Origin of the sequence: Vitreimonas sp., from assembly GCF_035627415.1 — a bacterium.
Taxonomy (GTDB): domain Bacteria; phylum Pseudomonadota; class Alphaproteobacteria; order Caulobacterales; family Aquidulcibacteraceae; genus Vitreimonas.
The window spans coordinates 165,602-275,384 of the sequence record NZ_DASPLU010000038.1 but is presented as its reverse complement, the minus strand read 5'-3'; the positions used below and the strand labels follow the sequence as shown (position 1 = coordinate 275,384).

Here is a 109,783-nt window from a genome sequence, read left to right as displayed (position 1 = left end):
CAAGGCAGATCTCCGGCACCACGATCGGCAACGCCAGCGTGCCTTCCACAGCCGTCTTGCCCGGAAAGCGAAAGCGCCACAGCATCACCGCGGCCAATGCGCCGAGGATCACCGAGGCGATCGTGCAGAAGAAGGCGATGGTCAGCGAATTGACGAAGGCTTCGATAAGCGACTCGTTGCCGAGAGCTTTCTCGTAATATTTGAAGGTGAAGCCCTGCCAGACGATGTTGCGGCGGCTGTCGTTGAAGCTGAACGCCATCAGCGTGATCAGCGGCAGATAAAGAAACAGCAGCGTCAGCCCGACGATCAGTTGCAGCGGCCAGCGCCGCATATATTCGAGCGGCCCCGGCTTCTCGCGTTTCAGCGGCGGCGGGTCGGTGAGCGTCGCGGCGGCGACGGGAAGCGCTTCCTTCGCCACTACGCCCTCCGCTCGGCTTTGCGTTGCACCAGCGCCTGCGCGGCAATGGCGATGAACGTCAAGTACATGAGCAGGAACGACAGCGCCGCGCCGAACGGCCAGTCGTTGGCGCGCTTGAACTGCCGCTCGATCACGTTGGCGATCATCTGGCTGTCAGTTCCACCAAGCAGGTCGGGCGTGAGATAGGCGCCGAGCGCCGGAATGAAGGTGATCAGCACGCCCGACGCGATCCCAGGCGCCGCCAGCGGCACGACCACGGACCAGATCGTGCGCATGTGCCCAGCGCCGAGATCGAGGCTCGCCTCCATCAGCGAGCGATCCATCCGGTCGAGCGCCGAATAGAGCGGCAGCACCATGAACGGCAGGTGCACGTAAACAAGCCCGATCACCACCGCCGTGTTGTTGTAAAGCAAAGTGAGCGGCTCGTAATCGCCGAGCGGCTGCATCCCGGCGAGCGTCATGAACCCGCTGGCATTATTCCACAGCCATTCCAGCGCGAAATTGACGTAGCCCTGCTCGCGCAGCACGGCGATCAGCGCGAACGTGCGGATCAGCAGATTGGTCCAGAACGGCAGCATGATCAGCAGCAGCAGCCAGGCCTTCATTCGCGGCGACGCAAACGCGATCGCCAGCGCCACCGGAAAGCCGATGATCAGGCACAGCAGCGTCGTGATCCCGGCGACGACGACGCTCTTGACGAAAATGCCGAGATAAAGCGGCTCCAGCGCCCGCGCATAGTTCGCGAACGTGCCGGTGAAATCGATCGTCACCGGCCCGGTGTTCTCGCCGAACGTGTAGGCCCAGATCACCGCCAGCGGGATGACGAAGAAGAGCGCGAGCCAAAGCAGAGGCGGCGCGGCCACCGCCGCAAACGCCGCCCTCGCCTGCTTCCAGCTCTGCTGCATGCGTTCCTCTTGGACCGCCGGCGTCTCGCCGGCGCGCACTTTCCGAACGTCAGATCAACGGCTGCCGGGGGGACGCCGGCGGACCAAGATCAAGCCGCGCTGACGCGGGTGAAGATCTCTTCGTAGAGCCGCGCCCGCTCGTCGCCTTCGAACGCGCCGTATTCGCTGGCGGCCATCACCTCGGGCGTCGGGAAGATGATCGGATTGTTCTTGTATGCATCGGGCATCAGCGCCCGCGCCGCCGCGTTCGGCGTCGGATACTGGATCTCTTCGGTGATCTTCTGACCGGCTTCGGCATCCAGCAGATAGTTGATGAAGGCGTGCGCGTCGGCGACGTTCGGCGCGCCGGTGGGAATGCAGAGGCAGTCCTGGTTGATCAGCGTGCCTTCGCGCGGGATCACCCAGCCGTATTCCGCATCGCCGTGCTCGGCCACGATCTGGGCGATGTCGCCGCAATATTCGAGCACGAGATCGACCTCGCCGGCGACCAGCAAATCCTGGCCGTCGTCTTCGTGGAACGCCTTGATGTGCGGCTTTTGGCGGATCAGCATCTGCTCGATTTCGGTCAGCGCCTGATCCGGGATGTTGTTGAGCGAAAGCCCCTTGTACTTCGCGCACAAGCGAATGAGGTCCGCCGATTCCGACAGCACCGCGATCCGCTGCGTAAATTGCGGGCTGTCGAACAGATAGCGCCAGCTGTCGGGCGTGAAGCCTTGCGGCATCGCCGACTTGCGATAGGCGATGCCGAGCGTCAGCCACGTGTACGGCACCGAATAGCGCCGGCCCTGATCGAATGGCGCGTCCTGGAATTCCGGCGCGAGGTTGGCGAAGTTCGGGATCAGCGAGCGATCCAGCTCCTGGATCATTTGCGCCTGGCTCATGCGTGTGACGAACTCGTTCGACGGCACGATCACGTCGTAGCCAGGGTTGCCGGCGCGCAGTCGCGCGAACAACTCGTCGTTGGTCGAGAACAGACTCATATTGACATTGACGCCCGACGCCGCGCGGAAGTCGTCCAGCGTGGTCGGGCCGATGTACGTATCCCAGTTGTAGAAGTTCACGGAGCGCCCGCCGCCGCGCCCGCAGGCCGAGAGCCCGCCGGCGAACGAGATGCCGATCGCCGCCGCGCCGAACTGCTGCAGCATGGAGCGGCGCGACGCGCCTTTCAAAAATCTACCCTTGCTCATCTCGTGCGCCCTTCCCTACAGGCCGCCGCCGGGGCGGACCGCCGCAACTGGACCGGACGGTAACAAGCACGCAAATCGCGCCGACACGCAATATCTGTGATCGCATTCGGGACAATTTTCTTGGCGCGATGATCGGGTCTGCCGCCTCAGCGGGCGTTGCGCTCGCCGTCCAGCCACTCGACGATGCGGTTTTCGTCGCTCAGGAGCACGACGCTCGGGCGGATAGGCTCTTTGGTCAGTTCGAAGCCCATGACGATGACCTGCTCACCCTTCTTGATCAGATGCGCCGCCGCGCCGTTGATCGAGATGATGCCCGAGCCGCGCTCGCCGGCGATGATGTAGGTCTCGAGCCGCGCGCCGGAGGTGTTGGAGACCACCAGAACGCGCTCGCCCTCCCACATGCCGACCGCGTCGACCAAGTCCATATCGATCTCGATCGAGCCCACGTAAGTGAGGTTGGCGTCGGTGACGCGCCCATTGTGGAGCTTCGACCGCATTACCCAGCGCATGCATTCGTCCCGGCTGCAAATCAGCAGGTGCGCAAATACCAGTCGAAATCGGTGTTGGGAATGACGCTTTGGTAGCGCTCCTGCTCAACCCGCTTCACGATCGAGAACATCCGCACGAAGCGTTCGCCCAGATAGTCCTTCAGCACCTCCGACTCGGCGAAGCGGTCCACCGCAGCGAACCAATTTGTTGGTATCCGCTCACCGGACCCGGCCGCCTGGGCATAGCCGTCGCCGACGATCGCCGGCCCGGGATCGATCTTGTTCGCAATGCCGTGATGGACAGCCGCAAGCAGCGCCGCCAGCGCCAACGTCGGGTGCGCGTCGGCGCCGGCGACCCGATGTTCGATGTGCCGCGTGTGCGGCGCCCCCGCGGGCACCCGGAACGAGACGGTGCGGTTGTTGACGCCCCAGGTCGGCGCGACCGGCGCATAGGAATTGGCCTTGAACCGACGGTACGAGTTCGCGTTCGGCGCGAAGATCGCCATCGAATCCGCCAGTAGCGCCTTCATCCCGCCGACTGCATGCGCCAGCACCGGCTCGCCCTCGGGCTTCTCGGAGGCGAAGATGTTCTTCCCCGCCTTGTCGTTGACGCTCACGTGCAGGTGCATGCCCGAACCCGCCAAGTCGGCGAACGGCTTGGCCATGAACGTCGCCTCGCAGCCGTGCCGCAACGCACAGCCCTTGGCCGAACGCTTATAGAGCACCGCATCGTCCGCCGCGCGCAACGCGTCGGCGTGATGCTTCAGCGTCAGCTCCAATTGCCCCGGCGCATATTCGCTGATCGCGCCTTCGAGCGGCACGCCCATCGCATCGGCGCTTTCCCAGAGGTCGCGCAGGAAATCGCTCGCCTCTTCCACCTCGCGCAGGCCGTACACCTGGTGTTGCATCGCGCGATCGCCCGTGAACGGCGACGGCGGAAGCTGGATGCCGCCTTCCGGCGTGCGCTCGGCGTCGACCAGATAATATTCCAGTTCGCACGCCACCACCGGCGTGAGCCCATCGGCCGCGAAGCGATCGATCACGCGCTTCAATACATGGCGCGGGTCGAGATCGTGCGGCGTCCCGTCCAGTTCGTACATCGACACCGGAACCTGCGCGACGTCGGGGCCAAGCCACGGCGCCTGCGTCAGCCGCCCGGCAATCGGGCGGGCGATACGGTCGGCGTCGCCGTCCTCCCAGACAAGCCCCGTCGCTTCGACATCCTGCCCGGTGATGTCGTTCACCAGAATCGAGCCCGGCAGGAAACGCCCTTGCTCGTACACGGCCATGATTTCGTGACGGCGCAGCCTCTTGCCGCGCGGCACGCCGGCCATGTTGGTGAAGACGATCTCGAAAAACTCGATCTCGGGATGCTTGTCGAGGAAGCCTTGCGCTTCCTTCGGCTCGGCGATGCTCATGCGGCGCTTTCTTGGAGGTATTCGGCGGCGAAGCTATCGACCGCCGCGACGAGCCGGTCAATCTGTTGCGCGCTCGTCATCGGGCTGACGAGCATCATGGTGTGAAACGGCGCGATCAGCACGCCGCGATTGATCAGATAAAGATGCAGCGCGTGGTTCAGCTCGGTCTGCGCCAAAGCCGGCCGCATCTCCGCAGCATTCTTGGGCGGCTCCGGCGCAAACACGATCTCCGCCCGCGCGCCCACATGCACGACGCACCAGGGCAGCGCGCGCTTGGCGATCACATCGCGCAGTTTCGCCACCAGCGATTCCGCGCCCGTCAGCATCGCTTCGTACGCCAGCGGCGTCGCCAGCTCCCGCAACGTCGCCCGGATGGCCGCGATTCCCATCGCGTTGCCGGCCAGCGTCGTGCCGATGCCGGAGCGGCCGTGCCCGCGTGGGGCCGCCGCAATCTTCTCCGCCAACTCCGCGCTCACGCCCCACACCGCTGCCGGATAGCCGCCGGCGATCGCCTTGCCGATCACCAGCGCATCCGGCTCGAGCCCCCACGCCTTCGTCGCCCCGCCCAGCCCGCTCGACAAGGTATGCGTCTCATCCAGGATCAGCAGCGCGCCGGCCTTCTTCGCCAGCGCCTGCGCCCGCTTCCAATAATTCGCCTCCGGCAGGATCATCCCGCAATTGGTCATCGCCGGCTCAGCCAGCACCGTCGCGACATCCCCCGGCGCCAACGCCGCCTCCAGCGCGCGGACGTCGTTGAACGGCACGGCGCGCGTCGTGCGCGTCATGTCGAACACCTGGCCGATCAGCCCAGGGTCGGGCCGCGTGCGCCCGTGCCGGATTTCGACGAAGCAATCCTCGACCATGCCGTGATAACAGCCGTCGAACACGACGATCACGGATTTTCCCGTCACCGCCCGCGCCCAGCGCAGCAGCGCCCGGTTCGCGTCCGAAGCCGAGAGCGTCGTTTGCCACAGCGGCAGGCCGAACCGCTCCGCCAGCAGCGCGCCGACCTCCGCCGCGGCTTCCGTCGGCAGCATGAACGTCGCCCCGCGCCGCGCCTGCTCCGCGACAGCGCGCGCCACTTCCGACCGCGCATGGCCGAACATGCCCGGCGTGTCGCCAAGGCAGAAATCGTCATAGGTGTTGTCGTCGATATCGGTCAGCACCGCGCCGTCGGCGTCCTCGGCCACGATTGTGGCCGGCGCGGCCCAATCGTTCATCCAGTGAAACGGCGCGCCGAACAGCCAGTGCGTCTTCAGCGCGCCGGCCTCGGCCGCGCACCGCGGGTGCGTTTCGAGAAACGCCTGCGTCTCACGCTCGATCAGATCTGCGAGAGACATCGCGAACGCGGTCAGATCGTATTGCAGCGCGGCGTATAGGCCTGGATCAGATCATCGGCGATCTGCGCGCGTCGCGTCTCGTTGGGCTCTTCGAGAATGAAGATATGATCGACGCCGAACGCGCCGAAACACTCAGTCTTAGCCGCATTCAGCGGACGCACGGACAAATCGCGCGCGTGTCCGACAAAGCAGAACGCATACTGATCCGCGCCCTGGCCCCGACCCATCACATAGACGCCAGCGTTTGGCTTGAAGCGCGTGAAGCGGGGAAAGATCGAGAACTCGTATTGCGCGCCGGACTTGCCGGTCAGTGTTGTCGTATCGCCGAACGCCACCATGTCGCCACCCGTCGAGAAAACGCGGTCTAGGCCCGACCTATACCCTCCGGCGTAGCGCTTTGAAAGCACAGTTCAATTCAGTCTTGATTAGGCACGTCAGCACGAGTTTCCCGCCGCGTCGTCGACGCTCTTCTTGGGGGAAGCATTCGTGAGACAGACAATTCGCAAGGCCGCGCTTCACGCATCCACCGCATTAGCGGCCGCCGTGGCGCTGGCGCCGAACGCATCGGCCCATACCGACTCGCTGGGCTTCGTGATCAGCGCAGGGTCAGGCGACGGCCTCTTCAACGTCAACATCTTCTATGGCTCGTGGCACAACGGCACCGGTGCGCCCGAAGGCGCGCTCGACCTGACCAATGTCGACACAAACACACTCGTCGGCACCAACCCGTTTCAGCTCGTTCCGGGCTTCGACGGCGTCTCTGACGGCACGATGCCGGCGGGCCTGACCCCTGGCGTCAATTACTTCTTCCCCGACGGCATGGGCGGTCTCTCCGGCGATCCGAGCGGCCACTACATCTACGCCTTCCAATACGTCACCTTCCTCGATCTTCTCGCCGGCTCCTATACATTCGGCTACAACGCCGGCTCCAGTTTCACCGCGAACTGGGAGCCCTCCGATCCGATGATCAACGCCGGTGCGTTCATAATCGATTCAAACGGGCAGCTCGTTATCATCGGCGCAGGCCCCGCGACAATCGACACCAGCCGCATCACCTTCACCTCGGACGAATTCGCCGGCGCAGCCGATCTCATCTTCGATGGCGGCACGCTTCAGATCGTTGGCGGCTCGCAGACCGTCGCCAGCAATTTCACCGTCAACACCAGCGGCGGCACGATCGACACCAATCTGATGGACTCGACGTTCGACGGCGGCTTCAGCGGCGACGGCGTGATCAGCGTCGTCGGCGATGGCGTTGTCACGCTGACCGGCGTCAACACCAACGGCGGCTTTATCGCCAATCACGCCGGCATCGCCGCCAGCAATGATGCGGCGCTGGGCGCCGACGGCGCGGTGCTGACGCTGAGTCACGGCTCGTTCACGGCGCTCGACACGATGACGATCGAGCGCGACATCGTCATCGACGGCGGCCATGGCGGCGAGATCATCGTCGGCGACGACCTGACGCTCACCTTGAACGGCGCCATCTCGGGCTCATCTTGCCTCTACAAACGCGGTCTCGGCGAACTCGACCTGCGCGCCAACGGCTCGAACGCGATCGGCGCCTGCGTCGAAGAAGGCGAAATGGCCTTCAATTCGATCTTCACCGGCAATGTCTGGGTCGATCCCGGTGCGTTCATGTCGGGCGCCGGCCAGATCGTCGGCGATGTCGAGGTGTCCGGCACGCTCTCGCCCGGCAATTCTCCCGGCCAGCTCGTCGTCGCCGGCAGCGTAACGCAGCTTCCCGGCTCAACGCTGCAGATCGACATCGACGGCCTCACCATCGGCAACGGCGCCGGCCATTACGACACGCTCGTTCTCACCGGCGCGACCAGCGTGTTCACCGCTGACGGCACGCTCGCGCCGATCCTGCGCGGCATCACCGCCCCGGCCAACAATACCTTCACGCCGTCGGTCGGCGACACCTTCACCATCGTCACCGCCGAGGGCGGCGTCGCCGGCGCGTTCGACGCGCTGACGCAGCCTGCGAGCGGCCTCGCGACAGGCACGCGCTTCGATGTCATCTACGGCGACGACACGATCGTGCTCGCTGTCACCGCGTCAGACTACAGCCTGCTCACCGGCGGGCGCGCCAACGCCCGCTCCGCGGCTGCAGCGCTGCAAACCGTGCGTCCCGCCGCCAACACCGGTTCGGGCGATGTCGGCGCCTTCTTCGACGGCCTCGCCGGCTACGACGAAGACGAACTCGCGCTCGTCTTCCAGCAAGTGTCCGGCGACATCCACGCCACCGGCATCGAAGCCGCGCACCGCAACAGCCGCGTCGGCCGCGAAACCGTGTTCGCCCGCCTCGCCGCGAACGAACCGGCGCGCCAGATATGGGGCGAGATCGTCGGCGCGGACGCCGAGGTCAGCTATGACCGCAACGCCAACGGCTATGACTATCGCAATGGCGGCATGATCGTCGGCGCCGACGCGCCGGCCGGCAACTGGATCGTCGGCGGCGCGCTGGCTTACGTCGAAGGCGTCGCCCGCGGCGACGGCCGCGCTGAAGTGCAATCCTATCAGGCTATGGGCTACGCCCGCTGGAGCGATGGCGCTCTCTTCACTAACAGCGCCATCGCCTACAGCGTCGATCGCTACGACATCGACCGCAGCGTCGCACTCAGCACCGGCGTGGAAGCGCTCACTTCCTCGGCGGACGGCGAGACAGTGGCAGTCGACTTCGAGTTCGGCCGCATCATCCAAGCCTGGGGCGCGCAGTTCGACCTTTCCGCCGGCGTCTCCTGGGACCAGACCGAGCGCGACTCCTTCGCCGAAACCGGCGACGGCGCCGTCGCGCTCAGCTTCGACAACAGGAGCGACGAAGCCACCCGCTTCCGCTTCGGTGCGCGCTATAGCCGCGAGGCGCAGGCCATGGGGCTGACTCTACGGCCTTATGCGCAAGCCTATGTCGTGCACTCTGCCGATGCGGGCGGGTCGAACGCCGTCGCTGCGCTGCATGGCGCGACCTTCAAAGTGGAATCGTCCGATCCCGGCCAGACCGGCCTCGAGACGGGCCTCGGCTTCGTTGCCGAACTCGGCGATCGTGTCGAACTCTACGCGCACTATCGCGGCGACTTCAGCGACAACGAAACCGAGCACGGCGCGCGTCTCGGCGCGCGTCTCGCCTGGTAAGCTGCACGTCTGTGCGAGAGATTGGGACCGCCGGCAAAAGCCGGCGGTCCTTTTCGTTTGCCGATTGCGACGTTACGCGGGACCGGTCCATACTCCGTATATGCCCGACAGTCCGCGCCCAAACTCGCTCGACGCCTTCTGGATGCCGTTCACCCCGAACCGGGCGTTCAAGGCCGATCCGCGCATGGTCGTGCGCGCCGAAGGCATGCACTATTACACGCCCGACGGCCGCGCCGTGCTCGACGCAACGTCAGGGCTCTGGTGCTGCTCCGCCGGCCACGGCCGAACGCGCATCGTCGAAGCGATCCAGCGCGCCGCGGCGAAACTCGACTACGCCACCACGTTCAACTTCGGCCATCCCACCGCGTTCGAGTTCGCCAACCGCTTGGGTGAAATCCTCCCCGACGGCATGGACCGTGTGTTCTTCACCAATTCCGGCTCGGAATCCGCTGACACCGCGCTCAAGATCGCACTGGCCTATCAGCGCGCACGCGGCAAGCCGGGCAAGTTCAGATTGATCGGTCGCGAACGCGGCTATCATGGCGCGAACTTCGGCGGCATCAGCCTCGGCGGCATCGTCCGCAATCGCATGACGTTCGGGCCGCTGATCGGCGGCGTCGACCACCTGCCGCACACGCACGACCTTGCCCGCAACGCCTTCTCGCGCGGCCAGCCCGAGCACGGCGCCGAGTTCGCCGACGCGCTTGAGCGGCTCGTGCAACTGCATGACGCCTCGACCATCGCCGCCGTGATGGTCGAGCCCGTCGCGGGCTCAACCGGCGTGCTCATTCCGCCCAAAGGATATCTCGAACGTCTGCGCGAGCTCTGCAGCAGGCACGACATCCTCTTGATCTTCGACGAAGTCATCACCGGCTTCGGGCGCCTCGGCGCGCCATTCGCGGCGCAATACTTCGACGTGAAGCCCGACATCCTCACCATGGCGAAAGCCATCACCAACGCCGCCGTGCCGATGGGCGCCGTCGCCTCCTCGCGCGAGATCTACGACACTATCCTCGCCGCCAGCGACACCCCGATCGAGCTCTTCCACGGCTACACCACCAGCGCCCATCCCCTCGCCTGCGCCGCCGGCCTCGCCACGCTCGACACCTTCAAGGACGAGCGCCTGTTCGAACGCGCCGCCGAGCTCGCGCCCTACTGGGAAGACGCGATGCACTCCTTGCGAGACGCCCCGCACGTCATCGACATCCGCAATCTGGGCCTCATCGGCGGCATCGAACTCGAACCACGCCCCGGCGCGCCGACGCAGCGCGGCCTCGAAGTCTTCCGCAAATGCTTCGACGCCGGCGTGCTCGTCCGCGTGACCGGCGACATCATCGCGTTTTCTCCGCCGCTCATCGTCGAGAAAGCGCAAATCGATCAGATCGCCGATACCGTGCGCACCGCACTGAAACAAGTAGCCTGACCCTCCCTACATGAAGCTGTTGCAAAACCAAGCCGCCTTGGCGCGCTTCGCGCCCGGCGCGATCGAAGCCCTGACCGAAGCGGCGACCAACGCCACCTTCTACGCCGCCCCGCTCACATCCGAGCAGATCGCGGCCAACAAGCGCGTCGTCGCCATGAGCGCGCGCGTCTGCGAAGAGGCGGCGGCGAGCGTCGACCATTGCTTCATCGCCGCCTTCATCGACAGCCGTTTCGCCGGCTTCGTCGTCGCCGCCCGTCACGCGACCCACGGCCACGAACTCGACTGGCTGATGGTGCATCCGGACTTCCACGGCTCGCCGGTCTCCCGCGCGCTGATGGATGCCGGCCTCGATTGGCTCGGCCGCGACAAGCCGATCTGGCTCACGGTGATCCAGTTCAACGCCCGCGCCATCCGCTTCTACGAAAAGTTCGGATTCGCCGTCGATCGCGACACAAAAACAGCGCACACCGTCCCACACCATATCATGCGCCGCCCCGCCGAGGCCTCGTGGCCCGCGCCGCCTTCGACAAGCTCAGGCTGACGCTATTGTGGACGTTGGCGCGATGCCCAGCATGGCGTCACGCTGAGCCTGTCGAAGCGCGACGCCACGCACGCTACCCGAATCTACTCCGCGCCTTCGCCGCCAGATCGATCTTCGGCAACGGGCCACGGGATGCGAAGTCGCCCACGCCTTCGCCCGCCGCCCAGCTCGTCTCTTCGAACTTCGGCAGAATCTGCGTCGGCAAAAATCGCGATCGGATGGCGTAGACGTGCTTATCGCCGCCCTTGCCCTGCTGCGTGTGATAGAAGCGCTGCGGCGTGATGAGATGCAGCTCATCCTTCGCCCGCGTCATCGCCACGTAGAGAAGCCGCCGCTCCTCCTCCAGCTCCGCCGTCGAGCCCGCGCCAAGGTCGGACGGCATGCAGCCATCGACGACATTCAGCACGAACACGTTCTTCCATTCCTGTCCTTTGGCGGAATGAATGGTGGAGAGGATGAGATAGTCATCGTCCTTGGTGGACGGCCCACTTTCATCGCTGGTCGAGTTCGGCGGATCGAGCGTGAGTTCAGTCAGAAAGCTCGTGCGCGAGCCGAACGTCGAACCAATCCGCTGCAGCTGCTCGATATCGCCCGCGCGGACGCGCGCATCGTCATAGCGCTCGTTCATCAGCGGCCCATACCAGCGCGCGGCGAGATCGAGATCGCTCGGCCACGCCGGCGTCTTGCCCATCACGCCCAGCATATCCTTCAGCGCTTCCCACGCTTCGCTCGCGCCCGCCGGCGGCGCCGTGTTGCGGACGACACCGTACGCGCCCGTCTCATCCACCGCATCCAGAATGCGCGCCGCCTTCGCTGGCCCGACGCCAGGGATCAGCTGCAGCGTCCGAAAGCCGGCGATGCGGTCGCCGCCGTTTTGCGCCCAACGCAGGATGGCGAGGAAATCCTTCACGTGCGCGGCTTCGAGAAACTTCAAGCCGCCGAACTTCACGAACGGAATGTCGCGCTTGGCCAGCTCCAATTCCACGGGCGCCGAGAAATCCGCCGCGCGGAAGAGGATCGCCTGCTGCGTCAGCGCCACACCGCGCTCGCGCGCCTCCAGCACGCATTCGGCCACATACGCGGCCTGCGCCGCCTCGTCGCGCACGCTGACGAGCTTTGGCGCTCCGCCACCGCTCCGCGTCGTGCGCAAGTTCTTGGTGAAGCGCTCTTGCGCCAGATCGATCACCGCGTTCGACGCGGCGAGGATCGGCGACGTCGAGCGATAATTCTGCTCCAGCGTCACCAGCCGCGCTTGCGGCTCAAACGCCTTCGGAAACTCCAGAATGTTGCGCACGTCCGCCGCGCGGAACGAATAGATCGACTGCGCGTCGTCGCCGACCACAGTCACGCCGCGCCCATCCGGCTTCATCGCCAACAGAATGCGCGCCTGCAGCTTGTTGGTGTCCTGATATTCATCGACCAGCACATGATCGAACCGCGTGCCGACTTCCTGCGCTAAAGCCGGCTCATTCATCGCCTCGGCCCAAAGCCACAACAAATCGTCATAATCCAACACGTTCTGCTTCTGCTTCGCCTCCACATACGCCGCGAACAGCGGCTTCAGCTCCCTTTCCCACTCGCGGCACCACGGAAACGCCGCCGCCAGCGCATCGGCGATCGATTCATCCGCATTCACGACGCGCGAATAGATGGCGAGGCACGTGCCCTTCATCGGAAACCTTTTCGCGCCCGTCGCCACGCCTAGCTCCTGGCGCACCATGCCCATGAGATCGGCGCTGTCGCTGCGATCGTGGATCGTGAACTCCGGATCGATCCCGATCACCGGCGCCAACTCGCGCAACAGCCGCGCGCCAATCGCGTGAAACGTCCCCGCCCAGGGAATGCGCACGTCGCCAATCACCTTGCCGACGCGCGCAATCATCTCGCTCGCCGCGCGCCGCGAAAACGTCAGCAACAAAATCCGCGACGGATCGGCCCCCTGCGCCACCAAATGCGCCACCCGGCACGACAGCGTCTTCGTCTTCCCCGACCCCGCGCCAGCGATCACCAGCAACGGCTCAAGCCCATGCTCGACGGCGGCGCGCTGCTCCGCGTTCAGGTCTTCAAGCGCTGCGCTGATGATTCGCGACATCGCCCAAGCGTGCAGTGTTTCGCCTTTGTTCGCAACGCGGGGAGTGTTACGGTAGGTTGATGCATAAGATCGATAGAAACATCACTTGGTCAGCGGCTGCCGCGGAACGTGTTGCCGAGCAGGTTCACGTCATCGGCGGCGCATTCAATGAGCTGACACAAATCGTTTCAGACGACCTGCCTCCGGATCAACAGGTTGAGGTTCGTCGAGTGTTAGGCGAGATGATGGGCTCGCTATTCGTCGAAATTCTTGTGCCAATTGAAAACAAATTTCCACACTTACGGAAAGACCCATGATCTCTCCAAGCGGCATCGCCCACATCCAGCTCACCGTCCGCGACGTCGCGGCGAGCGACCGCGCTGATGCCTGAAATCATTATCCTCGCCGGTCCGAACGGCGCCGGAAAAAGCACCTTCGCCGAGCAGTTTCAACGCGACTACGAAGACCTTCTTTACGTCAACGCGGACCAGAAGGCGGCTGAGCTCGCTCGAAGAGGTGTGCCGACTCTCGATCTCGACGTCGCTGCAGCGCGTCTGATGTTGTGCGAGATCGAGCTGGTGGTGGAGGCGCGCCAGGATTTGATGATTGAAACGACTCTGGCCTCGCTGAGCTACGCACGCAAGATTCCGGGATGGAAGGCGACCGGCTATCACATCGGCCTCGTCTACTTGCGTCTTTCGAGTGCAGAAGATTCAATCGCCAGAGTAGCGGCTCGCGTCGCCCGCGGAGGCCACGGCATTCCGGCGGAAACCATCCGCCGCCGCTTCACGCGGAGCTTGGCCAATTTGGACGTCTACAAGAACCTAGTGAACGAGTGGTACGTTTGTGATAGCATCGAAGGCGCCTTTCCAATTGTAGAGGCATGGAATGAGTAAGAAGCTAACCCGCGCAGGTCTTGAAGCCGCTCTTAAAAGGGCCGGCAAAGTGGCGACCAGCGGACCGCGCTCGTCGCGCGCCGGACGCGTAATTCCTGCCGGCCCGCCTAAGCGGCTGCCGAATGCCTACGTCGTTGAGCACGTCTCTTCGACAGCCATTGAGAGGATCGGCTACGATTCCGACCGACGTGAACTCCGCATAGCCTTCAAAAGCGGCCGCACCTACGTCTACGACGATGTGCCGATCGACACGTACGAAGAGCTTCTGAGCGCCGAATCCCAAGGCGCCTACTTCAACCATAACATTCGCGACGCCTACGAATATCGCGAAGTGCGCTAGGCGCACATGATCTCCCCAAATGGCATCGCCCACATCCAGCTCACCGTCCGCGACGTCGCCGCGTCGCGCCCGTTCTATTACAAGCTGCTGCACGAAACTTTCGGCATGGCGATCCAGTACGATGTCCCCGGCCAAATCTTCTACTGCATCGGCGCGCGCACCGGCGTGCTGATCCGCAACGCCGCGCCCGAACATCAGGACACGCCGTTCGATCAATGGCGCATCGGCCTCCATCATTTCTGCTTCCGCCTGCGCGCGCGCGAAGACGTCGACGCGCTCGCCGCCGCGATGCAAGCATTCGGCGCCAAGATCATCCGCACCGGCGAAGAAGGCCCCTGGGCGCCGGGCTATTACTCCACGCTGTTCGAAGACCCCGACGGCATCCGCATCGAAGCCCTCTTCATCCCCGGCAGCGGCAATCTGGATCGCATCAAGGACGCGCCGCTCACGCCGGTGGGTTAGCTCCGTCGCTCCCTCTCCCTCCTGTGGGAGGAGAGGGTTGGGGTGAGGGTGGAGCGCGAACTTTTCAGAGCGCGATGATCCGAGCGGCTGGGCGCCCAGTCGAACGCGCGCGCGAACGTAGCAAGCACCAGCGCTCCACCCTCACCCTGCCCTCTCCCTCCCAAAAGAGGGAGAGGGTTCAAGAGCACTAATCTTCCAACGCCTCGCTCACCTCAAGCCACGCCGCTTCCGCTTTCGCCAGCGCGGTCGCGGCGTGGGCGCGTTCTTTCAGCAGGCTCTCGCCCCGCTTTTGATCGCGCGTGAACAGCTCGGGATCAGCGAGCGCCGCATCGATGCGCGTCAGCGCTTCATTGGCCTGCTCGATCTCCTTCTCGGCCGCCTCAAGCTTCCGCTGCAGAGTGTACTTGGAGTGCTTCGGCTTCGCTTCCGCTTGCACGGTGTTAGCGATGGCCGGCTTCTCGCCCTCGTCCGCCGGCCGATCCGCCGCCGCGACCAGCTTGCGATAATCTTCGAGATCGCCGTCATACTGCCGCGCCCGGCCGTGATAGACGAGCCAGAGCCGATCCGCGCACGCCTCGGCCAGATAGATATCGTGCGTGATCAGCAGCACCGCGCCTTCGTATTCGTTGATCGCGTGGATCAAAGCTTCGCGGCTGTCGATGTCCAAGTGCGAGGTCGGTTCATCGAGGATCAGCACGTGCGGCTTCTGATGCGCCATCAGCCCCAGCAACAGCCGCACCTTCTCGCCGCCGCTCAGATTCTGCACCTTGGTGTCGATCTTCTCGACCCCGAACCCCATCCGCGCCGCGAGCGAGCGCAGCTTCGGCGGCGCCCAATCGGGTTCGAGATCGCGCACGTGCTCGAGCACGGTTTCGCCTTCGCGCAATTCGTCGAGCTGATCCTGGCTGAAATAGCCCATCACGGCTTTGCTCGACGCCACACGTTTGCCCGCCAGCAGCGGCAGCCGCGCCGCGATCGACTTCACTAATGTCGTCTTGCCCTGCCCGTTCGGGCCGATGATGACGATGCGATCGTCGTGATCGAGCCGCAGCGACACGCGCTTCAGCACCGGCTTGCCTTCGATGTAGCCGAGATCGGCCTCGTCCAGCACCACCAGCGGTGAAGCGAGCTGCACGGGGTCCTCGAAATGAAACGGAATCGTCCGATCCTCCAGCGGCACGGCGATGTCCTGCATCTTTTCGAGCTGCTTGATCCGGCTCTGCGCCTGGCGGGCCTTCGACGCCTTGGCGCGGAAGCGATCGATGAATTTCTGCAGGTGCGCCTTCTGCGCGTCCTGCTTAGCCTTCATCCCGGTGGCGAGGGCGATGCGCTCGGCCTTCTTCTTCAGATAGGCGTCATAGCCGCCGACGAAGACTTCGAGCTTTTTCTCGTCCAGCGCCAGGATGTGCGTCACCGAGCGGTTCAGCATCTCGCGATCGTGGCTGACGCACACCACAGTGTGCGGATAGTCGCGCAGATATTCTTCCAGCCACGCCGCGCCTTCGAGATCGAGATAATTGGTCGGCTCGTCGAGGATCAAGAGATCGGGCGCGGAGAACAGCACGCCCGCCAGCGCCGCGCGCATGCGCCAGCCGCCCGAGAACTCGCGCGCAGGACGGCGCAAATCGTCCTGCTCGAAGCCGAGGCCCACCATGATCGCGCTCGCGCGCGCCTCGCCGGAATAGCCGTCGATCTCGGCGAGGCGCGTATGAATGTCGGCGATGCGCTGGGGATCTTCGGCTGTCTCCGCTTCCTGCAGCAGCGACGTCATCTCCTCGTCCGCCGCCATCACCAGGTCTAAGAGAGGCGTATCCACCTGCGGCGCTTCCTGCGCCACGAAGCCCATCCGCGCCCCACGCCGCACCCGGATCGAAGCGTTCGGCTTGCCGACCTCCTCGCGGATCAGCCTCAGCAGCGTCGACTTGCCCGTGCCGTTCCGGCCGACGAGGCCGACTTTCCAGCCCTCGGCGATGAACGCATTGGCGTTCTCGAACAGCGGCCGCGCGCCGACGCGATAAGTGAGATCGGAGATTTCGAGCATTTCAGGTGTCGGGTGTCAGGCGTCAGGTGTCAGAATCGTCGCGTGCGCGTCTCACGCGGAGGCCGCGATCACAAGGCCTGGCGCCCGCATACCTGACACCTGATACCTGACATCCGCTAAGGCCGCGTCCAGCCTTTGCCGGCCATGCAGGCCTCGAACTGCGCGCCTTCGGTCGTCTGCGTTTCGATCTCGCAGGCGGCGCGGGCGTTGTCGAACGGAACGGCGTTCTCGCCGGTCCAGCCGGCGTCGTTCGTGCTGGCGCAGGCGGCAAGCGTGAGAGCGGTCAGGACAAGAATGGCGAGGAGGCGACGAGGCTTACGCATCCCGCATGCTTACCACGGGAACCCGGGCCGATGGGAAGATGTTTCCCTGCGCCATGCTTCAACAGGACCGCACCGCTTCTTCTACCGTCACCGATTCCGAGATCGCCCGTTACGACGTGTCCGAGGACGGCGTGAACTGGCGCCCCTACGATCCCAAACGCGACCGCAACCGCCTCCTGCATAAGCGCATCGAATTCGCGCCGCTGACCAGCAAAGTGCGCGGGAACTAAGCGCGCGCGGGCGCCGTTCGCTCGGCGTCGAAAGGGAGCCGCCATGCCGAGCGAACGCGAGATCGTCCACAAGTTCTGGAAGCAGCTGCAGTCCGACCGCACGGTGCTGCTCGGCGTCGAAGGCAGCGGCGAGGCGCAGCCGATGACGGCGCTGCTCGAAAGCGACGACGAGCGCGGGCCGGTCTGGTTCTTCTCATCGAAGGACGTCGACCTCGTGAACGAGATCGGCATGGGCCAGCCGGGCGTGCTCTACTTCACCGCCAAGGGCCACGACCTGTTCGCAGGCGTCCACGGCGAGCTTTCCCTGGTTTACGACCGCGGCGTGATCGAACGACTGTGGAATCCGTTCGTCGCCGCTTGGTACGAAGGCGGCAAGGACGATCCGAGCCTGCAGTTGATCCGCTTCGATCCGGCGCACGCGCACATCTGGCTCAACGAAAACAGCGTATTTTCCGGCGTCAAAGCGCTGCTCGGCCGCGATCCGAAGCAGGATTACGGCGGCAAAACCGCAGACGTGCCGCTGAGCTGATCGGCCGGAAGAACAAAGTCAGGCGTGCGCGCGCCGGAAAGCCCGCGCACGCCCTGCCTGCTCAGTCGTTGCAGCGGCAATTGTCGCCGCACGTGCACGGCGCGCAATTGCACGCCGCGTTGTCGCACGCGCACGCCGCTTGCGCTTCGCTGCAGCAGGCGGCGGTCTTTTCTTCGGTTTGATTGAAGTCGGTCATTGTCGTCATCCTTTGCTAAGTTGCGGATGACTGCCCATATAGCCTCTGTACCATAGTACGGAGTCAAGCGGTGGCGGCAGAAAAAACGATAGCGGGTTTGGCCAAGGCCGCGGGCGTCGGCGTCGAGACCGTGCGCTATTATCAGCGGCGCGGGCTGATGCCGGTGACGAAGGCCGCCGCTGCCTCCTTCCGCACCTATGACGACACCCACGTCGCCCGGCTCCAATTCATCCGCCGGGCCCAGAGCGCCGGCTTCTCGCTCGAGGAAATCCGCGAATTGCTCGAGCTCGACCGCGGCGAAGACCGGGCGCGGGTGCGTGAACTGGCGAGGGAGCGGCTGGCGGCGTTGGACGAGAAGATCGCCGAGCTGAAGGAAGCGCAGGCGGCGCTGTCGCGGCTGCTGGGCGCCTGCCAGTCCCGCAAGTCCGGCCCTTGCCCGATCATCGCAGCGTTTTCGCCGGAGTGAGGCAGCCCGGCCAGTTGACGCTTCTCCCGCCCCCGCCCTATATCCGCGCCTCCCACTGGACGGGCCCGTAGCTCAGCTGGGAGAGCGCCGCGTTCGCAATGCGGAGGTCAGGAGTTCGATCCTCCTCGGGTCCACCAGCCTTCGCGACGCGGAGCGATGCGAAGGTTATCCGCCGAAGCCGCGGCGTAGGAGGGCTGGTCAACACGACGCGCAGCTTCGGCTGGCTGACGCCATCGTCTTGAGGTTGCCGAATCCGTCCGGCGCGGTTTAGAGCCTCCCCATGCAGTCGCCCGGGCTCCTCTTCATCCTGTTCCAGCTGATCGACACGATCCTCGCGCTCGTGATCGTGGTGCTGATCGTTTATGTCGTGATTTCCTGGCTCTACGCCTTCGACGTGGTCAGCCGCCGCAACGGCTTCGTCAACGCCGTCTACGAATTTTGCCGTCGCCTGACCGATCCGATCCTGCGCCCGCTGCGGCGCCTCATCCCGCCGATCGCCGGCGTCGACCTCTCCGTCCTGGTGCTGCTCCTAGTCATCCAGCTGCTGCGCCAGCTGCTGCCGTGGCTGTACGGGGTGCTGATGGGCACAGGGCCGGTGCTCTGAGCAAGCTCCGCGTCCGCCTCACCCCCTCCGGCGGCGCCGACCGCATCGACGGCCGCGCTGAGGACGCGGACGGAAACGTCTTCCTCAAAGCCCGCGTCCGCGCCGCGCCCGAGAACAACGAAGCCAACCGCGCTTTGGAAGCGCTGATCGCCAAGGCGTTCGGCGTCGCCAAGGGCAAAGTGCGCGTTGCGCGCGGCGCCACGGCGCGCTTGAAGACGATCGAAATAGACGGCGCCAGCGCGGCGGATGTCGCGGTGTTCGTGGCGCGGTTCGACGAAGTCTAGACCGGACCGCCGGCGCCCTCGCCGGCTGCGCTATCTGATCGCACCACAGCGTTTGCAGCTTCTGGCGGCGCCTTGCCGGCGAGGGCGCCGGCGGTCCGAGCCTGCCATCCGCGCTGCCGCCATGCTAAGGCACCGCCAGCAGATTCGGAGCACGCATGACCGGCCGCATCATCGACGGAAAAGCTGTCGCCGCCGGCGTGCGCGCCGATGTCGCCGCAGCGGTGAAGAACCTGCCCGCGCAGCCCGCGCTCGCCGTCGTTCTCGTCGGCGACGATCCGGCGAGCCAGGTCTACGTCGCGTCAAAAGCGAAGATGACCAACGAAGTCGGCATGCGCTCGATCGAGATCCGCCTGCCTAGAGAAACGACGCAGGACGAACTCCTCGCCCGCGTCGCCGCGCTCTCCGCCGATCCCGATGTCGACGGCATCCTCGTGCAGCTGCCGCTGCCCAAGCACATCTCCGAGCCCGCCATCCTCGCCGCGCTCGATCCGATGAAGGACGTCGACGGCCTCACCGAAGCCAGCGCCGGCAAGCTGGTGCTCGGCAAACCTGGCCTGCGTCCCTGCACGCCGGTCGGCTGCGTGATCCTGGCCAGGACCGAACGCCCAGACCTTGCCGGCGCCAACGTCGTCGTCATCGGCCGCTCGATCCTGGTCGGCAAACCCGCCGCTCTGCTCTTCCTCGAACAGAACGCCACCGTGACGCTCGCCCACTCCAAGACCCGCGACCTCAAAATGGTCTGCCGCGGCGCCGACATCCTGGTGGCCGCCGTCGGCCGCCCAGAAATGGTGCGCGGCGACTGGGTGCGGCCCGGCGCCATCGTCATCGACGTCGGAACCAACCGCGTGCCTGCGCCGGAGAAGGGTGAAGGCAAGACCAAGCTCGTCGGCGACGTGTGTTTCCCCGAAGCCATCGAGGTCGCCGCCGCGGTGACGCCCTCCCCAGGCGGCGTCGGGCCGATGACCATCGCCTGCCTGTTGCGCAATACCGTGCTCGCCGCCTGCGCGCGCCGGGGCTGGACCGTGCCGGCGCCGCTGGCCGCCGGTTAAATGCGACCCCCGGCGCTTGTGAGCCCCGGAACCCTCGTCTAGCTTCCCCGCCCACAAGTACCCAGGGAGGGGATCTAAGTGGCAAATACTACAGTAGGCGGCGGCGCCAAACGTCCCGGCGGGCTCGGCCGCTTGTTTGTGCGCAAGAGCGTCGAACAAATGCACGCCGAGCACGAGCACGGCGAACTGAAGAAGACGCTTGGCCCATTGAACCTGGTGCTGCTCGGCATCGGCTGCATCATCGGCACCGGCATCTTCGTGCTGACCGGCCGCGCCGCGGCGGAATTCGCCGGCCCCGGCATCATGATCTCCTTCGTCATCACCGGCACGCTCTGCGCGCTGGTGGCGCTCTCCTACGCTGAACTCGCCGCGGCCATCCCGGTCTCGGGCTCGGCTTATTCCTATTCCTACGCATCCATGGGCGAAATCGTCGCCTGGGTCATGGGCCTGCTGCTCGTGCTCGAATACGGCCTCGCCGCCTCGACCGTCGCGGTCGGCTGGTCCGGCTACACGGTCAGTCTGCTCGCCGATTTGGGGGTCCACATACCCGCGGCGCTCACAGCGGCGCCCGGGGTCGAGGTTCTGGACCATGACACCAACGAAGTGATCGCGATCGGCGTCGTGAACCTGCCCGCCATCGTCGGCCTTGTCGCCGTCACGACGCTTCTGGTTGTCGGCATTTCAGAATCCGCGCTGGTCAACAACATCATCGTCTTCATCAAAGTCGGCGTCGTCGTCGCGTTCGTTGTCATCGGCGCGGCCTACGTCAATCCCGAACTGTGGACCCCGCTCATTCCCGAACAAGTGCCGGCCCCGCCACCCGGAACCGACATGAGCATCTGGGCCCAGATCGGACGTGCGCTCGGCGGGGTCATCACCGGCGAAGACGTCGGCCAATACGGCGTCCCCGGCTTGATCACCGGCGCAGCGACGATCTTCTTCGCCTATATCGGCTTCGAAGCGGTCTCCACCGCCGGCGCCGAGTCGAAGAATCCCGGCCGCGACATGCCGATCGGCATTCTCGGTTCGCTGATCATCTGCACCATTCTCTACATCCTGACCTGCGCGGTGCTGGTCGGCATCGTGCCCTATCAGCAGCTCGACAACCCGGCGCCGATTGCGCTCGCGGTCGATGCGATCGGCTTGCCGTGGTTCGCCTTCATCGTGAAGCTCGGCGCCTTCGCCGGCCTTTCCTCGGTGATGCTGGTGCTGCTCTACGGGCAGACGCGCATCTTCTACACGATGGCGCGCGACGGCCTGATCCCGCAGGTGTTCGCGAACGTGCACCCGAAGTTCAAGACGCCGTGGATCAACACGATCCTGGTCGGCATCCTGGCGTGCGGCTTCGCCGGCTTCATGGGGCTCGACGCGCTGGCGAACCTCACCAATGTCGGCACGCTCGCCGCATTCGCCATCGTCTGCCTGACGGTGGTCTACCTTCGCTACGCACGCCCGAAGATCAATCGGCCGTTCAAGACGCCGCTGTTCCCGATCACCCCGCTGCTCGGCGCGCTGATGTGCGTCTTCCTGCTGATGTCGCTGATGGCGCACGAAGCGACGCGCAACTTCTTCCTCTACTATCTGGCGGGCGGCTTCGTGCTCTATTTCGTCTACGGCATGTGGAATTCGAAGCTCGGCAAGGGCCAGACGGTCACCGGCCACGAGCCCGAGCCCGACCTCGGCGCACGCGGCCTGCAGGAGGACAATCCGCCGAACTGACCTTCGGCAATTTGCACCCAACCAACCGCCGGCGCCCGCAAGCGCCGGCGGTTTTGTTTGCGCCGGCGCCTAGCCGCCGCCCCTCTTGCGCACGATCTTACCTGCAGCGACAGGAGCAGCGCATGACCGAGAAAATCGGCGCGGCGGCGGCTGTGGCGCGCTTGCCAGGCTGGCAAGCGGCGACGGACCGCGACGCCATCAGCAAGGAATTCCGCTTCAAGGATTTCAACGCCGCGTTCGGCTTCATGGCGCGCGTCGCCATGTACGCCGAAAAGCACGACCACCATCCCGAATGGCACAACGTCTACAACCGCGTCGACATCACGCTCGCCACCCACAGCGCCGGCGGCGTCACCGACAAGGACGTCGCCCTCGCCCACTTCATCGACCAGGCCGCCGCCGCGGGCGATGTGGTGTGACTCCCTCGCCCCGCGCAGCGGGGGAGGGACACGCGGCGAAGCCGCGAGGGAGGGGGACAGTGAAGCATCCGCCAGAAGTGGAACGGGCGCGTCGCTTGAGGCAGTCGCAAAGCATCGCCGAGAAGTTGTTGTGGGAGCGCCTGCGGCGCAATCAGCTCAATGGCTGGGGGTTTCGCAGACAGTCGCCGCTCGGCGGGTTCGTCGTCGACTTTCTGTGCCACAAACCGCCGTTGGCTATCGAAGTCGACGGTCCGGCGCACGACGACGAAGAACAGAAGGTCTTCGACGCCGCTCGGACTGAGAAATTGGAGGCGCTTGGATACTTGGTGATCCGCGTGAAAGAGCACGTCGTGCGCGATGGACTCGAACACGTGTTGGCGTGGATCTCGGAGGTCGGAGAATTGGTGCTGGCTACGAAATTCGTGCGCGGCGCGTTGCGGAGAATGGACACTGTCCCCCTCCCCTGACCCCTCCCCCGCTTTGCGGGGCGAGGGGAAATTACAGAATCAACGCCCCCAGCGCGTACGCGGCCGCCGCCACTGCGGCCAAGCTCCCCACCCACAGCACGACAAACCACAGCAGCCGCTTGCGCAGCGGCCGGCGCGGCGCGCCTGCTTCCGGCGGGCCTTCAATGATAGGCGGCATGCTCGTCCACCTTGGCGCGGAAGATCCAGTACACATACGCCGTATAGCCGAGAATGAGCGGCAAGAGCGGCAGCGCGCCGTAGAGCATCAGCGCGAGCGCATTGTCGGCGGCGGCGGCTTCGGCCGGCGTCATCGCGAACGGCACGATGTAAGGCCAAAGCGAAATCGCGAGCCCCAAATAGCCGATCAGGAACAGCCCCACCGCATAGAGATACGGCGCAAGATGGCGCCGCTCGTCGACACCGCGCCACAACAGGAAGAGCACCAGCCCCGCCAGCAGCGGCAGCGGCGCGACGCGCGCGAACACCGGCCAGTCGACGCTCGTCATCGTCAGCCCCCAGCGCTCGGTGACGCGCGGATCGACGCCGAGCGTCGCAAGACTCACCGCGCCCATCGCCAGCGCCGTCAACAGCGCCAGCTGCTTCACCCAGCCGCGCGCGCGCTCGAACAGCGCCCCTTGCGTCTTGAACACGAGCCAGGCCGCGCCGAGCAGCGCATAGCCGGCGACCAGCGCGATCGACACCAGTAGCGTGAACGGCGTCAGCCAGTCGAGCGGCCCGCCCGCGAACGCGCCGGCTTCGAGCCGCACGCCCTGAATGAAGCCGCCGAGCACCATGCCTTGCGCCAAAGTCGCCGCGATCGAACCGGCGGCGAAAGCGACGGTCCACCATGTCTTGCCGCGCTCACGCCCCTGGTGGCGAAACTCAAACGCGACGCCGCGGAAGATCAGCGCCAGCAGCATCAGGATGATCGGAATGTAGAGCGCCGGCATCAGCGCCGCGTACGCCTTCGGAAACGCCGCCAACAAGCCGCCGCCGCCGAGCACGAGCCACGTCTCGTTGCCGTCCCACACCGGCGCGATCGCCGCCTGCATCTGGTCGCGCTCGCGCGCATTCTTGGCGAACGGAAACAGGATGCCGACGCCGAGATCGAAGCCGTCGAGCGCGACATAGAGAAACACCGCGACCGCGATCAGCACCGCCCAGATCATCGAGAGCTCGATCCCGAACATCAGCGCGCCTCCCCTTCAGCGAAGCGCCCGGGCCGTGCTTCTTCTACGCCGGCGCCGAGCGGTGTGCCCGGCGGCTGGTTGCTGACCGGTTCGGGTTCGTCGCTCTCCGGACCCTTGGCGACGAGGCGCAGGATGTAGAGAGCGCCCGCGACGAAAATGATCGCGTAGACGATCATGAAGAAGAGCAGCGACGCGGCCACCGTTTCCGTCGTCACCGGCGAGACGCCGTCAGCCGTGCGGAAAACGCCGTAAACGAGATAGGGCTGGCGCCCGACCTCCGCCGCGACCCAACCCGCCAGCACGGCGACGAAGCCGCTGGGCGCCGCAAGCACGAGGAAGCGCTGATACCAACGCGCCGCGTCGAGCCGCTTCAGCGCCCACCACAGCGCGCCCCACAAGCCCAGCGTCACCATGACGAGGCCCATGCCGACCATGATGCGAAAAGCCCAGAACACGATGCCGACCGGCGGCCGTTCGCTCGCGGGAAAGTCGTCGAGCCCGCGCAGCTCCTCTTCCGCCTCGTTGCCGAACACGAGCGAACCGCCGTTCGGGATCGTGAATTCGAACAGGTTGCGCTCTTGGGTTTCGTCCGGCCAGCCGATCAGCACTGTCGGCTGGTCCGGCCTAGTCTGCCACCAGCCCTCCATCGCCGCCACTTTCGCCGGCTGATGCTCGATCGCCACCATGCCGCTCTCGTGCCCGACGACCACCTGCAGCGGCGCGACGATCGCCATCATCAGGATCGCCATCCGCATCGCCGTGCGGCTTTCGGGAATGGCGCGCCGCTTCAGCAGCGCGAACGCCGAGGCGCCGCCGACCGCCATCGCCGTCGTCAAATACGCCGCCAGCACCATGTGCGCGAACCGCGACGGGAACGAGGGATTGAAGATCACTTCGACGAAACTCGTCGCCACCATCGTGCCGTCTTCGGCGAAGGCGAAGCCCTGCGGCGTCTGCATCCAGGAATTGGCCGCGAGAATCCAGAACGCGCTGGTCAGCGTGCCGATCGCCACCATGATCGTCGCAAAGAAATGGAGCCCCGGCCCCACCCGCTTCCAGCCGAACAGCATGATGCCGAGGAACGACGCTTCGAGGAAGAACGCCGTCAGCACTTCGTACGCGAGCAGCGGCCCGATCACGCTGCCGGCCTGGGCCGAGAACACGCTCCAATTCGTCCCGAACTGGTAGGACATGACGACGCCCGACACGACCCCCATGCCGAACGACAGCGCGAAGATTTTCACCCAGAACAGATAGAGGTTTTTGAACAGCGGCTTCTTGGTGAAGAGCCAAAGCCCTTCGAGCACGGCGAGAAAAGACGCCAGCCCGATCGTGAACGCGGGAAAGATGATGTGAAAGCCGATCGTGAAGGCGAATTGCAGCCGCGACAGCAGCAGCGCGTCCCATTCCATGGCGTCACCTCGCTGGTCAGGCACTTATTCCCGGGCTACCGCGCCGACAAGCTTGCGGTTTGCCGCGCCGCGCCACAGAGTCGCGCGGCATAAAGGGAGGCGAGCATGACCGGGCGCGTTGCGGGGAAGAAGGTGTTCGTCACGGGCGCGGCGCAGGGCCTGGGCGCGGCGATCGCGCGCGCGGTGGCGAGCGAAGGCGGCAAGGTCGCGCTCGCGGACATCAACGCCGGCGGCGTCGAAACGCTCGCGCGCGACCTCAATGCTCAATACGGCGCTGAAACCGCGTTCGCGTACGCGCTCGACGTCACCAAAGAAGAGCAATGGATCGCAGCGCTCGAAGCGGCGAACGCGGCGATGGGCGGCGTCTCCGGACTGGTCAACAACGCCGGCATCGCCGGCGGCAAGGGCGGCGTCGAGGAGATGGAGCTCGAAACCTTCCGCAAAGTCATGAGCGTCAATGTCGATTCGGTGTTTCTCGGCGCCAAGCACGCGATCAAATACCTGGCGCAAAACCAGCCCGGCTCGATCGTCAACCTCTCCTCGATCGCCGGCCTGATCGCCAGCTGGAACACGCCCGCCTACAACGCCTCGAAAGCGGCGGTGTGGCTGCTCTCCAAAAACATCGCCCTCTATTGCGCAAAGAAGGGCCTCGACGTCCGCTCCAACTCGATCCATCCGACCTTCATCGACACGCCGATCCTCGATCCGCTGCGCGGCATGTTCGGCAAGGAGGAAGCCGAGGCGAAGCTGGCGCGCCAGATTCCCCTCGGCCGCATCGGCAAGCCCGAAGACATCGCCAACGCAGCGCTTTATCTCCTCTCGGACGAAAGCCGTTTCATAACGGGCGCCGAGCTGAAGGTGGATGGCGGCATCTCAGCTATGTGATTTGCCGGGCGCTGTTCGTCGCCCAAGATGACAAGGATGAAAGCCCTGATGCGCAAGCTTGCAGCCCTGTTCGCGATCTTCACGCTCGCCGCCTGCGGCCAGCCGCAGCAGCAGGCCCCCGCGCCGCAAGGCCAAGCCGAGGCGCCAGGCGAGACCGACTCGGTGATCCTCGGCAGCACGCAAAATCTGCCAGATTGGCTGTTGGTGGCGCGTCAGCGCGATTGCCGCGGCGAGACCCCGGCCGAAGACCGCGCCTGCATGGGCGAAGTGCACTTCAACCAGCGCACCATCACCCGCAGCGCCGACGGCGCGACGGCCGACATCTGGATCCAGGTGCGCCACGGCCAGCCGCAGCGTTACGACATCGAGGACGCCACCTCCGAGACGACGATCCGCTACACCACGCAACGCCTGCACTACCGCTTCAACTGCGCCGAGCAGCAATTCATGGTGGTGGAGCGCCAGATCATGGGCGCGGGCGAAACCGTCGTCGCCCGCGACGAGCCGGCGCAGCGCTACCGCGCCCCGGTCGCCGGCTCGATCACCGCGATCGTCATGCCGATCGCCTGCCGCGGCGGCTGAGCGCTGCGGCCGAACCTCACTGCCAGGTCGTGTAGCCGAGCGTCAGCGTCTTCGGCGATCCGGACGAAATCGCGTTCATGCGGAATTGGCTGATGCGTCCTTCGCTGGTGCGGACGCAGACATAAGAGCCGACCGGAATTTCCGAGAGCGCCACGCGCGTCGCCGAAAAGCTCGCCGCCGAACAGCCGGCGAGTCCGCGGTTCGACCCATCGCCCACCGCCATCTGCGCGCCGCCGCGCGGAGTTAGAAACAGCTGGCTGGCGGTGACCGCCTGAAACCAGATGTCGCCCTCGCCGCCGACGCTGCCCGCGTCGAGATCGAACACATAGGTTTGCGGCACCGAGAGCGGACCGGTCGAATGCGTCGCTGGCGCCGGCGATGGCGTGGGCCGCGGCAGCGGGACGAGGCGAATGCGCGGCGCGCAGTCGAAGCCGCCGGTGCGGGCGGTGCAGGTCTGGTTGGCCGGCGCATTGCGCTGCACCGAACCCGACGCGCCATAGACGCAAACCAGCGCCGTCTCGCCGCCGATCTCCTGAATGCGCGTTTCCGACAGGTTGTTGACGATCGGCGTCGTCCACCAGCCGCTCGGCAGGTCGTTGGTGACGGTGCGCCGCGCTTGCGAAAGCGGGCACTCGATCGTGTCCGCCGCCGCCGGCGCCGCCGACAGGAAGAGAATGGCGAATGCGGCCGCAAGGCCCATCATGAATGTGCGCATTGAAGCAGTCCCCCGCTGATGATCGGACACGCGCCGCAAGCGCTTGCGCTGATGCGGCGTTCAGTGGACGCGAAGGCGACGATACCGCTCGCGATCGCGAATGACCACCCGCAATCGTTCCGCGCTCGAGCGCGCGGGAACTTCAGCCTGGCGAGCGCTGATAGATGATGTTCACCAACAGCACCCGCGCGCCGTCTGCGCCGAGCGTGCGGTCCACCGCGTGCTGCAGCAGCCGCGTCATCTGCGCGGGGTCGGGCGACGTGCGGTCGCGATAATAGGTCGAGGCGTAGGTCGCGAGCGCGGTGCGGAGCGCATCGCGAATGCGCGGACCGTTGAGCTGGGCGCGGCGGCGCAAGTCGGCGTCGGGAATGTCGAGACCCATGTCGACGATAAGCGTGCCGCGGGTCGACATCCGTTGCAGCACGCCGGCGGACAACGTCGGCAGCGGAATGTAGGTCTCGGCCGAGGTGAGCCGCTCCTGCCGGCTCGCCGGCGCTTGCTGCTGCGCGCTGCTCCCGCCGCCCGCGCCGGCCGCCGCCGTGGGCGCGGCGAGCACCGCGAGCATGGCGAGAGCAAAAATGGGCGCACTGAGCCGCATGCGGCCACGCTTGAACCGCGCCGGCTAAGGAAAAGTTAGCGCAATGGTTCGGCCTCGCCGGCCGCCGGCGCGGCGCGGAACATGGCGGCGAGATCGACGGTGGAGCGCTCTCCGAGCGCGTCGAAATGCCGGCCGAGCCAGATTTCGGCGGCGGCGCGGCCCTTCTCGAACAATTCATGGAAGAACGTCAGCTCGGTGTTGAGGTCCGTGCCGATGCCGAGCGGCGCGAGCGCGGCGCCTTCGCTCAGATTATGGATCAGCATCTTGCGGTAGCGCTCTTCCGGCAGCCGGTGCTGATCGAGCAGTCGGCCGACGAAATCGATGGCGCGCAGTTCGTTCAAGAGGCTCGCATTGAACGTGATCTCACTCACGCGCGCGGCGATGTCGGCGGCGCTGCGCGGCGCGCCCGCGCGCTCGATCGGATTGATCTGGACGATGACGATGTCGCGCGTGGCGGCGACGCCGAACAGCGGAAACAGCGCCGGATTGCCGGTATAGCCGCCGTCCCAATAGGGCGTACCGTCGATCGTCACCGCCTGGAACAGCTGCGGCAGGCACGCCGACGCCATCACATGGTCGGCCGAAAGCTCGCCATTGCGGAAGATGCGCCCGCGCCCGGTCTCGACATTGGTGGCGCCGATGAAGAGCTCGATCTCCTCGCACGCGCGCACGCGTTCGAAATCCACCAGCTCTTCCAGCACCTCCTTCAGCGGATTGAGATTGAGCGGATTGAAATCGTACGGCGAAGCGACCCGGCTCGCCATGTCGGCCCAGAGCGCAAGATAGTTCTGCTGAATCCACGCCGGCTGAAACGAGTGCAGGAACGCTATCAGCGGCGTGCGCCGATAGGGATTGGAGCGGCCCGCCGCGGCCACGCCTTCCCAGAACTGGCGCAGCTGGCGCCGCGCGCCGGCCGCGCCGCCCTCGGCGAAGCCCTCCGCCAACACCACCGCGCACATCGCCCCGGCGGACGAACCCGAGATCGCCTTGATCTCGAGCCGCTCGTCCTCCAGCAGCCGATCGAGCGCGCCCCACGTAAAAGCGCCCAGCGCGCCGCCGCCCTGCAGCGCGAGCGAGAGGGGCTTTTTGCTCACTCTGGTCCGCCGTCTGTCAGCGGGGCGGCGTGTTCGTTGGAGCGCACTGCATCATGCCTTCAGCACCCGCAGCCCCGGGCAATTCAAAAAACGACGATCGCTGGTGACGAGCTCGAGCTTTTCCACCAACGCGGTGGCGGCGATGAGGCGATCGAACGGATCGTTCTGCGCAAACGATAGATTCATCGCATGCCCCACGTGTTCGGGAGCTACCGGCAAGAGTCCAATTGCAGCACGTCCGCACCAAGTCTGGATCGCTTGCGTCGGATCAGTGGAAAACGGCGCGGGCAACGGGAGCTTGCCGATCCGATGCTTGATCGTCATCTCCCAAAAGCTGGCGACGCTGAGTTTTATGGCGACGCTTGAATCCTCAATGGCTTCCCGCAGCGATTTCTTGAGGCGCGCATCGCCGCGCACGAACCAGATGAACGCATTGGTATCGAGGAGCATCAAAGCTTTTCGCGCGCGCTCTTGGCGAAGAGCTTACGCACTTCCTCATCCGACTCTTCCCAAGCCTCGTCAGACAGAGCTTCCATCTCCGCCTTGAGGAAGCCGAACTCACGCTTCGGCTTGGTCACCTTCGCGGGCGCGACAAGCACGGCGACAGGTTCGCCGTTCTTGGCGATGACAATGTCTTCGCCTTTGGCGGCGCGGTCCACGAGCTTGGAGAGCTGCGTCTTCGCCTCGTAGAGATTGACTTGCGTCATACCGCCAATCTAATCGAGTTGGTCAAGTTGGTCAACTCTGGGCTTGCGCTTCACTGCGCGATCCAGCCGCCGTCCATGCTGAGCGCGGCGCCGTTGATCTGGTTCGCGGCGGCGGAAACCAGGAACAGCGCCATGCCGGCGACATCCTCCACCTTCACGAACTCCTTCGTCGGCTGCGCCGCCAGCAGCACGTCGTTGATCACCTGCTCGCGCGAGAGCCCGCGCGCCTTCATCGTGTCAGGGATCTGGTTCTCCACCAAAGGCGTGAACACATAGCCCGGCGAGATCGCGTTGCAGCGCACGTTGAACTGCGCGCCTTCGAGCGCGACCGTCTTGGTCAGCCCCAACACGCCGTGCTTGGCCGCCACGTACGCCGACTTGAACGGCGAAGCGACATGCGCATGCGCCGAAGCGATGTTGATGATGCGCCCGTAGCGCTGCGCCTTCATCGACCGCATCGCCGCGCGCATGGTGTGAAACACCGCCGACAGGTTGAGCGCGATGATGGCGTCATATTTCTCGACCGGAAAGTCCTCGATCGGCGAGACGAACTGGATGCCGGCATTGTTGACGAGCACGTCGAGCCGGCCGTGCGCGGCGATGGCGTTCTCCACCAAGGCGGCGCACGCGTCCGCCCGCATCAGATTGGCGCCGTCATAGCGCACCGAAACGCCGGTTTCGGCCGCGAGCCCGGCGCGGATGCGCTCGATCTCGGCCGCATCGCCCAGCCCGTTCAGGGTGACATCCATGCCGGCCTTGGCGAACGCCGTGGCGACGGCGAGGCCGATGCCGCTGGTTGAACCTGTGACCAAAGCCGCTTTGCGTCCGCTCATCTGCTGCTCACCCTTCCTCTTGCGCCTGCTCGGCTTGCGCCTCCTGGCCGGAACCGCTAGCGCAAGGCCGATATAGGCCAGCTGCGGCCAGCGAGGGACCCTCATCCATGGACTTTACCGCGCCCATCACCGCGTTCGTGGCCGGCTTTCCCGCCTTCATCGTGCAGCTCGGGGTGGCGCTCGGTCTCTTCATCGCCTCGCTCATCGTCTATGTGCTGATGACGCCGCACAAGGAGCTGGCCCTGATCCGCGCCGGCAATCCCTCCGCCTCGCTCGCGTTCGGCGGCGTCGTGGTCGGGCTCGCCATTCCGCTCGGCTCGTGTCTCGCACATTCGTTCGGCGTTCTCGACCTCCTGATCTGGGGCGTCGTGACGCTGCTCTTGCAGCTGATCGCTTTCCGCTTCGCCGACATGTTCTTGCGCGGGCTGCCGCGCCGCATCGCCGAGGGCGATGTCGCCGCCGCCGTCTTCCTGATGAGCGTGAAGATCGGCCTTGCGCTGATCTTGTCCGGCGCGGTTGCGGACCCAAATGTGGCTCTGATGCGAGGCGGCTGAGACGTGCTGCGACTAGTCCCCGACTGGCTGCTCTACATCATCGTCATCGCGGCGGTGGTGTTCGTGCTGTTCCGGGTGGATCAGCGCGCCGACGCGCCGGAAGTGTACCGGCCCGACTCGGCGCAGCCGGAGCCTGGCGCATTCTTGCCGCCGCCCTCGATGTACGATCCCGAAGTGCTGGTCGAAGTCGGTCCGGTCGCGTCGGGCATGGGCTCGGCGTTCGCGATCTCGGAAGAAGGCTGGTGGCTGACAGCGCGCCACGTTGTCGACGGTTGCCAGCAGGTCGGCCTCATCGTCTCGCGCGGCGCCGCCGTGCCGGTGCAGGAAGTGAAACGCGCGCTGTTCGCCGATCTGGCCTTGCTCCGCACAGAGCGCGCGCCGGCGGCGCTGGCGCTCGACACCTCCGAGCGCCAATTCCAGGTCGGCCAGCGCGCCTTTCATGTCGGCTTCCCGCAAGGGCGGCCGGGCGAAGCCTATTCGCGGCTGATCGGGCGAGAAACTCTGGTGGCGCGCGGCCGCTACGATCTTGAAGAACCGGTGCTGGCGTGGGCCGAATTGGGCCGCACGACCGGTCTGCGCGGCTCGCTCGCGGGCATTAGCGGCGGACCGGCGTTCGGCGCCAACGGCCAAGTGATCGGCGTGACCATCGCCGAATCGGCGCGGCGCGGCCGCGTCTACACCGCCTCCCCCTCTTCCATCACGCGCCTGCTGCGGCTCGAACAAGTCGACGCGCAAGGCGCGCCGGCGCCGCGGCTGACGGCCGACAATTACGGTGAAGAGTCGGACGATCTGCGCCGCCAGCTCGCCGTCGCTCAAGTCGTCTGCGTCGCGCCCGGCGACCGCCCGCTATGAGCGCGGCCTACGCCGATCGCCTGATCGAGAAAGTTCGCTCCAAGCGCACGCCGCTCTGCGTCGGCCTCGACCCGTTCGCGGACAAGGTGCCGGCCCTGTTCGGCGATCTGAAGAACGACGCCGCCTCGGTGCTGGTGAAGTTCGGCACCAGCCTCATCGACATCGCCGCCAAGCACGCCGCAGTGCTGAAGCCGCAACTCGGCCTGTTCGAACAATTCGGCGAACTCGGCTACGCCGCCGCGCGCATGCTGGTCGAATACGGCCGCGCCGCCGGCATGATCGTGCTCCTGGACGCCAAACGCGGCGACATCGGCACCACCGCCGAAGGTTATGCGCGCGCCACCATCGGTGCGCGGCCCGGCTTCGACGCCGATTGCGTCACCGTCAATCCGTACATGGGCAAGGACACGCTCGCGCCCTTCGTCGACATGGCCAAGGCGAACGGCAAAGGCGTCGCCGTGCTCGTGCGCACCTCAAACCCCGGCGCCGGAGATTTTCAGGATCTGCAGGTCGGCGGCGCGCCGGTGTGGCGGCGGGTGGCGGAAATGCTGGCGCCGGAAACGCAAACCTTGATGGGCGCCAGCGGCTGGTCCGGCCTGATGGCGGTGGCCGGCGCCACTTATCCAGAGGAAGCGCGCGCGCTGCGTGAAGCGATGCCGCACGCCCTCTTCCTGGTGCCCGGCTACGGCGCGCAAGGCGCCAGCGCGAAGGACGCGCTCGCCGGCTTTGTTGCAACGGCGCAAGGTCTCGAAGGCGGCGTTGTGAGTTCCTCGCGTGCGGTCACTTATCCGCCCGCCGCGCAAACTGCGAAAAACATGAGCGAATGGCGCGCAGCGATCGACGCAGCCATGGCCGTCGCCGCCGACGAGCTGCGCACAGCCTCTGCCCGCTGATCGGGCGACAAAGACGTTCTTTTTCGCTACTTCTGCGATTCGGGGGATGCGCCCAAAACGGGCGAGCGAGGGAGATCACCCATGCGCAAGAATTTGTCGCGCGCCCTGTTCGCGCTGGCGCTGATCGCTGCGCCGGCGGCTTACGCGGATGGTCCGGGCGATGCCGGACCCGACGTCGCCGCGCCGCCCGTGCGCGCCGAACCGGTCGCCCCTGCGGCTGAACCAGCGAGCGCGCCGCACGGCCAAAGCGGCGCGATCAATCTGCTGAACGGCGACGTCGCGCTCAATGTCGCCGACGGCTACCTCTTCTACTCCGCCGACGAAGCGCGCGCCTACATGCAGCGCAACAATGCTTCGGCGCCGAACGGCGCTGTGCTCGGCATGATCGCGCGCGCCGGCGACGACATCCGCGCCCCGGGCACATGGGCGACCATCGTTAGTTATGACGCGATCGGCTACGTGCAGCCGGAGACGGCCTCGGGCCTCGCCGATGCGAACTTCGAAACCAGCGTCCGCGACGCGCGCGCCGGCCAAGGCCGCCGCTTTGAAGGCTTCGCCGCGGCGCCGGCGTACGATGCGGCCGCGCCTTCGCTGATCTGGGCCGAACGCGTCGCCGCGCCCGGCTCGCAAGGCAAGGATCTGCGCTACGAACAAAAAGTGCTCGGCCGCCACGGCGTCGCCGGCCTCACTTCGATCGGCAGCATGGATCAGATGCCGGACATCGAAGCCGCCGCCGCGGCGCTGCGCGGCATGCTGAGCTTCCCGGCCGGCCGCATGCATGCGGATTTCCAGGCCGCCAGCGACGCGGTCTCCACCTATTCGGTCCCCGGCCTCGTCACCGGCGTGCCGAACGCGGCGCCGGCGGCGGAAGTCGCCGCGTTGCAAGGCGAAACGCAAACCAATTTCGGCGGCCTCGCCGGCTGGTTTCCCTGGGTGGCGCTCGGCGTCGTCGTCCTCGCCATCGCCGGCTTCGTACTGATGCGCCGCCGCCGCGCGGAAGAAGCGGAAGTTTGAATACCCCACCTCCCCCTCGATCGGGGAGGTGTCAGCGTGCGCAAGCACGCTGACGGAGGGGGTGATCGCACCAGCGTCGAAGAAGAAGCCTCACGAGGCGCAAGCCCGAGCGCCTGGGTCTCGCCCCCTCAGTCATCCGCCTGCGCTGCGCTCCGGCGGACGGCAGCTCCCCCATCGAGGGGGAGCGGGGATAGCTCACCTGTCTATCCTCGTATTTCCGGCTCAAGAGCGTTGGAAACCAAGCGCCGCGTCGAAACTTATCCGACTGCGCCAGAACTGGGTGATAATGCTGCTTATGAACGCAGCAACAACAGCCCTGACACTCACCGCCGAACCGCTCTGGCGCCGCGCCCGCGAGTCCTTCGCCCGCGCCGTCGACTCGTTCGGCGCGCCGGTGGTGATCGCCGTTCTCCGCCGGCTGACGCGTCCGTTGCGGCGCGCCATCGTCGCGCGGCTCTGTCTGCTCGAACACGTCGTTCGCAAATTGCTGCTCGCCGAAGCCGCCGCGATCCGCAGCGCCGAACTCGCCGCCGCCGTGAGCGGCGCGCCGGCGATCGCCGCGCCGCCAGCAGCGCCGCCGACGCGGCAAACGCAAGCGTTCGCCGCGCGCCGCGAACGCGCGGTCATGAAGCCCGATCTCTACCATCCGCAAAGCTGGCGCGCGCCCTTCGCCTACGGCGTGCCGGCCGATCCCCCGCCGCAGCCGCTGGAGCGCAAGCCGCGCGTCCTTCGCAACGAAGACGAAACCGCCTTCCGCCTCGCCCGCCGCCTCGAAGCTTTGCGCCGCGTGCTCAAGGACCCGCTGCCGCACGCCGCGCGTCTCGCCAACAGGCTCGCGCGCGAAGCGCAGCGCGTCCCCGAGCTGGCGTGGCGCTTCGTGCTGGCGAGCGCGCGCGGCAACGGCTGCGACCACCAGGATCCGCTGCTCGGCTTGCGCGCCACCAACGCCGCCTTCACCGGCTGCGTCGCCACCCCTGCGCCCTTTCCAGATTCAAGTTGAACTCAAGCCAAGCCTCGGAGCGCCCAAGCCCCGGTTGCAGCACGCAACGCGGGAACGCCCGCGCGCGCGCAATTCAACGCAACAGGATCATGCCTTGAGCCACTTCGATCCCCACCCGCTCCAACCCATCGCCGTTGCATGGCCCGCCGGCGCAGGCGCCGTCGGTCAGCGTGAAGCTCGCGCCGTGCGCCATGCAGACGAGATAGCGCGCCTCCTGCACGACGATGCGCCCATCGGCGCGCTGCAACGGATAGCCGGCGTGCGGGCACACATTGCGGAATGCGGCGACATGATCGCCGGCGCGGGTGAGGATGAGCGAGCGGCGCACGCCGGCGCCGTCCTCGTATTCGACGACGATCGCGCCGGGATCGGCCAGCGCGTCGAGACGCGCGAGGATGGTCAAACCCCTTCCGCCTTGAACGGCCGCGCCAGCAATTGGGTGATGGCGTCATCGATGCTGATGCGTTCGGCGACGATCGCGTCCACCGCGGTCGAGATCGGCATCTCGACGTTATGCCTTTCCGCCAACGCCGCCACGGCCGGCGCGCTCTCCATGCCTTCGGCCACCGAGCGGCGTTCGGCCAGGATGTCGGCGAGCTTGCGCCCTTCGCCGAGCGCAGCCCCCAGCGAGGTGTTGCGCGAGGTGAGCGAGGCGCAGGTGAGCACAAGATCGCCCAGGCCGCAGAGACCGGACAGCGTCTCGGCTTTGCCCCCCATGGCGAGGCCGAGACGCGTGAGTTCGGCGAAGCCGCGGGTGATCAAGGCCGCGCGTGCGCCGTCGCCCAGCTTTCGGCCCTCGGCCACGCCGCAAGCGATGGCGATAACGTTCTTCACCGCCCCGCCGATCTCGGCGCCGACCAGATCGTCGGCCACGTACGGCCGAAACGTCGGCAGGCCGATGGTGGCGACGATGCGCTGCGCCAATTCCTGGTCCGGGCTGGCGATGGTAGTGGCGGTCGGCAGGCCGCGGGCGACGTCCTTGGCGAACCCGGGCCCGGACAGCACCGCCGGCGTCCGATCGGGAAGCTCCTCCTGCAGCACGTCGGTCATCAGCGCCAGCGTGCCGCGCTCGACCCCCTTGGCGCAGAGCACGATCGGCGTGCCGGTGCGGAGGTGGGGCCGAAGCGCTTTCAGCGTCGCGCGCATGTGCTGGGCCGGCGGCACGGCCAGGATCAGATCCGCGCTCGCGACCTCCTCCAGCTCGTCGGTGGCGCGGATGACAGGGTTGAGACGGACGCCGGGCAGGAAGAGCGGGTTTTCCTGCGCCTGGTTCACCCCGTCCACCACCTCGGCCTCACGGGCCCAGAGCGTCACGGCCCGCTTGGCCGCAGCCGCCACCTGGGCCAGCGCCGTGCCCCACGCCCCGGCGCCCAGGACGGCCACGTTCTCGTACGGCTGGCTCAAGCGGCTGAATCCTTCATTGAACGTTCAGTAGAAACCCGGTAGTTTGTAGGGATGGACGAAAAAGCCGCCACCCGCGACCGCATCCTTCAAGCGGCCATGAACCGCATCAAACACTACGGCTACGGCAAGACAACCATGGCCGAGATCGCCGCCGATTGCGACATGTCGCCGGGCAACATCTATCGCTTCTTCGAAGCCAAGATCGACATCGCCGAGGCGATGGCGCGCAAGCACTACGCCGAGGAGCAGGGCGGTCTCGCCCAGGTCGCGCGCCGCAAAGACTGGCCGGCCGACCGCAAGCTCAAGGAAATGCTCGCTCGGCGCATGCGCGACAACTTCCAGATGTTCGAAGAAAACGCGAAAATTCTGGAAGTTGCCGAGGTTCTGGCGCGCGAGCGGCCGATGTTCATGAACGAGCTCATCGCGCTGGAGCGGGTCAGCATCAGCGCCGTGGTCGAGGAAGGCGTGAAGAGCGGCGTCTTCGCCCCGTGCGACCCCGAATACGTCGCCGAGATGATCCAGTCCGCCACCATCAAATTCGGCCTGCCGCAGCTGTTCTCGAAGCTGACGCTGCCCAAGCTCGAGCGCGAATTCGAAGGCGTAATGGGGCTGATCCTGAACGGGCTTTACGCCGGTGGGCCGAGGGCCAAAGTCGGCGCTGCGCCGGCGAGTGTAGCAGCCGATACATAATTCTACCGTATCGAGTGAACGAAATCATTTTTATTCATTGATCAGCGCGAGGGGAGGTGCTAGGTATTTGTCATCGACAGCCCACGAGCCCTGGAGCCCCCGATGACCACCGCCCGCCCCTCCGTCCTGCTGATGACCAGCTTCGTGATCGCCGCCGCCGGCCTGTTCGCCCTGGCCGCCGCGCCGATCGTCCAGACCGCCGCTTTGGTGGTGCTCTGAGTTCTGCCTGCGGCGCGGCTCCCAGCGCGCCAAGGGTCCTTGTGCAGGCGCGAAGGCGATCCCTTCGCGCCTGCTCTTTCTTTGCAGTAATGCGACGTTAATATCCGATCCGCTTGCAAAAACGCATAACTGCGCTGGAAAATCCGCCCTACTAAAGTTCCCCGAAAGGGTCCATTTCACCCTCATCGATGTTCGCACCTGCAACATCGAACCTTTCGTGGGGAGAATTTCGAATGTCCGCTCAAGACCTGCCGTCGACCGCCAAGGCCATGGCCCTCGTGATCGCCGTCGCGCTGGTCGCGACCGCGTTTGCGCCGCTTCTGTTCACGGCCGCGCACGTCGTCGCCTAAGCTTTCGCTCCCTTGCGCCCCGGCTTGTGGCTGGGGCGCAGACGGGCGGCCTCACCGTCCAGCGGCCAGCGCGGCCGCGCCGGAAATGACAGGTCGTCACTGAATCCGAGCCGCAATCTTTCAGCCCCGGCAAGCGCGATCATCGCGCCATTGTCGGTGCACCAGCGAAGCGGCGGGGCTACGAAGGCGTAGCCGCGCTCCTCCCCCAGAGCCTGCAAAAGGCTTCGGATCGCCTGGTTGGCCCCAACGCCTCCCGCCACAACCAGCCGCCCTTTCGCTCCTTCCAGATCCTCGAACATCGCCATCGCCCGCCGCGTGCGGTCCTCGACGATATCGCACACCGCCGCCTGGAAGCTGGCGCAGAGATCGGCCTTGTCCTGATCCGTCAGCGCGCCAAGCCGTTCGGCCTCGCGCGCGCACGCGGTTTTCAAACCAGCGAACGAAAAATCGCACCCCGCACGCCCCAGCAGCGGCCGCGGCAACGAAAAGCGCTTGGAATCGCCATTTTGAGCGGCTTTTTCGACCAGCGGCCCGCCCGGAAAACCGAGATCCAACAGCTTCGCCAGCTTGTCGAACGCCTCGCCCAGCGCATCGTCCATGGTCGATCCAAGCCGGCGATAATGGCCGACACCGAGCACGGCGATGAACTGGCAATGCCCGCCGCTGACGAGCAGCAGCAAATATGGAAACGCCGCCCCGCCTTCGGCCAGCCGCGGGCTGAGCGCGTGGCCTTCCAAATGGTTCACCGCCAGCAGCGGTTTGCCATGCGCCAGCGCGATCGCCTTGCCGGCCAAAAGCCCAACCATCACCCCGCCGATCAGGCCCGGCCCCGCCGTGGCGGCCACGCCGTCCAGATCGGCAAAGCCAAGCCCCGCATCGCCTATCGCCGCAGCGATAACCCCGTCGAGCCCTTCGACATGCGCCCGCGCCGCGATCTCCGGCACCACACCCTTGTAAGGCGCATGCTGCGCCGCCTGCCCGAGCACGATGTCGGAGAGCACGACCGGGCCGCTCTCCTCGAGGCGCAGCACCGCGGCCGCGGTTTCATCGCAGCTGGTTTCGATGCCGAGAACGGTGAGCGGCTTCATGTGAAGGGCAATATGGGAATAGAGAGCAGGGCAATAGGGGCGTGTAGCACTTTGCCCTACTGCCCTACTGCCTTATTGCCCTACTGCCATGACCATTCTCTTCCGCATCGGCGCGCGCGGCTCGAAGCTTTCGCTGGCGCAGACTGAAGCGACGCGCGCGCGCTGGGCGGCGCTGATGGGCGTCGCCGAAGAGGCGTTCGAAATCGCGCCGATCACTACGACCGGCGACCGCATCCAGGATCGCCGCCTGATCGAAGCCGGCGGCAAAGGGCTCTTCACCAAGGAACTCGACGAAGCCCTGCTCGACGGCCGCATCGACATCGGAATCCACTCGCTCAAGGATTTGCCGACGCGCCTGCCGGACGGCGTCGCGCTCGCCTGCGTGCCCGAGCGCGAGGATCCGCGCGATGCGTTCGTCAGCCTCAAAGCCAGGACGCTCGACGAGCTGGCGTCGAATTCAATGGTCGGCACCGCCAGTCTGCGCCGCCAGGCGCAAGTGCTGTACGCGCGCAACGATCTCAGAGTTTCGACGCTGCGCGGCAATGTCGATACGCGGCTGAAAAAGCTCGAAGCCGGCGAAGCCGACGCGACTTTTCTGGCGATAGCTGGGCTGAAGCGCTTGGGTCTGCAATCGCGCGCCGCTAGCTTGATCGATCCGCAGATCATGCCGCCCGCCGCATGCCAAGGCGCGCTCGCTATCACTGCGCGTGAAGGCGATGCGCGCGTGCGCGATGCGCTGGCCAAGCTCGAGGATGCGCGCGCGCGTGTGGAAATCGAAGCCGAGCGCGCATTTTTGCTGGCGCTCGACGGCTCGTGCCGCACGCCGATCGCCGCGCTCGCGCGCGTGGAAACGGATGCGCTCTCATTGCTCGGCGAAACCCTGCGCCCTGACGGTGGCGCCCGGTGGCGCCGCAGCGAACGGATCGTGCTCGACGCCGATTCGGTGAAGCAAGCGCAAGCGCTCGGCGCGCGCCTGGGCGGCGAAATCCGCGAAGAAGCCGGCGATGCGGCTGTGACCGACAAGTGATGCGCGTCGCCATCACGCGCGCGTTGCCCGAAGCGACACGCACCGCCGAGCGTTTGCGCGCGCTGGGCGCCGAGCCCGTGTTGGCGCCATTGCTGACGATCGCGCCCTGTGCGTTCGATGCCAACGTAGAAGGCGCGCAGGCGCTGATCTTCACCAGCACGAACGGCGTTCGCACCTTCGCCGCAGTGAGCCCGCTTCGCTCGCTGCCGGTGTTCGCCGTCGGCGATGCGACGGCGGCGGCCGCGCGCGAAGCCGGCTTTGCCGACGCCCGCTCGGCAGACGGTAACGTTTCGGATCTGGCTGTGCTCATCAAGCGCGCCTGCGATCCGATCAAGGGCAAGCTGATCCATATCGGCGGCGCCCATCTCGCCGGCGATCTCGCGGGCGAACTCGTAGCGTCCGGCTACGCCGTCGAACGCCGGATCGCTTACGAAGCGGTCGCCGCCTCCGCCCTCCCCGCCGCGTTCGCAGCCGCGCTCGACGCCGTGCTCTTCCACAGCGCGCGCGCCGCCGAGACATTCGTAGCGCTGGGCGCGCCGGGCGCGGCGGAACTGGTCGCAGCCTGCATCAGCGAAGCGGCGGCCGACCCGCTGCGCAAAACCGCATGGAAGCGGATCATCGTGGCGCCCGCGCCACGCGAGGACGCGCTCCTGTCGGCTTTACTCCAAAACTGAGGCATCCCCGCTGGCGCAATCGCTTGAGCGGCTTCCGGCAGGAGCCTAGATTCGGGGCGCGGCCTGCGACTCGTTTCCTGCGCGAAATGCGGGAAGTCGCGGGAAGTCTGGAAAGACTTTGGGGAGTCCCGATGAGCAGAGACGACGACGCAGAGCGCGGACGCGCCGAGCCGATCGACGTTGAGTACGAGCCCTATCGCGAGGAGCCGCGCGAAGGCCGCGGCGTCGGCATGGGCACGGCACTGGCGTTGGCGGTCGTGGCGGCCGGCGTCGGTGCGGCGGGCGGCGCGGTCGCGCCGCGGGTGCCGGCCATAGCTGCGGCGATCGAGAATGTGGCGCCGGCGCAAGAGGTCGTCGGCGAGACGCCCGACAACACCGCCGCAACGCTCGACGCCCGGCTCGATCAGATCGAAGCGCTGATGAACACGCCGCTGGCGGAAGCCGCGAGCGGCGACGCCGGCGCCGAAGGCACGGCCGCGCGCGTGTTCGCGCTGCAGGCGGGTTTACGCGATGTCGAACAGCGCCTCACCCAGATGCCGTCGACGACCGAGGTCGCGGCGCTGGTGACCGAAGTGCGCCGCCTCCAGGAAGAGCTGCCGGCGGTGGCGCAGGAAGCGCGCGCGGCCGCGACCGCGGCGCGGGCGTCGTACGCGATCGTCGCCGCGTCGGAAGCATCGCGCTCGTCCGGGCCGTTCGAGCAGGCGCATGCGCAGCTCGCAGCTTTGTTGCCCAACGATCCGAACGTCGCCGCGCTCGAACCGCTCTCGCGCACCGGCGCGCCAACGCGTTCGGAATTGCGCGACCGCTTCGAGCGGCTCGACAACGAGATCATCCGCGCCGCGCGGCAAAGCCAAGCGGGCGCCGGCTTCTGGGGCCGCATCCAGGCGGCGCTGGCGCAGTGGATCATCATCCGCCGCGCCGATTCCGGCGACACGCCCGAAGGCATCGTCGCCCGCGCTGAACAGGCGCTTGCGGGCGACCAGCTCGATCTCGCCGTTCAAGAACTCAACCGCCTGCCCGAGCAGCCGAAGCGCGCGGCGCAGGATTGGATCAACGACGCCCGACGCCGGCTCGAAATCGACCAGCGCATCGGAGCGATCCGACAAGAATTGTCGCGGAGCTAAGCCCGATGTTGCGTGTCGCCTTCCTGCTGATCGTCGCCGTGGTCGCGATGCTGGCCTCGTGGCAGATCGTCACTACCGATCCCGGCACGGTCGAGGTGGAATGGTTCGGCACGCAAGTGTCGACGACCGCGCTGTTCGGCTTGTTGATCCTGGTGGCGATCATCGCCGTGGCGCTGCCGCTGCTGCGTTTGGTGATGTTCCTGATGGACGCGCCCGGACGCATCGGCAAAGCCAGCCAACGCGCGCGGGTGCGGCGCGGCCAAGAAGCTTTGGCGCTCGGCTTGATCGCCGCTGAAGCGGGCGAATTCGAAGATGCGCGCCGGCACGCGGACAAGGCGGAAGACCTGATCGACGAACCGCGTTTGGCTTTGCTGCTGCAGGCCCGCGCAGCGGAAGTGTCGGGCGATACCGCGGCCGCCGAGCGCGCCTATTCGGGCATGCTGCAGAACGAAGACACCGAAGTGCTCGGCCGCAAGGGCCTGATGGCCGCCGCGTTGAAGCGCGGCGACCGCACCGCGGCGCGTGCGCACGCGGAAGCGGCGTTGAAAGCCTCGAAGACAGCGACGTGGCCGTTCCAGTACGCGTTCGATCTCGCCGTGCAGGCGGCCGACTGGGAGAACGCGATCGAAGCGCTCGATCTCGGTGACAAGCGCAAGCAGGTGGAAGACAAAGTCGCCAAGCGCCGGCGCGCGGTGCTGATGTGCGCGCAATCGGCCAAGCTCGAGCGCGAGCGCCGCGCCGACAAGGCCTGCGAGATGGCGCAGAAGGCGTTCCGCATGGCGCCGACCTTCGCGCCGGCGGCGGCGATCACGGCGCGCATGCTGGTGGCCGAAGGCCGCGCCGAACGCGCTGCGGCGATCCTGGAAGAGGCATGGGAGAACGCGCCGCATCCGGCGCTGGCGCACGCCTATCGCGACATCGTGCCGGGCGAAACGCGCGAAGCGCGCGCCGAGCGCATGCGCGCTTTCGCCGAGAAGCGTCGCGACCATCGCGAGTCGAAGATCGTGCTGGCCGAGCTCGCCATGGAGCGCGGCGATTGGGGTGGTGCGCAAGCGGCGCTCGAAGACGCCTATCGCGAAAACCCCTCCTCGCGCATCTGCATCCTGTTCGCGCAAGTCGCGCGCGGGCGCGGCGATGAGAACGGCGCGCGCACTTGGCTGGCGCAAGCTGCCGCCGCGCCGCGCGAAGCCGATTGGTCGGATCTCGATCCGGAAGGTCCGGCGTTCCTCTACGACGACAGCGACTGGGCGCGGATGGTCTATGTGTTCGGCGACTCAGGTCAGCTGATCCACCCGCGCATGGAGCGCGGCGGCGTCGATGCGCTCGGGCCCGTGCTGGCGCTGCCGACGGCGGTGCTGACCCCGCCGCGCCCGGACGCGCGCGTCGACATGAACGCGCCCGACGAAGTGGAAGTCGAAGAAGTGCGCTAGGCGCGGCGACGCGCCGGCTGTGACGCGCCCGATTGGCCGGTGCGGAACGAAGCCACGAGCTGCGCCAAATCCTGCGCCTGCTGACTGAGCGCGCCGACCGCTTCCAGCGTGCGCTCGGTCGCGGCCGCCGCTTCCTGCGTCATGCGATCCATGCCGCTGACCGCTTCGGACACTTCGGCCATGGTTTTGGCTTGTTCGTGCGATGCCGAGGCGATCTGCGACACACGCTGCGAGGCGGTGCGGGCGGTGTCGACGATCTCGCTGACCGCGGCCCCCGACGCCCGGACCAGGCGCACGCCGGTCTCCACCTGAGACCGGCTCTCGCTCAGCAGGTTTTTGATCTCGCGGGCCGATTCCGCCGAGCGCTGCGCCAACGCGCGCACTTCGTGCGCGACGACGGCGAAGCCGCGGCCGTGCTCGCCCGCGCGCGCCGCTTCGACCGCGGCGTTGAGCGCCAACAAATTGGTCTGGAAGGCGATGTCTTCGATCAGCAGCAAAATCTCGGCCACTCGTCGCGACGAGCGATCGATCTCTTCGACCGCGATCACGGCGTCGCCGGTCAACTGACCGCTGGCTTCGGCGCGCTTGGCGACGTCCACCGTCGCGCGCGCGACGGTCTCGGCGCTGGCGGCGTTGGTGCGCACGCTCTCGCTCATCTCGACGATCGCGGCGGCGGTTTCTTCCAAGCGCGCTGCCTGCAGCTGCGAACGGCGCGACATTTCGTTGGCGTCGCGATGGATCAGCGAGGCCTGCTGACGCGCGCCTTCGCTGGCGCGCGAGGCTTCGCCGATCGCCGCGGCGAGCGCTTCGGCGGCGCGATTGAGATTGTTGGCGACGGTGCCGAAGCGGCCTTGGAAGTCGTTGCCGATCCGCCGGGTCAGATCGCCGTTCGCAAGAGCTTCTGCTTCGCTCTCGACTTCCGCGAGGAATGAATCGGCCGCGGCGCAGATCGCGTTGAGGCCACGGGCGATGTTCAGGAAGCCGCCGAGCTCTTTCGTCTCTGGCGCGCGTTTGGAGAAATCTCCGGCGCTGGCGGCGACGACGACGGCGCCGATGGCTTCATCGAGCTTGCGCTCGGTTTCGATCCGCACCCGCTCCACTTCGGCGGTGGCGCGCCGCATCTCCAGCGCGTTGGCGCGGAAGACGCCGAGGCTGTCGACCACAGCGCCAAGTTCGTCCTTGCGCGCGAGCGCGGCGGCGTCGGCGTCGAGATTGCCGTCCGCCAAGGCGCGCGTGACGGTGGCGATGCGCCGGATCGAGGCGCCGGTCGAGCGGCTGATGATCCAGGCGAACAGCGCCGCCATCAGCGCCGCGAGCGCGGCGACGCCGACCAGCGCCGTCATTGCCGCCTTCGACTCATCGGCGCTCGACTGCGCTTCCGCATCCGCGTCGGCGAGCGCGTCGGCGATGATGCCGTCGGTGATCTGCTGCATCGAGTCGTAACTCTGACGGAACGGATCGAGAAAAGAGACGGCGCTGACGAAATCGATCTCCATCATCGAGCCGACGAATTCGATGACGCCCTTGAACGTGTCGAGTTCGGTGGCCAAGCGATCGAACGATGCGGCGATCTCGGGATCGTGCACCCCTGCCCGCAGCTCGACCACTTGCGCCTTCAACGCGTCGACGCGGGGCCCCAGCTCCATGACCTTTGCGGCGGCGCCTGGGCGGCCCGCCGCCTGCTCGGTCAAGGCTTCGTGCAGAGCGGCGTTGATCGCCTTGATCTCGGCGTCGACTCCGGCGAGTGCGCGCATGCGCGGCATCTGCTCGGACGCAAGGCTCTGCGTCGTCTCCGCCTGATTCGACATGATCATCGCGCCCGCGCCCGACACGGCGACGATCAGCGCCACCGCGACGCCGGAAGGCGCCAGCATCTTCGCCGCGAATGGCAGGTTGGACAAAGCGCGATCAAGACCGACGGCCGACAAGTTCGGCAAGCGAGGCTTGAAGTTCGTGAGGTTCATGATCGCGCTTCCCATACCTGCAGTCGTCTCGCTCAGAAGCTGGTGCGCAGTGTCAGCACCACGCTCCGCTCCAGCGGGTTGAGGCCGATTGTCTGCGTTTCAGCGTCGAGCAGGTTGCGGCCGGAGAGCTCGACGCTGGCTGCGTCATTGACCTGCCAAGCGGCCCGCGCGTTCACCTGCACATAGGCGTCGACCGGAGCGGGCGTGTCGAAGGCGGCGCTGGCGACGCCGAACTGCGTCGTCTCGCTGGTGTAGCGCGCATCGGCGCCGACTTCGAAGCGTTCGCCGACCCAGCGCACGCCGGCCGTGGCGACGTGCTCGGGGCTGGTCGCCTCGAAATCGAGCGGCACCGTGGCGGCGGCGGTCGAGGCAAGCTCATCCTCGATGCTGCGCCAGGAATATTGCGCGTCCCAGTGGATGCGCCCGCTCTGGCCTTCGAGGCCGAACTCGAGCCCATGCATTTCGGACTCGCCGACATTGCCGCCGCCGCTGCCGATGATCATCGGCACGAACGAGTAAACCGTCGACGTGACGCCAAGGGCGCGGAGATCTTCGCTGCGCTGCCAGAAGGCCGAGGCGCGCAGGCGACCGTTGATCGAGGCGATATCGTGATCCCAACCGAACTCGACATTGTAGACCACCGCCGGAGCGAGATTCGGGTTGCCCATGTAGAACACGGTCATGCCCGGCGCCGGCGGCGGCACCGGCAGCTGGAAGCCGAGTTCGAGCAAGCTCGGCGAACCTATGCCGCGGGCCGCGGAGAAGCGCAGCGAGTCCTGCTCGGACACCTTGTAAACCGCGCCCAGGTTGAAGCTCCACTCGTTGAAGTCGGTGGAGTAATCGTCGTTCGTGAGCGGGAAGTTGGCCGGTGCGGCGCCTTCGCGCTGCAGTTCGAGCGAGTCGTAACGCGCGGCGGTCGTCAGCGCGAGCGCCGGCGAGACTTGCCAATTCCACATGCCCGAGAGCGCGTGCACGTCGTAGGACGTCGTGCCGAGGCCGTCATCGTATTCATTCACGCGATACTCGCCGGCGACACGCACGGTGTGGGCCGGCGCCGGCTTCGCGACCAGCGAGGCGGAGGCCACTGTGATCGCATTGTCGATCGTCAGCGGCGCGAACGCGGTCTCCATCACCAGGTCGAGATTGTTCGAGTAGATTTGCGCGTTGAACATGCCCAGAGCGGTTTCAGAGAACAGACCGACCTTGAAGGAGTTGGTTTCGTAGTCGCTGAGCATCGGTTCGCCGTAGCGCTCCGTCCGCTCCGAGTTCGCCCAGGTGGTTTCGAATTCAATGCGGGTCTTGTCGCTCAGCGCGTAGGCGGCGTTGAGCGCCACATTGCGCGCCATTGGGTCGCGCGCGTCCTGCGCGAGCGCGGTCTGCACTGCGATGTCGTCGCCCTCGTAAGACTCGGCGTCGAAGCCGCCGACCGAGAGGCGCACACCGAGATCCTCGCCGAGACGGGTGGTCCAGATGCCCGAGGCGCTGGTGTAGCCCGGCGCGCCGGCGCTGACGCTGGCTTCGTCGACGTCGTCACGCAGCGCGTCGACGGTGATGATGTTGACGACGCCGCTGACCGCGTTGAAGCCGAACAGCGCCGTGTTCGGGCCGCTCACCACTTCGATCTGCAGGATTTCGCCGAGCTGAACCGGGATCGCGTCCCAGTTGGTCATGCCGTAATGGTCGAGATAAACTTGGCGGCCGTTCACCAGCACCAGCAGGCGCGGTGAACTCTGCGTATTGTAGCCGCGGATCGAGACGTCCGTCTGGCCGCGGAACGAGCGCATCACGTCGACATTGGCGAGCCGTTCGAGGACGCCTGGAATGTCGGTGGCGCCGGACGCGCGGATATCGTCCTGGGTGATGATGGTCATGTTCACCGGCGCTTCGGTCGCGCGCTGCGGCGCTCCCGTGGCGGACGTGGTGACCGGTTCGTTGAAAAGCTCGGCGAAGGAGGCGCGGTCGACATTGTCGGCCGCGGCTTGGCCGGAAATGCTGGCGACGCCGGCGAGTGTCGCCGCCGCCAAGCGAAGATTGATGTTCGACATGTTTCGTTCTCTCGAATTCATGGGATGGACGGGATCAGACTTCGCGAATCATCACGCGGAAGGCCTGGCCGAAGGCGATGCCGTTCGCGGCCGAAGCGGCGCGCGACACGACGATCTCGACGCGCGGTTCGGCGGCGACGCCGACGACGCAGTTGCCGGAGTTGACGCACGCCATGTCGGTCGACAGCGTGATCGCGCGCAGGCCGCGCGCGGCGGCGGCGATCGCCGCATGCGAGCCGCCGTGACCTTCCGGCACGATGATGACGCGCGCGCCGGAGCCGGCGAGCGCGCCGACCGCGACTTTGCGCGGCACCAAAGTGACGCCGCCGCCGGCGACGCCTGCCCCCATCGCCGCGACGATGGCGTCGGCGCCCGGGCCGTCGACCACCGCGACGGTGACGTTGCCGCGCGGTAGGCCTTCGACGAAGCCGACAGCGCGCGCCATGACCTGCAGGTCGCGCGCGCTCGTGTCCGCTTGCGCCGGCGCGCTGGCGAGCATCAAAGCGGCGAGCGTCGCCGCGACGAATCTGGATCTCACAAAAGCCCCCGTTGCTTTGCGTTGCATTTGTTCGCGGGGGATGAAGTCGCGCTCGTAACGCTAACCGGAGGTAAAGCGCGCTGTAGGCCGCAAGCTGCGCCCAGCAACGATCGAACACGAAGTGTCACGCGCGCGCGTATATAGCTCGCGCGCACGAGAACGCGCGCGCATCTGACGAACGGCATAGGCCGTGAGCCCCATGTCCAAAGTGCGGTGATCGCGCCCGGCGTAGGCGAACCGTCTTTTCGGCGTACGAGACAAAGCGCCCCGACCGCAGGGCAGCCGGGGCGCACTGGTTTAGGCGGCGCGCTGCTGTAACCGCATGCCATAGAGCATGAGGCCGGCGAGCAGTGCGAGCAGGAGGAAGAAGCTCGGCTCCGGCGTCGACGCGCCGCCAAACGCCATCTCGCCATAGGCCTCAGGGCCCACGCCACGCGGCATCGACAGCGGCACATCGGCGGCTTGCGCCGAACCCGGATTGGCGTTCACCGCTTGGCGCGACACGGCTACGAACGAGGTCCAATCGGTGACCAGCGCAAACTCGAGTCCGAGCGCCGTGACGCGCTCTTCCAATTGCGCTTCGTTCAGCCCTGACGCGCGCAACTCTACCGGGCTCGTATAGTCGCGCATCAAGTCGCCCACCTGCGCCCGCGCCCACATCACCGGGATGGCCGACGCGGAAGCCGACGCCGGCGCCTGCACGTCCGACAACGTGACGCGCACGGGCAGGCTCGCTGGGCGGCCGTTGACCTTGCCGTGCACCGTGATCGTCGCGCTGCGCGAACCGGTGAAGCGGCCCATCAGGCGCAAGGAATCTCCGGCGAAGAGGTCGGGGATGATTGCCGGCGTAACACCGCTGGGCTCGAGCCCGCCCCAGTCGATGCGGATGTCCGTCAGCACCGGCGCCTCGAGCCGCTGGGCCAACTCCTGCGCCGCCTCGAACGAGGTCTCGGTCGGATCGATGTAGCGCGCGAAGCCGCGGCCGCGGCGCGCCATTTCCGACAAGAGATAACGATTCACCGACGTGCCGACGCCGAAGGCGTAAACGCGCGCCGAGCCGAGCCGGGCCGCCATGTCGTGCAGCACTTCCGCTTCGTTGCCGATATAGCCGTCGCTCAGGAAGACGACGATGCGGAGCGTGTTCGGCTGCTGCGGGACGGAGAAGGCCTGCCGGAGGGCCGGCGCGACTTCGGTGCCGCCGCCCGCGCTCATGCCGCGCACATAAGCCTGCGCGCGGCTGATGTTCGCAGCCGTCGCCGGCACTGGGCCGGCATTGAGCTCCCGCGGCGTCGAGCCGAACTGAATGATGCGGAAATAGTCGCCGGGCCGCAGCGCCGCGAGCGTGCGCAGCATGAACGCCTTGCTCGCCTCGATCGGTTCGCCGCTCATCGAGCCGGACGTATCGAGCACGAACACCATCTCACGCGCGGCGATGTCGGCTTCGCGCGGCGCCGCCGGCGGTTCGATGACGAGACTGAAGAAGCCGCCGCGCGCATCGGCGTGGGTCAGCACGCCCGTCTGCACCGCGCCGCCGGCGAGCGTGTAGCGCAACACGAAATCGCGATTGTCGATCACCCGCCCCTCATTGAGCGCGATGCGGCGGCGTCGGCCCTCCCCGCTCATCGTGAGCGCGTGGGTGGCGCTGGCGACATCGCCGATCGGCATGCCCGCTTCGAGATCGATCGCGATCGACACGCGCTCCGGCGCAATCTCGCCCGGCAGCGAGAGGCCGAATACGCCGCTTGGGTAGGCCGGCGGCGGGCCGATGCGCCATGCGCCTGAGGACTCGTCGGCGGCCGGTGCGCCTTCGCTGCCGCTCACGGTCTGCGCCTGCGCGCGCGGCGCGGGATTATAGCGCGGGCCGACGACAAGCGGCAGCACCAGTTCGTAGGCGCCGTCGACGCGCGGCACGCTCTGCGCGTAGCGCAGCGTCACGCGGACGCGTGCGCCGGGCATGAGATTGGCCACCTCTTGCGTGAACATGTTCGGCCTGTGCTGGCTCAAGAGCGCTGCGGCGCGGCCCTCGCGCTGCGCCTGTTCGAACTCCTGACGCGCCTGCTCGCGGCGACGGATCTGCGCCTCGATCATCTCGTCGCCCACCTCCATGGTCATGGCGTAGACGGCGGCGTCTTCGTTGAGCGGGAAGAGATAGGTGGCGTTGATCGGCGTGTCGGTCGGGTTCTCGAATGTCTGCACCAAGGTCACGTTGGCGAGATCGCCGTCGATCGAGACGCTGAAGTCGCTGTTGGCGAGCGGCAGCAGGAGACTCCGGCCATCCACCTCCGCCCGCATGTGGCCGCCGAGAGCTTCGCTCGGATCAGCGCCGTTCTGCGCGCGGGCGAGCGAGCCGGCAAGCAGCGACAACGCTCCGATCACTATGATGACGCACCGCCTGGCGAACATGCTTTTCCTCCTGGTTCAGGGCGAGTGAGTGGTTCCGCGAGGCTGATCGAGCGCGGCGAAAACGCCGGCGTCGAAGTCTTCGCGTTGATGCGGGCTGGCGCTTTCAGGCGAGATGCGTTGAACCGCGGTCCAAACCGTCGAACGGTCGGCAAGCCAAAGCCAAACCGCTTCCGACACGCTCGCGGCGCGGTGGCCGCGGTCTGAGAGGAAGCTGACCTCGACGCGATACGCGGTTCCATCCAGCGCGACGGCGCGGTAGTGCGCGCTCGGGATCGGCGCAAAGCGCATGCCGAGATAGCTGACGCGATAGCCGAGCCCCCGCAGGCACTCGTCCGGCGCGTGCAAGTGGCGCAGCGGCGAGGTCGTGCGCGTCAGCAGCAGCGCGAACGGACCGTACGCCGCTTTCGCGGCAGCGCCGCCATATTGCTCGAAATAGGCGCGCTCGCGATCGCTCAGTGGAAGCGCCGCCGCGCGCAGATCGCCGATCCGCTCGGGCGCCGCGATGGAGATGTCACGCGCGGCGACATCCACCGGCCGCGCCGGTGTGGCGATGATGGCGACGGCCGCTAGCAGAAAGGCGCTGGCGGCCCAGGTGCGTGATGTAGATTCTATGCGCGGCGGGACGGCGGCGACGGACGTAACGGTTTTGGCCGGCGCCGGTGAGACGCCGCGCGCCCATAGGATGAGAACGGGGCATACTGCGGCGAGCGCGACCAGGCCGACGATGTCGTGCCAGGGCTGCGCCATCACGTCGAAACCGAGACGATCTGGACCGAGCGCGACGCCGGCGGCGAGCAGCGTGATGCGCAGCACGTTGCCGACGCACGCCGCCGCCAGCGCCAGTGCGCCGCCGAACACGGCGCTTAGCCCGCGCGGGCGCGCAAGCGACGCCGCCACAGCGAACGCGAGCGCAAACATGATCAGAGCGCGCGCGCCAGAGCACGGCAAATCCACGAGAACGTCGGCGCCCTCGACCGTGATGCGCACCCCCGCGCACTGCACATCTCTGAACAGCGCCGAAAGCGCGCCGCATGCGCCGCGCGCCGACACGTCCTGCAGAGCAAAGCCGATCGAACGCTGCACGATACGCTCGAGCGGCAGCGCGAACGCGAACGTCACCGCGAGCCAGAATGGCGAGAGCGCGCGGACGCGGCGATGCAACCCGGCGAGGCGCCCAAGCGCATAAACGTCGATCACCAGCGCCAGCGCGCCGATCGTGTCGACGGCGAGGATCTGCCCGGCCAAGCGCACGAGCGCCGTCGCCGCCAGCAGCGCCACGGCGATGCGCACGCCGGCTTCGCCGCCGCGACGCGTCAACGGGCTCGTGGCGCTCCAGGCTGCGAGGCCGAGGAAGGCGGCGAAATAGATAAGCCCGTGCGAATCGAACGCCGGATCGAGCCAAGTGCCGACCAGCCACGCGAGCGGTCCCGCCGCCAGCACGATGGCGGCCGCCGCGAACGCGATGCGGCCGAGATCGAAGCGCAAGGAAACGGCATGACCGAACACGCCGTGAGGTTATTGGTAGACTATGCAGACGCGATCGCGGCTGTGCCCAACCGCTCAGGAGCTTGTGTGCAGCTCGCGTGCAATCGGCAGCGTCAGCACGAACGCCGCGCCGGCGGCGCTCTCAGCCAAAGCAATGTCGCCGCCATGGGCGCGCAGCAGCGCGCGAACGATGCCGAGCCCCATGCCCGTGCCGCCTTCGGCGCGCCGAGTGGTGAAGAACGGATCGAAGATGCGCGCGCGGTTTCCTTCCGAGATCCCTGCGCCATTATCGCCCACCTCGACGACCAGCTTGGCCCCCTGCTCGCGCGCGCCGATCGAGAGCCGCGACGCGCCGTGCCGCAGCGCATTGTCCGCCAAGTGTCCGAACACGATATCGGCGTTCTCCGCCGACATCGCCGCCGGCGGCGCCGTTTCGGCCTGCAGCTCCACTGCCAAACCCTCGAAGCGTGCGCGCAGCGCTTGCGCCACCTCGCTGAGGGACGTCGCGCCGCCCAGAATCGGATTGTCGGCGCGCGCCAGTTCACGCAGCCGGTCGAGCAGCGCGCCGATGCGTTCGGTATCGGCGAGCAGATTGGAGAGAAACCGCTCGCGCTGCTCGGGCGTCATCGTGCTCTCCGCGTCACGGATCAGCTCGGCCGCGCCGCGGATGGCGGTCAAGGGCGACTTGAGCTCGTGAGAGACGTGATTGGCGAAGCCGCTGAGATAGTCGGAGCGATCCGAAAGACGCCGCGCCATGATCATGAGACTGTCGGCAAGGCTCGCGAGCTCGCGCGTGCCGTGGCGCTTCAGCGGGCCGATGGCCTCGATCCGGCCGGCGGTGATCTCCTCCGCTTTCAAGGCCAGTTCGCGCATCGGCCGGGCGATCGTCCGCACGAACACGAAACCGATCGCGCTGGCGGCGGCGAGCGCCAGCAGGATCGTCGCCAGCACCTTGTCGCGCTCGCGATAGAGCGCGCGCAGGATGTTGTCGGGCGTGCGCGAAATGTAAACGACGCCGCGCACGCGATCGTCGACGAACACCGGCATCGCCACGTAGAGACGGATCTTCGTGCCGCGGCTGATCGAATAGATGCGCGGAGGCTCGGAGACCTCGTCCCGCACGCGCATCACGGTGCGGACACGCCCGGCCATCGCCGCCCGCACTTCAGCCACGTGCGCGTACGAGAGCCCGACGTCCTCGCGGCCGCCGATGACGGCGCCGTTGGCGTCGAGCAGACGGAAGCCGGCCAGGGTTGTCCTCTGCGTTGCCGTGGTGACCTCAGTCAGCCTGCGCCCGCTTTCGAGCGCAGCCACGGACGGCGGCGTCTCCGGAGGAATTGGCGCAGGCCGCGCGGCATGGATCGGCGAAGAGGCGAGATCGAGCGAAGGCAGGATCGGCGCGTAACGCTCGTCGATCACGACCGCCGGATCGCTGGGCGGCCGCGGCGGTCCTTCGGGAAACGCCCCGCGCGGCGCCGCTTCGATCTCGCGCGCATAGAAGGCCGAAAGCATCGCGGCCTGGGCGATCAGCTCCGATTCCGTCTGCCGCACCAGCTGGTTCTCGAACACGCGGAAGAACAGCAGCCCCACCAGCGGCAGCACCAGCACGCTCGCGATCACCGCGGCGGTGATCATACCGATGCTCGGGCGCCACTTGTCGTGCGTCGCGCTCACGCTGTGGCGCCGAGATCGCCGAGCTTGAAGCCGACGCCATGCACGGTCTCGATCACCGCGGCGCAGCCGGCAGCGGCGAACTTGGCGCGCACGTTGCGGACGTGGCTGTCAATGGTGCGGTCGGAGACGTGGACGTTGTCGGCATAGGCCGCATCCATGATCTGGTCGCGCGTGAAAACGATGCCCGGCCGCGCCGCCAGCATGCGCACGATCGAGAACTCGAGCGCCGTCAACGGCACCAGCGCGCCGGCATAGCTCGCCTGGAAGCGCGGCGCATCGAGGGTGAGCGCGCCGTGACGCAGCACGTCGGCCGCCGGTTCGGCCGGTGCGGCGCGCTTGCTGCGGTTCAGGATCGCATGGATGCGCGCCACCAGCTCGCGCGGGCTGAACGGCTTGGTGACGTAATCGTCGCCGCCGAGTTCGAGGCCGACGATGCGGTCGACCTCGTCGCTACGGGCCGAGAGGAACAGGATCGGCGTGTCGCCCTTCCTGCGAATGCGGCGGCAGACTTCGAGGCCGTCCATCTCCGGCATGCCGATATCGAGCACGACGAGATCGGCGCCACCGGCTTCGAGGCGCTGCAGCGCTTCAGCGCCGTCCTTGGCCGTGACCGGGTTCATGCCGGCGCGCTCGACCGCAAAACAGATGACGTCGCGGATGTGCGGATCGTCGTCGACTACGAGGATGCGGTGGCTCATGCGGCAGGTTCCGACCGCAGAATACCCTGCCCCGGCCTGACCGTCACCGCCCGAACTAGAATACATCGTCGAACCGGCGGCGGGAGCGCACCACGAGAGGCGCGGGCTCGCTCCGCCGCGGCGGGCGCCGCTCGGAGGACGTCTCCGGTCGAGCGGTCTGCGGCGCGCGCGGCCCGACGCGCAGCACCGCGGCTTGCGTGATCTTTTCCATGGCCGCGAGCCTGGACCAGCCGCGCGCAGGATCGATGCCGCCGCCGCGCACCCGCTGGTCAATTATCGTGCAGGAATTGTGCAGACGCGCGGCTATTCGAACGAGCCGCACTCGAGGAGGCCCTCTCGCACGGCCGTGATGATGCGTTTTGCGAGCACGCTGTCGCTGCTGGTTTGCGCGGCGAGAACGGTGGCGCCCACAAGCGCCGAGAGCACCAGCATGGCGTCGTCCTTGGGGCAGTCGAGCTGCTTGGAAAGGTCGGCGATGAGGCGGCGAATGCGCTGGGCGTACGCCTTCTGGATCGGCTCGCGCCGGGCGATGTCCGGGCCGAGCATCGCCATCGGGCAGGTCGGGCTGTCGGTGCGCGGATCGCCCTTGAGGAAGCGCCGCGCATAAGTCTCGAACGCTGCGTCGTCGCCCAAGGCGGTGATGAATTGCTGCAAATCCTCGAGCTTGGCGTCGATGGCGCGAATGCACGCTTCTTCGACCAAGGCTTCCTTGCTGGCGAAATGCGCATAGAAGCCGCCGTGCGTCAGCCCGCTCTCGCGCATGATCTCGTCGACTCCGACGCCATCGACGCCGCGCTCCTGAAATAAGCGGCTCGCCGTCTCCAGAATGCGAAGCCGGGTTTCTTCCTTCCGCTTCTGCGCCGCGGTAGCGCCTATCGCCGCGATCATCGATCCTCCCTGCTGCTTGGACGAAGCTTATGTGACGTCATACGCGCTCATCGGTTTCACAGATTTAACGTCCGAACGCCAAATTTTTTCGCGGCTCACCCCGCGCTCGCCTTGAACCAGCCCCTGCGGCGCCCAAATACGGGCTCCCAGCGCAACAGATGACGACCGTCATATGCCAGGACGAACGTCATTTGACATGACGATCGTCATTTCCCTGCGCCGGTCAAGGTATTTCGGGGATTGGTTCATGCAGCGGCTCACTTCTTTGCTTCAGCTCGGGCCCAAGGCGCGGCTCGGCGCCGGCGCGGCGGTGATCACGGCCGTCGGCTTCGCCGGCTTTCTGGCGATCCAGGGCGCTTCGTCGCAGGAAGCGCCGCCGCCGCCCCCGACGGTGACGGTCGCGCGCCCGCTGGTTGAATCGGTGTCGGGCTGGACCGAGCACAGTGGCCGCTTTGTCGCCGCGGCCGATGTGGACGTGCGCCCGCGCGTCAGCGGCTATCTCCAGCGCGTGCATTTCCGCGAAGGTCAAATTGTCCGTCAGGGCGACCTTCTCTTCACAATCGATCCTGCGCCCTTCCGCGCCGCGGTCGACCGCGCTCGCGCCGATGTGGCCCAAGCAGAAGCGCAGCGCGCGCGCGCCGGCAGCGAGTTTGCCCGCGCCCAGACGCTGCTCGAACTCGACGCGATCTCCCAAGAAGAGTTCGAAGCCCGCCGTGAGGCCGCCGCACAGGCGCTCGCCGGCAGGCTCGCCGCGGAAGCGGCGCTGCGTACGGCGCAGCTCGATTACGAGTACGCGCACGTGCGCGCGCCGATCACCGGCCGCATCTCCGATGCGCACGTTCACGCCGGCAATCTCGTCCGCGCCGGCGAGGACGTGCTGACGCGCATCGTCTCGCTCGACCCGATCCACTTCGAGTTCGCAGTGCCGGAATCGCTGCTCTCGGAGGCAGCGGCGACGCCTTCCGGCGAACCGCGCCGGGTGCTGCTCCAGCTCGAAGGCGAACCAGAGTTCCTCCACGAAGGCCGGCTCGACTTCGTCGACAACGCCGTCGATCCCCAGACCGGCACGATCCGCGGCCGGGCGAGCTTCGTGAACGCGAGCGGCGGATTCACGCCCGGGCAGTTCGGCCGCGTGCGCATCATCGCGCCGGACCAAACACCGTCCGTGCTCATCCCCGAAGTCGCCGTCAGCGCGGATCAATCGCACCGTTACGTGCTCGTGCTGAACGAGGAGAACATCGTCCAGTATCAACCGGTCGAACTCGGCCAGCGTGTGGGCGACGGGCTCCGCGTCGTCCGCACCGGCCTCGACGGCGACGAGCGCGTCATCATCAACGGCCTACAACGCGCGTTCCCCGGCGCGCCGGTGACGCCCCAGCCCGGTCAGGTGACGCTGACCGCGCACGCGCGCCAAGGCTGATCACTCCAGCACGAAGTCTCCCTCATGCGGTTCTCACACTTCTTCATCCGGCGCCCGATCTTCGCGTCGGTGCTGTCGATCGTCATCACGATGCTCGGCATCTTCGCGATCCCGACGCTGCCGCTCTCGGAATATCCCGAGGTCGTGCCGCCGACGATCACGATCAACGCCGTCTATCCGGGCGCGAGCCCCGAGACGATCGCCGAAACGGTCGCGGCGCCTATCGAGCAGGCGATCAACGGCGTCGAGGGGATGACCTACGTCACCTCGCATTCGACCGCGGACGGGCGGCTCTCGATCATCGCCACCTTCGAGCTGGGCGCCGATCTCGACGACGCGCAAGTGCAAGTGCAGAACCGTATCTCCACGGCCGAGCCGCGCCTGCCGGAAGAGGTGCGCAGGCTCGGGATTTCCGTGCAGAAATCCGCCGGCTCGTTCCTGCTGGTCGTCCACATGCTGTCGCCGGACGAGCGTTACGACCAGATCTACATTTCCAACTACGCCACGCTCAACGTGCGTGACCGCCTCGCTCGCATCGAAGGCGTCGGCGACGCGCAGGTGTTCGGCGCCCGCGACTACGCCATGCGGATCTGGCTCGACCCCGAGCGCATCGCCGCGCGCGGGCTCACCGTGACCGAGGTGCTGGCGGGATTGCGCCGGCAGAACATCCAGGTCGCGGCCGGCGCCATCGGCGGCGAGCCGCAGCCGAACGGCCAAGCGTTCGAACTCACCGTTGAAGCGCCTGGGCGCTTGGTCGAGCCGGACTCTTTCTCCAGCATCGTCGTCGCCACTGGCCAGGACGGCGCACTGGTGCGCGTGTCCGACATCGGCCGCGTCGAGTTGGGCGCTGCGGACTATTCCTCGGCGGCGCTGCTGCGCGGCAAGCCCGCCGTCGCCATCGGCATCTTCCAGCGCCCGGGCTCGAATGCGCTCGAAACCGCCGAGGCCGTGATCCACGAGATGGAAGAGCTCTCGGCCTCCTTCCCCGAAGGGCTGACCCACGAGATCGTCTACAACCCGACCGAATTCGTGGAGATATCGATCCACGAAGTGGAGATCACGCTGGTGATCGCCGTCGCGCTGGTGGTGCTCGTCGTCTTCCTCTTTCTGCAGAGCTGGCGCGCGGCGCTCATTCCGGTGCTGGCGATCCCGGTCTCCGTGTTCGGCACCTTCGCCGTGCTGGCGCTCCTCGGCGGCTCAATCAATACGCTCTCGCTGTTCGGGCTCATCCTAGCCATCGGCATCGTCGTCGACGACGCCATCGTCGTGGTGGAGAACGTCGAGCGTAACATCGCCCGCGGGCTGGCGCCCGACGAGGCCGCGCGCGTCTCCATGACGGAAGTGGGCGGCGCGCTCATCGCCATCGCGCTGGTGCTGACGGCCGTGTTCGTACCGGTCGGCTTCATTAGCGGCGTCGCCGGCGCGTTCTACCAGCAATTTGCGCTGACCATCGCCACCGCCACGTTGATCTCGTGCTTTGTGTCGTTGACGCTGTCGCCGGCGCTCTGCGCCATCCTGCTGAAGCCGCATGAGCATGGCGAACACGCCCGCACGTGGCCGCCGCTGCAGCGCTTCTTCGACCGCTTCAACGGCGCCTTCAACGCGCTGTCCGGCCGCTACGGCAGTACGACGCAAGTCATCGTCAGCCGGACGCCGCGCGTTGCAGTTCTCTATCTGGTGCTGCTCGCCGTCACCGCCGGCGCATTCATCATGTCGCCCAAGGGCTTCATCCCGCCGATGGACCGCGGCTACGGCTTTGCGCTCATCCAGCTGCCGGAGGGCGCGTCCGTGCAGCGCACGCGCGCCGTGGTCGAGGAAGCCTCGCGCCGCATCCGCGCCGTCGAGGGCGTGGAGAGCGACCCGGGTTTCGTCGGCCTCAACGCCGCCACCTTCACCCAGGCCACCAACTCGGCGACCATCTTCTTCGGCTTGACGCCGTTCGAAGAGCGCGCGCGGACCGGCCGCAGCGCAGATGAAATCCTCAACGACGTGCGCGCCTCACTCGCGACGCTCCAGGAAGCGCAGACGCTGGTGCTCGGGCCTCCCGCCGTGGACGGCATCGGCAACGGCTCCGGCGTCAAGATGATGATCCAGGACCGCGACGGTCAGGGCTACGCGGCGCTGGCGCAAGCGGCGCAAGCGATGATGATGGAGGCGAACCAGACGCCGGGCGTCGCCGGCGCCTTCACGCTGTTCGAAACGCGGACACCGCGGCTCCGGATCGAGATCGATCGTGACAAGGCCGAGGCCATGGGCGTGCCCGTCTCCGAGATCAATCAGGCGCTCGAAGTCTATCTCGGCTCGGCCTACGTCAACGACTTCAACTTCCTCGGCCGCACCTTCCGCGTCACCGCGCAAGCCGACGGGGCGTTCCGCGCCAGCGCCGATGATCTCTCGCGCTTCTGGGTGCGCAACGCTGAAGGCGGCATGGTCCCGCTTTCGACGCTCGTCACCGCCAGCGAATCCGCCGGCCCTGCCCGCGTGCCGCGCTACAACCTCTACCCCGCGGCGGAACTGATGGCAGAGGCGGCGCCTGGCACATCGTCGAGCGAATTGATCGCGCGCCTGGAGGCCGTCGCCGAGCGCGTGCTGCCGCAGGGATTCGACTACGAATGGACGGAGATCGCCCATATCGAACGGACAGAGTCCGGCAACACCATGATCGTGTTCGTGCTGGCCGCCTTCTTCGTCTTCCTCGTGCTGGCGGCGCAGTATGAAAGCCTGACGCTGCCGCTCGCGGTGATCCTGATCGTGCCGATGTCGATCCTCGGCGCGCTCGTCGGACTCTTCATCCGTGGGCTCGACGTCAACATCTTGACGCAGATCGCGCTCATCGTGCTGGTCGGCCTCGCCGCGAAGAACGCGATCCTGATAGTGGAGTTCGCCAAGCAGCTCGAAGACCACGAAGGCCTTTCGCCGATGGAAGCGGCCACGCGCGCCGCTGGCCTGCGCCTGCGGCCGATCCTCATGACCTCGGCCGCGTTCATCCTGGGCGTCGCGCCGCTGGTCTTCGCCACGGGCGCCGGCGCCGAACAGCGTATCGCCATCGGCACGGCGGTGTTCGCCGGCATGATCGGCGTCACGCTGCTCGGGCTTCTGTTGACGCCCAGCTTCTACGTCATCACCCGCAATCTCTCGCGCTACCTGCCGCGCACACGGCGCGGCGCGGCCGAGGTTCCGGCGGAGTAACACGCATGTCTCGCCCACTCATCTTCGCATCGGTCGCGCTCGTGGCGCTCGCCGCAGCCTGCGCCAGCAATCCTTCGCCCGACGCGGCTCCTGCACTGCAAACGATCCCGCCCGTCTTTGCCGACGCGCCGGCGAACACGGAGGCGGCGCCGCAGAGCGAGTGGTGGCGCGGCTTCGGCGACGAAACGCTCAATCAGCTCGTCGCCCGCGCTCTGACGGAAAACCGCGACCTCCGCGCCGCCGAAGCGGAAGTGCGCCGCGCCCGCGCGCTCGCTAGCATCGAAGGCTGGCGGCTGCTCCCGTCCGGCACCGTCTCGGCCGCCGGCGGACGTGCGCGCGACATCAATCCCGTGGCGGAGTACGACTTCGCCGAAGCCGGCGCCGACATCTCCTGGGAGCTCGACGTGTTCGGGCGCCTGCGGCACGGCGCGCGCGCCGCGGGTCGCGAGGCGCTCAGCGTCGAGGAAGCGCGCCGCGGCGTGCGGGTCGCCATCGCGACCGAGACCGCCATCGCCTACGCCAGTCTGCGCGGCGCCCAGATGCGCTTGGCCGCCGCACGCGCCAACGCCGAGAGCCAACGCCAGACCCTCATCCGCAGCGAGGCGTTGCGCGAGGCCGGCCGCGCCAACCCGTTCGACGTCGCCCGCGCGCGCGAGCAGTACGAGACGACTGCAGCGGCCGTCGCCACGATCGAAGGCGAACTCGCCGCTTCCCGCAACGCGCTCGACGTGCTGGTGATGGGCATCCCCGCCGATCTCGACCTCGCGCCCGCCGCCCCGCCTGCGCCGCCGGCGAGTTTCAATCTCGGCTCGCCCGAAGAGCTGCTGCAGCGCCGCCCCGACATCCGCCGCGCCCGCGCCGTGCTCGAAGCCGCGACCGCGCGCACGGACGCCGCGCGTGTCGATTGGTGGCCGCGTCTTTCGCTGCTGGGTCTCGCCAGCTGGACTGGCGCCGACTTCGGCTCTGTCGGCGATAGTGACGGCTTCTCTTTCGTCGTCGGCCCGCGCATCGATTGGCCCGCGCTCGACGTTCGCCGCAATGCGCTGCGCACCGAAGCCGCGCGCGCCAACGCCGAAGCCGAGTTCCACCGTTACGATCAGATCGTCTACGCCGCCGTGCGCGACGTCGAGACCTCGCTCGCCAATCTGCGCGCCGCATCGGCCGCGGCCGAAGCCTCGGCCCGCGCCGCCGAAGCCGCGCGCGAAGCTGCGCGCATCTCGCGCCTGCGCTATCGGGAAGGCATGGAATCCTTCTTCAGCGTCCTCGATTCCGAACGCCGCGTCGCCGAAGCCGAAGATCGCCTCGCCCTCGCCGGCGCCCGCCGCGCCATCGCCTACGCGCGCCTCGGCCAAGCGCTGGGCGCCGGTTGGTCGGAGTAAGCTGAAGAGCTAGGGGAATGGTGCCGCCTGCGTGACTCGAACACGCGACCTACGCATTACGAATGCGCCGCTCTACCGGCTGAGCTAAGGCGGCTCCTGGCCCGGACCGGCCCTTGGCGGGCGGCCCGGCGGAAGGGCGGTTTCCTAGACGGAGCCGGGCTCAAGGGCAAGGGCGGCGGGGCGCCTCAGGGCTGCGCGCCGGCCTCTTCCGCCGCCGGCGGCAAAGCCCGGGGCGGGATGTCGTCGAGCGGCACCCCGCGCGGCAGCGAACCGAGCACCCAAAGCCACAGCATCGGCAGCATGGCGAGGATGATCACCAGTTTGACCAGCGGCACGAAAGCCAGATCGTCGAACGGCGTCGGGATAGCGATCAGCGCGTAGGCCAGCGCGCCGAACGCGAGCAGCGCCGCCAGCAGCAGGAAAAAGTAGCGCTTCGGCGTCTCGCCGATCAGCACCCGCATGCCGGGCCGGGCCGCCTGCAGCTGCGTCAGGGCCGCGCGCACGAAGGCGGCGTAGCTCTCGCTGCGCTGCTCGAAACTGCGCGGGCCGAGGAAATGGGCGTTGTCGATCTCGATCTTGCGCGCGTGCTTCGGCTGCAATTCGAACACGTAGCGCCACGGCCGGAACCTTCCGGGCTCATGACATAGGCGCACGCTCATCATCTCCGACCAGAGATAACGGCGCTCGCGCCCCGAGGCGCCGCGGCTCACCAGCGCGTCCTCTTCGACGCGCCACTCCCGCTCGCCGCGCGAAATGGCCCCCGCTCTACGGCGATAGATAACCGGCTCCATGGGCTCCAGGCAGTTGCAGCGTCCTCGCAGCACAGGGGTAGATTTCGCGCTGCGCGCGGGCAAGTGCGCGAAGCGATCACGTTTGCACGATGACTAGGCTTTCGCCCGTGAGGCGCTTAGGCTTGCGGCCATGATCGAACTTGTCATCGCCCAGCGGCGAAAGGATCTCGGCGGCTTCGAAGTGGGGCGCGTGCTGCCGTTCGCGCAGCGGCGCATGGTCGGCCCATTCGTGTTCTTCGACCATATGGGGCCGGTAGAGTTCGCGCCGGGCATTCCGAAGAACGTCGACGTGCGCCCGCACCCGCACATCGGTCTCTCGACCGTCACCTATTTGTTCGACGGCGAGATCATGCATCGCGACAGCGTCGGCTCCGAACAGCCGATCCGGCCCGGCGAACTGAACTGGATGACCGCCGGGCGCGGCATCACCCATTCCGAGCGGTTCGAGAAGGGCCGCCGCGAAGGCGGGCACATGCATGGCATCCAGGCTTGGGTGGCGTTGCCGGAGAAGGACGAGGAAACCGATCCGTCGTTCACGCACTACGGCGCGGGCGATCTGCCGACGTTCGAAGAAAGCGGCGCCTGGGGACGCTTGATCGCCGGCGCTAGCATGGGCCTTGCCTCGCCGGTGAAGACGCATTCGCCCATGTTCTACGTGCATTGGGTGCTGACGCCGGGCGCTTCAGCGGCCGTGCCGGCGGACTATACGGAGCGTGCGCTCTATGTTGCCCAAGGCGCGCTCGAAGTCGAAGGCCAGCGTTTCGACGAAGGACACATGCTCGTCTTGGCGCCCGGAGAGACGGTGAGTTTCCGCGCCGAGACGCCGGCGATCGTCATGGCGCTGGGCGGCGAGCCGATCGGGCCGCGTTTCATCGAGTGGAATTTCGTCCACTCCTCGAAAGAGCGGATCGAGCAAGCGAAGGCGGATTGGCGCGCCGGCCGCATGAAACTGCCGGACTTGGATCACGACGAGTGGATCCCGCTGCCGGAGCCGGCGCCGCCGCCGAACCCGATGTCGTGATCAGGGCGCCGGCAGGCGCTCGTCGAGGCCGAGAATGAGCCCGCGCGCGCCGGCGATTCCGAGTTCGAGGCTCTGCGCGATCATCCGCGCGCGGGCGACGAACAGATCCGCTGCCGCGCCGCACTCGCGCTGCGCCGCGGCTTCGAACAGGCCGAGCCAGCGATCGAAATGGGCGCCGCCGACCGGCAGCGGCGCATGCATCGGCATCGGCCGCCCGCTATAGCGGCCGCTGCGCAGCATCACCGAGGACCAGAACGCGCACATGCGCTGCAGGTGCGGCTCCCAATCGGAAATCCGCGCCTCGAAGATCGGCCCGAGCACTTCGTCGGCGCGGATGTCGCCGTAGAAGGCGCGCACCAGGCGCTCGATCATCTTTTCGTCGACTCCGGCGGCGATGGCGTCGAGCACGTAATCCGGGCGTTGGGTTTGCAGCATGAACCCCAATGTAGGGACTCACACGCACGGCGCGAACTCCGTCATCTCGCCGCGGCGCGCGCGTAGGCGGTTACGCCTCGCCGAGCAGGCTGCGCGCCCGCGCGGCAACGGGCGCGTCGATCATGAGTCCGTTCAGCGCGGTGACCGCCTTCCCCTGGTGCAGCGCCTCTTCCCACGCCGCCAGCACGGCGCGGGCGCGCTCCAGCTCTGCGGCGCTCGGACGGAACACATCGTTCGCGACTTCGACTTGTGCCGGATGGATGCAGAAGACGCCGGCGGCGCCAATGCGGCGCGCCTTCCTCAGCCCGGCGCGGTAGCGGTCGAGGTCGCGGTATTCGGCGATCGAGACCGGGGCGGCGTAGGCGCGCTTGCGGGCCGCCGCCGCAGCCAGGACCAACTGGCGCACAGGCAGGTCGAGCGCCTCCTCGTCCGCAGCCGCGCCGATATCGGCGGCGAAGTCCTCGCTGCCGAACGCGAGCGCGCTTACGTCCGGCGTCGCGGCGATGGCCGGCGCGTCGAGCACGCCGCGCGCGCTTTCGATCAGCGCGATGAGTTGCGTGCGGCCGGGGTCCACCCCGGCTGCGCGTTCGGCCTCGCGCAGCAATTGCGCCACTGCTAGCGCGTCATCGGCGCAGGCGATCTTCGGCGCGACGACGCCTTCGATCGCGCCGCCCGCCAGCGCCGCCAAGTCTTCCGCAGCGCCAAAACCGGCGCCGTTGATGCGCACCCACACGCGCGCGCCCGCGGCGGTCAAACCGGCGGCGGCGGCGCCGACGCATGCGCGCGCGGCGTCCTTTGCGTCCGGCGGCACGGTGTCCTCGAGATCGAGGATGATCGCGCCCGCGCCGCGCTCATGCGCGCGCGCCAGGCGTTTCGAGTCGGTCGCCGGCACGAAGAGAAAGCAGCGCGGCATCAGCTGACCTTGGCGCTCATCACGGTCTCTCCCGCGGCGTTGCGGCACCAGAGCTCGTCGCCGCTCGCACAGAGCATCGCCTGACCGCCGGCGAACAATGGCCGCTCCGCCCGGAACGAAAACGAGCGCGGCGCGGCAGCGGCGCCGGCGCGCAGATAGTGATCCATCAGCAGCGTCGCGATCAGCGGCCCTTGCGCCACGAGTTCCGGATAGCCCTCCTGCGCGGCGGCGTAAGCCTGGTCGTAGTGAATGCGATGCGCGTTGAAGGTCAGCGCCGAGTAGCGGAACAGCAGCACCGGATCGGGCTCGATCACGCGCTCACGTTCCGCGCGCTTCGTTTCCGGCGCCAACGGCTTCGGCGCAGAAGGCGCGACATCGCGATAGACGATGTCCTGCTCCTCCTCGATCGCAAGCGCGCCGTTCGCTTTGATGGTGTGGGCCACGGTGACGAAGACGAGCGGCCCGCTCGATCCCGCCTTTTCGGTCACGCCTCGGATCGTGGAGGTTCGTTCGACGCTGTCGCCCACGGCGAGCGGCGCGTGGAACGTCATCCGTCCCGCCGCCCACATCCGCCGCGGCAACGCGACCAGCGGCAGAAAGCCGCCGCGCGCCGGATGACCGTCCGGCCCAAGCTCACTCTGCGGCGCCGTCGGCAAGAAATAGAGCCAGTGCGCCAGCGGCGGAATGGCGCCTTCCATCCAGCGTTCGGGGTCGTGGTCGAGCAGCGCCGCGAGCCCGCGCAACGGCGCCGGCGCGATAACATCGCGCTTGCTCTCCACTCGACCGATCCAGGCGCTGTAGTCCGGCGCGCTCATCAGAACGACTTCGGCAGGCCGAGCACATGCGTGGCGACGTGGCTCAGGATCAAATTGGTGGAGATCGGCGCCACCTGGTAGAGACGCGTTTCGCGGAATTTGCGTTCGATGTCGAACTCTTCGGCGAAACCGAAACCGCCATGGGTCTGCACGCACATGTCCGCGGCGCGCCAGGACGCCTCGGAGGCAAGCATCTTGGCCATGTTCGCTTCCGACCCGCACGGCAGCCCGGCGTCGAACATCTCCGCCGCCCGCTGCACCATCAGCGCCGCTGCGCTGCTCTCGACGTGCGCGCGCGCGATCGGGAACTGCACGCCCTGATTGGCGCCGATCGCACGGCCGAACACCTCCCGCTCCTTGGCGTAGGCGCTGGCGCGGTCGACGAAGAAGCGGCCATCGCCGATGCACTCCGCCGCAATCAGGATACGCTCGGCGTTCATACCGTCGAGGATGTACTTGAAGCCGTTGTTCTCCTCTCCGATCAGATTCTCGGCCGGCACTTCGAGATCGTCGAAGAAGAGTTCGGTGGTCGCATGGTTGATCATGGTGCGGATGGGGCGAATCGTGAGTCCTCTGCCCACCGCCTCGCGCAAATCCACGATCAGCACGCTCATGCCGTCGCTCTTCTTCGCCACCTCCTCGCGCGCTTTGGTGCGGCAGAGCAGCAGCATGAGATCCGAGTGTTCGGCACGGCTGATCCAGATCTTCTGGCCGTTGACGACGTAGCGGTCGCCGGCGCGTCGGGCGAACGTGCTAATGCGCGTCGTATCGGTGCCGCTCACCGGCTCGGTGACGCCGAACGCCTGCAAGCGCAGCGCGCCCGATGCGATCTGCGGCAAGTACTTCTGCTTCTGCGCTTCGCTGCCGTGCCGCAGCAGGGCGCCCATCGTGTACATCTGCGCGTGCGCAGCGCCGCCATTGCAGCCGGCGCGGTGGACCTCCTCGAGCACCGCCGATGCCGCGGCGACGCCTAGGCCCAGCCCGCCATAGGCTTCCGGAATGAGCGCCGACAGATACCCAGCCTCGGTGAGCGCGCGCACGAACGCCGTCGGGTACGCACGCTCGCGGTCGAGCTCGCGCCAGTAAGCGCCGGGAAAATCGGCGCACAGTTTGCGCACCGCTTCGCGGATCTCGGGATAGGTGGCGGATGGATCGGCGATGCTCATGGTCTACTTCATCCTAGTGCCGAGCAGCCGCGCCATCCACCGCCGCGCCGTCGAGGGCGCTGCGCCATGCCGCAGAAAGCGCGGCGCGATGCTCGGGCGCGGCGACATCAATCAATCGCGCCGCCCGCGCCGCATGACCCAGCGCGCGCAAATCGGCGATCCCGTGTTCGGTGACGACGACGTCGAGATCGAAGCGCGACAGCGAAACCGGCCCTTCGCCGGCGCCCGGGGCGACGATGCGGCTTGCGCCGTTCTTTCCGGTCGCCGGCAGGACGATGACGCGCAGCCCGCCGGCGAGCTTGGCCCCGCGGGCAAACTCGGGCGAGCCGCCCGGACCGGAGATCGGGCCATCCGCCGTCGCCTCGGCATAGGCTTGACCGAAGAGGTCGACCTGCAGCGCGCCGTTTATGCTGGCGAAGTCGCGCAGGCCGCTCATCGCCAGCGGCGCATGAGTGTGCGAGGCCGGCCTGAATTCGAAGCGCGGCGAAGCAATCGACGCATAGAGGCGCTCGCCGCCCAGCGCCAAACCTGCAACGATCGGCGCATCCTCGAGCGCGCCCGCCTCCATCAGCTCGAGCGCCCAGTCCCCCACCAGACCAGAGTGCACGCGCAAGTCGCGCTTTGCCGACAGCGCGCGCATGCAGGCGCCGGGCAGTTTGCCAATGCCGGCTTGCAGCGTCGCGCCGTCCCCGATCAGTGTTGCAGCATGCGCCGCGATAGCCTGAGCCACTTCGTCGTCGCGTTCCGGCGGCGCGGTCGGCAGCGGCGCTTCGGCTTCGACGACGTGCGTCAGCGCCGCGCGTGGAACGCCCGCGTGCCCGAACGTGCGCGGCGTGCGCGCATTGAGATGCCCGACGCGTACAGGAATCTCGGGCCACAGCTCGGCGAGGAAATCGACGGCCGGGCCGAAGCTGCAAAGGCCGTCGGCATCCGGCGGCGAGAGCATCGCGATGCACGCGTCCAACCGCTGCGCGCGCAGATGGGCGCCGATGTCAGTGTAGGAGAGCGGCAGGAACTCGACGGCGCCGCCCGCGCGCCGCAGCTGCGGCGTCATGAAGAAGGTGGTGACCCGTACGCCGTCCTCGGCGCCGTAGCTGCTAGTGTTGACGCCCGGAAACAAGACGCCAACGACGTGCAGATCGGCGCGTCCCGACCGGGCGATCGCCTCCGCCAGCAGCTGGCTTTCGCCGGCGCCGCCCTGCGCAAGCACGCGCGCGCCACGCGGCAGAGCGGCGATGATCTCGTCCGGACTCACGCGCGTTCGAAGATCGCAGCCAAGCCCTGGCCGCCGCCGATGCACATCGTCTCCAGCCCGTAGCGGCCGTCGCGGCGGCGCAGCTCGCGCACCAGATTGGCGAGGATGCGCCCGCCAGTGGCGCCGATCGGATGGCCGAGCGAAATGCCGGAGCCGTTGACGTTGAGCTTGTCGCGGTCGTCCCAGCCCCAGCCCTTCAGCACCGCCAGCACTTGCGGCGCAAAGGCTTCGTTAAGTTCGACCAGGTCAATGTCTTTCCAACCGAGCCCCGTGCGCTTGAACAGACGTTCGACGGCGGGCACGGGGCCGATGCCCATGCGCGAAGGATCGCAGCCGGCCGCCGCCCAAGAATGAAACCACGCCATCGGTTCGAGCTTCAGCTCCTCGAGCTTGTCTTCGGCGACGACGAGGCATGCCGCGGCCGCATCGTTCTGCTGGCTCGCATTGCCGGCGGTGACGATGCCGCCCTTCTCGATCGGCTTCAAAGCGCCGAGCGTCTCCATCGAGGCGTCGGGGCGGAAGCCCTCGTCCTTGGCGAAGAGTTCGGCTTCGCCGCGTTTCTTTGGGACCGATACCGGCACGAGTTCGTCGGCGAACTTGTTTTCCGCCCACGCTTGCGTCGCGCGCTTGTGGCTCATCACCGCGTAGGCGTCGGCCTGTTCGCGAGTGATTCCGTAATCCTTGGCGAGGTTCTCAGCCGTTTCGATCATGCCGCTGATGACGCCAAAGCGGGCGATCGGCTGTGACATGACGCGGCCCCGCGCGAGGCGGTCGTGCATGATCGATTGGCCGGCGCGCGCGCCCGAGCGGAGGTCGGTGGAGTAATACTCGACGTTGCTCATGCTCTCGACGCCGCCGGCGATGACGATGTCGGCGGCGCCGGTCTGCACCATCATCGCCGCGTCGATCACCGACTGCAGGCCCGAGCCGCAGCGGCGGTCGAGCTGGTACCCCGGCACGTTGAGCGGCAGGTCCGCCGCCAGCGCCGCCCAGCGCGCCACGCACGGCGCCTCGCCGTTGGCGTAACCCTGCGCGAATACGACGTCGTCGATGCGTTCGGGATCGACGCCGGTGCGCTCGACCAGCGCCTTCAGCACCACGGCGGCGATCTCGCCGGCCGGCATCGGCGCGAGCGCGCCCTGAAACCTGCCGACCGGCGTACGCAACGGGCTGACGATGGCGGCTCTACGCATGATCTTCCTCGGCTGATTTTTGACTCTTATACGCCACAACGCCGCCGGTGAAATCTGCCGCAACGACAACGTTTCGCCGCTCAGGCCGCAGTCAGAGCCGCCACCACATTGGCGACCGTGCCGTTTACTGTTTCGGTGGCGGCGATGCTGCGAAACAGGATGATTGTCTTGCCGTGGCTGTCGCGGACGGCGGCGACTTCGTCTGGATTGATGTGGACTTCGAGCCGAGGATCGGCCGCCGAGACGAACTTCACGAATTTGGCCATGCGCTGCTCCCGGCCGAATCACTCGGCCCCATCGCGCTTATGGGCCCAGCGTCTGCGCTCCGGATGCTATTAATTGGACGCTCGATGGCGAAGCATGTTAGGATTTCGCCATCAGCAACAAGAACGATCGCTCCAGGCGCCCCCCGCGAGGGCGCGCCAGATTGCGCGCGACTTTGCTGGTTGGATCAGCGCGAGAAGAGCCAGTGCCATTCATCGTCAATTCATCGCCGGGGCCTGGCCTTCGCTTCGAACCGAGCGTGACCCTTCCGGATGCGAAAGCGGCGCTCGGATGGGCCGTCGGGCTGGAGCGTCGCGGCATGCGTCTCATCCGCATCCGCGATACCGAGACCGGCGCGGTGTTTGATGAGAAAAGTCTGCGCGAGGAGATCAAGCGCTTGCAGAGCACGGCATGAGCAAGCTCCGGCTCCTGCAGGCGGCCACAGCGGCGGACAAGGCCTGGATGGCTGAAGTCGCCGCCGTGTTCGGCGAACGGGAGGCCGGACTAGCGCGCTTTCATGGCCGCGCGACGGGGGAGCCCGGCTCGCGGCTGCGCGAACTCTACGACGAGTATGTCAAAGCGCGGGATGCTTACGACGCGCAGTGAGGATATCAGGAATGGCTGGACTATCCGTTGTGAGCGTCGCCGACCGTGCGGGCTTCTACACGTTCGCCGCGGCGCTACGCGCGAGCGATCACTTTGACAAGCTGGAAGGCGCAGGCGCGTTCACCGTGTTCGCGCCGTCGGATGCCGCGTTCAACACCATGTCCGCGGTGGCGCTCGACAACTTCCTACGCCGAGACCGCGAGCGGCTGCACATCGTGCTTGGCTATCACATCGCCGCCGGCCGTGTGGCGGCGTCACGGTTCGCCGACAAACGCATACGCGCGGTGATGCAAGCCGGCGGAGACGTGATCATTGACGGACGCTCGGGTTTGCGCGTGAACGCTGCGCGGGTGATCAAGCCGGACCTGGGCGCCGCCAATGGCGTGGTGCATGGCATCGACGCCTTACTTCGGCCTCGCGAGGCGGCGGCCGGGCTGGCCTAGGCGCACTTATAGTGAACTGGCGCACCCAAGAGGATTCGAACCTCTGACCTCTGCCTTCGGAGGGCAGCGCTCTATCCAGCTGAGCTATGGGTGCGGGACGGCAGGCCTCATAGCCGAGCTTTGCGGCAAAGGCGAGCCTTGCCAAGCGCCAAGCTCTCCGCGACGCAGGAGGCGTGCGCACTTTATTCACCACCCTGCTCGCCGCCGCGGCGCTCGCCCTCGCCGCCTGCGAGGCGCCCGAGAACCGGGGCGAGCCGGCGATCTGGCGCATTGCCGACGCCGACAGCGAAATCTGGCTTTACGGCACGGTGCACCTGTTGCCGCCGGACCTACGCTGGCGCGGCCCTCGCTTCGAGGCGGCGTTCGGCGCGGCCGAAGAGCTGGTGACCGAGACCGACACCGGGGAAGCGGCTTCGGCCGAACTGGCATCGCTGGCGCGGCGTCTGGGCGCGCTGCCGGAAGGCGAGCGGCTGTCGCAGCGGCTGCTTCCCAGCCAAGAGGCGGCGCTGCATGACGCCGCCGATCGCCTAGGGCTCGATTTCGGCCTGCTCGACCGGCAGCGGCCATGGCTGACGGCGCTGCAGCTGTCGTACGCCGCGGCGCTGCGGGCCGGACATCGGCCGGAAGCGGGCGTCGAGGCCGCGTTGCTGGGGCAGGCGCAGCGGCGGCGCATGCGCGTCAGCCATCTGGAGACGCCGGCGCAACAAGTGCGCGTGCTGGCCGAGCTCTCTGCCGCGGACGAGATGCGCTTCCTGCAGCTGACGCTGGCGGACATCGAGGCGGGACCTGCCGCGATGGACGCGATGGATCGAGCCTGGGCGCGCGGCGATGTCGACGCGCTGGAGCGTCTGCTTGCTCCCGAATGGCAAGCGGCGGGGCGCGGCATCCATGAAGCCGTGATCCTCGAGCGCAATCGCGACTGGGCCGATCAGATCGAAGCCCGGCTCGCCGGATCGGGACGCGTCTTCATCGCCGTCGGCGCAGCGCACCTCGTCGGTGAAGACAGCGTCGTCGATCTGCTGCGCCAGCGCGGAATTGCGGTCGAGGGACCTTAGCCCGTCATCTTAGCTCGCGGGCGGACGGACGATGCGGCCTTGCAGGTTCTGCTGCACTTCGCGCGCGTCGAACGCATTTGGATCGTTCGCTGGCTTCGGACCGCGGAACATCGCCACTTCGGCCATCGCTTCGTAGCGCGTCACTTCGCGATAGCTGGACGGTTCATCCCAGAACGGATCGTACCACGGGCTCCAGCCGCGCCGCGGCGAGAAGTACCAATAATCGAAGCCGAAGCGCGGACGATAAGGGCCGGTCGACTGCAGCCGCGAATGCTCTTCGGTGTCGCGGTTAGCGACGATGAAATAATCGTAGCCGCCCTGCAGCGTGAGTTCGGCGGCGCGGTAGAGCAGATAGGTTTCGACCGTCTCGCGCTCCGTCAGCGTGTTGCCGCGGAACGTGATGCGGACGCGGTTGTTCTCGATCTGCTGCTCGGAGAAGCCGTAGGCGTTGTTCGCCGCACTTGGCTGATACGGGGTCGCGGTCGCGCACGCTGCCAAAAGCCCAGCCGCGGCCGCGAGCAGAAGCGCTCGCATGGGGATCTCCATCTCGTCCCTTGCCCAACGCAATATGGTGAACTGTGGTTCACCGCGCCAATCGCAAACAAGTGAAGTCAGTGGTGCAGAATGGGACCAGCTGCGCTGATTTTGGGCGGCGCGAGCGTTTCGCCGCTAGCCAAGCGGACAGAATGGATCACGGCGTCGATCTCGCGGCGCCAGAAATCCAGGAACTTGTGGATGCGCGGATATTCGGGCGCGAGGTCCAAAGTCTGCCACATGAAGCTCTGCAGCACGGAAGGATGGTCCGGCATGTAATAGAGCACTTCGGCAGTAGCCAATCGCCAGCCGTTGAGACGCAGTGTTAGCTCGTCGTGCCGCATGTCGCCTTCTATCTCTTGCTTAACAGACGCCTCGGCTGTCCTTTCAGTTCCTCAGTGTTCGAGCCTGACTGATCCGTCATTACAGCGTCAATACTTAAGCGCGGCTAGCAATCGCGCCGAGAGGCTGCCAAGCGTCGGCGTATTAACCATAAAAGGCCGCACATTTCAGCGTGGTGCGGCACGCGAAGCCGTCAGCGCGCGTTGAAGTCATCGCGCGCAGTCGCGCAAAATCGCAGCGCTCAGCTCAGCGCCCCGCTTCGAGCAGCTTCGCTTTCGCCATGCGGGCGGAGGCGAAGTGGCAGGCGAGATAGCCGAGCATGATCGGCGGGGCGCCGGCGGCGAGCGGCACGAACGGGGACGCCCCGTCCGAGGTCAGCGCCTGCGCCGTGAGCAGGAGCGTCATCGGGAAGCCGGCGGCAAGCAGGATAACCCCGGCCGTCGTGAGCACTCGCGCTTCGGCGCGCAGCGTTTCCGCATTGGGACGATTGGCACGCATGAGCGCCGAGCGTGCGAAAATCGCGCCACACGCGAACGCGCTCCGCGCGCATGGTGAACGTTGCACTTGCGCCGCGCGCTCACGCGCTTGTGTTGCTGAAAAAACGCGTTGGAATCATCGGGCGTTAATGCGGAGGAACTATATCGGGTGGAGGCGCGTCCCATTTCGCACCTCAACAACGACAAGAGACGCAACAGGTATGGCGCTATCGGATCTATTGACCGCTGATGAACACGAACTCGCCGAGCACTATCCCAACCGGGTAGAGCACGCGGCGGACGGCATCGTTCACGCGGTCGGGATCCTCGCGGCGCTGATCGGCGGCGGCCTTCTGGTTTCTGTCGCCCTGGTTAATCGCGGCGTGCCGATGGCGACCGCCGGCGCCATCTACGCCATGTGCATGATGGCGATGCTCGCGGCGTCCGCCGTCTACAATCTGACCAAGCCCAACCCGTATCGCCGCGTGCTGCGGCGCATCGACGAGGCGGCGATCTTCCTGATGATCGCCGGCTCCTATACCCCGTTCACCATCCAGCTCTTGCCGCCGCAATTCGCGATCGCGGTGACGGCGGCGATCTGGATGATGGCGTTCGCCGGCGCTGCGGGAAAAGTGTTCTACCCCGAGCTCTCCGACCGCGCCTGGAGCTTCATCTATCTGGCCTTCGGCTGGCTCGCGGTGATCATCCTCGGCCCCGCCGTGCCGACGCTGCCGCCGCTGGCGGTCGCGATGCTTGTCGTCGCCGGCGTCACCTATTCCGGCGGCGTGCTGCTCTATCTCAATCACGCCATCCCGTTCCGCCGCGCGCTGTGGCACGCGTGCGTGATCATCGGCGCAGCCGGCCATTACGGCGCGGTGCTCTACGGCCTGGTGCTCTGACGGAACAGGCGCGGGCGCACGAAGGTTGAGCGGGCTCCATCCCAAGAGAGGAGCGAGCCCATGCCCACAGCATCCGGCCATTCAACCGCGATCCGCGCCAAGAAGGTGATCGGCACGCCGGTCAAGAGCACCAGTGGCGACAAGATCGGCGTCGTCGAAGACCTTGTTCTCGACAAGCTCAGCAATTCGATCCTGTTCGCCGTCGTCGGTTTCGGCGGCGTCTTGAAGATGGGCGAGAAATTCCATCCGCTGCCGTGGGCCGTGCTCGACTATGACGAGGACGAGGACGCCTATGTCGTGCCGTACACGGAAGAAGAGCTGAAGGCCGCGCCGAGCGACACGCTCGAAGAGCTCACCCGCAACGACGGCATCGCCTATCGCGACCAGAGCTACGCCTTCTATCGCGTCGATCAGTACTGGACTTGATCCGTGAGCGCGCCTGCGCTCGCGGGCGCGCCCCTTCTTCCATATGCCCTCGACCGTCATAAAGACATTCGCATATGACGCGCAGCGCTGGGAGCTGCAGGTGACGTTCGTGACAGGACGCCGCTACGTCTACGAAGGCGTGCCGCCCGAAGTTCACCAATCTTTGCGCGGCGCTTTCGCCAAGGGCAGCTACTTCAACCGCGAGATTCGCAATCGCTATCGCTATCGCGAACTGGCGTGACCTTTGCGATACCGATGGTCCTGCGCGCCGAGACAGTGCGCGCGCTGCTCCGGCTCGCGCTTTCTCGCGCCTTTCAACACCGGACTTGAGAAAGAGCGCTGCTGACCGGACAGCGCGCGGCGCTTCCGGAGTTGGGAGGCAGGGCGCGTGGTTTGCGCCGAGCGAGTAGTCATCCAGTCTTGCGACTGGCTGTGCGCGAACCACGCGCCCTGTCGCGATCGTTTTCGATCGGGCCGTCACGGGGAGGTGTTTCACTCTCCTGGATCGGTCCCCGACCGCGTGCGGCGCCGCCGCCTTCAGCGGCGCCCGTATGCTCCCGCGGTTAGCGCCTTCGCTGCTCTCCCGCGGGCTTCAGCCGCATTCACGCTCCCAGCACGCTGAGAAACGTGAGCGCAGCTTCACGCTCAATCGCGTCCTTCGCGTCTGGATGCCCGGCTAGCAACGAGACCTCCCGTGCGAAGGATGAGGCCATTATCGCTCAGCTTTTCAGGTGTAGGATAGATTTCTTTCCGGCATTTGATTGCACGGGCTTTTTCGGGAAAAGCGCGGGGATAGAGGGCTCAGGCTTGGCCGAGCGGATCATCCGTTTCCCCTAAAATTTGCGCGAACGACCAACGCAATGTGACGTCTCGCGGCGCCTCCGGTTCGTAGGAGGCGAATCCATCTTCGGCGGCGCGAAGAGCGCGCTGGTGCAGGTCTTCGAGGTCGCTCTCGATTTTGGCGCGAATGGTGGGCGTCAGCGTCCGCTCCAGATCATCGCGAAACACGCGAACTTCTGCGCGCCAACCGCCGCGCGGCAGCGTCTGGTGGGACCATGCGAGGTAAAATAGATGCTGGATGATCCGCGTAGTCAGGCTCGCCGCCTTGTTGCGTTCGGCCCGCCCCATGTCTTCCACCTCGTCGGCGAGCACATCGTAATCGATCTGGTTCGAGCCGCGGCCGCGCGCGCGCAAGGCATCCGCCTGGGCCTTGGTCCAGAGGTAAAAGTCGCGATCGTAGAGGTCGTCAGCGGCCATGGGAGCTGACGATAGCAGAAAACGTACTACGCCGCAGCCCTCCTCGCACGAGGACGCCGACGTTTGCCATCCTCGGCGTAAATTGCTCCCAGCGCCGCCGCGGCCTCCCCCATGCGCTTGCGCAACTCCGGCGGCGCGAGGACTTCTGCTTCGGCGCCGAGTTTCAGCAGTTCGCGCGCGGCGTGGTCGACGCTTTCGATCGGAATCTCCGCTTCGCGCCAGCCGTGCTTGTCGGCGCGCCCGGCCGTGCGCGAGGCCATCTCCTGCACGGCGGGCGCGAGCGCGCAGAGAGCCTTCATGCCCACGGCCGAGACCCGCACGCGCGCTTTGCCTTTATAGAGCCGCGCCTCGAAATCTTGCGCCCAGGCCTTCCAATATTCAGCGAGCTTGAAATCGCGCGGACGGGTGAAGCTCTCGCTCAGCGTCTCGAGTGCGCGGATGTTGGAGATGCGATAGGTGCGCGGCTTGCCGCCGGCGCGGGCGACCAGATACCAGACGCCGCCCTTGAGCGCGAGGCCGAGCGGATCGAGGTCGCGCTCGACGATCCCCTTCCAACTTTCATAGCGCACGCGGATGCGCTGCGAGGTCCAAACCGCCGCCGCGAGCGCCGGCAGCAATTCGGCGCGATCCGCATGCTGATACCAGCCGACGGGATCGAGGTGAAAGCGCGAGGCGATGCGTTCGGCGCTCTCGCGCTTCTCGCGCGGCAGCGCCGCCATCAGCTTGAGCTGCGCGTCCGCCATCGCGTCGGCCAAGCCGAGATCGGCGGCGGGGCCGGGAAGGCCCGCGAACAGCAGCGCTTCGGCTTCGCTCGCGGTGAGGCCGGTGAGCTGGGTGCGATAGCCGTCGAGCAGTTCGAAGCCCCCGTCGCGGCCGCGCTCGGCATAGACCGGCACGCCGGCGGCGCTGAGATTATCGATGTCGCGATAAATGGTGCGGACCGATACCTCGAACTCCTCCGCCAGCGCCTGCGCGCTCATGCGCCCGCGCGACTGCAGCATGAGCAGGATGGAGAGTAGACGGCTGGAGCGCATTTTTTCAGCTTAGCCGTAAATACCTGACATTCGATGACAGGTATAGCCCGCTATCAGTTTCACCGTCAGAAATGGAGAGCGCTCATGACCGCTGCATCACACATAACCCGCCGCGCCGGCCTGGCCGGCGCCGCCGCGGTGCTCGCGCTCGCAGGCTGCGCCAGCGCAGCGACGGGAGAAGAAGCAATGTCTGAAGATCGGGATTTGGCCGCGCATGCGCATGATTGGGATTGGCTGGAGGGCGCCTGGAACGTGCGCCATCGGCGGCTCAAAGGCCGGCTCGTAGGCAGCACCGAGTGGGAGGCGTTCGACGGCTGGTGCGAAATGCGCAAGACGATGGGCGGCTTCGGCAATGTCGACGACAACGTTGTCGAGATTCCATCCGGCGCCTACCGCGCCATGGGCGTGCGCGCGTTCAACCGCGAGACGCGGCAATGGTCGATCTGGTGGCTGGACGAGCGTTATCCGGCGACGATCGAACCGCCGGTCCGCGGCGGGTTCGTCGACGGCGTCGGCGAATTCACTGGCGACGACACGCTGAACGGCCAGCCGATCAAGGTGCGCTTCCGCTGGACCGACACGCGCACGACTTCGCCGCGCTGGGAGCAAGCGTTCTCAGCCGATGGGGGCCAGACGTGGGAAGTGAACTGGGAGATGCAGTTCAGGCGGGCGTGAGGCGCAGCGCCCCATGGCGCGCGCCGCGGCGCCGCTCCCTGTCGGTTTCCCCGCGCGCCATTCGTCCTAACTCAAGACGCCAGCCTGGAGAGACGCCAATGATCCGCCGTGCGTTCTTGACTGTCATCACTGCCGCCCTGCTCTCCGCTTGCGCGCGGGAGCAAGCGGAACCCGAGGTCAACGTGCCGCTCGAGCCTGCGCGATCCGGGTATGCCGAAGGCGCAGAAGGCCTGCGCGTCTATTACGAGATCTACGGGAGGGGCGAGCCGATCGTGGTGATGGCGGGCGGACTGATGGACATCAGCTCGATGGCTCAAACGATCGGACCGCTGTCGCGCGAGCGCCAAGTCATTGGCATCGATCTCGAGGGGCACGGCCGCACGGCGCTGCGGCAAACGCCGATGAGTCACGAGCGCAACGGCGACGATGTCGCCGCGGTGCTGCGCCATTTGAATATCGCCCGAGCTGACGTCGCCGGCTACTCGCACGGCGGTGATGCGGCGATCCGCATGGCGATCCAACATCCGGAGATGGTGCGCAACCTCATTGTCATCTCCACTGCGGCGGAGCGTGACGGCTGGTATCCCGAAGTTCTGCAAGGGATGGAGGCCGTGAGCTCGGCGCAAGCGCCAATGATGCAGCAAACGCCGCTGTACGCGCGCTATGCCGAAGTCGCGCCGCATCCTGACCAGTTTCCGCTCTTGCTCGACCGAATGGGCGAGCTGATGAGGAAGGACTACGACTGGCGCGCCGAGATTGCGCAGCTGCGCATGCCGACGCTGCTGCTGTTCGCCGACCACGACGCGGTCTCAACGCGGCATATCGCGGACTTCTTTGCCCTGTTCGGCGGCGGCGTGCGCGATGCCGGTTGGACGGGAGAGCCGCAATTCTCGCGCGCGCGGCTTGCGATCGTGCCGGGCTACACGCACTACAATTTCGGACAAGGCCCTGATATCGCGCGCGTGATCGAGGGCTATCTGGATCGGCCGACATCGGGCGCGACGCAATTTGCGCCGGAGCAATAAGCGCGCTTTGGCCGGCGCTCGTTTCCACAGTGGAGGGCAACCAGGGAACGCAGTGCTGAAACGCGCCTAAGCTGCGCTGACGGCGGAGTGATCAGCGTTCGGGCGGGCGATCGCGCCGGAACTCGGCGAGCCAGGCAGCTTCCTTCACCTCCGGCTCGACCGGCCGCATGGCTTCGCGAAACTCGCGCGGCTTCATGAAAATGCCGGCGGCGCAGGCGCCTGCCGTCAGTACTGAAATGATCGGCCAGATTCCGCGCGAGTAGATCACGCGGCCATCCCCGATGGGAACGCCGGCCACCATGACGATGGCGAGTCCGGCGAACAAGACCACGCCGGCGAGCATCGCCAACACCCACAACTTTCGCTTCATGGCGCCCTCCTACTCGTTCTTCCCGCGCTTCTTATCCCGCTCCGCCAGAATCCGCAGGCGCAGCGCGTTGAGTTTGATGAAGCCTTCGGCGTCGGCCTGGTTGTAGCCGCCGGCTTCGTCGAAGCCGACGAGGCTCTTGGAGTAGAGCGAGTATGGCGAAGAGCGGCCGATGGTGCGGACGCCCCCCTTGTAGAGCTTCAGCTTCACGTCGCCGGTGACGCTCTCCTGGCTGGCGTCGATCGCGGCCTGCAGCATCAGGCGCTCGGGCGTCCACCAGAAGCCGTTATAGATGAGCGAAGCGTAGCGCGGCATCAGCTCGTCCTTGAGGTGCGCGGCGCCGCGGTCGAGCGTGATCTGTTCGATGGCGCGATGGCCGTGCCAGAGGATCGTGCCGCCGGGCGTTTCGTAGAAGCCGCGCGACTTCATGCCGACATAGCGGTTCTCGACCAGATCGAGCCCGCCGACGCCGTGCTTCGAACCGAGCCGGTTCAGCTCCGCCAGCAGCTCGTGCGCCTTCATCGGCTTGCCGTTGATCGCCGCGAGGTCGCCGCGCTCGAAGCTGAGCGTCACGGTTTCGGCCTGATCGGGCGCTTCTTCGGGCGTGATCGTGCGGCGGTCTTGGCGCTTGGTGACGATCTCCGGCACTTCGACGTCGGGATCTTCGAGCGCGAGCCCTTCGCTCGATGTGTGCAGCAGATTGGCGTCGATCGAGAACGGCGCGGCTTGCTCCTTGCCCTTGGCGATCGGGATGTTGTGCTTGCGCGCGTACTCCAGCAGCGCCGGGCGCCCCTCGAACGCCCATTCGCGCCACGGCGCGATCACCTTCACGTCCGGCTTCAGCGCGTAATAGCTGACTTCGAAGCGGACCTGATCGTTGCCCTTGCCTGTGGCGCCATGGCAGACGGCGTCGGCGCCGACGAGGTTGGCGATCTCGATCTGGCGCTTGGCGATCAGCGGGCGCGCGATCGAGGTGCCGAGCAGGTATTGGCCTTCGTAGAGCGTGTTGGCGCGGAACATCGGCCAGACGAAGTCGCGCACGAACTCTTCGCGCAGGTCGTCGATGAAGATGTTTTCGGGCTTCACGCCCATCTTCAGCGCCTTCTCGCGCGCCGGCGCCAGCTCCTCGCCCTGGCCGAGATCGGCGGTGAAGGTGACGATCTCGCAGCCGTAGGTCTCCTCCAGCCATTTCAGGATGATGGAGGTGTCGAGGCCGCCGGAATAAGCGAGCACGACTTTCTTGACTTTGGGCTGCGTCATTGGGGGCTCGGAGGTCCTGCGCGAAAACGCGGCCTTCCTTTCACAGCGGCGGCGTCAAATCAACGGCACCGGCCGCTGGCGCACCCATTTCGAGAGCAGCCACTTCTCGCCCTTCGTGACCGGCAGGCCGGCGTGCAGCGAGTCCATCTCGCGCTGGCCGTGGGTGGAAAGATTCCAGAAGATCAGCGCATCGCCCGGCTTGCCCTTGAAGCGCCAGCCGAGGCGCGGAAAATCGGTCTCACCGCCTTCGTAGCCGTCGTTGAGATAGACCAGCACGGTGCAGATGCGCTGGCCGATTGTGCGCAGCTCGTGCGCGAAGCCAGCTTCCTCGGCTTCGGTGAAGAAGTCGAAATGCGGGACGTATTGTTCACCGCGCGCATAGTGCAGGACGTTGGTCGGCTCCTGCTGCGCCAGCGGCGCGCCTATCGCGGCGGCGATGCGCAGATTGACGAGCTGCATGACGAGATCGGGCTGCAGCGCGTGCGAGCCGGCGACGGTGTTCGAGCGGCTGCCCTCCACCGCGAACGCGCCGCCGCGCGCCGCGAGCTGCACCGGTGCAGGCTGAAGGTTCTTCTTGGCCTGCTTCATCAGCCAGGCGCAGACCGGCTTGGACAGGAAATTGTCGACCGTGAACACGCGCGGCGCAGCGTGATGCTGGCGCATCTCGACCGGGGCGAACCAGGCCTCGCGATCGAGCTTGCCGCCGAGCGCCATCAGTTGGCCTTTGGCGCGCGTATCGCCGAGCGCCGCCGCTTCGGCGACGTAGGCGAAAGCGTCGTCGAGATTCTGCGGCCGGCCGTGACCGCGGGCGGCGAGCGCGGCGTGATAGAGCAGCGCTTCGGCCGATTTCTGCGCGCAGGCTGCTTCGACCAGCTTGATCGCCTGATCGCCGAAGGAGGGCAGCTTGCCGGTGAGCATGAGATGCGCCTGGCGCACCTGCGTGCGCGGATCGCTCGGCGCGGCGCTGGGTTTGGAGAGGCGCGGATCCATCGTTCAGCCTCGCTCAGACCAACGGCAGCGCGCGGTCGCGCACCCATTTGGAGAACAGCCATTTGACGCCGTGCGTGGTCGGCGCGCCGGCGTGCAGCGTGCGCGGATCGGGCCGGCCGTCGGTGACGTTCCAAAACGCGAGCGCATCGCCTTGCCTGCCCTTGAAGCTCCAATTGAGCCGCGGAAACGCGGTGGCGCCGCCTTCATAGTCGTCGTTCAGATAGATCAGGAAGGTGACGATGCGTTGCCCGAGCCGCTGCACTTCCTGTGCAAAGTGGGCGACGCCGGGATCGATGAAATCGAAGTGCGGCTTGTACTCCTGGCCCGGCTCGTAGTGCAGCACGTTGGTCGGCTCCTGCTGACGCACCGGCACGCCGATGGCGCGGGCGATGCGGGCGTGGACAAGCTGCACGACGAGATCGGTGTCGAGCACGCTCAAACCCATGCCGGTATTGCTGCGGTAGCTGTCCGCGTTGGCGCCGCCGCGCTCGGGGTTCTTCACCCGCGCTGCTTCGAGCCGCGGCGCGGCGATGTTGCGGATCCACTCACAGGTCTCGGGCGAGATGAAGCGCTCGAACGTCAGCACGCGCGGCGCGTCGAAATGCTGCTTGGGCTGCGGCGGGGCGAGCCACGCCTGCGCTTCGAACGGCGCGCCGAGCAGCGCGAGCTGGCCTTGCGCGCGCGCATCCCCCGCTTGCGCCGCGCGCGCGACCAGATCGTGCGCCTCCGCCCAATCCTGGGACCGCCCTTCGCCGAGCGCGGCCAGCACCGCCGCGAGCTGCAGCGCGTTCGCCTCGCCCTGCGCGGCGGCGGCGTCGATCAGCTTGTACGCCTGCTCCGGCGCCCACGGCGCGCCGCGGCCAACCAGCAGCAGCGAGCCCAGCTCATACTGCGCGCGCGCGTCACCGGCGGCTGCGCGCTGCTGCAATGAACCCAGGTCGGCGGACGTCAAACGCGGCTCCTCTCGCGCCGCTCATGCTAAGCCATCCGCCTCGCCTGGCAACGCGGTCTTATGCGCTCTTCTTGTCGCGCAACAGAGTGACGATGAGCCCCGCAGAAATCCCGCCGGCTGCCCCGCCCACCGCGGCGACCGGCATCTCGTACATGCCGGCGATGAAGCCGCAGGCCGCGCCTACCGCCGCTCCGATGAGCAGCGCGAGCAGCAGCTTGACCCAAACATTCATTGTTACCTCCCCCGCTTGCGCTCGCGGCGCTCGATGTCGCGTAACGCGAAGACCAGATAGACGGTGTGCACGAGCACGAAAATGAGGGCGATGATCACTGGCAAATATGCAGGAGCGGGAGCATCGCCCGTCACCACGGACAGAAAAACGAGAATGAGCGCCGCCAGCGCCGGCGGGAAGAATAGCGCGATCATGCGCGGCGCGCGCCAAGTCGGCTGACCATCGAGCCCCCATTGCATGGGCAGCGGCGCGTCGGCCGGCGTACGCAACAGCGCCGCCACCGAAAACAGCGCCATGACGCCAACCAGCGCCCAAGGGAGCCATTCGCCAAGCATGGCCCGCACTATGCCACAGAAGCAGCGGCGGAGCGACCGTTACACCATCACCTGGTTGCCGAGCTCCACCGCGCGGCCGGACGGGATGTGGAAGAAGTCGGTGGCGTTAGTGGCGTTGCGGGCGAGGAAGATGAAGAGGTGATCCTGCCAGAGCGGCATGCCGCTCTTTTCGCTCGGCACGATAGTGCGGCGCGAGAGGAAGAAGCTCGTTTTCATGATGTCGAACTTGAGGCCGTGCTTGCGCGCTTCGGTCAGCGCTTTGACGACGTTCGGCGTTTCCATGAAGCCGAACGTCAGCGTCACGCGCTTCACGTCGGGCAGGAAGTCCTCGACCTTGACCCGCTCGCCTTCCGGCGCGCGCGGCGCGTTGATCGTCTTCACCGTCAAAATGATGATCTGCTCATGCAGCACTTGATTGTGCTTCAAATTGTGCATCAGCGCCGCCGGCGCCACGTCGGGATCGCCGGTAAGGAAGATGGCCGCGCCACGCACCCGATGCGGCGGGTGGTGCGAGAGCGTCTCGAACAGCTTCGCCAGCGGCTCGTCGCGGCGAACCGTCTCGGTGAGCAGCCGCGTGCCGCGCACCCAAGTCCACATGACGATCACGAGGCCGGCGGCGAGCATCAAAGGCACGAAGCCCCCGCTCCAGACCTTCAGCATATTCGACGAGAAGAACGTCGCCTCGATCAGCAGGAACGGAATGCAGATCAGCGCCGCGAGCCAGGCCGGGCGCTTCCACAGCTTCCAGATCGCCAGGAAGACAAGCACCGTGGAGACAACCATCTCGCCCGAGACGGCGATGCCGTAAGCGGCCGCGAGGCGCTCGGACGAGCCGAACGCGAGCAACAGGATCAACACCCCAGCGAGCATCAGCCAATTCACCTGCGGCATGAAGATCTGCCCGGCCTGCGTCTCGGACGTGCGGCGGATTTCCATGCGCGGCAGGATGCCGAGTTGGATCGCTTGCTGCGTGATCGAGAAAGCGCCGGTGATGACGGCCTGGCTGGCGATCACGGTGGCGAAGGTCGCCAGCAATACGACCGGCAGTTTCGCCCAGTCTGGCGGCAGCATGAAAAAGAGGTTCTCGAGCGTCGTCGGGTCGGACAGCGCAAGCGCGCCTTGACCGAGATAGTTCAGCGTCAGGCACGGCAGGATGATGAACACCCAGGCGCGGCTGATCGGCCGGCGGCCGAAATGGCCCATGTCGGCGTAAAGCGCTTCCGCGCCGGTGACGGCGAGGAAAACCGCGCCGAGCACGACGAAGGAGAGCCCGGCGTGGCTGACGAAGAACGCGAGCGCCGGCAGGGGCGACAGCGCCATGACAATCCCGGGATCGTCGAAGATGTGCACCAAGCCGAGCGCGGCCATGGTGAGAAACCAAGCCAGCGTAATCGGGCCGAACAGCGCGCCGATCCGCGCGGTGCCGCGACTCTGCGCAACGAAAAGTGCGATCAGGATGACGATGCCGATAGGCAGGATCCAAGGATCGAGATAGCGCCCGATACCAGGCACCGCCTTCAAACCTTCGACCGATGAAAGCACCGACACCGCCGGCGTGATCATCGCGTCGGCGTAGAACAGCGCCGCGCCCAGCATGCCGAGCCCAAGCAGCACGGCCGTGCGCCTGTCGAACGCGCGACGCACCAGCGCCATCAGCGAGAGCGTGCCGCCCTCGCCCTTGTTGTCGAACCGAAGCAGCAGAAAGACGGACTTGATCGTGACGACGATGATCAGCGCCCAGAAGATCAGTGAGACGATGCCGATGACTTCATTGCGCTCCGGCGCGCGAGCGAAATCGTCGGTGACAATGCGCAGGCACTCACGCAGCGCGTAAAGCGGGCTGGTGCCGATGTCGCCATAGACGACCCCGATCGAGCCAAGCAGAAGCGTCCAGAAGCCGCCGTGCCCGAGCGCGCGGCCGCGGCCGCCGCCATCGGCGCCGCTTCCTGACGTGTTCGGCTGGGGCGCTTCGGCCGGGGCCTGCGCCATGAAGTTTTCCCCTATGGGGCGGACACGGGGTCCTAGCGTCGGGCCGCGCGTTTACGCCTTTTCATCCAGCGGGGCAAATGCATGCGCCCTGAGGCGTTGTGCTTTGGTTAGCGGGCGCCCTAACGGCAGCCGCCGCAGCCGTGGCCGCCATGGCCCCGCCCGCCGGCGTGGGCGCTGGCCCGAGCCGAGGCAAACGCGAACGCCGATGCGTGGGCGCGGCCGCCGCGGATGATCACAGTCGTGCTCGAATACGAGCCGCCGCCGATATCGACGCCGACCCCGCCGCCGACGACGAAGAACGAATCGGACAGCGTCACCGTTTCGGGCCCGGCCGGCGCGAGCGGCACAGGCGCAGGGGGCGGCGCTTCGCGCGGCGGCGCGGGACGCGGCCGCGGGCGCGGCTGGCGCGGGCGCTCGATGCCATCGGCGTAGGCGAGGCTAGGCGCGGTCAGCACAGGCGCGGCGACGAGCGCGAAAGCGGCAAGAAAGGCGAGCGCGCGCATGGAGCTTCTCCGATCGTAAGGCGGGCACTCTCGCGCACCGGTGCGGCGACGGAAAGGCGCTTCGCGCGCGGCGAGCGAACTTCGCCACAGATGGACAAAATTAATCAGAAGTCGACGGCTATGCCTTTGCGCTCCCAATCGCCGTAGCGGGTGGGTTCCGGGCCGGACGGGCCGCCAATTTCCTTGGCCAACTTCTCAGCCTCGGCGCGGCGCGCCGCCGCTTCGGCCAGCGCGCGCTCGGCCTCCGGCGTCAGCTTGCGCTTGGTTTCGCTGTTCTCACTCATTGAACCGGGCTCCGGCGCTCTCGATATCATAACGCACGTGAGGAGATCGATGAACCATCTCAAGACCTACATGCTTCTGGCCGCCATGACCGCGCTGTTCGGCGCGGTGGGCTATCTGGTCGGCGGCACGGCCGGCATGCTGATCGCGCTCGTGATCGCGGCCGGCATGAACCTGTTCGCCTACTGGAACGCCGACAAGATGGTGCTGCGGCACTTCCGGGCGCAGGAGGTCGATCCGCGCCACCCGGATCCGCGCGTGCAGGCCTACCTTCAAGACACGCTGATGCTGGCCGAGCGCGCCGGGCTGCCGCCGCCGAAGGTTTACATCATCGACAACCCGCAGCCGAACGCGTTCGCCACCGGCCGCGACCCCGAGCACGCGGCGGTCGCCGCGACGAGCGGGCTGCTGGGACTTTTGTCCCGCGACGAGATTCGCGGGGTGATGGCGCACGAACTGGCGCACGTGAAGAACCGCGACACGCTGACGATGACCGTCACCGCGACCATCGCCGGCGCCGTGGCGATGCTCGCCAACTTTGCCCTCTTCTTCGGCGACCGTGACCGCAATCTAATCGTCGGCCTGCTGATCATGCTGCTGGCGCCGATCGCCGCCTCGCTGGTGCAATTCGCGATCAGCCGCGCGCGCGAGTACGAGGCCGACCGCATCGGCGCCGAGATCGGCGGCGAACCCGACGCTTTGGCGCGGGCGCTCGAGAAGATCGAAGCCTATGCGCGCCAGCGGGTGAACATGGACGCCGAGCGCAATCCGGCGATGGCGCACCTTTTCATCATCAACCCGCTCGCCGGCCGCGGCGCCGACAATTTGTTCTCGACCCACCCGAACACGAAGAATCGGATCGCCAAGCTGAGCGAGATCGCCCGCCGTTTCGGCCGGCCAACGACGTCCGCGGCCGGGCCCTGGGGCGAAGCGCCCCGGCGCACGCGGGGGCCGTGGGGTTAAACCGTCGCAAGACCGGGCCCCTGGGGATGACAGCAGGGTTGATTTTGTGAATGAATTCGGCCGGGCGCGGGGTGCAGCCCAGCGCCTATGGTTGATGATGCGTTAACCGGCGCCGCGCGAGCTTGGCGACAGCTCGCGATGCGCCTCCTTCCGGTCCTTCCCGCCGCCATGGCCGCGGCGATCAGCCTTGCCGCGCCCAGTGCGGCGTGGGCGGATTCGCCGGTCCTCATCGACGGCGGCGATGAGGACATGCGCGACACGTTGCGCGAGCTGCTGCCGGACCGCGATCCGCCGGAATCGCTGTTCGACGCCGAGCGCATCGCCGAGGAAGCGGCCGAGCGGGCGATGGTTTGGCTGCGCTCGGAAGGCTATTACGGCGCGACCGTCACGCCGGAAGCGACGGAGGAACCGCCGGCGGCGCGCCTCGTGATCGCGCCCGGTCCACGCTTCAGTTTCACGGCGCCGGAAATCGAATTTGTCGGCGATCCGCCCGACAGCGGAACGGCCGCCGAGGCGCGCCGTGCGATCGGCGCCGTCTCGCCCGGCGCGCCGGCGCGCGCGGGCGAGGTGCTCACGGCGGAAGCCGAGGCGCTCGCGGCGCTGCAGAGCGGCGGCTACCCGGACGCAACGCCGCGCGAACGCCGCGTCGTCGTCGATCATGCGGCCACAAGTGTCGCCGCCGATTTCCGCTTCGACGCCGGCGCGCGCGCGCGGCTCGGCGGCCTCAGCGCCGAACCCGCCGACGTTTTCCGCCCCGGCTTCATCGACGATCTGCAGAACTGGGCGACCGGCGACATCTACACGCCGGACGCGCTCGCCCGCTTGCGCCGCGATCTGAGTTCGACCGGCGCCGTCTCACGCGTGTCGACGCGGCTCGGCGAACCGAACGCCAACGGCGTGCGTGAGGTGATCCTCGATATCGAGCCGGCGCGGCGCAACGCCTACGAACTCGGCGTCAGCTATTCGACCAGCGAAGGTCCCGGCGTCGTCGGCGAGTGGACGCGGCGCAACTTCACCGGCCGCGCCGACGCGCTGACCATCGGCTCGACCTTGGCCGAGCAGCAGCAGGATTTCAGCGTCGAACTCGCGCGCCCGCACGCGGCGGGCTTGGGCCACACCGTCACCGTCGGCGCCGGCGTCGAGCGTGAAGCGCCGGCGGCCTACACGCGCACGGGCGCGTCGGTCTACGCCAGCGTCGACGCTTCGACGCGCCTGCGGCTCGGACGCAGCTATGGCGTTACGCTGACGGCGAGCCAGTACGATGATCTGCTTGGCCCCGTCAGCGAAGCGGTGGTGCTCTCCGGCTTCTATGCGCTGCGCCACGACACCACGGAATTCACGCTCGACCCGCTCGACGGCTCGACCGTGGATCTGCGGGTGGAGCCCTCGGTGTCCTCGGGCGATGAAACGCTGGGCTTCGTCCGTCTGATCGGCGAGGGGCGGGTCTACGAATCTTTCGGCCGCGAGGATTCGCTCACGCTCGCCGCGCGCATCCGCGGCGGCTGGCTCGAAGCGCTGGCGGGCGACGCCGACGACGTGCCGCCCGACCGGCGCTTCTATGCCGGCGGCGGCGGTTCGGTGCGCGGCTACGACTATAACTCGATCTTCCCGCTCGATCGCGTCGCGCTCGGCTTGACGCCGGGCGGGCAAGGATTGCTCGAAGGCTCGGTCGAAGTGCGCTGGCGCTTCGGCGCGCGGCTGGGCGCGGTCGCCTTCGTCGATGCCGGCGCGGCGTTTGACGATTGGCAGGACGCCGGCGATCTCGCCATCGGCGTCGGCGTCGGCGCGCGCTACGATCTCGGCTTCGCGCCGTTGCGCGTCGACGTCGCCCTCCCGCTCGACGACGAGTTCGCGGCCGACGATTACGCGCTCTACATCAGCATCGGGCAGGCGTTCTGATGAGCGCGCCCGACGACCCCGCCGCCGCGCCGCCGCCCGAGACCAAAGCCAAGCGCCGGCGCAGGTGGTGGGCGTATGCGGCAGGCGGCGTGCTGGTCGCCGGCGGCGCCATCGTCGCTATCGGGCCGGCGGCGCACTGGGTGGTCGACAATCTCGCCGACGGCCAGCGTGTCTGGCGGCTCGGGCGCATCCAGATCGACGGCGTCAGCGGCGGCTGGCTCGGCAATTTGCGCGCAGAATACGTCGCCATCGAAGATGAAGAGGGCGTCTGGCTGGAGGCGCACGACGTCGCGCTCGAGTGGCGGCCGCAGGACATTCTGTTAGGCGCCTTCCGCCTCCGCACCGGTCGCGCCGCTTTGGTCGACGTGCTGCGCCAACCGCGGCTGCTGGAGAAAAGGCCGCCGAGCGGCGTGCGGTTCGACATCTTCCTCGGCGATGTCCGCGTCGACGAAATCAGGCTCCAGGAGGCGGTGTTCGGCCAAACCGCGACGTTCACCGGAACGCTGGCGCTGGAGATCGACGATCAATCTTTGGAGGCGCTCGCCGCCGAGCTGCGGCGCACCGATTCCGATGCGGATCGGCTGATCGCCACCTACCGTCCCGACGAGGACTACGAACTCAATCTCGACGCGGCGAGCGCGCCCGGCGGCATCTTCGCGCGTGCGCTGGGCGTGCCGGAGCAAGGCTTGCGCGCAACCGCCGTCGGCGAAGGCGGCCCAGAAACCGGCGCGGCGACATACGAAGCGTTCGTCGGCGACGCGGCCCTGTTGCGAGGCGAGGCGCAGTGGAGCGCGGAGACCTGGTCCTTCGACGCGCAGGCGCGGCTCGATCTGCTGCCGCGCTCCGCCGCACTGGCGCGGCGCATCGGACCGAGCGCCGGCATAAGCGCCTCGGGCGAACGCGTCGGCGCGTTCACGGCGCATGCGGAGACGCCGTTCGCGGTGCTCGATCTCCGCGGCGCGCTCGATGACGAACGCGAACTCGTCGGCCCCGCCCGCTTCGTCGCGACGACGACGCGGCTCTCCGACATCGCCCGCGAGTCGCCGTTCGAACTCGGCGCGGCGCGGCTCGAGGGCGAACTGCGGCGCGCGCGCGGGACGACGGCGATCCGCGCCACACTCGACGCGCAGCAAGTCGAGGCGCTGGGCCGGCGCGTGCGCATGACAGGCCCCGTCGAAGCGGCGCTGACGGACGAGAACTTCACGCTCAACGGCGACTTGCGCGCGCCCGCGAACGCGCCGGCCTTGTTCGCCGGCGCGCGGCTGCGGGCCAGCCTCGAGTACGATCGCGACCGCAGCCGCTTCGAACTCGATCGCACCGAACTTACCGGCGAGGCCATCGCCGCCACCGCGCAAGGCTGGGTCAATGGCGGCAGCGGCGAGTTCAGCGGCGAATGGCGCGTGCGCCGGCTCGCGGCGATCTCGCCCGACCTCACCGGCGAAGCGGGCGGCGGCTATCGCGCGATCGCGGAGCAGCGCGACGGGCGCCGCATCTGGGTCACCGCCGTGACAGGCGCCGGCGCCCGCATCGACGGGGCGCCGGCCGTCGTGCCGCAATTGCTCGGGCCGGCGCCACGGTTCGACGGCCGCTTCGCCTACGAGAATGGCGGCATCACCGTTTCGCATGCGCGCATCGACGGCGCGAATTTGCGCGCCGGCGCCACCGGCCGCATCGTGCGCGGCATCACCGATCTCGATCTCGAGGCCAGCGCGCGCGGACCGCTCGACATTGGCGGCGCACGCATCGACGGCGCGCTTGACGCCACCGGGCGCATCACCGGCCGCATCGCCCGGCCGACGCTCTCGGCGCGCGCTTCGTTGTCGAGCTTCGCCGCCGGCGGCGTCGTGGTGGCGCAACCCGTGGTCGACTTCACGCTGGCGCCGCGCGGCGAAGGCTATGGCGGCCATGCCGACGTGACGGGCGCCGTGTCCGGCCAGCCGTTCGCGGCGTCCTCCGACGTCGGCATCGCCAACGGCGTCATCACGCTGACTGAACTCGATGCGCAGCTCGCGGCGCTGCAGGCGCAAGGTTCGGCCACGATCGCCGCGCGCGGCGTCAGCGCCGAACTCGACGTGAATGGCGCGATTGACGGCCTCGTCGCCGGCGCCAGCGGACGGCTGGTCGCCGATGTGTCGCTCACGCCGGATGTGCTGCGTCTCGACGCGCAGATCATGGACGCGCGCGCCGGCGAGCTGCGCGTGCGCGCCGCGACCTTGCATGCGGCAGGGCCGCTCGACGCCATAGCGGCGCAGTTCGATCTGCGCGGCCGGCTGCGCGAGGCGCCGCTCGCCTTCGGCGGCGCCGGCGTCGCGGACCTGACGGGCGAGACCAAGCAATTCACGCTGAACGGCAGCGGCACGCTGGCGGACGCCGCTGTCGCCACCCGCGCGCCGATGACGATCCGCTGGGCCGATGGCGCCATGACCGCCGCGCTCGACATGAGCGTAGGCGACGGCGCCGTGATGGCGCAGTGGCAGGATCGCGGCCGCGCCCTCTCCGGCAGCGCGCAAATCGAAGACGCGCCGATCCAGCCGCTCGCGGCGATCTGGGGCGAACGCGCCGACGGGCGCATCGACGGCCGCATCACGCTGGCGAACGCCGGGGGCGGCTTGAGCGGCAGCGCCGACGTGACCCTCGAAGACGCGCGCCTGCACGGCCGCCAACGCGGCCGGCTCAACATGCACATCGTCGGCGATCTCGATCCGAGCCGTTTGCGCGCGACAGTGGACGCCACATCGACGGACGGCTTGGTCGCGCATTTCGAGGCGGATGCGCCAGTGGTGACGAGCACGGCGCCGATCCGCATTGCGCTCGCGCCGGAGCGGCGCGGCCGCGCGACCTGGTCGATGCGCGGACCGGCGGATTCGCTTTGGGCCGCGGCGCGGCTGCAGGATCAGCAGCTTTCGGGCGAGGTCGAGGGCGAAGGCGAGCTGTCGTTCGGCGCAGGCTATCTCGCCGGCGACGGCTACGTCCAAATCGTCGACGGCCGCTTCGAGGACAAGCTCACCGGCGTCACGCTCGTCGATCTCGATGCGCGGGTGGCGATCGACCAGCGCGGCGTGACGATCGAGAACTTCACCGCGTCCGGGCCGAGCGGCGGTCGGCTCACGGCGACAGGCGGCAGCGCCAATCCGCGCGAAGGGCGCATCGCCGTCACTGTCGAGGAAATGCGCATCGCCGATCGCCCCGATGCACGCGCCGTCGCCAGCGGCGCACTCACGCTGGAGTGGGAGGGGCTGCAGTCGACCCTCTCCGGCGAACTCAACGTGATCGAAGCGGAGGTCGACATCGCCGCCAATCCGGAAGCCGGCATTCCGACTATCGAAGTGATCGAGATCAACCGGCCCGGCTATGAGGACGAGACGGAGGAAGCCGAAGCGCCGCGCCGCAACGCCCGCACCGAACTCGACGTGCGCATCAGCGCGCCGGGCCGTGTGTTCACGCGCGGCCGCGGCGTCGACGCCGAATGGTCGCTCAATCTGCGGCTCGGCGGCACGGCCTCCGATCCGCTGATCTACGGCACGGCGCGCGCGATCCGCGGCACGATCTCGCTCTCGGGCCAACCATTCGATATCGACGAGGCGACCATCTCCTTCGACGGCGATCCGCTGGACGCGCAGATCAATCTGACCGCGACACGCGACACCGCCGACCTCACCGCCTACCTCCGCCTCACCGGCACGGCGCGCGATCCCGAGATCAGCTTCACCAGCGATCCCGGGCTGCCGGAGGATGAGATCCTACCGCAAGTGCTGTTCGGCCGCTCGGTGGAAGATCTTTCCGCGCTCGAAGCGGCGCAGCTGGCGGCGAGCCTGGCGACGCTGTCCGGCCGCGCCGGGCTCGACATTGTCGACGCGGCGCGCGCCGCGGCGGGCCTCGACCGCTTCAACGTGCGCCAGGACGAGAGCGGCGGCTTCCTCGTCGCCGGCGGCGTTTACCTCACGCGCAACGTCTACGTCGAAGTCGCGCGCACCGGGCTCGGCCAAGCGCAGACGCAGATCGAGTACACCATCCGCCCGAGGCTGGTGCTGATCACCAGCTTCCTCGGCAACGGCGACCAGCGCGTTTCGCTGCGGTGGCGGCGTGAAAGCGATTGAGTTGGGAGGCAGTGGGCAGTAGGCAGTGGGCAGTAGGCGCACCACATTCCCTACTGCCCACTGCCCATTGCCTACTGCCCAATAAATGAAATTTCTCGACCAGACCAAAATCTACGTGCGCTCCGGCAATGGCGGCGCGGGCGCGGTCTCGTTCCGACGTGAGAAGTTCATTCCGTTCGGCGGGCCGGACGGCGGCGACGGCGGCAAGGGCGGCGATGTCTGGATCGAGAGCGCCGATGGCCTCAACACGCTGATCGACTACCGCTTCCAGCAGCACTTCAAAGCTTCGACCGGCGGCCACGGCATGGGCCAGAACCGCCACGGCGCCGACGGCGAGAGCATCACGCTGCGCGTGCCCACCGGCACGCAAGTGCTGGAGGAGGACAAGGAGACGCTGATCGCCGATCTCGACAAACCCGGCATGCGCATCCTGATCGCGCGCGGCGGCAATGGCGGCTTCGGCAACGCTTACTTCAAATCATCCGTGAATCAGGCGCCGCGGCACGCCAATCCTGGCCTGCCCGGGGAAGAGCGTACGCTGTGGCTCAGGCTGAAGCTTATCGCGGACGCCGGCCTGGTGGGATTGCCGAACGCCGGCAAGTCGACGTTCCTGCGAGCCGTGTCGAGCGCAACGCCAAAAGTCGCCGACTATCCGTTCACGACTTTGCATCCGCATCTCGGCGTCGTCAGCGTCGGCGAAAGCGAACGCTTCGTGATGGCGGACCTGCCGGGGCTGATCGAAGGCGCGGCGGAGGGGACCGGCCTCGGCACACGCTTTCTCGGCCATGTCGAACGCTGCGTCGCGCTGGTGCACCTGATCGACGGCACGAGCGAGAATCCCGAGGAAGCCTACCGCACCGTGCGCAACGAGATCGAAGCTTACGGCGCCGGGCTCGACGAAAAGCCCGAGATCGTCGCACTCAACAAGATCGACGCGATGACGCCGGACGAAGCGGAGCAAAAGCGCGCCACGCTGGTCGACACGATCGGCAAGGACGTGCGGCTCGTCTCCGGCGTGTCCGGCGCTGGCGTGCGCGATCTCGTCAACGAGATCGCCGCCATGCTGCGCGCGCGGCGCCTCTCCGAGACGCAGGAAGCGCAGCCGGAAAGCGACTGGGCGCCTTAAAGCGAAGCCTGAGCCCGCCGCCGCGCTTCGACGCTCTCACGCGGATCGAGCCCGAGCAGATCGGTGACGCGGCGCATCAGCGCCTCCTCGTGCTGCTCCCGTTCGGCGTCGGACAGCACCACGCGCCACATCGCTTCGATCACCGAGGCGCGCTCTTCGTGCGGGATGCCGGCCTTCACCACCGAGGTGAAGCGGTAGAGATCGACGGAAGCGTGCTCGGCCGCTTCGCCTTCGGCGCGCAGCTTGGCCGCCGCCTCGGCGCTCAAGCCGTAGCGCGCGGCGAGAACGCGCTCGATCTGCGCCCGCTCGGCTTCCGCATAATCATGGTCGGCGTGCGCGGCGATGACGAGAAGCGCCGCGACCGCGATGCGCTGATCGTCGGCGGGCAGCGGGCCATCCTCACCGGCGCGGCCGGAGAGACGGCGAAGGAGATCGGCTAACATGCAGCCGACCTAAACCCGCAGATCAGCGCGAGCAACCCCGGCAACCCTATCGCCGCAGCCGCCGCGCGCATAAGAATGACGCATGGCGTCCCCTCTCGACCATGCCAAGCGCATCGTTGTGAAGATCGGCTCCGCATTGCTGGCGCGCGAGGGCCAGCCGGCGCGAGCGTGGCTGGCGGCGCTGGCGGACGATGTGGCGGCGGCGCGCGTGGGCGGACAACGGGTGATGATCGTCTCGTCCGGGGCGATTGCGCTCGGACGCGGCGTGCTCGGCCTTTCGCGCACGCTGCGGCTGGAAGAGAAGCAAGCGGCTGCGGCGGCTGGGCAGGCGCGGCTGCTGGCGGCGTACGAAGAAGCGTTCGCGCGGCACCACATTCCCGTGGCGCAGGCGCTGCTGACGCCTGACGATACGGAGCGGCGCCGGCGCTGGCTCAACGCACGTGCGACGTTGGAGACGTTGCTGGAGCTCGGCGCCGTGCCGATCATCAACGAGAACGACACCGTGGCGACCGCCGAGATCCGATACGGCGACAACGACCGGCTCGCCGCACGCGCGGCGCAAATGATTTCGGCGGATGCGTTGGTGCTGCTGTCGGACATCGACGGCCTCTACGAACGCGATCCGCGCGTCGACGCTTCGGCGCCGTTCGTGCCGGAAGTGCGCGACATCGATGCGCGTATCGAGGCGATGGCGGGCGGCGTCAACACGGCAGCCGGCGTCGGCTCCGGCGGCATGCGCACCAAGATCGAAGCGGCGAAGATCGCGACCCGCGCCGGCTGCGCCGTCGCGATCACCAAGGGCGCGGAGATGAACCCGCTGGCGCGGCTGCGCGAGGGCGCGCGGGCGACGTGGTTCTTGCCGCACGCCTCGCCGCAGGCCGCGTACAAGGCTTGGATCGCCGGCCATCTCGCGCCGCAGGGCGCGCTCACCATCGACGATGGCGCAGCGGCGGCGCTGCGCGCGGGCAAGAGCCTGCTGCCGGCGGGCGTCACGCGCGTCGAAGGGACGTTCGAGAAAGGCGATGCGGTGCGTATCGTGAGCGCCGCGGGCGCCGAGATCGGCCGCGGCCTCGCCCGCTACGACGCGACGGAGGCGCAGCGCATCAAGGGCCAGCGGTCCGATGCGATCGCGGCGACCCTGGGCTACGCCGCCGGCGCGGCCTTGGTGCACGCCGACGACCTGGTGTTGAGCTAGGCCATGGCGCGGACGCAGGCTTGCGGCCATATTGTGTGCACGTGGAAGACGGCGCTTCTCTCCTGTTCGACGAAATGCGCGCGCTGGGACAGAGCGCCCGCAAAGCCGCGCGTGCGGTCGCCGCAGCGAGCAGCGAGCAACGCAGCGCGGCGCTGCGGGAGATGGCGGCGCAGCTCCGCGCGCGTCAGGCCGACATTCTCGACGCCAATACGCGCGATGTCGCCGCGGCGCGCCAGCGCGACCCGGCGGAAAGCTTCATCGATCGCCTGATGCTGGATGAGGCGCGGCTCGACTCGATAGCCGCCGGGATCGAGACGATAGCGGCGCTGCCCGATCCGGTCGGCGCCACGATGGAAGAATGGACGCGGCCGAATGGTCTGCGCATCGCCCGCGTGCGCACGCCCATCGGCGTAATCGGCATGATTTTCGAGAGCCGGCCCAATGTCGCGGCGGACGCAGCGGCGCTCGCCTTGCGCGCTGGAAACGCCATCATTCTCCGCGGCGGCAGCGACAGCGCCGGGAGCGTGCGCGCGATCGGCGGCGCGCTGCAGCAGGCGTTGGGGCAGGCGCAGCTCGCCGAAGACGCCATTCAGATCGTGCAGAGCACCGACCGCGCCGCAGTCGGCATGATGCTGCAAGGCCTCGGCGGCGCCATCGACGTGATCGTGCCGCGCGGCGGCAAATCGCTGGTGGCGCGGGTGCAGGCGGAGGCGCGCATCCCCGTCTTCGCTCACCTCGAAGGCGTCAACCACACCTATGTGCACGCCGCCGCCGATGTGCGGAAAGCGGTCGACATCGTCGTCAACGCCAAGATGCGGCGCGTTTCGGTGTGCGGCGCCACCGAAAAGCTGCTGATCGACCGCGCCGTGTTGGAGACGATGCTGCCGCCGATCGCGAAGGCGCTTGAAGAACGCGGCTGCGAGCTGCGCGGCGGACCGGAGGCGCAGCGCGTCTATCGCATGAAGCGCGCGACCAGCGAAGATTGGAGCGCCGAATATCTCGCGCCGATCATCGCCATCCGCACCGTCGCCGATATCGACGAAGCCATCGCCGTCATCGGCCTCTACGGCTCCCAGCACACCGACGCGATCGTCACCGAGGACAAAGCGGCGGCCGAGAAATTCCTGCGCGACGTCGACAGCGCCATCGTGCTGCATAACGCCTCGACCCAATTCGCCGACGGCGGCGAATTCGGTTTCGGCGGCGAGATCGGCATCGCCACCGGCCGCCTGCACGCGCGCGGCCCCGTCGGCGCCGAACAGCTGACGACCTTCAAATACGTCGTACGCGGCAACGGGCAGATCAGGCCGTGAGGCGCGGCCTCCCCCTCGCTTATCCCGGCATGAAGATCGGCCTGTTCGGCGGCAGCTTCGATCCCGCGCACGAGGGCCATCTTCATGTCGCGGAGACGGCGCTGAAGCGGCTCGACCTCGACCGCGTCTGGTGGCTGGTGTCGCCGCAAAATCCGCTGAAGCCGAAATCGAGCGCGTTCGCCGCGCGGATGAAATCGGCGCAAACACAGGCGCGCGGCGCGCGCATGCTGGTGACGGATTTCGAACAGCGCTTCGGCTGCGCATTCACCTACCAGACGATCCGCAAGCTGAAACGGCTCTATCCAGGCGTGCGTTTCACGCTGATCATGGGCGCCGACAACCTCGCCAACTTCCGCAAATGGCGGAAATGGCGCGAAGTCGCCGACGCTGTGCCGGTCGCGGTGGTGACGCGCCCAGGCGCCAAGCCGAGCGAGCGTATGGCCGCGCCCAAGGCCTGGCGGCACTTGAATGCGCGCCATAATCCCCAATCTTCTACGGCTCTGCGCAAGGCCCGGGCTGCCAAGTTGGCGAAACCCGGCCGGAAGTGATAGCGTTGACTGTTCCAGGGTCACAGAAGGAACCCAGCACCTGTCGCCTGAAATGAAGCGCGCGCCGGCCGCGATCGAAGCCGGAAAGCCAGAACGCGATCCGAACCGGCCTGCGCCGGGGATCGACGTCGAAGCGGCGACGCAAGTCGTGCTCACCTCGCTCGAGGACGACAAGGCCGAGGAGATCGTCTCCATCGACATCCGCGGCAGATCCTCTTTCGCCGACATGCTGATCGTGGCCTCCGGCCGCTCGGCGCGCCACGTGGGCGCGCTCGCGGACCACGTGCTGCGCAAGCTGAAGGACGCCGGCGTGAAGGACGTGCGCGTCGAAGGGCTGCCGCAAGCGGACTGGGTGCTGGTGGACGCGGGCGACGTGGTGATCCACCTCTTCCGCCCGGAAGTCCGCGCTTTCTACAACATCGAGAAGATCTGGTCCGGCGGGCACACGACGCCGCTGCCGAGCTAAGCTTTGCGCATCCAGATCGCAGTGGTCGGCCGTCTGCGCGACGGGCCGGAAGCTGCGCTGAGCGCCGACTATGTCGCGCGCGCCGCCGCGGCGGGAAAACAGCTCGGCTTCAAGGCGGTCGAACTCACCGAGGTGGAGGGTAAGCCGCCGGGCGATCCGCGCGCCGAAGCCAGCGCGCTTTATCGCGCCACGCCGGATGATGCGCGCAAAATCCTGCTCGACGAGCGCGGCGCCGAGTGGAGTTCGCGTCAGCTGGCGGAGAAGCTCGCGCGCTGGCGCGACGACGGCGTGCCGTGCGCGACGTTCTGGATCGGCGGCGCCGACGGCGTTTCGCAAAGCATTAAGGATAACGCTGACGAAAAGCTGGCTTTTGGCCGCCAAACCTGGCCGCACCGGCTCGTGCGGGTGATGATTTCCGAGCAGGTTTACCGCGCCGTGACGATATTGTGCGGTACTCCCTATCACCGGGACTAGCAGATCTCGGGTGATGGGTATGGTTGATGGCTCGAGACGCACGAAGCGTCCGCGCCCTCGTCGCGTGCGCGGCAGGGGCGCTTGCGCTCCTGATCACAAGCGCTGACGCGCAGACGACGCGCACCGCCACGCAAGCTGAACGCGACCGCCGCAGCGAGACCCAGCGCGCCGAGCGGCTGCGCGCGGAGGCCGCCGCCGCGCGCCGCGAAGTGCGCGAACTCGACGCCCGCTTGGTCGACTCCGGCCGCCGCCGCGCCGAAGCGGAAGCCGCCGCCAGCGCCGCTGAAGAACGGCTGGCGCAACTGCAGAGAGAAATCGCCGCGTCCTCGGCCAGCCGCGCCGAAGCGCAGGACGGGTTCGAGCGCGCTCTGATCGGCGCCGCCTTCGCCAGCCGCCGCGCAGAGCCGCGCTCGGTCCGCGCCGGCATCGCCGCGCGCGCCATGGCCCCGAGCTTCGCCGCGCGCGAACGCGCCAGCGGCCAAACCTTGGCTGAAGCCCGCCGTCTGGAACTGGCGATCACCGAAGAACAACGCATCCTGGCCGACGCCCATGCCGCCATCGACGCCGAGCGGGCTGAACTCGTCAGCCTCGCCGCGCGCCGCCGCGCCGCCCAGGCGCAGCTCGCCAACGACGCCGCCGCCGCCGAGCGGCGCGCCCGCGCTTTCGCCGCCGAAGCGCGAAGCCTGCGCGACTTGGCCCAGCGCGCTTCCGCTACCGCACGCCGCCGCACCCCAAGCACGGGCGGCGCCTCCGTAATCCCGGCTTCATGGCTCGTCCCGGCCGAGGGCAGCGTCGTGCGCGGGTTCGGCGCGCAGACAGGCGCCGGCTCGCCTTCCCAGGGCGTCGCGCTACGCACGCGCGCCGGCGCGCAGGTGATTTCGCCTGCCGCAGGCGAAGTGACCTATGCCGGACCGTTTAGAAGCTACGGCCAAGTCTTGATCCTTAACTTCGATGGGGGTTACGCTCTCGTTCTCACTGGCCTGGATACGATCAGCGCCCGGGTCGGCGAGAACGTTCGCGCCGGACAGCCTGTGGGCGAAATGGCAGTCTCGGACACGTCGGCGCCGGAATTGTATGTTGAAGTGCGCAGGGATGGACGAGCGGTCGATCCTGGGCGCTGGCTGAACGGGCGGGGGTTGACCGCCGCAAGTAGCGCCAGAGCTGGTTGAGGCCTGGTCGGGCGGGATCCGCCTGGGGAGTACGTAGATGCGGTTAGCTTGGGTTGCGGCGCCGATCGCCGGAATGGCGGCACTCGTGGGCGCTTTGGCGTGGTCTGCACCCGAGGACCGTGATCGCGGCGATATTTACCGCCAGCTCGAATTGTTCGCCGACGTGCTGGCGCGCGTCGAGCAGGATTACGTCACCGAGATCGACGACGAAGAGGCCATCGAAGCGGCCATTCAGGGCATGCTCGCCTCGCTCGATCCGCACTCCTCCTACATGGACTCGGCCGAGTACCGCGACATGCAGACCGCCACGCGCGGCGAGTATGGCGGCCTCGGCATCGAAGTGACCAGCGAAGAAGGCGTCGTGCGCGTCGTCTCGCCGATCGACGATACGCCGGCCGCGCGCGCCGGCATCCAAGCCGGCGACTATCTCACCGCCATTAACGGCGAAAGCATCGTCGGCCTGACGCTGAACGAAGCCGTGCGTCGCATGCGCGGCGACAGCGGCACCAACATCACCGTGACCGTCGCGCGCGAAGGCGCCGATCCCTTCGACGTGACGCTGACGCGCGAAATCATCAACGTCCGCGCGGTGACCGCGCGGGTGGAAGGCGGCGACATCGGCATCATCCGCGTCTCGACCTTCAACGAGCGCACTGGCTCGATGCTGCAGGACGCGATCCGTCAGGTGAAGCGCGACACGGGCGGGCGCCTGCGCGGCGTCGTGCTCGATCTGCGCAACAATCCGGGCGGCCTGCTTGATCAGGCGATCGAAGTTTCGGACGCGTTCCTCGACGGCGGCGAAGTGGTCTCTACGCGCGGCCGCCAACCGGAAGACGTGCAGCGTTACAACGCCCGCCGCGGCGACGACCTCGCCGGCGTGCCTGTGGTGGTGCTGATCAACGGCGCTTCGGCCTCGGCGGCGGAAATCGTCGCCGGCGCGCTGCAGGACCGCAACCGCGCGCTGATCGTCGGCATGGATTCGTTCGGCAAAGGCTCGGTGCAGACCGTGATCCCGCTGCAGGGCGGACGCGACGGCGCGCTGCGGCTCACCACCGCGCGCTACTACACGCCGGCCGGCCGTTCGATCCAAGGCGCCGGCATCACGCCGGACATGGAAGTCGCCGCGCGCCGCATCAGCACTGAGGACATCGCCCGCCTGCAGCGCCTCGGCGTCAGCGAAGCCGATCTGCCGAATGCGCTCGACAACGATTCGGGCGCGGAACGTCGCGCCGCGCACATTCCGGACGATCAACCGCCGGAAACTTGGAGCGAAGAGGAAGACTATCAGCTCAGCCGGGCGATGGACTTCCTGCGCCAGGGCACGGTCGCCGAGCGTCTGCGCCAACGCGCGGGCTAACGTACCGACACAGCAACGAACATAAGCGCGGCCCGTCAGGCTAGTGACGGGCCGCGCGAATTCGTTGATCTTCCGCGGCGATGATTCGCCCGAACGCGAGCGCGACAGGCCCGGCTCGCCGGCCTCAACTAGCGCCCAGGCAGCAACAGCGAGGCCTGCCGAAAATCAATCACAAGCTCGTGGCGCTCGGCGCCGCGATGGTGTGTGCGCTCCTGGTGTTCGGCGCCATTCAGGTGTTCGGCGACCCGAGCGCGGCGGGCCCGCGCCGTATCGTTTCGCTCGCGCCGAACGACGCCGCCGCCAATGCGCCGACCATTTCCTTCGCCGACGCGTCCGACCCGCTCGAAGCGGGCGAGTACCAGTCGTTTGGCCTCGAAGAGCTGCCGGAGTTTTCCGGCGAGATCGGCGAAATCGATTCCAGCGGCGAGCTTCGCGTCGCGGTCGTCGAGTCGCCGCAGCAATCGGTGCGCCCGAACGTGCAGCCGCTGCCGCGGGCGCCGCTGGCGGGCCTCACCGAACAGGGCGCGCACGGGCCGCTGCCGATCGTCGCCGCCAACGGCCGTACGCCGGCGCAGGCCTATGCGCGCCCGTTCACGCCGCAGCAGGGCCGGCCGATGATCGCCGTCGTCATCGGCGGCCTCGGCTTCAACGCGCGTGCGACGACCCAAGCGATCGAGGAGCTGCCGCCCGAGATCACGCTCTCCTTCGTGCCGTATGCGCAGAACCTGCAGAGCTGGATCGACCGCGCCCGCGCGCACGGCCACGAAGTGCTGCTCGAATTGCCGATGGAGCCGTTCGATCCGGACGCCGACGACACGGGCCCGCAAACGCTGCTCGCTTCAGCGCCGGCGCAGCAGAACGTGCAGCGGCTCGAGCAATTGCTCTCGCGCGGCGCGGGCTATTTCGGCGTCACCAACTATCAGGGCGCGCGGTTCGCGACATCGGCGCAGGCTTCACAGCCGATCGTGCAGCAACTGCGCCGCCGCGGGCTCGTGTTTCTCACGTCGGGCATCGGCCAGCGCACGGCGCTCAGCGTCGAAGCGCAGCGCGCGAGCCTGCCGGTAACAGCCGCCGACCGCATCATCGACGCGCGCCGCGAAGCCGATGCGATCGACGATCAATTGCTCAATCTCGAAGCGCTGGCGCTGCAAAATCAGAGCGCCATCGGCGCCGGCTTTGCCTATCCTGTCACCATGGAGCAGGTCGGCCGCTGGGCCAGAGACATCGAGAGCCGCGGCTATCAGCTCGCGCCCGCATCGGCCGTGCTCAACGCACGCGCCGCGCGCAGATGACCGCGCTGCCGGATCCGAAGCTCTATCGTCCGAATGTCGGCCTTGCGTTGTTTCACCGCAATGGCCTTGTCTTCCTCGGCAAGCGCGTGGGCGCGGAAGGCCCGTATCAATGGCAGATGCCGCAAGGCGGCGTCGATCGCGGCGAGAAGCCTTACGACGCCGCAATCCGCGAACTCGAGGAAGAGATTGGCGTAAGGGCGGAGCACGTCGATCTGCTCGAAGAAACGGCAGATTGGCTCTATTACGATTTCCCCATCGACGTGCGCACGAAAATGAAGCCGCGCGGGCGCTATCTGGGCCAGCGGCAGAAGTGGTACGCTCTCCGCTTCAAGGGCCGCGATGCGGACATTCGATTGGATATGCACACGCCGGAGTTCAGCGATTGGCGCTGGGCTGCACTGGACACGGCGCCCGATCTGGTGATCCCCTTCAAACGCGCCACATATGAGCAAGTGGCGCGGCGGTTCGCGAAATACGCGGTGGGGGAATCGAAGTGAGCGATTGCGCGGACGAGGCGCTGCTTCCGTGAAACGCAACAGCGATGCGACGCCCGTCGTGTTCGTGCACGGCGCGTTTTGCGGCGGCTGGGCGTTCGACGCTTTCCGCGAACCGTTCGAAGCGGCGGGCTTCGAAACGCATGCGCCGAACCTGCCGCATCACGAGCGCGGCGCCGATCTCGAACAGCTCGCTCTCTCCGGACTGAAGGACTACGCCCACGCCGTCACGACCTACGTGCGCGGCTTGAGAGCGCCGCCGGTGCTGATCGGCCATTCGCTCGGCGGCTTGGTTTCGCAGATCACCGCGATGCACGCCGATGTCGCCGGCCTCGTGCTGCTGGCGCCGAGTCCGCCCTGGGGCGTGCCGCCGACGACGTTGGATGAACACGGCCATCAGTTCGGCTTGACGCTGCTCGGAGATTACTGGCGCCGGCCCGTGCCGCCGGATTATCGCGTCGCGCGTACGACGACACTCGACCGGCTGACGCGCGAGGACGCACGGCGCGCCTTCGCCCGCTTCGTGCCGGAGAGCGGGCGCGCCATCCGCGAAGCGGTGCAATGGTGGGCCGATCACTCGATGGCGAGCCAAGCGCCGGTCTATCGCATCAAGGCGCCGGTGCTCGGCCTCGCCGGCGGCAAAGATCGCGTCAATCCCTCGAGCACGGTGCGGCGCGTGCTGGCGCGCTTTCCCGGCGCGCAGGCGCATTTCCACGAATTCCCGGAGATGAGCCATTGGCTCGTCGGCGAACCCGAAGCGCCGGACGTGGCCAAGCTCACTTTGCAATGGTTCGACGCGCGCGGCATCGGCCCGAAGCCGACGAAGAAGAAGCGCCAGCTTTCGCTATTCGGCTGGGGCGACAGCGCGGGGGCTTAGACGAGGGAATTGGGAGTAGCGAATGGGGAGTGGGGAAGAGCGCGATCCCTCTTGCCAACTCGCTAATCGCTATTCCCTCGTATCGTAATGAGCACGATCTCCGGCGGATTGAGAAAACGGACCGGAACGACGCTCGTGCCGATGCCGCTGGTGACGTACATGCGCCGGCCGTTCTCCTCGACGAGATTGCACGCATAGCGCCTGTTCTCGATCGGCACGATTGGACGACCGAACAGCGGAATGCTCACTTGGCCGCAATGGCTGTGCGCGGCCAGCATGAGCGCCGGTCCGTCCGGCATGTCCTCAAACGGATCGGGCGAATGGCTGAGCGCTATCGTGTCCGCGTCCGCCGGCGCGCCGTCCAGCGCCGCAGCGAAATCGGGATTGCCGGTCGTCGCGTCGGCGATGCCGGCAATCACAATATTTCCGCCGCTGCGGCGAATGACGAGGTGCCGATTCCACAGCGCCCCGACGCCGGCGTTCTGCAGCGCTTCGGTGATGCTGGCGCGATCGTACCAGCTATCGTGATTGCCCAGCACCGCGACCGTGCCGTAACGCGGCCGCAGCGCCGCGAACGTGGCGACGCCGCCGAGTATTTCCTGGTTCTCAGCCGGCGTGCGCGTCGCTTCCGCCGCGTGCCCGCCGACATAATCGCCCAGCAAGACAACCAGCTCGGGCCGCAATTCGTTGATGCGTTTGACGATCCGCCCCATTCGCGCCGAATCGACGTGCGGGCCGCCGACATGGGTGTCGCCGATCGCGGCGATGGTCAGCGGCGCGCCGCGCCAATCCTCGCTGACGATCTCGACCTCGCGCACCACCAGCAGATTGGGCTCGATGAACCAGGCGTAGATGTTGATCCAGATCGCGAGTTCGATCACGCCGATCAGCGCAAACAGACTCCAACGTCGCCGCGGCGAGAGCCTTTGCCAGCGTTTGAACAGCCAGACGCAAGCCCACGCCACCAGGGCGAGGCCAAGCACGGCGCCGATGATCGCCGGCCAAAGATGCGGATGCGGCATGGGGAGGGAGTAGGGATGAGCGAGCAGCGAATGGCAAGGGCCAGCCCCGCCCCTACTCCCCGTTCGCCATTCCCAATTCGCTCCTTCAGCGCGTCAGCGCCGCGCGTATGCTCTCCAGGCGCGCCACGGCGCGCTGCGCCGCTTCGCGCTTGGCGTCGCTGTTGGCGTCGCGCAGGTCTTCGCCGGCGTCCTTCAGCTGTTGCTCGATCTGCGCCGCGTCGATGTCGGCGAGATCGACCGCCTCTTCAGCCAGCACGGTCAAGCCTTCCGGCGTCACGTCGGCGAAGCCGCCATTGACGAAGATGCGCCTCTCGGCGCCATCGGCGATCACCTTGAGCGCGCCCGGCTTGATCACGCTCATCACCGGCGCGTGGTTCGGCAGCACGCCGAATTCGCCTTCCGAGCCTGGCACCACCACGTGATCGACTTCGCCGTTGAACAGCTCGCGCTCCGGCGAGACCAGTGCGAAGTGAAGCTTCTCGGCCATTTCAGTCCTCAGTTCTTGATCGCCATGCCGACGATGATGGCCGAAAACTTCGGCTTGTGGGCGTTCGGCTTCGAATAGCTCACCTCGATCGTGGCCATCATACCTTCGCCAAGTTTCACGTCATAGGCGCGCACTCGCAAATCGCTTTCCTGCGGATGCTCGGCGTCGATCACCATCTTGTTGCCCGGATAGGACTGCTTCAGCGTCTTGTCGAAAACGTCCACCGCGCGATCGGCGTCGGCGCCGCTGTACCAGACCACCATGCGCGAGCCGGCCATATCGAAAAACACCGGCGTTTGCCCCAGCGGATAGCACAGCACCGTGCCGCCGGGCGGCATGCCCAGATCCTGGGCTTCCCTATCCGTCAGCACTTCCGGCTTCACTGGCAGCTGACCGCGCGGATTCTTGCCCTGCAGTACGGTGAGCGCGCCTTCGACGACGATGCGAGAGGCGAGTTCGCTGTGCTTGATCATGCTCAGCCCTTCCGGGTTTGCGCGGTGACCCGCACCATGAACTTCTTCACGTCCGCATTCGCGGTCGCGTGCTCCACTTCGACGAGCGCCAGCCGCTTGTTGCCGAAATCGATTTCATAGCTTCGCACGCGCACGCCCTTCTCCGTCGGCGAGGCGCTGTCCTTGAGCTGCTTGGTCTTTGGAAACGCCGCCTTCATCGCCGCGTCGAGAGTCTCGAGCCCGCGGGTGAAGTCGTTGTCGGTGTACCAGACCATCGCGCGCGGACCGTTCATGTCGAAGAACACGCCCGTCGGCGGCAGCGGGAAGAACAGCGTCGTGCCGCCTTGCGACAGCTTGATGTCCGAACGCTCCAGCTCGGTCAGCACGATCGGCTGGATCGGCATTTTCCCCTGCACATTGCCGGCGATGTTCGCCAGCGCGCCCTCGACGACGAGTTTCGCCGCGAGCTGGCTGTGCGACATGCCGGCAGCGGCCATTACGCCGCCTCCGCCGCGAGACGCTGCGCCTTGGCGACAGCTTCCTCGATCGAGCCGACCATGTAGAAGGCCGGTTCCGGCAGGTGATCGTACTCGCCGTTCACCAGGCCCTTGAAGCCGCGGATCGTGTCCTTCAGGTCGACCAGCTTGCCGGGCGAGCCGGTGAACGCTTCGGCGACGTGGAACGGCTGCGACAGGAAGCGCTCGATCTTGCGCGCGCGGGCGACGACGAGTTTGTCGTCTTCGCTGAGTTCATCCATGCCCAGAATGGCGATGATGTCCTGCAGCGCCTTGTAGCGTTGCAGCGTCTCCTGAACCTGACGCGCCACCAGATAGTGCTCTTCGCCGACGACGTTCGGATCGAGGATCCGCGACGTGGAGTCGAGCGGATCGACGGCAGGATAGATGCCCTTCGCGGCGATATCGCGCGAGAGAACCGTGGTGGCGTCCAAGTGCGCGAACGAGGTGGCCGGCGCGGGGTCGGTCAAGTCGTCGGCCGGCACGTAGATGGCCTGCACCGAGGTGATCGAGCCTTTCGTGGTCGAGGTGATGCGCTCCTGCATGGCGCCCATCTCGGTCGCCAGAGTCGGCTGATAGCCGACCGCCGAAGGAATACGGCCGAGCAGCGCCGACACTTCCGAGCCCGCCTGGGTGAAGCGGAACACGTTGTCGACGAAGAACAGGATGTCCTTGCCCTGGTCGCGGAAATGCTCGGCGATGGTGAGGCCCGAGAGCGCCACACGCGCGCGCGCGCCCGGCGGTTCGTTCATCTGGCCGAACACCAGCGCGCAGCGCGAGCCCTGCCCGCCGCCCGCCTTGTTGACGTTCGACTCGATCATTTCGTGGTAGAGGTCGTTGCCTTCGCGCGTGCGCTCGCCCACGCCGGCGAACACCGAATAGCCGCCATAGGCCTTGGCGATGTTGTTGATCAGCTCTTGGATCAGCACCGTCTTGCCGACGCCGGCGCCGCCGAACAGACCGATCTTGCCGCCCTTCGCGTACGGGCAGAGCAGATCGACGACCTTGATGCCGGTGACGAGGATTTCCGGCGAGGGCTTCTGATCGACGAAGGCCGGGGCGGGCTGGTGGATGGCGCGGCGCGTCGTGGTCTTCACCGGGCCGGCTTCATCGATCGGCTCGCCGATGACGTTGAGGATGCGGCCCAGCGTTTCTTCGCCGACCGGCACCGCGATCGGCGCGCCGGTGTCGACGACGTCCTGGCCGCGGACGAGGCCGTCGGTCGCGTCCATGGCGATCGTGCGCACGGTCGATTCACCGAGGTGCGTCGCCACTTCGAGGACGAGGCGGGCGCCTTTGTTCGTCGTCTCGAGCGCGTTGTAGATGTCCGGCAGGTGGCCCTCGAATTCGACGTCGACGACGGCGCCGATCACCTGGGCGATGCGCCCTTTTGCTTGCTGTGCCATTCTCACTCTTCCTCGTCAGTCCTGTTCGCCGGCGAGCGGCGTCAATTCATCAAACGTGCTGCAATGATGCCTGCGGCCACCGCGACGAAGGGCGCTGCGATCAGCGCCCATCGGCCGACGCGGCGCATCATGCGTCCACGACCTCCAACTCGACCGGGATGTTGTTCCGCGTCGCCTTCGAGTACGGGCACATCTGGTGCGCCGCTTCGATCAGTTCTTGCACTTGCGCGCGCTCGAGCCCCGGCACGGCCAGGGTCAGCTTCGCGGAAAGGCCAAGCCCCCCTTCTTCGCGGCCGATGCCGACTTCGCAGGTGACGATCGCCTTCGCCGCATCGATCTTCTTTTGCCCGGCGATGAACAGCACCGCGCCGTTGAAGCAGGTCGCCCAGCCCATCGCGAACAGTTGTTCGGGGTTTACGCCCTCACCCGAACCGCCCAGCGGCTTGGAGTGCTCCATATGGAAATAGACGCCGCCCTCGGCGAGCGACACCTTGCCGCCTGCGCGGCCGCCCTTGGCGATTGCCTTGGTCTTGTAGAGTGCGTCTGCCATGCGCGTTTCTCCTTACAGCGCCTCCGCCCCGGAGATGATTTCGATCAGCTCTTTAGTGATGTTGGCTTGGCGCTGACGGTTGTAGCGCAGCGTCAGCTTGCGAATGAGATCGCCGGCGTTGCGCGTCGCGTTGTCCATCGCGCTCATCTGCGCGCCGTAGAAGCCAGCTTGGTTCTCCAGCAGCGCCTGCAGAATCTGACCGTTCAGATATTGCGGCAGGAGAGCTTCGAGAATTTCCGCTTCGTTCGGCTCGTACTCGTAGATCGCGCCCTTCAAATCCGGCGGCGACACACCTTCCGGCGCCTTGGCCGGAATCAGCTGCAGCGCCGTCGGCACTTGGCTGATCACCGATTGAAAGCGCGAGAAGAACAGCGTCGCGACATCGAACTCACCGCGGGCGTAGAGATCGAGAATCGCCTCGCGCACCAGGTTCGACGCGTCGGCGCCGATATTGCGGAAGGCGGAAAGGTCGACGAATTGCACGATCTTGTCGCCGTGCAGACGGCGCAGCTGGTCGCGCCCCTTCTTGCCGACGGCGAGAATCTTCACCGTCTTGCCGGCGCGCAAGAGCTCGTCGATCCTCTCGCGCGCGGCGCGCACGATCTGGGTGTTGAAGCCGCCGCAGAGCCCGCGCTCGCTCGTCATCACGACGACGAGATGGACCTGATCAGCGCCGGTGCCGCGCAGCAGCGCCGGCGCGTCATCGCCCTTCACCGCCGCGGCCAGATTGGCGATCACGCGCGCCATGCGCCCGGCGTACGGACGCGCTGCTTCAGCCTGGCTTTGCGCCCGCTTCAGCTTCGCCGCCGCCACCATCTGCATCGCCTTGGTGATCTTCTGCGTGGACTTCACGCTGGCGATGCGATTGCGGAATTCCTTTAAGCTCGGCATCTAGCGATCCTCAAGCGAACGTCGCGCCGAATTCTTCGAGGGCCGCCTTCAGCTTGTCCTCGATGCCGTCCTTGCCGATGTCCTTCTTGTCGACGATCGCCTTCAGAAGATCGCCCTTCTTCGCCCGCATCCACGAAACCAGTTCGCTCTCGTAGCGGCCGACATCGGCGACGGCGACCTTGTCGAGATAGCCGCGCGTGCCGGCATAGATCAGGACGATCTGCTCTTCGACCGGCACCGGCGAGAATTGCGGCTGCTTCAGGAGCTCGGTGAGGCGCGCGCCACGATTGAGCAAACGCTGCGTCGCCGCGTCGAGATCGGAGCCGAACTTCGCGAACGCCGCCATTTCGCGGTATTGCGCCAGTTCGCCCTTCAGCGGGCCGGCGACTTGCTTCATCGCCTTGATTTGCGCGTTGCCGCCGACGCGCGACACCGAGATGCCGACATTGAGCGCCGGGCGGATGCCCTGGAAGAACAGGTCCGTTTCCAGGAAGATCTGGCCGTCGGTGATCGAGATCACGTTGGTCGGAATATAGGCCGAGACGTCGTTGGCTTGCGTTTCGATGATCGGCAGCGCCGTCAGCGAGCCCGACTTGTTGTCCTCGTTCAGCTTCGCCGCACGCTCCAGCAGGCGCGAGTGCAGATAGAAGACGTCGCCCGGATAGGCTTCGCGGCCCGGCGGGCGGCGCAGCAACAGCGACATCTGGCGATAGGCGACGGCCTGCTTGGACAAGTCATCATAAATGATGAGCGCGTGCATGCCGTTGTCGCGGAAATATTCGCCCATGGCGCAGCCCGACATCGGCGCCAAATATTGCAGCGGCGCGGCGTCCGAAGCGGTCGCGGCGACGATGATCGAATATTGCAGCGCGCCCTTGTCTTCGAGCGTCTTCACGAGCTGCGCCACGGTCGAGCGCTTTTGGCCGACGACGACATAGATGCAGTAGAGCTTCTCGCTCTCCGCCGCGTTGCGCTCGTGCGCTTCGCGTTGATAGAGGATGGTGTCGAGCGCGACGGCGGTCTTGCCGGTTTGGCGGTCGCCGATGATGAGCTCGCGCTGGCCGCGGCCGATCGGGATCAGCGCGTCGATTGCCTTGATGCCGGTTTGCATCGGCTCGTGCACCGATTTGCGCGGAATGATGCCCGGCGCCTTCACGTCCACCGTGGCGCGCGCTTCCGCCTTGATCGGGCCCTTGCCGTCGATCGGCTCGCCCAGCGCATTGACGACGCGGCCGAGCAGCGCCTTGCCGACCGGCACGTCGACGATCTCGCCGAGCCGCTTGACCGTGTCGCCCTCCTTCAGGCCTCGGTCTTCGCCGAAGATAACCACGCCGACATTGTCGCGCTCGAGGTTGAGCGCCATGCCGCGCACGCCGCCCGGAAACTCGACCATCTCGCCGGCCTGGACCTTCTCGAGGCCATAGACGCGAGCGATGCCGTCGCCGACGGAGAGCACGCGGCCGACTTCGGCGACCTTCGCTTCCGAGCCGAAGCCCTGGATCTGCTCTTTCAGGATTGCGGAAATTTCAGCGGCGCGGACGTCCATTACTTACCCCTTCAGGCGGATTTCAGAGCAAGACGCAGCGCGTCCAGCTTGGCTTTGACGGATGCATCGAACTGGCGGGAGCCGACGCGAACGACGAACCCGCCGATCAGGCTGTCGTCGACCCGGGTTTCGGCTTCGACTTTGGCGCCAAGCTGTTTGCCCAGCGCCTCGACGATGGCGGACTTCTCGGCCTCGGCCAGCGGCCGGGCGGACACGATCTCTACTTGGCGGGCGCCCCGCTCGCGGGCAACCAGAGCGCGGTAGCTGGCGAAGATCGCCGGCAGTTCGGCGGCGCGGCGGTTCTGGGCGGCGACGCCGATCGTTTTGCGGCCGAGGTCAGAAAGCCCGAGCTTGGCGGCGACGGCGGTCAGCGCCTTCGCCTTCTCTTCCGGATCGATCAGCGGCGAACGCGCCGCGGCGCGCAGATCGGCGCTTTCCTTCCAGGCGGCGGCGAACTTGGCGAAGTCCTGCTCTACCGCCTCCAAGGCCTTGGCCTGCTTGGCCAAATCGAACACGGCCTGGGCGTAGCGGCCCGCCGCTTCGGAAGCCCCGCTCTCGAAGGATTCTGCCACGTCTGTCTCGCTGCTGCCGCCGCCGGCGCCCCTTGGGGACGCCTGCCGGCTCGATTGCGCCTTGGGGGAAACCCAAACGCCAAAGGGCCGCGGCGAACCGTTCGCGCGGGGTCTTTGACGCGCGC

119 protein-coding genes and 3 tRNA genes (1 of these 122 only partly in view) are annotated in these 109,783 nt (G+C 67.1%); 56 read left to right on the top strand and 66 right to left on the bottom strand.

Translation table 11 applies throughout. The features are described 5' to 3' along the window. The 7 genes from VEA80_RS20160 to VEA80_RS20130 all read right to left on the bottom strand — a co-directional run. Positions 1–331 carry the 5' portion of an ABC transporter permease gene (locus VEA80_RS20160; RefSeq protein ID WP_349257292.1) on the bottom strand. It extends 473 nt beyond the left edge of the window, so the window shows 331 of its 804 coding nt (coding positions 1–331); its start codon is at positions 329–331; its stop codon lies beyond the left edge, outside the window. Between the two features lie 86 nt (positions 332–417). After that, positions 418–1,323 (bottom strand): ABC transporter permease, encoded by a 906-nt coding sequence (locus tag VEA80_RS20155; protein ID WP_325062595.1) that lies wholly within the window; start codon positions 1,321–1,323, stop codon positions 418–420. An 89-nt stretch (positions 1,324–1,412) separates the two neighbouring features. Next, entirely contained in the window at positions 1,413–2,510 is a 1,098-nt protein-coding gene (locus tag VEA80_RS20150) for a spermidine/putrescine ABC transporter substrate-binding protein (RefSeq protein WP_325062594.1), read from the bottom strand. A 146-nt stretch (positions 2,511–2,656) separates the two neighbouring features. Next, positions 2,657–3,019: an aspartate 1-decarboxylase gene (panD, locus tag VEA80_RS20145; protein WP_349257289.1), complete on the bottom strand. Its 363-nt coding sequence runs from the start codon at positions 3,017–3,019 to the stop codon at positions 2,657–2,659. Positions 3,020–3,039: 20 nt separating this feature from the next. Further along, positions 3,040–4,416, bottom strand: a complete 1,377-nt coding sequence (locus VEA80_RS20140; protein WP_325062592.1) for a glutamine synthetase family protein — start codon at positions 4,414–4,416, stop codon at positions 3,040–3,042. Further along, entirely contained in the window at positions 4,413–5,756 is a 1,344-nt protein-coding gene (locus tag VEA80_RS20135) for an aspartate aminotransferase family protein (RefSeq protein WP_325062591.1), read from the bottom strand. The genes VEA80_RS20140 and VEA80_RS20135 overlap by 4 nt, the downstream gene beginning before the upstream one ends. An 11-nt stretch (positions 5,757–5,767) precedes the next feature. Next, positions 5,768–6,094, bottom strand: a complete 327-nt coding sequence (locus VEA80_RS20130; protein WP_325062590.1) for a hypothetical protein — start codon at positions 6,092–6,094, stop codon at positions 5,768–5,770. 148 nt (positions 6,095–6,242) lie between these two features. Here VEA80_RS20130 and VEA80_RS20125 point away from each other — a divergent pair, with 148 nt between their 5' ends. The 3 genes from VEA80_RS20125 (at position 6,243) to VEA80_RS20115 (ending at position 10,855) form a co-directional block, all read left to right on the top strand. Beyond that, positions 6,243–8,891, top strand: a complete 2,649-nt coding sequence (locus VEA80_RS20125) for an autotransporter domain-containing protein (protein ID WP_325062589.1) — start codon at positions 6,243–6,245, stop codon at positions 8,889–8,891. 100 nt (positions 8,892–8,991) lie between these two features. After that, on the top strand, positions 8,992–10,314 hold the full coding sequence (locus VEA80_RS20120; RefSeq protein WP_325062588.1) for an aspartate aminotransferase family protein: 1,323 nt from the start codon (positions 8,992–8,994) through the stop codon (positions 10,312–10,314). A gap of 10 nt (positions 10,315–10,324) precedes the next feature. Further along, positions 10,325–10,855, top strand: coding sequence for a GNAT family N-acetyltransferase (locus VEA80_RS20115; protein WP_325062587.1), 531 nt, complete (start codon positions 10,325–10,327; stop codon positions 10,853–10,855). Between the two features lie 73 nt (positions 10,856–10,928). On the opposite strand, the gene VEA80_RS20110 is transcribed toward VEA80_RS20115, so the two are convergent. Beyond that, positions 10,929–12,947, bottom strand: a complete 2,019-nt coding sequence (locus tag VEA80_RS20110; RefSeq protein WP_325062586.1) for an ATP-dependent helicase — start codon at positions 12,945–12,947, stop codon at positions 10,929–10,931. A gap of 59 nt (positions 12,948–13,006) precedes the next feature. On the opposite strand from VEA80_RS20110, the gene VEA80_RS20105 reads away from it, so the two are divergent. The 4 genes from VEA80_RS20105 (at position 13,007) to VEA80_RS20090 (ending at position 14,624) form a co-directional block, all read left to right on the top strand. Then, entirely contained in the window at positions 13,007–13,243 is a 237-nt protein-coding gene (locus VEA80_RS20105; protein ID WP_325062585.1) for a hypothetical protein, read from the top strand. Between the two features lie 66 nt (positions 13,244–13,309). Continuing rightward, positions 13,310–13,822, top strand: coding sequence for a zeta toxin family protein (locus VEA80_RS20100; RefSeq protein WP_325062584.1), 513 nt, complete (start codon positions 13,310–13,312; stop codon positions 13,820–13,822). Continuing rightward, complete coding sequence (locus tag VEA80_RS20095; RefSeq protein ID WP_325062583.1) at positions 13,815–14,162, top strand: KTSC domain-containing protein; 348 nt, start codon at positions 13,815–13,817, stop codon at positions 14,160–14,162. Before VEA80_RS20100 ends, VEA80_RS20095 begins: the two co-directional genes overlap by 8 nt. Before the next feature lie 6 nt (positions 14,163–14,168). Beyond that, positions 14,169–14,624 (top strand): VOC family protein, encoded by a 456-nt coding sequence (locus VEA80_RS20090; RefSeq protein ID WP_325062582.1) that lies wholly within the window; start codon positions 14,169–14,171, stop codon positions 14,622–14,624. 187 nt (positions 14,625–14,811) lie between these two features. On the opposite strand, the gene VEA80_RS20085 is transcribed toward VEA80_RS20090, so the two are convergent. Further along, positions 14,812–16,665: an ABC-F family ATP-binding cassette domain-containing protein gene (locus VEA80_RS20085; RefSeq protein WP_325062581.1), complete on the bottom strand. Its 1,854-nt coding sequence runs from the start codon at positions 16,663–16,665 to the stop codon at positions 14,812–14,814. A 116-nt stretch (positions 16,666–16,781) separates the two neighbouring features. Further along, complete coding sequence (locus VEA80_RS20080; protein WP_325062580.1) at positions 16,782–16,988, bottom strand: hypothetical protein; 207 nt, start codon at positions 16,986–16,988, stop codon at positions 16,782–16,784. A 53-nt stretch (positions 16,989–17,041) separates the two neighbouring features. On the opposite strand from VEA80_RS20080, the gene VEA80_RS20075 reads away from it, so the two are divergent. Both VEA80_RS20075 and VEA80_RS20070 read left to right on the top strand, forming a co-directional pair. Continuing rightward, a complete protein-coding gene (locus VEA80_RS20075; protein WP_325062579.1) occupies positions 17,042–17,218 on the top strand; it encodes a hypothetical protein in 177 nt (58 codons plus the stop codon). A 43-nt stretch (positions 17,219–17,261) separates the two neighbouring features. Continuing rightward, positions 17,262–17,747: a pyridoxamine 5'-phosphate oxidase family protein gene (locus tag VEA80_RS20070; RefSeq protein WP_325062578.1), complete on the top strand. Its 486-nt coding sequence runs from the start codon at positions 17,262–17,264 to the stop codon at positions 17,745–17,747. Positions 17,748–17,808: 61 nt separating this feature from the next. On the opposite strand, the gene VEA80_RS20065 is transcribed toward VEA80_RS20070, so the two are convergent. Next, positions 17,809–17,943: a hypothetical protein gene (locus VEA80_RS20065; RefSeq protein WP_325062577.1), complete on the bottom strand. Its 135-nt coding sequence runs from the start codon at positions 17,941–17,943 to the stop codon at positions 17,809–17,811. A 70-nt stretch (positions 17,944–18,013) separates the two neighbouring features. On the opposite strand from VEA80_RS20065, the gene VEA80_RS20060 reads away from it, so the two are divergent. The 8 genes from VEA80_RS20060 (at position 18,014) to VEA80_RS20025 (ending at position 22,951) form a co-directional block, all read left to right on the top strand. Continuing rightward, positions 18,014–18,409 (top strand): MerR family DNA-binding protein, encoded by a 396-nt coding sequence (locus tag VEA80_RS20060; protein WP_325062576.1) that lies wholly within the window; start codon positions 18,014–18,016, stop codon positions 18,407–18,409. 61 nt (positions 18,410–18,470) lie between these two features. Then, positions 18,471–18,546: transfer RNA gene (locus VEA80_RS20055), tRNA-Ala, on the top strand. 143 nt (positions 18,547–18,689) lie between these two features. Then, complete coding sequence (locus VEA80_RS20050) at positions 18,690–19,013, top strand: YggT family protein (protein WP_325062575.1); 324 nt, start codon at positions 18,690–18,692, stop codon at positions 19,011–19,013. Continuing rightward, on the top strand, positions 18,971–19,297 hold the full coding sequence (locus VEA80_RS20045; RefSeq protein ID WP_325062574.1) for a DUF167 family protein: 327 nt from the start codon (positions 18,971–18,973) through the stop codon (positions 19,295–19,297). Before VEA80_RS20050 ends, VEA80_RS20045 begins: the two co-directional genes overlap by 43 nt. A gap of 155 nt (positions 19,298–19,452) precedes the next feature. Beyond that, a complete protein-coding gene (gene folD, locus VEA80_RS20040; RefSeq protein ID WP_325062573.1) occupies positions 19,453–20,346 on the top strand; it encodes a bifunctional methylenetetrahydrofolate dehydrogenase/methenyltetrahydrofolate cyclohydrolase FolD in 894 nt (297 codons plus the stop codon). Positions 20,347–20,424: 78 nt separating this feature from the next. Next, the gene (locus VEA80_RS20035; protein WP_325062572.1) at positions 20,425–22,065 is read left to right on the top strand and encodes an amino acid permease; all 1,641 of its coding nucleotides are present in this window, start codon (positions 20,425–20,427) and stop codon (positions 22,063–22,065) included. Positions 22,066–22,187: 122 nt separating this feature from the next. Next, positions 22,188–22,484, top strand: coding sequence for a 4a-hydroxytetrahydrobiopterin dehydratase (locus tag VEA80_RS20030; protein ID WP_325062571.1), 297 nt, complete (start codon positions 22,188–22,190; stop codon positions 22,482–22,484). A gap of 59 nt (positions 22,485–22,543) precedes the next feature. Then, positions 22,544–22,951 (top strand): endonuclease domain-containing protein, encoded by a 408-nt coding sequence (locus tag VEA80_RS20025; protein WP_325062570.1) that lies wholly within the window; start codon positions 22,544–22,546, stop codon positions 22,949–22,951. Between the two features lie 31 nt (positions 22,952–22,982). On the opposite strand, the gene VEA80_RS20020 is transcribed toward VEA80_RS20025, so the two are convergent. From VEA80_RS20020 to VEA80_RS20010, 3 genes are read right to left on the bottom strand one after another with little or no spacing between them, the layout of a single operon-like run. Further along, positions 22,983–23,129, bottom strand: coding sequence for a hypothetical protein (locus VEA80_RS20020; RefSeq protein ID WP_325062569.1), 147 nt, complete (start codon positions 23,127–23,129; stop codon positions 22,983–22,985). After that, entirely contained in the window at positions 23,113–24,141 is a 1,029-nt protein-coding gene (gene cydB, locus VEA80_RS20015) for a cytochrome d ubiquinol oxidase subunit II (RefSeq protein ID WP_325062568.1), read from the bottom strand. Before cydB ends, VEA80_RS20020 begins: the two co-directional genes overlap by 17 nt. Beyond that, positions 24,141–25,553 carry a cytochrome ubiquinol oxidase subunit I gene (locus VEA80_RS20010; protein ID WP_325062567.1) on the bottom strand — a complete coding sequence of 471 codons (1,413 nt, stop codon included), beginning with the start codon at positions 25,551–25,553 and terminating at the stop codon, positions 24,141–24,143. The genes cydB and VEA80_RS20010 overlap by 1 nt, the downstream gene beginning before the upstream one ends. 105 nt (positions 25,554–25,658) lie before the next feature. On the opposite strand from VEA80_RS20010, the gene VEA80_RS20005 reads away from it, so the two are divergent. Both VEA80_RS20005 and VEA80_RS20000 read left to right on the top strand, forming a co-directional pair. After that, the gene (locus VEA80_RS20005; RefSeq protein ID WP_325062566.1) at positions 25,659–26,438 is read left to right on the top strand and encodes an SDR family oxidoreductase; all 780 of its coding nucleotides are present in this window, start codon (positions 25,659–25,661) and stop codon (positions 26,436–26,438) included. A 48-nt stretch (positions 26,439–26,486) separates the two neighbouring features. Beyond that, on the top strand, positions 26,487–27,020 hold the full coding sequence (locus VEA80_RS20000; RefSeq protein WP_325062565.1) for a surface-adhesin E family protein: 534 nt from the start codon (positions 26,487–26,489) through the stop codon (positions 27,018–27,020). Between the two features lie 16 nt (positions 27,021–27,036). On the opposite strand, the gene VEA80_RS19995 is transcribed toward VEA80_RS20000, so the two are convergent. From VEA80_RS19995 to VEA80_RS19970, 6 genes are all read right to left on the bottom strand, one after another. Further along, complete coding sequence (locus VEA80_RS19995; protein ID WP_325062564.1) at positions 27,037–27,735, bottom strand: hypothetical protein; 699 nt, start codon at positions 27,733–27,735, stop codon at positions 27,037–27,039. A gap of 142 nt (positions 27,736–27,877) precedes the next feature. Next, positions 27,878–28,333 (bottom strand): hypothetical protein, encoded by a 456-nt coding sequence (locus VEA80_RS19990; RefSeq protein ID WP_325062563.1) that lies wholly within the window; start codon positions 28,331–28,333, stop codon positions 27,878–27,880. 35 nt (positions 28,334–28,368) lie between these two features. After that, positions 28,369–29,427, bottom strand: a complete 1,059-nt coding sequence (locus VEA80_RS19985) for a patatin-like phospholipase family protein (RefSeq protein ID WP_325062562.1) — start codon at positions 29,425–29,427, stop codon at positions 28,369–28,371. A 51-nt stretch (positions 29,428–29,478) separates the two neighbouring features. Next, complete coding sequence (locus VEA80_RS19980) at positions 29,479–29,877, bottom strand: type II toxin-antitoxin system VapC family toxin (RefSeq protein ID WP_325062561.1); 399 nt, start codon at positions 29,875–29,877, stop codon at positions 29,479–29,481. Continuing rightward, complete coding sequence (locus VEA80_RS19975; RefSeq protein WP_325062560.1) at positions 29,877–30,134, bottom strand: type II toxin-antitoxin system prevent-host-death family antitoxin; 258 nt, start codon at positions 30,132–30,134, stop codon at positions 29,877–29,879. Before VEA80_RS19975 ends, VEA80_RS19980 begins: the two co-directional genes overlap by 1 nt. Before the next feature lie 50 nt (positions 30,135–30,184). Next, the gene (locus VEA80_RS19970) at positions 30,185–30,967 is read right to left on the bottom strand and encodes a 3-hydroxybutyrate dehydrogenase (RefSeq protein WP_325062559.1); all 783 of its coding nucleotides are present in this window, start codon (positions 30,965–30,967) and stop codon (positions 30,185–30,187) included. 107 nt (positions 30,968–31,074) lie between these two features. Here VEA80_RS19970 and VEA80_RS19965 point away from each other — a divergent pair, with 107 nt between their 5' ends. The 5 genes from VEA80_RS19965 (at position 31,075) to VEA80_RS19945 (ending at position 35,280) form a co-directional block, all read left to right on the top strand. Continuing rightward, entirely contained in the window at positions 31,075–31,521 is a 447-nt protein-coding gene (locus VEA80_RS19965; RefSeq protein ID WP_325062558.1) for a DUF350 domain-containing protein, read from the top strand. 3 nt (positions 31,522–31,524) lie between these two features. After that, positions 31,525–32,373, top strand: a complete 849-nt coding sequence (locus VEA80_RS19960; RefSeq protein WP_325062557.1) for a serine protease — start codon at positions 31,525–31,527, stop codon at positions 32,371–32,373. Beyond that, on the top strand, positions 32,370–33,266 hold the full coding sequence (pyrF, locus tag VEA80_RS19955) for an orotidine-5'-phosphate decarboxylase (protein ID WP_325062556.1): 897 nt from the start codon (positions 32,370–32,372) through the stop codon (positions 33,264–33,266). The genes VEA80_RS19960 and pyrF overlap by 4 nt, the downstream gene beginning before the upstream one ends. Before the next feature lie 81 nt (positions 33,267–33,347). Beyond that, positions 33,348–34,280 carry a DUF2167 domain-containing protein gene (locus tag VEA80_RS19950; RefSeq protein WP_325062555.1) on the top strand — a complete coding sequence of 311 codons (933 nt, stop codon included), beginning with the start codon at positions 33,348–33,350 and terminating at the stop codon, positions 34,278–34,280. A 295-nt stretch (positions 34,281–34,575) separates the two neighbouring features. After that, entirely contained in the window at positions 34,576–35,280 is a 705-nt protein-coding gene (locus VEA80_RS19945) for a hypothetical protein (protein WP_325062554.1), read from the top strand. A gap of 73 nt (positions 35,281–35,353) precedes the next feature. Here VEA80_RS19945 and VEA80_RS19940 read toward each other — a convergent pair whose 3' ends face one another. Both VEA80_RS19940 and VEA80_RS19935 read right to left on the bottom strand, forming a co-directional pair. Next, positions 35,354–35,683, bottom strand: a complete 330-nt coding sequence (locus VEA80_RS19940; RefSeq protein WP_325062553.1) for a Rieske (2Fe-2S) protein — start codon at positions 35,681–35,683, stop codon at positions 35,354–35,356. Then, positions 35,680–36,684 carry an NAD(P)H-dependent glycerol-3-phosphate dehydrogenase gene (locus VEA80_RS19935; RefSeq protein WP_325062552.1) on the bottom strand — a complete coding sequence of 335 codons (1,005 nt, stop codon included), beginning with the start codon at positions 36,682–36,684 and terminating at the stop codon, positions 35,680–35,682. The genes VEA80_RS19940 and VEA80_RS19935 overlap by 4 nt, the downstream gene beginning before the upstream one ends. Positions 36,685–36,735: 51 nt before the next feature. Between VEA80_RS19935 and VEA80_RS19930 the strand changes: the two genes are divergently transcribed. Then, positions 36,736–37,374 carry a TetR/AcrR family transcriptional regulator gene (locus VEA80_RS19930; protein ID WP_325062551.1) on the top strand — a complete coding sequence of 213 codons (639 nt, stop codon included), beginning with the start codon at positions 36,736–36,738 and terminating at the stop codon, positions 37,372–37,374. A gap of 565 nt (positions 37,375–37,939) precedes the next feature. Here the strand turns inward: VEA80_RS19930 and tsaD are convergent. Continuing rightward, a complete protein-coding gene (gene tsaD, locus VEA80_RS19925) occupies positions 37,940–39,031 on the bottom strand; it encodes a tRNA (adenosine(37)-N6)-threonylcarbamoyltransferase complex transferase subunit TsaD (protein WP_325062550.1) in 1,092 nt (363 codons plus the stop codon). 88 nt (positions 39,032–39,119) lie between these two features. Between tsaD and hemC the strand changes: the two genes are divergently transcribed. The 4 genes from hemC to VEA80_RS19905 all read left to right on the top strand — a co-directional run bounded on the left by hemC (position 39,120) and on the right by VEA80_RS19905 (position 43,286). After that, entirely contained in the window at positions 39,120–40,058 is a 939-nt protein-coding gene (hemC, locus tag VEA80_RS19920) for a hydroxymethylbilane synthase (protein ID WP_325062549.1), read from the top strand. Further along, positions 40,058–40,732 (top strand): uroporphyrinogen-III synthase, encoded by a 675-nt coding sequence (locus VEA80_RS19915; RefSeq protein WP_325062548.1) that lies wholly within the window; start codon positions 40,058–40,060, stop codon positions 40,730–40,732. The genes hemC and VEA80_RS19915 overlap by 1 nt, the downstream gene beginning before the upstream one ends. Before the next feature lie 131 nt (positions 40,733–40,863). Then, positions 40,864–41,856, top strand: a complete 993-nt coding sequence (locus tag VEA80_RS19910) for a COG4223 family protein (protein WP_325062547.1) — start codon at positions 40,864–40,866, stop codon at positions 41,854–41,856. 5 nt (positions 41,857–41,861) lie between these two features. Further along, positions 41,862–43,286 (top strand): heme biosynthesis protein HemY, encoded by a 1,425-nt coding sequence (locus VEA80_RS19905; RefSeq protein ID WP_325062546.1) that lies wholly within the window; start codon positions 41,862–41,864, stop codon positions 43,284–43,286. Here the strand turns inward: VEA80_RS19905 and VEA80_RS19900 are convergent. The 9 genes from VEA80_RS19900 to VEA80_RS19860 form a co-directional block, all read right to left on the bottom strand. Continuing rightward, positions 43,283–45,250 carry a methyl-accepting chemotaxis protein gene (locus VEA80_RS19900; protein ID WP_325062545.1) on the bottom strand — a complete coding sequence of 656 codons (1,968 nt, stop codon included), beginning with the start codon at positions 45,248–45,250 and terminating at the stop codon, positions 43,283–43,285. The genes VEA80_RS19905 and VEA80_RS19900 overlap by 4 nt on opposite strands. A gap of 32 nt (positions 45,251–45,282) precedes the next feature. Further along, positions 45,283–47,295, bottom strand: a complete 2,013-nt coding sequence (locus VEA80_RS19895) for a TonB-dependent receptor plug domain-containing protein (protein WP_325062544.1) — start codon at positions 47,293–47,295, stop codon at positions 45,283–45,285. Between the two features lie 34 nt (positions 47,296–47,329). Further along, positions 47,330–47,833 carry a hypothetical protein gene (locus VEA80_RS19890; RefSeq protein ID WP_325062543.1) on the bottom strand — a complete coding sequence of 168 codons (504 nt, stop codon included), beginning with the start codon at positions 47,831–47,833 and terminating at the stop codon, positions 47,330–47,332. A 297-nt stretch (positions 47,834–48,130) separates the two neighbouring features. Further along, on the bottom strand, positions 48,131–50,236 hold the full coding sequence (locus tag VEA80_RS19885) for a VIT and VWA domain-containing protein (RefSeq protein WP_325062542.1): 2,106 nt from the start codon (positions 50,234–50,236) through the stop codon (positions 48,131–48,133). Positions 50,237–50,251: 15 nt separating this feature from the next. After that, positions 50,252–51,742, bottom strand: coding sequence for an exosortase T (xrtT, locus tag VEA80_RS19880; RefSeq protein ID WP_325062541.1), 1,491 nt, complete (start codon positions 51,740–51,742; stop codon positions 50,252–50,254). Between the two features lie 54 nt (positions 51,743–51,796). Beyond that, complete coding sequence (locus tag VEA80_RS19875) at positions 51,797–53,395, bottom strand: sensor histidine kinase (protein WP_325062540.1); 1,599 nt, start codon at positions 53,393–53,395, stop codon at positions 51,797–51,799. Further along, positions 53,392–54,093 carry a response regulator transcription factor gene (locus tag VEA80_RS19870; RefSeq protein ID WP_325062539.1) on the bottom strand — a complete coding sequence of 234 codons (702 nt, stop codon included), beginning with the start codon at positions 54,091–54,093 and terminating at the stop codon, positions 53,392–53,394. Before VEA80_RS19870 ends, VEA80_RS19875 begins: the two co-directional genes overlap by 4 nt. 55 nt (positions 54,094–54,148) lie before the next feature. Next, positions 54,149–54,304 carry a hypothetical protein gene (locus VEA80_RS19865; protein ID WP_325062538.1) on the bottom strand — a complete coding sequence of 52 codons (156 nt, stop codon included), beginning with the start codon at positions 54,302–54,304 and terminating at the stop codon, positions 54,149–54,151. Positions 54,305–54,396: 92 nt separating this feature from the next. Then, positions 54,397–54,981: a TetR/AcrR family transcriptional regulator gene (locus VEA80_RS19860; RefSeq protein ID WP_325062537.1), complete on the bottom strand. Its 585-nt coding sequence runs from the start codon at positions 54,979–54,981 to the stop codon at positions 54,397–54,399. A gap of 247 nt (positions 54,982–55,228) precedes the next feature. Between VEA80_RS19860 and VEA80_RS19855 the strand changes: the two genes are divergently transcribed. The 3 genes from VEA80_RS19855 to VEA80_RS19845 are packed head-to-tail and all read left to right on the top strand — an operon-like array spanning position 55,229 to position 60,969. Beyond that, entirely contained in the window at positions 55,229–56,401 is a 1,173-nt protein-coding gene (locus VEA80_RS19855; RefSeq protein ID WP_325062536.1) for an efflux RND transporter periplasmic adaptor subunit, read from the top strand. A 24-nt stretch (positions 56,402–56,425) separates the two neighbouring features. Further along, entirely contained in the window at positions 56,426–59,590 is a 3,165-nt protein-coding gene (locus tag VEA80_RS19850; protein WP_325062535.1) for a multidrug efflux RND transporter permease subunit, read from the top strand. A 5-nt stretch (positions 59,591–59,595) separates the two neighbouring features. Further along, the gene (locus VEA80_RS19845; protein ID WP_325062534.1) at positions 59,596–60,969 is read left to right on the top strand and encodes a TolC family protein; all 1,374 of its coding nucleotides are present in this window, start codon (positions 59,596–59,598) and stop codon (positions 60,967–60,969) included. Between the two features lie 18 nt (positions 60,970–60,987). On the opposite strand, the gene VEA80_RS19840 is transcribed toward VEA80_RS19845, so the two are convergent. Continuing rightward, a tRNA-Thr gene (locus tag VEA80_RS19840) sits at positions 60,988–61,063 on the bottom strand. A gap of 91 nt (positions 61,064–61,154) precedes the next feature. After that, positions 61,155–61,760 (bottom strand): hypothetical protein, encoded by a 606-nt coding sequence (locus VEA80_RS19835; protein WP_325062533.1) that lies wholly within the window; start codon positions 61,758–61,760, stop codon positions 61,155–61,157. A gap of 130 nt (positions 61,761–61,890) precedes the next feature. Between VEA80_RS19835 and VEA80_RS19830 the strand changes: the two genes are divergently transcribed. After that, positions 61,891–62,781 carry a pirin family protein gene (locus VEA80_RS19830; RefSeq protein ID WP_325062532.1) on the top strand — a complete coding sequence of 297 codons (891 nt, stop codon included), beginning with the start codon at positions 61,891–61,893 and terminating at the stop codon, positions 62,779–62,781. On the opposite strand, the gene VEA80_RS19825 is transcribed toward VEA80_RS19830, so the two are convergent. The 7 genes from VEA80_RS19825 to VEA80_RS19795 all read right to left on the bottom strand — a co-directional run bounded on the left by VEA80_RS19825 (position 62,782) and on the right by VEA80_RS19795 (position 68,824). After that, positions 62,782–63,216, bottom strand: a complete 435-nt coding sequence (locus VEA80_RS19825) for a group III truncated hemoglobin (RefSeq protein WP_325062531.1) — start codon at positions 63,214–63,216, stop codon at positions 62,782–62,784. A 70-nt stretch (positions 63,217–63,286) separates the two neighbouring features. After that, positions 63,287–64,177 carry a CoA ester lyase gene (locus VEA80_RS19820; RefSeq protein WP_325062530.1) on the bottom strand — a complete coding sequence of 297 codons (891 nt, stop codon included), beginning with the start codon at positions 64,175–64,177 and terminating at the stop codon, positions 63,287–63,289. Beyond that, positions 64,129–64,944 (bottom strand): FAS1-like dehydratase domain-containing protein, encoded by an 816-nt coding sequence (locus VEA80_RS19815; protein WP_325062529.1) that lies wholly within the window; start codon positions 64,942–64,944, stop codon positions 64,129–64,131. The genes VEA80_RS19820 and VEA80_RS19815 overlap by 49 nt, the downstream gene beginning before the upstream one ends. Beyond that, the gene (locus VEA80_RS19810; protein ID WP_325062528.1) at positions 64,944–66,110 is read right to left on the bottom strand and encodes an acyl-CoA dehydrogenase family protein; all 1,167 of its coding nucleotides are present in this window, start codon (positions 66,108–66,110) and stop codon (positions 64,944–64,946) included. Before VEA80_RS19810 ends, VEA80_RS19815 begins: the two co-directional genes overlap by 1 nt. A 13-nt stretch (positions 66,111–66,123) precedes the next feature. Beyond that, positions 66,124–67,365, bottom strand: a complete 1,242-nt coding sequence (locus VEA80_RS19805) for an acetyl-CoA hydrolase/transferase family protein (RefSeq protein WP_325062527.1) — start codon at positions 67,363–67,365, stop codon at positions 66,124–66,126. Next, entirely contained in the window at positions 67,362–68,558 is a 1,197-nt protein-coding gene (locus tag VEA80_RS19800; RefSeq protein ID WP_325062526.1) for an acetyl-CoA C-acetyltransferase, read from the bottom strand. Before VEA80_RS19800 ends, VEA80_RS19805 begins: the two co-directional genes overlap by 4 nt. Before the next feature lie 80 nt (positions 68,559–68,638). Next, on the bottom strand, positions 68,639–68,824 hold the full coding sequence (locus tag VEA80_RS19795) for a hypothetical protein (RefSeq protein WP_325062525.1): 186 nt from the start codon (positions 68,822–68,824) through the stop codon (positions 68,639–68,641). Positions 68,825–69,027: 203 nt separating this feature from the next. Between VEA80_RS19795 and VEA80_RS19790 the strand changes: the two genes are divergently transcribed. Genes VEA80_RS19790 through VEA80_RS19780 form a run of 3 tightly spaced genes read left to right on the top strand, consistent with a single transcriptional unit; the run spans position 69,028 to position 69,871 of the window. Next, positions 69,028–69,237, top strand: coding sequence for a hypothetical protein (locus tag VEA80_RS19790; RefSeq protein WP_325062524.1), 210 nt, complete (start codon positions 69,028–69,030; stop codon positions 69,235–69,237). Then, positions 69,234–69,428: a hypothetical protein gene (locus VEA80_RS19785; RefSeq protein WP_325062523.1), complete on the top strand. Its 195-nt coding sequence runs from the start codon at positions 69,234–69,236 to the stop codon at positions 69,426–69,428. The genes VEA80_RS19790 and VEA80_RS19785 overlap by 4 nt, the downstream gene beginning before the upstream one ends. Positions 69,429–69,439: 11 nt before the next feature. Next, the gene (locus tag VEA80_RS19780; RefSeq protein ID WP_325062522.1) at positions 69,440–69,871 is read left to right on the top strand and encodes a fasciclin domain-containing protein; all 432 of its coding nucleotides are present in this window, start codon (positions 69,440–69,442) and stop codon (positions 69,869–69,871) included. Positions 69,872–69,888: 17 nt separating this feature from the next. Here VEA80_RS19780 and VEA80_RS19775 read toward each other — a convergent pair. After that, positions 69,889–69,965 (bottom strand) — tRNA-Arg (locus VEA80_RS19775). Between the two features lie 79 nt (positions 69,966–70,044). Here VEA80_RS19775 and VEA80_RS19770 point away from each other — a divergent pair. Beyond that, positions 70,045–70,926 carry a TraB/GumN family protein gene (locus VEA80_RS19770; protein ID WP_325062521.1) on the top strand — a complete coding sequence of 294 codons (882 nt, stop codon included), beginning with the start codon at positions 70,045–70,047 and terminating at the stop codon, positions 70,924–70,926. A gap of 9 nt (positions 70,927–70,935) precedes the next feature. Here VEA80_RS19770 and VEA80_RS19765 read toward each other — a convergent pair whose 3' ends face one another. The 3 genes from VEA80_RS19765 to VEA80_RS19755 all read right to left on the bottom strand — a co-directional run bounded on the left by VEA80_RS19765 (position 70,936) and on the right by VEA80_RS19755 (position 72,300). Continuing rightward, positions 70,936–71,460, bottom strand: a complete 525-nt coding sequence (locus tag VEA80_RS19765; RefSeq protein WP_325062520.1) for a CC0125/CC1285 family lipoprotein — start codon at positions 71,458–71,460, stop codon at positions 70,936–70,938. 77 nt (positions 71,461–71,537) lie between these two features. Beyond that, on the bottom strand, positions 71,538–71,804 hold the full coding sequence (locus VEA80_RS19760; RefSeq protein ID WP_325062519.1) for an aspartate-semialdehyde dehydrogenase: 267 nt from the start codon (positions 71,802–71,804) through the stop codon (positions 71,538–71,540). 244 nt (positions 71,805–72,048) lie between these two features. Continuing rightward, complete coding sequence (locus VEA80_RS19755) at positions 72,049–72,300, bottom strand: hypothetical protein (RefSeq protein WP_325062518.1); 252 nt, start codon at positions 72,298–72,300, stop codon at positions 72,049–72,051. A 217-nt stretch (positions 72,301–72,517) separates the two neighbouring features. On the opposite strand from VEA80_RS19755, the gene trhA reads away from it, so the two are divergent. Genes trhA through VEA80_RS19740 form a run of 3 tightly spaced genes read left to right on the top strand, consistent with a single transcriptional unit; the run spans position 72,518 to position 73,844 of the window. Next, complete coding sequence (gene trhA, locus VEA80_RS19750; RefSeq protein WP_325062517.1) at positions 72,518–73,177, top strand: PAQR family membrane homeostasis protein TrhA; 660 nt, start codon at positions 72,518–72,520, stop codon at positions 73,175–73,177. 60 nt (positions 73,178–73,237) lie between these two features. Further along, a complete protein-coding gene (locus tag VEA80_RS19745; RefSeq protein ID WP_325062516.1) occupies positions 73,238–73,603 on the top strand; it encodes a PRC-barrel domain-containing protein in 366 nt (121 codons plus the stop codon). A 43-nt stretch (positions 73,604–73,646) separates the two neighbouring features. Then, a complete protein-coding gene (locus VEA80_RS19740) occupies positions 73,647–73,844 on the top strand; it encodes a KTSC domain-containing protein (protein ID WP_325062515.1) in 198 nt (65 codons plus the stop codon). 560 nt (positions 73,845–74,404) lie between these two features. Here VEA80_RS19740 and VEA80_RS19735 read toward each other — a convergent pair. After that, entirely contained in the window at positions 74,405–74,860 is a 456-nt protein-coding gene (locus VEA80_RS19735) for a DUF29 domain-containing protein (protein WP_325062514.1), read from the bottom strand. 26 nt (positions 74,861–74,886) lie between these two features. Next, a complete protein-coding gene (locus VEA80_RS19730; protein WP_325062513.1) occupies positions 74,887–75,894 on the bottom strand; it encodes a YafY family protein in 1,008 nt (335 codons plus the stop codon). Between the two features lie 84 nt (positions 75,895–75,978). On the opposite strand from VEA80_RS19730, the gene VEA80_RS19725 reads away from it, so the two are divergent. Then, a complete protein-coding gene (locus tag VEA80_RS19725) occupies positions 75,979–76,569 on the top strand; it encodes a hypothetical protein (RefSeq protein ID WP_325062512.1) in 591 nt (196 codons plus the stop codon). Positions 76,570–76,667: 98 nt separating this feature from the next. After that, positions 76,668–77,594 carry an alpha/beta hydrolase gene (locus VEA80_RS19720; RefSeq protein WP_325062511.1) on the top strand — a complete coding sequence of 309 codons (927 nt, stop codon included), beginning with the start codon at positions 76,668–76,670 and terminating at the stop codon, positions 77,592–77,594. A gap of 91 nt (positions 77,595–77,685) precedes the next feature. On the opposite strand, the gene VEA80_RS19715 is transcribed toward VEA80_RS19720, so the two are convergent. The 9 genes from VEA80_RS19715 to VEA80_RS19675 all read right to left on the bottom strand — a co-directional run bounded on the left by VEA80_RS19715 (position 77,686) and on the right by VEA80_RS19675 (position 84,506). Next, positions 77,686–77,964: a hypothetical protein gene (locus tag VEA80_RS19715; RefSeq protein WP_325062510.1), complete on the bottom strand. Its 279-nt coding sequence runs from the start codon at positions 77,962–77,964 to the stop codon at positions 77,686–77,688. Between the two features lie 9 nt (positions 77,965–77,973). Beyond that, complete coding sequence (locus VEA80_RS19710) at positions 77,974–79,221, bottom strand: argininosuccinate synthase (RefSeq protein WP_325062509.1); 1,248 nt, start codon at positions 79,219–79,221, stop codon at positions 77,974–77,976. A 54-nt stretch (positions 79,222–79,275) separates the two neighbouring features. Next, complete coding sequence (locus tag VEA80_RS19705) at positions 79,276–80,211, bottom strand: 2OG-Fe(II) oxygenase (protein ID WP_325062508.1); 936 nt, start codon at positions 80,209–80,211, stop codon at positions 79,276–79,278. A gap of 13 nt (positions 80,212–80,224) precedes the next feature. Then, on the bottom strand, positions 80,225–81,163 hold the full coding sequence (locus VEA80_RS19700) for a 2OG-Fe(II) oxygenase (protein WP_325062507.1): 939 nt from the start codon (positions 81,161–81,163) through the stop codon (positions 80,225–80,227). A 58-nt stretch (positions 81,164–81,221) separates the two neighbouring features. Continuing rightward, complete coding sequence (locus tag VEA80_RS19695; RefSeq protein WP_325062506.1) at positions 81,222–81,395, bottom strand: hypothetical protein; 174 nt, start codon at positions 81,393–81,395, stop codon at positions 81,222–81,224. A 2-nt stretch (positions 81,396–81,397) separates the two neighbouring features. After that, on the bottom strand, positions 81,398–81,730 hold the full coding sequence (locus VEA80_RS19690) for a hypothetical protein (protein ID WP_325062505.1): 333 nt from the start codon (positions 81,728–81,730) through the stop codon (positions 81,398–81,400). A 39-nt stretch (positions 81,731–81,769) separates the two neighbouring features. Further along, the gene (locus VEA80_RS19685; protein WP_325062504.1) at positions 81,770–83,719 is read right to left on the bottom strand and encodes a potassium transporter Kup; all 1,950 of its coding nucleotides are present in this window, start codon (positions 83,717–83,719) and stop codon (positions 81,770–81,772) included. A 119-nt stretch (positions 83,720–83,838) separates the two neighbouring features. Next, complete coding sequence (locus tag VEA80_RS19680; protein ID WP_325062503.1) at positions 83,839–84,222, bottom strand: hypothetical protein; 384 nt, start codon at positions 84,220–84,222, stop codon at positions 83,839–83,841. A gap of 104 nt (positions 84,223–84,326) precedes the next feature. After that, positions 84,327–84,506, bottom strand: coding sequence for a succinate dehydrogenase assembly factor 4 (locus VEA80_RS19675; protein ID WP_325062502.1), 180 nt, complete (start codon positions 84,504–84,506; stop codon positions 84,327–84,329). A 49-nt stretch (positions 84,507–84,555) separates the two neighbouring features. Here VEA80_RS19675 and htpX point away from each other — a divergent pair, with 49 nt between their 5' ends. The 4 genes from htpX to obgE all read left to right on the top strand — a co-directional run bounded on the left by htpX (position 84,556) and on the right by obgE (position 92,589). Next, positions 84,556–85,467: a zinc metalloprotease HtpX gene (htpX, locus tag VEA80_RS19670; RefSeq protein ID WP_325062501.1), complete on the top strand. Its 912-nt coding sequence runs from the start codon at positions 84,556–84,558 to the stop codon at positions 85,465–85,467. Positions 85,468–85,605: 138 nt separating this feature from the next. Then, complete coding sequence (locus VEA80_RS19665) at positions 85,606–87,366, top strand: autotransporter assembly complex protein TamA (protein ID WP_325062500.1); 1,761 nt, start codon at positions 85,606–85,608, stop codon at positions 87,364–87,366. Then, entirely contained in the window at positions 87,366–91,463 is a 4,098-nt protein-coding gene (locus tag VEA80_RS19660; protein ID WP_325062499.1) for a translocation/assembly module TamB domain-containing protein, read from the top strand. Before VEA80_RS19665 ends, VEA80_RS19660 begins: the two co-directional genes overlap by 1 nt. Before the next feature lie 85 nt (positions 91,464–91,548). Beyond that, entirely contained in the window at positions 91,549–92,589 is a 1,041-nt protein-coding gene (gene obgE, locus VEA80_RS19655) for a GTPase ObgE (protein WP_325062498.1), read from the top strand. Here obgE and VEA80_RS19650 read toward each other — a convergent pair. Then, the gene (locus VEA80_RS19650) at positions 92,586–93,032 is read right to left on the bottom strand and encodes a TerB family tellurite resistance protein (protein ID WP_325062497.1); all 447 of its coding nucleotides are present in this window, start codon (positions 93,030–93,032) and stop codon (positions 92,586–92,588) included. The two genes, obgE and VEA80_RS19650, sit on opposite strands and share 4 nt — an antisense overlap. Positions 93,033–93,114: 82 nt before the next feature. Here VEA80_RS19650 and proB point away from each other — a divergent pair, with 82 nt between their 5' ends. The 10 genes from proB to VEA80_RS19600 all read left to right on the top strand — a co-directional run bounded on the left by proB (position 93,115) and on the right by VEA80_RS19600 (position 102,217). Beyond that, positions 93,115–94,227: a glutamate 5-kinase gene (gene proB / locus VEA80_RS19645; RefSeq protein WP_325062496.1), complete on the top strand. Its 1,113-nt coding sequence runs from the start codon at positions 93,115–93,117 to the stop codon at positions 94,225–94,227. A 41-nt stretch (positions 94,228–94,268) separates the two neighbouring features. Continuing rightward, on the top strand, positions 94,269–95,540 hold the full coding sequence (locus VEA80_RS19640; RefSeq protein WP_325062495.1) for a glutamate-5-semialdehyde dehydrogenase: 1,272 nt from the start codon (positions 94,269–94,271) through the stop codon (positions 95,538–95,540). Then, on the top strand, positions 95,537–96,088 hold the full coding sequence (locus VEA80_RS19635; protein WP_325062494.1) for a nicotinate-nucleotide adenylyltransferase: 552 nt from the start codon (positions 95,537–95,539) through the stop codon (positions 96,086–96,088). The genes VEA80_RS19640 and VEA80_RS19635 overlap by 4 nt, the downstream gene beginning before the upstream one ends. 52 nt (positions 96,089–96,140) lie before the next feature. Continuing rightward, positions 96,141–96,554: a ribosome silencing factor gene (rsfS, locus tag VEA80_RS19630; RefSeq protein WP_325062493.1), complete on the top strand. Its 414-nt coding sequence runs from the start codon at positions 96,141–96,143 to the stop codon at positions 96,552–96,554. Positions 96,555–96,557: 3 nt separating this feature from the next. Further along, positions 96,558–97,028: a 23S rRNA (pseudouridine(1915)-N(3))-methyltransferase RlmH gene (rlmH, locus tag VEA80_RS19625; protein ID WP_325062492.1), complete on the top strand. Its 471-nt coding sequence runs from the start codon at positions 96,558–96,560 to the stop codon at positions 97,026–97,028. Positions 97,029–97,054: 26 nt separating this feature from the next. Continuing rightward, complete coding sequence (locus tag VEA80_RS19620; RefSeq protein ID WP_325062491.1) at positions 97,055–98,197, top strand: murein hydrolase activator EnvC family protein; 1,143 nt, start codon at positions 97,055–97,057, stop codon at positions 98,195–98,197. Between the two features lie 37 nt (positions 98,198–98,234). Next, on the top strand, positions 98,235–99,554 hold the full coding sequence (locus VEA80_RS19615; protein ID WP_325062490.1) for a S41 family peptidase: 1,320 nt from the start codon (positions 98,235–98,237) through the stop codon (positions 99,552–99,554). Positions 99,555–99,733: 179 nt separating this feature from the next. After that, complete coding sequence (locus VEA80_RS19610) at positions 99,734–100,846, top strand: divergent polysaccharide deacetylase family protein (protein WP_325062489.1); 1,113 nt, start codon at positions 99,734–99,736, stop codon at positions 100,844–100,846. After that, positions 100,843–101,343 carry an RNA pyrophosphohydrolase gene (locus VEA80_RS19605; RefSeq protein ID WP_325062488.1) on the top strand — a complete coding sequence of 167 codons (501 nt, stop codon included), beginning with the start codon at positions 100,843–100,845 and terminating at the stop codon, positions 101,341–101,343. The genes VEA80_RS19610 and VEA80_RS19605 overlap by 4 nt, the downstream gene beginning before the upstream one ends. Positions 101,344–101,371: 28 nt before the next feature. Continuing rightward, positions 101,372–102,217: an alpha/beta hydrolase gene (locus VEA80_RS19600; RefSeq protein WP_325062487.1), complete on the top strand. Its 846-nt coding sequence runs from the start codon at positions 101,372–101,374 to the stop codon at positions 102,215–102,217. 62 nt (positions 102,218–102,279) lie between these two features. Here VEA80_RS19600 and VEA80_RS19595 read toward each other — a convergent pair whose 3' ends face one another. From VEA80_RS19595 to VEA80_RS19555, 9 genes are all read right to left on the bottom strand, one after another. Beyond that, positions 102,280–103,239: a metallophosphoesterase gene (locus VEA80_RS19595; RefSeq protein WP_325062486.1), complete on the bottom strand. Its 960-nt coding sequence runs from the start codon at positions 103,237–103,239 to the stop codon at positions 102,280–102,282. 85 nt (positions 103,240–103,324) lie between these two features. Next, positions 103,325–103,726: a F0F1 ATP synthase subunit epsilon gene (locus tag VEA80_RS19590; RefSeq protein WP_325062485.1), complete on the bottom strand. Its 402-nt coding sequence runs from the start codon at positions 103,724–103,726 to the stop codon at positions 103,325–103,327. An 8-nt stretch (positions 103,727–103,734) separates the two neighbouring features. Then, entirely contained in the window at positions 103,735–104,199 is a 465-nt protein-coding gene (locus VEA80_RS19585) for a hypothetical protein (RefSeq protein WP_325062484.1), read from the bottom strand. Positions 104,200–104,201: 2 nt separating this feature from the next. Then, the gene (locus tag VEA80_RS19580; protein WP_325062483.1) at positions 104,202–104,675 is read right to left on the bottom strand and encodes a hypothetical protein; all 474 of its coding nucleotides are present in this window, start codon (positions 104,673–104,675) and stop codon (positions 104,202–104,204) included. After that, positions 104,675–106,099 carry a F0F1 ATP synthase subunit beta gene (gene atpD, locus VEA80_RS19575; protein ID WP_325062482.1) on the bottom strand — a complete coding sequence of 475 codons (1,425 nt, stop codon included), beginning with the start codon at positions 106,097–106,099 and terminating at the stop codon, positions 104,675–104,677. The genes VEA80_RS19580 and atpD overlap by 1 nt, the downstream gene beginning before the upstream one ends. Positions 106,100–106,226: 127 nt before the next feature. Next, complete coding sequence (locus VEA80_RS19570) at positions 106,227–106,649, bottom strand: organic hydroperoxide resistance protein (protein ID WP_325062481.1); 423 nt, start codon at positions 106,647–106,649, stop codon at positions 106,227–106,229. 12 nt (positions 106,650–106,661) lie between these two features. Further along, positions 106,662–107,540, bottom strand: a complete 879-nt coding sequence (locus tag VEA80_RS19565; protein WP_325062480.1) for a F0F1 ATP synthase subunit gamma — start codon at positions 107,538–107,540, stop codon at positions 106,662–106,664. Between the two features lie 10 nt (positions 107,541–107,550). After that, complete coding sequence (gene atpA / locus VEA80_RS19560; RefSeq protein ID WP_325062479.1) at positions 107,551–109,086, bottom strand: F0F1 ATP synthase subunit alpha; 1,536 nt, start codon at positions 109,084–109,086, stop codon at positions 107,551–107,553. 11 nt (positions 109,087–109,097) lie between these two features. Next, on the bottom strand, positions 109,098–109,658 hold the full coding sequence (locus VEA80_RS19555; protein WP_325062478.1) for a F0F1 ATP synthase subunit delta: 561 nt from the start codon (positions 109,656–109,658) through the stop codon (positions 109,098–109,100). Between the last annotated feature and the right edge of the window lie 125 nt (positions 109,659–109,783).

Excerpts from the sequence above, each read along its gene's own strand:
- VEA80_RS19710 (WP_325062509.1), bottom strand. The coding sequence starts at position 79,221 with ATGACGCAGCCCAAAGTCAAGAAAGTCGTGCTCGCTTATTCCGGCGGC.
- VEA80_RS19975 (WP_325062560.1), bottom strand. The coding sequence starts at position 30,134 with ATGACGCAAGTCAATCTCTACGAGGCGAAGACGCAGCTCTCCAAGCTC.
- VEA80_RS19740 (WP_325062515.1), top strand. The coding sequence starts at position 73,647 with ATGCCCTCGACCGTCATAAAGACATTCGCATATGACGCGCAGCGCTGG.
- VEA80_RS19905 (WP_325062546.1), top strand. The coding sequence starts at position 41,862 with ATGTTGCGTGTCGCCTTCCTGCTGATCGTCGCCGTGGTCGCGATGCTG.
- VEA80_RS19725 (WP_325062512.1), top strand. The coding sequence starts at position 75,979 with ATGACCGCTGCATCACACATAACCCGCCGCGCCGGCCTGGCCGGCGCC.
- VEA80_RS19835 (WP_325062533.1), bottom strand. The coding sequence starts at position 61,760 with ATGGAGCCGGTTATCTATCGCCGTAGAGCGGGGGCCATTTCGCGCGGC.
- VEA80_RS19865 (WP_325062538.1), bottom strand. The coding sequence starts at position 54,304 with ATGGAAAAGATCACGCAAGCCGCGGTGCTGCGCGTCGGGCCGCGCGCG.
- VEA80_RS20070 (WP_325062578.1), top strand. The coding sequence starts at position 17,262 with ATGCCGAGCGAACGCGAGATCGTCCACAAGTTCTGGAAGCAGCTGCAG.
- rsfS (WP_325062493.1), top strand. The coding sequence starts at position 96,141 with ATGAAGCGCGCGCCGGCCGCGATCGAAGCCGGAAAGCCAGAACGCGAT.
- VEA80_RS19915 (WP_325062548.1), top strand. The coding sequence starts at position 40,058 with ATGCGCGTCGCCATCACGCGCGCGTTGCCCGAAGCGACACGCACCGCC.
- VEA80_RS19910 (WP_325062547.1), top strand. The coding sequence starts at position 40,864 with ATGAGCAGAGACGACGACGCAGAGCGCGGACGCGCCGAGCCGATCGAC.
- VEA80_RS19615 (WP_325062490.1), top strand. The coding sequence starts at position 98,235 with ATGCGGTTAGCTTGGGTTGCGGCGCCGATCGCCGGAATGGCGGCACTC.
- obgE (WP_325062498.1), top strand. The coding sequence starts at position 91,549 with ATGAAATTTCTCGACCAGACCAAAATCTACGTGCGCTCCGGCAATGGC.
- cydB (WP_325062568.1), bottom strand. The coding sequence starts at position 24,141 with ATGTTCGGGATCGAGCTCTCGATGATCTGGGCGGTGCTGATCGCGGTC.
- VEA80_RS19945 (WP_325062554.1), top strand. The coding sequence starts at position 34,576 with ATGAACGCAGCAACAACAGCCCTGACACTCACCGCCGAACCGCTCTGG.
- VEA80_RS20050 (WP_325062575.1), top strand. The coding sequence starts at position 18,690 with ATGCAGTCGCCCGGGCTCCTCTTCATCCTGTTCCAGCTGATCGACACG.
- VEA80_RS19860 (WP_325062537.1), bottom strand. The coding sequence starts at position 54,981 with ATGATCGCGGCGATAGGCGCTACCGCGGCGCAGAAGCGGAAGGAAGAA.
- VEA80_RS19680 (WP_325062503.1), bottom strand. The coding sequence starts at position 84,222 with ATGCGCGCGCTCGCCTTTCTTGCCGCTTTCGCGCTCGTCGCCGCGCCT.
- VEA80_RS20115 (WP_325062587.1), top strand. The coding sequence starts at position 10,325 with ATGAAGCTGTTGCAAAACCAAGCCGCCTTGGCGCGCTTCGCGCCCGGC.
- hemC (WP_325062549.1), top strand. The coding sequence starts at position 39,120 with ATGACCATTCTCTTCCGCATCGGCGCGCGCGGCTCGAAGCTTTCGCTG.
- VEA80_RS19780 (WP_325062522.1), top strand. The coding sequence starts at position 69,440 with ATGGCTGGACTATCCGTTGTGAGCGTCGCCGACCGTGCGGGCTTCTAC.
- VEA80_RS19595 (WP_325062486.1), bottom strand. The coding sequence starts at position 103,239 with ATGCCGCATCCGCATCTTTGGCCGGCGATCATCGGCGCCGTGCTTGGC.
- VEA80_RS20120 (WP_325062588.1), top strand. The coding sequence starts at position 8,992 with ATGCCCGACAGTCCGCGCCCAAACTCGCTCGACGCCTTCTGGATGCCG.
- VEA80_RS20020 (WP_325062569.1), bottom strand. The coding sequence starts at position 23,129 with ATGCCGCCTATCATTGAAGGCCCGCCGGAAGCAGGCGCGCCGCGCCGG.
- atpD (WP_325062482.1), bottom strand. The coding sequence starts at position 106,099 with ATGGCACAGCAAGCAAAAGGGCGCATCGCCCAGGTGATCGGCGCCGTC.
- VEA80_RS19605 (WP_325062488.1), top strand. The coding sequence starts at position 100,843 with ATGACCGCGCTGCCGGATCCGAAGCTCTATCGTCCGAATGTCGGCCTT.
- VEA80_RS19715 (WP_325062510.1), bottom strand. The coding sequence starts at position 77,964 with ATGAAGCGAAAGTTGTGGGTGTTGGCGATGCTCGCCGGCGTGGTCTTG.
- VEA80_RS19620 (WP_325062491.1), top strand. The coding sequence starts at position 97,055 with ATGGCTCGAGACGCACGAAGCGTCCGCGCCCTCGTCGCGTGCGCGGCA.
- VEA80_RS19870 (WP_325062539.1), bottom strand. The coding sequence starts at position 54,093 with ATGAGCCACCGCATCCTCGTAGTCGACGACGATCCGCACATCCGCGAC.
- VEA80_RS20155 (WP_325062595.1), bottom strand. The coding sequence starts at position 1,323 with ATGCAGCAGAGCTGGAAGCAGGCGAGGGCGGCGTTTGCGGCGGTGGCC.
- VEA80_RS20075 (WP_325062579.1), top strand. The coding sequence starts at position 17,042 with ATGCTTCAACAGGACCGCACCGCTTCTTCTACCGTCACCGATTCCGAG.
- VEA80_RS19895 (WP_325062544.1), bottom strand. The coding sequence starts at position 47,295 with ATGTCGAACATCAATCTTCGCTTGGCGGCGGCGACACTCGCCGGCGTC.
- VEA80_RS20010 (WP_325062567.1), bottom strand. The coding sequence starts at position 25,553 with ATGGAATGGGACGCGCTGCTGCTGTCGCGGCTGCAATTCGCCTTCACG.
- VEA80_RS20085 (WP_325062581.1), bottom strand. The coding sequence starts at position 16,665 with ATGCTCGAAATCTCCGATCTCACTTATCGCGTCGGCGCGCGGCCGCTG.
- VEA80_RS19785 (WP_325062523.1), top strand. The coding sequence starts at position 69,234 with ATGAGCAAGCTCCGGCTCCTGCAGGCGGCCACAGCGGCGGACAAGGCC.
- VEA80_RS19765 (WP_325062520.1), bottom strand. The coding sequence starts at position 71,460 with ATGCGAGCGCTTCTGCTCGCGGCCGCGGCTGGGCTTTTGGCAGCGTGC.
- VEA80_RS19995 (WP_325062564.1), bottom strand. The coding sequence starts at position 27,735 with ATGCGCACATTCATGATGGGCCTTGCGGCCGCATTCGCCATTCTCTTC.
- VEA80_RS19755 (WP_325062518.1), bottom strand. The coding sequence starts at position 72,300 with ATGCGTGCCAATCGTCCCAATGCGGAAACGCTGCGCGCCGAAGCGCGA.
- VEA80_RS19830 (WP_325062532.1), top strand. The coding sequence starts at position 61,891 with ATGATCGAACTTGTCATCGCCCAGCGGCGAAAGGATCTCGGCGGCTTC.
- VEA80_RS20080 (WP_325062580.1), bottom strand. The coding sequence starts at position 16,988 with ATGCGTAAGCCTCGTCGCCTCCTCGCCATTCTTGTCCTGACCGCTCTC.
- VEA80_RS19745 (WP_325062516.1), top strand. The coding sequence starts at position 73,238 with ATGCCCACAGCATCCGGCCATTCAACCGCGATCCGCGCCAAGAAGGTG.
- VEA80_RS19685 (WP_325062504.1), bottom strand. The coding sequence starts at position 83,719 with ATGGCGCAGGCCCCGGCCGAAGCGCCCCAGCCGAACACGTCAGGAAGC.
- VEA80_RS19810 (WP_325062528.1), bottom strand. The coding sequence starts at position 66,110 with ATGAGCATCGCCGATCCATCCGCCACCTATCCCGAGATCCGCGAAGCG.
- VEA80_RS19720 (WP_325062511.1), top strand. The coding sequence starts at position 76,668 with ATGATCCGCCGTGCGTTCTTGACTGTCATCACTGCCGCCCTGCTCTCC.
- VEA80_RS19930 (WP_325062551.1), top strand. The coding sequence starts at position 36,736 with ATGGACGAAAAAGCCGCCACCCGCGACCGCATCCTTCAAGCGGCCATG.
- folD (WP_325062573.1), top strand. The coding sequence starts at position 19,453 with ATGACCGGCCGCATCATCGACGGAAAAGCTGTCGCCGCCGGCGTGCGC.
- VEA80_RS19950 (WP_325062555.1), top strand. The coding sequence starts at position 33,348 with ATGCGCAAGAATTTGTCGCGCGCCCTGTTCGCGCTGGCGCTGATCGCT.
- VEA80_RS19695 (WP_325062506.1), bottom strand. The coding sequence starts at position 81,395 with ATGAATGTTTGGGTCAAGCTGCTGCTCGCGCTGCTCATCGGAGCGGCG.
- VEA80_RS19730 (WP_325062513.1), bottom strand. The coding sequence starts at position 75,894 with ATGCGCTCCAGCCGTCTACTCTCCATCCTGCTCATGCTGCAGTCGCGC.
- VEA80_RS19815 (WP_325062529.1), bottom strand. The coding sequence starts at position 64,944 with ATGAGCGCGCCGGACTACAGCGCCTGGATCGGTCGAGTGGAGAGCAAG.
- VEA80_RS19760 (WP_325062519.1), bottom strand. The coding sequence starts at position 71,804 with ATGCGGCACGACGAGCTAACACTGCGTCTCAACGGCTGGCGATTGGCT.
- VEA80_RS19845 (WP_325062534.1), top strand. The coding sequence starts at position 59,596 with ATGTCTCGCCCACTCATCTTCGCATCGGTCGCGCTCGTGGCGCTCGCC.
- VEA80_RS19850 (WP_325062535.1), top strand. The coding sequence starts at position 56,426 with ATGCGGTTCTCACACTTCTTCATCCGGCGCCCGATCTTCGCGTCGGTG.
- VEA80_RS19970 (WP_325062559.1), bottom strand. The coding sequence starts at position 30,967 with ATGAGCGGACGCAAAGCGGCTTTGGTCACAGGTTCAACCAGCGGCATC.
- pyrF (WP_325062556.1), top strand. The coding sequence starts at position 32,370 with ATGAGCGCGGCCTACGCCGATCGCCTGATCGAGAAAGTTCGCTCCAAG.
- VEA80_RS20000 (WP_325062565.1), top strand. The coding sequence starts at position 26,487 with ATGCGCAAGCTTGCAGCCCTGTTCGCGATCTTCACGCTCGCCGCCTGC.
- VEA80_RS19965 (WP_325062558.1), top strand. The coding sequence starts at position 31,075 with ATGGACTTTACCGCGCCCATCACCGCGTTCGTGGCCGGCTTTCCCGCC.
- VEA80_RS20095 (WP_325062583.1), top strand. The coding sequence starts at position 13,815 with ATGAGTAAGAAGCTAACCCGCGCAGGTCTTGAAGCCGCTCTTAAAAGG.
- VEA80_RS19800 (WP_325062526.1), bottom strand. The coding sequence starts at position 68,558 with ATGCGTAGAGCCGCCATCGTCAGCCCGTTGCGTACGCCGGTCGGCAGG.
- proB (WP_325062496.1), top strand. The coding sequence starts at position 93,115 with ATGGCGTCCCCTCTCGACCATGCCAAGCGCATCGTTGTGAAGATCGGC.
- VEA80_RS20005 (WP_325062566.1), top strand. The coding sequence starts at position 25,659 with ATGACCGGGCGCGTTGCGGGGAAGAAGGTGTTCGTCACGGGCGCGGCG.
- VEA80_RS20090 (WP_325062582.1), top strand. The coding sequence starts at position 14,169 with ATGATCTCCCCAAATGGCATCGCCCACATCCAGCTCACCGTCCGCGAC.
- VEA80_RS19735 (WP_325062514.1), bottom strand. The coding sequence starts at position 74,860 with ATGGCCGCTGACGACCTCTACGATCGCGACTTTTACCTCTGGACCAAG.
- VEA80_RS20130 (WP_325062590.1), bottom strand. The coding sequence starts at position 6,094 with ATGGTGGCGTTCGGCGATACGACAACACTGACCGGCAAGTCCGGCGCG.
- VEA80_RS20100 (WP_325062584.1), top strand. The coding sequence starts at position 13,310 with ATGCCTGAAATCATTATCCTCGCCGGTCCGAACGGCGCCGGAAAAAGC.
- VEA80_RS20150 (WP_325062594.1), bottom strand. The coding sequence starts at position 2,510 with ATGAGCAAGGGTAGATTTTTGAAAGGCGCGTCGCGCCGCTCCATGCTG.
- VEA80_RS19885 (WP_325062542.1), bottom strand. The coding sequence starts at position 50,236 with ATGTTCGCCAGGCGGTGCGTCATCATAGTGATCGGAGCGTTGTCGCTG.
- VEA80_RS19570 (WP_325062481.1), bottom strand. The coding sequence starts at position 106,649 with ATGGCAGACGCACTCTACAAGACCAAGGCAATCGCCAAGGGCGGCCGC.
- VEA80_RS19855 (WP_325062536.1), top strand. The coding sequence starts at position 55,229 with ATGCAGCGGCTCACTTCTTTGCTTCAGCTCGGGCCCAAGGCGCGGCTC.
- VEA80_RS19585 (WP_325062484.1), bottom strand. The coding sequence starts at position 104,199 with ATGATCAAGCACAGCGAACTCGCCTCTCGCATCGTCGTCGAAGGCGCG.
- VEA80_RS19650 (WP_325062497.1), bottom strand. The coding sequence starts at position 93,032 with ATGTTAGCCGATCTCCTTCGCCGTCTCTCCGGCCGCGCCGGTGAGGAT.
- VEA80_RS20065 (WP_325062577.1), bottom strand. The coding sequence starts at position 17,943 with ATGACCGACTTCAATCAAACCGAAGAAAAGACCGCCGCCTGCTGCAGC.
- VEA80_RS19590 (WP_325062485.1), bottom strand. The coding sequence starts at position 103,726 with ATGGCCGAGAAGCTTCACTTCGCACTGGTCTCGCCGGAGCGCGAGCTG.
- VEA80_RS19825 (WP_325062531.1), bottom strand. The coding sequence starts at position 63,216 with ATGCTGCAAACCCAACGCCCGGATTACGTGCTCGACGCCATCGCCGCC.
- VEA80_RS19980 (WP_325062561.1), bottom strand. The coding sequence starts at position 29,877 with ATGCTCCTCGATACCAATGCGTTCATCTGGTTCGTGCGCGGCGATGCG.
- VEA80_RS19580 (WP_325062483.1), bottom strand. The coding sequence starts at position 104,675 with ATGGCCGCTGCCGGCATGTCGCACAGCCAGCTCGCGGCGAAACTCGTC.
- VEA80_RS19565 (WP_325062480.1), bottom strand. The coding sequence starts at position 107,540 with ATGCCGAGCTTAAAGGAATTCCGCAATCGCATCGCCAGCGTGAAGTCC.
- VEA80_RS19690 (WP_325062505.1), bottom strand. The coding sequence starts at position 81,730 with ATGCTTGGCGAATGGCTCCCTTGGGCGCTGGTTGGCGTCATGGCGCTG.
- VEA80_RS19660 (WP_325062499.1), top strand. The coding sequence starts at position 87,366 with ATGAGCGCGCCCGACGACCCCGCCGCCGCGCCGCCGCCCGAGACCAAA.
- VEA80_RS20105 (WP_325062585.1), top strand. The coding sequence starts at position 13,007 with ATGCATAAGATCGATAGAAACATCACTTGGTCAGCGGCTGCCGCGGAA.
- VEA80_RS19795 (WP_325062525.1), bottom strand. The coding sequence starts at position 68,824 with ATGGCCAAATTCGTGAAGTTCGTCTCGGCGGCCGATCCTCGGCTCGAA.
- VEA80_RS19990 (WP_325062563.1), bottom strand. The coding sequence starts at position 28,333 with ATGCGGCTCAGTGCGCCCATTTTTGCTCTCGCCATGCTCGCGGTGCTC.
- tsaD (WP_325062550.1), bottom strand. The coding sequence starts at position 39,031 with ATGAAGCCGCTCACCGTTCTCGGCATCGAAACCAGCTGCGATGAAACC.
- VEA80_RS19900 (WP_325062545.1), bottom strand. The coding sequence starts at position 45,250 with ATGAACCTCACGAACTTCAAGCCTCGCTTGCCGAACTTGTCGGCCGTC.
- VEA80_RS20030 (WP_325062571.1), top strand. The coding sequence starts at position 22,188 with ATGACCGAGAAAATCGGCGCGGCGGCGGCTGTGGCGCGCTTGCCAGGC.
- VEA80_RS19675 (WP_325062502.1), bottom strand. The coding sequence starts at position 84,506 with ATGAGTGAGAACAGCGAAACCAAGCGCAAGCTGACGCCGGAGGCCGAG.
- panD (WP_349257289.1), bottom strand. The coding sequence starts at position 3,019 with ATGCGCTGGGTAATGCGGTCGAAGCTCCACAATGGGCGCGTCACCGAC.
- VEA80_RS19665 (WP_325062500.1), top strand. The coding sequence starts at position 85,606 with ATGCGCCTCCTTCCGGTCCTTCCCGCCGCCATGGCCGCGGCGATCAGC.
- VEA80_RS19705 (WP_325062508.1), bottom strand. The coding sequence starts at position 80,211 with ATGGATCCGCGCCTCTCCAAACCCAGCGCCGCGCCGAGCGATCCGCGC.
- VEA80_RS20140 (WP_325062592.1), bottom strand. The coding sequence starts at position 4,416 with ATGAGCATCGCCGAGCCGAAGGAAGCGCAAGGCTTCCTCGACAAGCAT.
- VEA80_RS20110 (WP_325062586.1), bottom strand. The coding sequence starts at position 12,947 with ATGTCGCGAATCATCAGCGCAGCGCTTGAAGACCTGAACGCGGAGCAG.
- atpA (WP_325062479.1), bottom strand. The coding sequence starts at position 109,086 with ATGGACGTCCGCGCCGCTGAAATTTCCGCAATCCTGAAAGAGCAGATC.
- htpX (WP_325062501.1), top strand. The coding sequence starts at position 84,556 with ATGAACCATCTCAAGACCTACATGCTTCTGGCCGCCATGACCGCGCTG.
- VEA80_RS20135 (WP_325062591.1), bottom strand. The coding sequence starts at position 5,756 with ATGTCTCTCGCAGATCTGATCGAGCGTGAGACGCAGGCGTTTCTCGAA.